At 59.5% G+C, this 115,343-nt stretch carries 91 protein-coding genes, 2 tRNA genes and 10 pseudogenes (2 of these 103 only partly in view); 40 read left to right on the top strand and 63 right to left on the bottom strand.

What is annotated here, in order from left to right:
• Positions 1-1,232, bottom strand: partial view of an aspartate aminotransferase family protein gene (locus JN403_RS00035; RefSeq protein ID WP_205484740.1) — the 5' portion only. Its footprint begins 115 nt before the window's first position; 1,232 of the gene's 1,347 nt are visible here — the first part of the coding sequence; its start codon is at positions 1,230-1,232; the stop codon falls past the left edge of the window.
• Between the two features lie 142 nt (positions 1,233-1,374).
• Between JN403_RS00035 and JN403_RS00040 the strand changes: the two genes are divergently transcribed.
• The 6 genes from JN403_RS00040 (at position 1,375) to JN403_RS00065 (ending at position 8,045) form a co-directional block, all read left to right on the top strand.
• Positions 1,375-2,295, top strand: coding sequence for a LysR family transcriptional regulator (locus JN403_RS00040; RefSeq protein WP_172610730.1), 921 nt, complete (start codon positions 1,375-1,377; stop codon positions 2,293-2,295).
• Positions 2,296-2,469: 174 nt separating this feature from the next.
• The gene (locus JN403_RS00045) at positions 2,470-3,864 is read left to right on the top strand and encodes a nucleobase:cation symporter-2 family protein (RefSeq protein ID WP_205484741.1); all 1,395 of its coding nucleotides are present in this window, start codon (positions 2,470-2,472) and stop codon (positions 3,862-3,864) included.
• A gap of 84 nt (positions 3,865-3,948) precedes the next feature.
• On the top strand, positions 3,949-4,608 hold the full coding sequence (locus JN403_RS00050) for a TetR/AcrR family transcriptional regulator (RefSeq protein ID WP_205484742.1): 660 nt from the start codon (positions 3,949-3,951) through the stop codon (positions 4,606-4,608).
• Positions 4,609-4,641: 33 nt separating this feature from the next.
• Entirely contained in the window at positions 4,642-5,229 is a 588-nt protein-coding gene (locus tag JN403_RS00055; RefSeq protein WP_205484743.1) for a YigZ family protein, read from the top strand.
• Positions 5,230-5,832: 603 nt separating this feature from the next.
• Complete coding sequence (locus tag JN403_RS00060; RefSeq protein ID WP_205484744.1) at positions 5,833-6,519, top strand: SDR family oxidoreductase; 687 nt, start codon at positions 5,833-5,835, stop codon at positions 6,517-6,519.
• Positions 6,520-6,689: 170 nt separating this feature from the next.
• Positions 6,690-8,045: an 8-oxoguanine deaminase gene (locus tag JN403_RS00065; protein ID WP_205484745.1), complete on the top strand. Its 1,356-nt coding sequence runs from the start codon at positions 6,690-6,692 to the stop codon at positions 8,043-8,045.
• Positions 8,046-8,118: 73 nt separating this feature from the next.
• On the opposite strand, the gene JN403_RS00070 is transcribed toward JN403_RS00065, so the two are convergent.
• Positions 8,119-9,210: a calcium:proton antiporter gene (locus JN403_RS00070; protein WP_122536699.1), complete on the bottom strand. Its 1,092-nt coding sequence runs from the start codon at positions 9,208-9,210 to the stop codon at positions 8,119-8,121.
• Between the two features lie 328 nt (positions 9,211-9,538).
• On the opposite strand from JN403_RS00070, the gene JN403_RS00075 reads away from it, so the two are divergent.
• Positions 9,539-10,492, top strand: a complete 954-nt coding sequence (locus JN403_RS00075) for an adenosine deaminase (protein ID WP_122536698.1) — start codon at positions 9,539-9,541, stop codon at positions 10,490-10,492.
• A gap of 55 nt (positions 10,493-10,547) precedes the next feature.
• On the opposite strand, the gene JN403_RS00080 is transcribed toward JN403_RS00075, so the two are convergent.
• A complete protein-coding gene (locus JN403_RS00080) occupies positions 10,548-11,240 on the bottom strand; it encodes a winged helix-turn-helix domain-containing protein (protein ID WP_122536697.1) in 693 nt (230 codons plus the stop codon).
• 706 nt (positions 11,241-11,946) lie between these two features.
• Positions 11,947-13,155, bottom strand: a complete 1,209-nt coding sequence (locus JN403_RS00085) for a multidrug effflux MFS transporter (protein WP_205484746.1) — start codon at positions 13,153-13,155, stop codon at positions 11,947-11,949.
• A 225-nt stretch (positions 13,156-13,380) separates the two neighbouring features.
• On the opposite strand from JN403_RS00085, the gene JN403_RS00090 reads away from it, so the two are divergent.
• Together JN403_RS00090 and JN403_RS00095 are read left to right on the top strand one after the other, a co-directional pair.
• Entirely contained in the window at positions 13,381-13,740 is a 360-nt protein-coding gene (locus JN403_RS00090; RefSeq protein ID WP_122536695.1) for a hypothetical protein, read from the top strand.
• Between the two features lie 85 nt (positions 13,741-13,825).
• Positions 13,826-14,320 (top strand): GreA/GreB family elongation factor, encoded by a 495-nt coding sequence (locus tag JN403_RS00095; protein WP_205484747.1) that lies wholly within the window; start codon positions 13,826-13,828, stop codon positions 14,318-14,320.
• Positions 14,321-14,394: 74 nt separating this feature from the next.
• Here the strand turns inward: JN403_RS00095 and ettA are convergent, their stop codons facing one another.
• A complete protein-coding gene (ettA, locus tag JN403_RS00100) occupies positions 14,395-16,059 on the bottom strand; it encodes an energy-dependent translational throttle protein EttA (RefSeq protein WP_065987538.1) in 1,665 nt (554 codons plus the stop codon).
• A gap of 498 nt (positions 16,060-16,557) precedes the next feature.
• Here ettA and JN403_RS00105 point away from each other — a divergent pair, with 498 nt between their 5' ends.
• Together JN403_RS00105 and glyA are read left to right on the top strand one after the other, a co-directional pair.
• Positions 16,558-20,295 (top strand): bifunctional diguanylate cyclase/phosphodiesterase, encoded by a 3,738-nt coding sequence (locus tag JN403_RS00105; protein WP_240356766.1) that lies wholly within the window; start codon positions 16,558-16,560, stop codon positions 20,293-20,295.
• Positions 20,296-20,505: 210 nt separating this feature from the next.
• Positions 20,506-21,759 carry a serine hydroxymethyltransferase gene (gene glyA / locus JN403_RS00110; RefSeq protein ID WP_133776882.1) on the top strand — a complete coding sequence of 418 codons (1,254 nt, stop codon included), beginning with the start codon at positions 20,506-20,508 and terminating at the stop codon, positions 21,757-21,759.
• A 192-nt stretch (positions 21,760-21,951) separates the two neighbouring features.
• Here glyA and yjiA read toward each other — a convergent pair whose 3' ends face one another.
• From yjiA to JN403_RS00125, 3 genes are all read right to left on the bottom strand, one after another.
• Positions 21,952-22,920 (bottom strand): GTPase, encoded by a 969-nt coding sequence (gene yjiA / locus JN403_RS00115; RefSeq protein WP_205484749.1) that lies wholly within the window; start codon positions 22,918-22,920, stop codon positions 21,952-21,954.
• A 132-nt stretch (positions 22,921-23,052) separates the two neighbouring features.
• A complete protein-coding gene (locus tag JN403_RS00120; RefSeq protein WP_065987541.1) occupies positions 23,053-23,250 on the bottom strand; it encodes a YbdD/YjiX family protein in 198 nt (65 codons plus the stop codon).
• 26 nt (positions 23,251-23,276) lie between these two features.
• Positions 23,277-25,346: a carbon starvation CstA family protein gene (locus JN403_RS00125; protein WP_205484750.1), complete on the bottom strand. Its 2,070-nt coding sequence runs from the start codon at positions 25,344-25,346 to the stop codon at positions 23,277-23,279.
• A gap of 153 nt (positions 25,347-25,499) precedes the next feature.
• On the opposite strand from JN403_RS00125, the gene JN403_RS00130 reads away from it, so the two are divergent.
• Positions 25,500-25,868, top strand: coding sequence for a PilZ domain-containing protein (locus JN403_RS00130; protein WP_122536689.1), 369 nt, complete (start codon positions 25,500-25,502; stop codon positions 25,866-25,868).
• A 40-nt stretch (positions 25,869-25,908) separates the two neighbouring features.
• Here the strand turns inward: JN403_RS00130 and JN403_RS00135 are convergent, their stop codons facing one another.
• From JN403_RS00135 to radA, 3 genes are all read right to left on the bottom strand, one after another.
• On the bottom strand, positions 25,909-26,490 hold the full coding sequence (locus JN403_RS00135; protein ID WP_122536688.1) for a hypothetical protein: 582 nt from the start codon (positions 26,488-26,490) through the stop codon (positions 25,909-25,911).
• A gap of 16 nt (positions 26,491-26,506) precedes the next feature.
• Positions 26,507-27,115: a hypothetical protein gene (locus JN403_RS00140; protein WP_122536687.1), complete on the bottom strand. Its 609-nt coding sequence runs from the start codon at positions 27,113-27,115 to the stop codon at positions 26,507-26,509.
• A 207-nt stretch (positions 27,116-27,322) separates the two neighbouring features.
• Positions 27,323-28,693 carry a DNA repair protein RadA gene (gene radA, locus JN403_RS00145; RefSeq protein WP_205484751.1) on the bottom strand — a complete coding sequence of 457 codons (1,371 nt, stop codon included), beginning with the start codon at positions 28,691-28,693 and terminating at the stop codon, positions 27,323-27,325.
• Positions 28,694-28,892: 199 nt separating this feature from the next.
• Here radA and mscL point away from each other — a divergent pair, with 199 nt between their 5' ends.
• Entirely contained in the window at positions 28,893-29,342 is a 450-nt protein-coding gene (gene mscL / locus JN403_RS00150) for a large-conductance mechanosensitive channel protein MscL (RefSeq protein WP_205484752.1), read from the top strand.
• A 141-nt stretch (positions 29,343-29,483) separates the two neighbouring features.
• Here the strand turns inward: mscL and JN403_RS00155 are convergent, their stop codons facing one another.
• Complete coding sequence (locus JN403_RS00155; RefSeq protein WP_122536684.1) at positions 29,484-30,260, bottom strand: ferredoxin--NADP reductase; 777 nt, start codon at positions 30,258-30,260, stop codon at positions 29,484-29,486.
• Between the two features lie 319 nt (positions 30,261-30,579).
• On the opposite strand from JN403_RS00155, the gene JN403_RS00160 reads away from it, so the two are divergent.
• Entirely contained in the window at positions 30,580-30,828 is a 249-nt protein-coding gene (locus JN403_RS00160) for a helix-turn-helix transcriptional regulator (protein ID WP_205484753.1), read from the top strand.
• Between the two features lie 146 nt (positions 30,829-30,974).
• Positions 30,975-32,099 (top strand): class I SAM-dependent methyltransferase, encoded by a 1,125-nt coding sequence (locus tag JN403_RS00165; RefSeq protein WP_205484754.1) that lies wholly within the window; start codon positions 30,975-30,977, stop codon positions 32,097-32,099.
• Positions 32,100-32,179: 80 nt separating this feature from the next.
• On the opposite strand, the gene JN403_RS00170 is transcribed toward JN403_RS00165, so the two are convergent.
• The 8 genes and pseudogenes from JN403_RS00170 to JN403_RS00205 form a co-directional block, all read right to left on the bottom strand.
• Positions 32,180-32,380: a DUF2474 domain-containing protein gene (locus JN403_RS00170; protein ID WP_122536681.1), complete on the bottom strand. Its 201-nt coding sequence runs from the start codon at positions 32,378-32,380 to the stop codon at positions 32,180-32,182.
• Positions 32,381-32,437: 57 nt separating this feature from the next.
• Positions 32,438-33,445 (bottom strand): cytochrome d ubiquinol oxidase subunit II, encoded by a 1,008-nt coding sequence (gene cydB / locus JN403_RS00175; RefSeq protein WP_122536680.1) that lies wholly within the window; start codon positions 33,443-33,445, stop codon positions 32,438-32,440.
• A 3-nt stretch (positions 33,446-33,448) separates the two neighbouring features.
• Positions 33,449-34,888 carry a cytochrome ubiquinol oxidase subunit I gene (locus JN403_RS00180; protein WP_122536679.1) on the bottom strand — a complete coding sequence of 480 codons (1,440 nt, stop codon included), beginning with the start codon at positions 34,886-34,888 and terminating at the stop codon, positions 33,449-33,451.
• 337 nt (positions 34,889-35,225) lie between these two features.
• Positions 35,226-36,161, bottom strand: coding sequence for an alpha/beta hydrolase (locus JN403_RS00185; RefSeq protein WP_205484755.1), 936 nt, complete (start codon positions 36,159-36,161; stop codon positions 35,226-35,228).
• 39 nt (positions 36,162-36,200) lie between these two features.
• Positions 36,201-37,142, bottom strand: coding sequence for a choline ABC transporter substrate-binding protein (choX, locus tag JN403_RS00190; protein WP_205484756.1), 942 nt, complete (start codon positions 37,140-37,142; stop codon positions 36,201-36,203).
• 305 nt (positions 37,143-37,447) lie between these two features.
• On the bottom strand, positions 37,448-39,664 hold the full coding sequence (locus tag JN403_RS00195) for a xanthine dehydrogenase family protein molybdopterin-binding subunit (RefSeq protein WP_205484757.1): 2,217 nt from the start codon (positions 39,662-39,664) through the stop codon (positions 37,448-37,450).
• Positions 39,664-40,650: a xanthine dehydrogenase family protein subunit M gene (locus tag JN403_RS00200; protein WP_205484758.1), complete on the bottom strand. Its 987-nt coding sequence runs from the start codon at positions 40,648-40,650 to the stop codon at positions 39,664-39,666. The genes JN403_RS00195 and JN403_RS00200 overlap by 1 nt, the downstream gene beginning before the upstream one ends.
• Positions 40,647-41,170, bottom strand: a pseudogene (locus JN403_RS00205) ((2Fe-2S)-binding protein). Before JN403_RS00205 ends, JN403_RS00200 begins: the two are co-directional and overlap by 4 nt.
• Before the next feature lie 307 nt (positions 41,171-41,477).
• Here JN403_RS00205 and JN403_RS00210 point away from each other — a divergent pair.
• The 5 genes and pseudogenes from JN403_RS00210 to JN403_RS00230 all read left to right on the top strand — a co-directional run bounded on the left by JN403_RS00210 (position 41,478) and on the right by JN403_RS00230 (position 47,467).
• Positions 41,478-42,770, top strand: coding sequence for an NCS2 family permease (locus tag JN403_RS00210; RefSeq protein ID WP_122536673.1), 1,293 nt, complete (start codon positions 41,478-41,480; stop codon positions 42,768-42,770).
• Positions 42,767-43,852, top strand: a complete 1,086-nt coding sequence (trmA, locus tag JN403_RS00215; protein WP_205484759.1) for a tRNA (uridine(54)-C5)-methyltransferase TrmA — start codon at positions 42,767-42,769, stop codon at positions 43,850-43,852. Before JN403_RS00210 ends, trmA begins: the two co-directional genes overlap by 4 nt.
• A 216-nt stretch (positions 43,853-44,068) precedes the next feature.
• A pseudogene (locus JN403_RS00220) lies at positions 44,069-45,360 on the top strand (MFS transporter).
• 219 nt (positions 45,361-45,579) lie between these two features.
• A complete protein-coding gene (locus tag JN403_RS00225) occupies positions 45,580-46,473 on the top strand; it encodes a neutral zinc metallopeptidase (protein ID WP_205484760.1) in 894 nt (297 codons plus the stop codon).
• A 4-nt stretch (positions 46,474-46,477) separates the two neighbouring features.
• On the top strand, positions 46,478-47,467 hold the full coding sequence (locus JN403_RS00230; protein WP_172610701.1) for an alpha/beta hydrolase: 990 nt from the start codon (positions 46,478-46,480) through the stop codon (positions 47,465-47,467).
• 119 nt (positions 47,468-47,586) lie between these two features.
• On the opposite strand, the gene JN403_RS00235 is transcribed toward JN403_RS00230, so the two are convergent.
• The 3 genes from JN403_RS00235 to JN403_RS00245 all read right to left on the bottom strand — a co-directional run bounded on the left by JN403_RS00235 (position 47,587) and on the right by JN403_RS00245 (position 49,744).
• Positions 47,587-48,186 (bottom strand): HAD family hydrolase, encoded by a 600-nt coding sequence (locus JN403_RS00235; RefSeq protein ID WP_205484761.1) that lies wholly within the window; start codon positions 48,184-48,186, stop codon positions 47,587-47,589.
• The gene (gene tesB / locus JN403_RS00240) at positions 48,183-49,052 is read right to left on the bottom strand and encodes an acyl-CoA thioesterase II (RefSeq protein WP_205484762.1); all 870 of its coding nucleotides are present in this window, start codon (positions 49,050-49,052) and stop codon (positions 48,183-48,185) included. The genes JN403_RS00235 and tesB overlap by 4 nt, the downstream gene beginning before the upstream one ends.
• 128 nt (positions 49,053-49,180) lie before the next feature.
• Positions 49,181-49,744 carry a GNAT family N-acetyltransferase gene (locus JN403_RS00245; RefSeq protein ID WP_205484763.1) on the bottom strand — a complete coding sequence of 188 codons (564 nt, stop codon included), beginning with the start codon at positions 49,742-49,744 and terminating at the stop codon, positions 49,181-49,183.
• 128 nt (positions 49,745-49,872) lie between these two features.
• On the opposite strand from JN403_RS00245, the gene JN403_RS00250 reads away from it, so the two are divergent.
• Together JN403_RS00250 and JN403_RS00255 are read left to right on the top strand one after the other, a co-directional pair.
• The gene (locus JN403_RS00250; RefSeq protein WP_205484764.1) at positions 49,873-50,790 is read left to right on the top strand and encodes a histone deacetylase; all 918 of its coding nucleotides are present in this window, start codon (positions 49,873-49,875) and stop codon (positions 50,788-50,790) included.
• A 225-nt stretch (positions 50,791-51,015) separates the two neighbouring features.
• A pseudogene (locus JN403_RS00255) lies at positions 51,016-52,253 on the top strand (TIGR03862 family flavoprotein).
• 23 nt (positions 52,254-52,276) lie between these two features.
• On the opposite strand, the gene JN403_RS00260 reads toward JN403_RS00255, so the two are convergent.
• Positions 52,277-53,125, bottom strand: coding sequence for an acyltransferase family protein (locus JN403_RS00260; protein ID WP_205484765.1), 849 nt, complete (start codon positions 53,123-53,125; stop codon positions 52,277-52,279).
• Positions 53,126-53,130: 5 nt separating this feature from the next.
• Positions 53,131-53,457, bottom strand: coding sequence for a hypothetical protein (locus JN403_RS00265; protein WP_205484766.1), 327 nt, complete (start codon positions 53,455-53,457; stop codon positions 53,131-53,133).
• A 399-nt stretch (positions 53,458-53,856) separates the two neighbouring features.
• Between JN403_RS00265 and JN403_RS00270 the strand changes: the two genes are divergently transcribed.
• The 3 genes from JN403_RS00270 to JN403_RS00280 all read left to right on the top strand — a co-directional run bounded on the left by JN403_RS00270 (position 53,857) and on the right by JN403_RS00280 (position 57,406).
• Positions 53,857-54,282 (top strand): hypothetical protein, encoded by a 426-nt coding sequence (locus JN403_RS00270; RefSeq protein WP_205484767.1) that lies wholly within the window; start codon positions 53,857-53,859, stop codon positions 54,280-54,282.
• A 236-nt stretch (positions 54,283-54,518) separates the two neighbouring features.
• Positions 54,519-56,441: a methyl-accepting chemotaxis protein gene (locus JN403_RS00275; RefSeq protein WP_205484768.1), complete on the top strand. Its 1,923-nt coding sequence runs from the start codon at positions 54,519-54,521 to the stop codon at positions 56,439-56,441.
• Positions 56,442-56,614: 173 nt separating this feature from the next.
• On the top strand, positions 56,615-57,406 hold the full coding sequence (locus JN403_RS00280; protein ID WP_205484769.1) for a substrate-binding domain-containing protein: 792 nt from the start codon (positions 56,615-56,617) through the stop codon (positions 57,404-57,406).
• Between the two features lie 293 nt (positions 57,407-57,699).
• On the opposite strand, the gene JN403_RS00285 is transcribed toward JN403_RS00280, so the two are convergent.
• The gene (locus JN403_RS00285; protein ID WP_205484770.1) at positions 57,700-58,167 is read right to left on the bottom strand and encodes a metallophosphoesterase family protein; all 468 of its coding nucleotides are present in this window, start codon (positions 58,165-58,167) and stop codon (positions 57,700-57,702) included.
• Between the two features lie 3 nt (positions 58,168-58,170).
• Positions 58,171-59,376, bottom strand: coding sequence for an MFS transporter (locus JN403_RS00290; protein ID WP_205484771.1), 1,206 nt, complete (start codon positions 59,374-59,376; stop codon positions 58,171-58,173).
• 393 nt (positions 59,377-59,769) lie between these two features.
• Between JN403_RS00290 and JN403_RS00295 the strand changes: the two genes are divergently transcribed.
• Positions 59,770-60,453: a hypothetical protein gene (locus tag JN403_RS00295; RefSeq protein ID WP_205484772.1), complete on the top strand. Its 684-nt coding sequence runs from the start codon at positions 59,770-59,772 to the stop codon at positions 60,451-60,453.
• 189 nt (positions 60,454-60,642) lie between these two features.
• A complete protein-coding gene (locus tag JN403_RS00300; RefSeq protein WP_205484773.1) occupies positions 60,643-61,659 on the top strand; it encodes a LacI family DNA-binding transcriptional regulator in 1,017 nt (338 codons plus the stop codon).
• 265 nt (positions 61,660-61,924) lie between these two features.
• Here the strand turns inward: JN403_RS00300 and JN403_RS00305 are convergent, their stop codons facing one another.
• From JN403_RS00305 to JN403_RS00330, 6 genes and pseudogenes are all read right to left on the bottom strand, one after another.
• Complete coding sequence (locus tag JN403_RS00305) at positions 61,925-62,662, bottom strand: SDR family oxidoreductase (RefSeq protein WP_205484774.1); 738 nt, start codon at positions 62,660-62,662, stop codon at positions 61,925-61,927.
• Between the two features lie 2 nt (positions 62,663-62,664).
• A pseudogene (locus tag JN403_RS00310) lies at positions 62,665-64,196 on the bottom strand (FGGY-family carbohydrate kinase).
• A gap of 150 nt (positions 64,197-64,346) precedes the next feature.
• Positions 64,347-65,434: pseudogene (locus JN403_RS00315) on the bottom strand (alcohol dehydrogenase catalytic domain-containing protein).
• 170 nt (positions 65,435-65,604) lie between these two features.
• The gene (locus JN403_RS00320) at positions 65,605-66,564 is read right to left on the bottom strand and encodes a ribose ABC transporter permease (protein ID WP_205487193.1); all 960 of its coding nucleotides are present in this window, start codon (positions 66,562-66,564) and stop codon (positions 65,605-65,607) included.
• A gap of 4 nt (positions 66,565-66,568) precedes the next feature.
• A complete protein-coding gene (locus JN403_RS00325) occupies positions 66,569-68,080 on the bottom strand; it encodes a sugar ABC transporter ATP-binding protein (protein ID WP_205484775.1) in 1,512 nt (503 codons plus the stop codon).
• Positions 68,081-68,177: 97 nt separating this feature from the next.
• On the bottom strand, positions 68,178-69,125 hold the full coding sequence (locus JN403_RS00330; protein WP_205484776.1) for a substrate-binding domain-containing protein: 948 nt from the start codon (positions 69,123-69,125) through the stop codon (positions 68,178-68,180).
• Positions 69,126-69,632: 507 nt separating this feature from the next.
• On the opposite strand from JN403_RS00330, the gene JN403_RS00335 reads away from it, so the two are divergent.
• From JN403_RS00335 to JN403_RS00365, 7 genes are all read left to right on the top strand, one after another.
• Positions 69,633-70,889, top strand: a complete 1,257-nt coding sequence (locus tag JN403_RS00335; protein WP_205484777.1) for an OprD family porin — start codon at positions 69,633-69,635, stop codon at positions 70,887-70,889.
• Between the two features lie 365 nt (positions 70,890-71,254).
• Entirely contained in the window at positions 71,255-72,079 is an 825-nt protein-coding gene (locus JN403_RS00340) for an NAD(P)-dependent oxidoreductase (protein ID WP_205484778.1), read from the top strand.
• Between the two features lie 66 nt (positions 72,080-72,145).
• Positions 72,146-73,033, top strand: coding sequence for an SMP-30/gluconolactonase/LRE family protein (locus JN403_RS00345; RefSeq protein ID WP_205484779.1), 888 nt, complete (start codon positions 72,146-72,148; stop codon positions 73,031-73,033).
• 84 nt (positions 73,034-73,117) lie between these two features.
• Positions 73,118-74,101: a TRAP transporter substrate-binding protein gene (locus tag JN403_RS00350; protein ID WP_122535435.1), complete on the top strand. Its 984-nt coding sequence runs from the start codon at positions 73,118-73,120 to the stop codon at positions 74,099-74,101.
• Positions 74,102-74,164: 63 nt separating this feature from the next.
• Positions 74,165-74,692 carry a TRAP transporter small permease gene (locus JN403_RS00355; RefSeq protein WP_122535434.1) on the top strand — a complete coding sequence of 176 codons (528 nt, stop codon included), beginning with the start codon at positions 74,165-74,167 and terminating at the stop codon, positions 74,690-74,692.
• Positions 74,692-75,972, top strand: coding sequence for a TRAP transporter large permease (locus JN403_RS00360; RefSeq protein ID WP_074888520.1), 1,281 nt, complete (start codon positions 74,692-74,694; stop codon positions 75,970-75,972). The genes JN403_RS00355 and JN403_RS00360 overlap by 1 nt, the downstream gene beginning before the upstream one ends.
• Before the next feature lie 359 nt (positions 75,973-76,331).
• Positions 76,332-77,093: a hypothetical protein gene (locus JN403_RS00365; protein WP_205484780.1), complete on the top strand. Its 762-nt coding sequence runs from the start codon at positions 76,332-76,334 to the stop codon at positions 77,091-77,093.
• A 58-nt stretch (positions 77,094-77,151) separates the two neighbouring features.
• On the opposite strand, the gene JN403_RS00370 is transcribed toward JN403_RS00365, so the two are convergent.
• The 18 genes and pseudogenes from JN403_RS00370 to rlmE form a co-directional block, all read right to left on the bottom strand.
• Positions 77,152-78,111: a GGDEF domain-containing protein gene (locus JN403_RS00370; RefSeq protein ID WP_205484781.1), complete on the bottom strand. Its 960-nt coding sequence runs from the start codon at positions 78,109-78,111 to the stop codon at positions 77,152-77,154.
• 3 nt (positions 78,112-78,114) lie between these two features.
• A complete protein-coding gene (locus JN403_RS00375; RefSeq protein ID WP_122535430.1) occupies positions 78,115-79,116 on the bottom strand; it encodes a response regulator in 1,002 nt (333 codons plus the stop codon).
• A gap of 444 nt (positions 79,117-79,560) precedes the next feature.
• On the bottom strand, positions 79,561-79,911 hold the full coding sequence (locus JN403_RS00380; RefSeq protein ID WP_122535429.1) for a BON domain-containing protein: 351 nt from the start codon (positions 79,909-79,911) through the stop codon (positions 79,561-79,563).
• Between the two features lie 292 nt (positions 79,912-80,203).
• A pseudogene (gene pnp, locus JN403_RS00385) lies at positions 80,204-82,307 on the bottom strand (polyribonucleotide nucleotidyltransferase).
• Between the two features lie 172 nt (positions 82,308-82,479).
• Positions 82,480-82,749 (bottom strand): 30S ribosomal protein S15, encoded by a 270-nt coding sequence (gene rpsO, locus JN403_RS00390; RefSeq protein WP_037015114.1) that lies wholly within the window; start codon positions 82,747-82,749, stop codon positions 82,480-82,482.
• Between the two features lie 151 nt (positions 82,750-82,900).
• Positions 82,901-83,818, bottom strand: coding sequence for a tRNA pseudouridine(55) synthase TruB (truB, locus tag JN403_RS00395; RefSeq protein WP_205484782.1), 918 nt, complete (start codon positions 83,816-83,818; stop codon positions 82,901-82,903).
• A 3-nt stretch (positions 83,819-83,821) separates the two neighbouring features.
• On the bottom strand, positions 83,822-84,223 hold the full coding sequence (gene rbfA / locus JN403_RS00400) for a 30S ribosome-binding factor RbfA (protein ID WP_122535428.1): 402 nt from the start codon (positions 84,221-84,223) through the stop codon (positions 83,822-83,824).
• Between the two features lie 161 nt (positions 84,224-84,384).
• Positions 84,385-86,912, bottom strand: a pseudogene (gene infB / locus JN403_RS00405) (translation initiation factor IF-2).
• A 27-nt stretch (positions 86,913-86,939) separates the two neighbouring features.
• Entirely contained in the window at positions 86,940-88,421 is a 1,482-nt protein-coding gene (nusA, locus tag JN403_RS00410) for a transcription termination factor NusA (RefSeq protein ID WP_065987602.1), read from the bottom strand.
• Positions 88,422-88,480: 59 nt separating this feature from the next.
• Positions 88,481-88,939: a ribosome maturation factor RimP gene (gene rimP / locus JN403_RS00415; RefSeq protein WP_163022007.1), complete on the bottom strand. Its 459-nt coding sequence runs from the start codon at positions 88,937-88,939 to the stop codon at positions 88,481-88,483.
• 127 nt (positions 88,940-89,066) lie between these two features.
• A tRNA-Met gene (locus JN403_RS00420) sits at positions 89,067-89,143 on the bottom strand.
• Positions 89,144-89,240: 97 nt separating this feature from the next.
• Positions 89,241-89,326: transfer RNA gene (locus JN403_RS00425), tRNA-Leu, on the bottom strand.
• Between the two features lie 44 nt (positions 89,327-89,370).
• Positions 89,371-89,754 carry a preprotein translocase subunit SecG gene (gene secG / locus JN403_RS00430; protein WP_122535425.1) on the bottom strand — a complete coding sequence of 128 codons (384 nt, stop codon included), beginning with the start codon at positions 89,752-89,754 and terminating at the stop codon, positions 89,371-89,373.
• Positions 89,755-89,758: 4 nt separating this feature from the next.
• A complete protein-coding gene (gene tpiA / locus JN403_RS00435; RefSeq protein WP_205484783.1) occupies positions 89,759-90,514 on the bottom strand; it encodes a triose-phosphate isomerase in 756 nt (251 codons plus the stop codon).
• A gap of 66 nt (positions 90,515-90,580) precedes the next feature.
• Positions 90,581-91,924 carry a phosphoglucosamine mutase gene (gene glmM / locus JN403_RS00440; RefSeq protein ID WP_205487194.1) on the bottom strand — a complete coding sequence of 448 codons (1,344 nt, stop codon included), beginning with the start codon at positions 91,922-91,924 and terminating at the stop codon, positions 90,581-90,583.
• Positions 91,925-91,940: 16 nt separating this feature from the next.
• Positions 91,941-92,792, bottom strand: a complete 852-nt coding sequence (folP, locus tag JN403_RS00445; protein ID WP_205484784.1) for a dihydropteroate synthase — start codon at positions 92,790-92,792, stop codon at positions 91,941-91,943.
• A gap of 8 nt (positions 92,793-92,800) precedes the next feature.
• Positions 92,801-94,711: an ATP-dependent zinc metalloprotease FtsH gene (gene ftsH, locus JN403_RS00450; RefSeq protein ID WP_122535421.1), complete on the bottom strand. Its 1,911-nt coding sequence runs from the start codon at positions 94,709-94,711 to the stop codon at positions 92,801-92,803.
• 189 nt (positions 94,712-94,900) lie between these two features.
• Positions 94,901-95,550 (bottom strand): annotated as a pseudogene (gene rlmE / locus JN403_RS00455) (23S rRNA (uridine(2552)-2'-O)-methyltransferase RlmE).
• A 107-nt stretch (positions 95,551-95,657) separates the two neighbouring features.
• On the opposite strand from rlmE, the gene JN403_RS00460 reads away from it, so the two are divergent.
• Positions 95,658-95,966 carry a YhbY family RNA-binding protein gene (locus tag JN403_RS00460; RefSeq protein ID WP_205484785.1) on the top strand — a complete coding sequence of 103 codons (309 nt, stop codon included), beginning with the start codon at positions 95,658-95,660 and terminating at the stop codon, positions 95,964-95,966.
• Between the two features lie 180 nt (positions 95,967-96,146).
• On the opposite strand, the gene greA is transcribed toward JN403_RS00460, so the two are convergent.
• From greA to grpE, 7 genes and pseudogenes are all read right to left on the bottom strand, one after another.
• Positions 96,147-96,623, bottom strand: a complete 477-nt coding sequence (gene greA / locus JN403_RS00465; RefSeq protein WP_122535420.1) for a transcription elongation factor GreA — start codon at positions 96,621-96,623, stop codon at positions 96,147-96,149.
• Positions 96,620-99,840 (bottom strand): annotated as a pseudogene (gene carB / locus JN403_RS00470) (carbamoyl-phosphate synthase large subunit). The gene greA and the pseudogene carB overlap by 4 nt, the downstream one beginning before the upstream one ends.
• Positions 99,841-99,962: 122 nt before the next feature.
• Positions 99,963-101,099 (bottom strand): glutamine-hydrolyzing carbamoyl-phosphate synthase small subunit, encoded by a 1,137-nt coding sequence (gene carA / locus JN403_RS00475; protein ID WP_122535418.1) that lies wholly within the window; start codon positions 101,097-101,099, stop codon positions 99,963-99,965.
• Between the two features lie 299 nt (positions 101,100-101,398).
• Positions 101,399-102,205, bottom strand: coding sequence for a 4-hydroxy-tetrahydrodipicolinate reductase (gene dapB / locus JN403_RS00480; protein WP_205484786.1), 807 nt, complete (start codon positions 102,203-102,205; stop codon positions 101,399-101,401).
• 10 nt (positions 102,206-102,215) lie between these two features.
• Positions 102,216-103,344, bottom strand: a pseudogene (gene dnaJ / locus JN403_RS00485) (molecular chaperone DnaJ).
• Positions 103,345-103,665: 321 nt separating this feature from the next.
• Positions 103,666-105,627, bottom strand: coding sequence for a molecular chaperone DnaK (gene dnaK / locus JN403_RS00490; protein ID WP_205484787.1), 1,962 nt, complete (start codon positions 105,625-105,627; stop codon positions 103,666-103,668).
• A gap of 59 nt (positions 105,628-105,686) precedes the next feature.
• Positions 105,687-106,253: a nucleotide exchange factor GrpE gene (gene grpE / locus JN403_RS00495; protein ID WP_205484788.1), complete on the bottom strand. Its 567-nt coding sequence runs from the start codon at positions 106,251-106,253 to the stop codon at positions 105,687-105,689.
• Between the two features lie 277 nt (positions 106,254-106,530).
• Between grpE and recN the strand changes: the two genes are divergently transcribed.
• Complete coding sequence (gene recN, locus JN403_RS00500; RefSeq protein ID WP_122622784.1) at positions 106,531-108,204, top strand: DNA repair protein RecN; 1,674 nt, start codon at positions 106,531-106,533, stop codon at positions 108,202-108,204.
• A 108-nt stretch (positions 108,205-108,312) separates the two neighbouring features.
• On the opposite strand, the gene fur is transcribed toward recN, so the two are convergent.
• The gene (gene fur, locus JN403_RS00505) at positions 108,313-108,720 is read right to left on the bottom strand and encodes a ferric iron uptake transcriptional regulator (RefSeq protein WP_065987616.1); all 408 of its coding nucleotides are present in this window, start codon (positions 108,718-108,720) and stop codon (positions 108,313-108,315) included.
• 98 nt (positions 108,721-108,818) lie between these two features.
• Here fur and JN403_RS00510 point away from each other — a divergent pair, with 98 nt between their 5' ends.
• Positions 108,819-109,343, top strand: a complete 525-nt coding sequence (locus tag JN403_RS00510) for an outer membrane protein assembly factor BamE (protein WP_122535412.1) — start codon at positions 108,819-108,821, stop codon at positions 109,341-109,343.
• 87 nt (positions 109,344-109,430) lie between these two features.
• On the opposite strand, the gene JN403_RS00515 is transcribed toward JN403_RS00510, so the two are convergent.
• From JN403_RS00515 to JN403_RS00525, 3 genes are read right to left on the bottom strand one after another with little or no spacing between them, the layout of a single operon-like run.
• The gene (locus tag JN403_RS00515) at positions 109,431-109,751 is read right to left on the bottom strand and encodes an RnfH family protein (protein WP_205484789.1); all 321 of its coding nucleotides are present in this window, start codon (positions 109,749-109,751) and stop codon (positions 109,431-109,433) included.
• Positions 109,744-110,178, bottom strand: a complete 435-nt coding sequence (locus tag JN403_RS00520) for a type II toxin-antitoxin system RatA family toxin (protein ID WP_065987619.1) — start codon at positions 110,176-110,178, stop codon at positions 109,744-109,746. Before JN403_RS00520 ends, JN403_RS00515 begins: the two co-directional genes overlap by 8 nt.
• Before the next feature lie 7 nt (positions 110,179-110,185).
• On the bottom strand, positions 110,186-111,589 hold the full coding sequence (locus tag JN403_RS00525) for a sodium-dependent transporter (RefSeq protein WP_205484790.1): 1,404 nt from the start codon (positions 111,587-111,589) through the stop codon (positions 110,186-110,188).
• A gap of 127 nt (positions 111,590-111,716) precedes the next feature.
• Between JN403_RS00525 and smpB the strand changes: the two genes are divergently transcribed.
• Positions 111,717-112,199 (top strand): SsrA-binding protein SmpB, encoded by a 483-nt coding sequence (gene smpB, locus JN403_RS00530; protein ID WP_065987620.1) that lies wholly within the window; start codon positions 111,717-111,719, stop codon positions 112,197-112,199.
• A gap of 81 nt (positions 112,200-112,280) precedes the next feature.
• Here smpB and JN403_RS00535 read toward each other — a convergent pair whose 3' ends face one another.
• Positions 112,281-113,048 carry a GntR family transcriptional regulator gene (locus tag JN403_RS00535; protein ID WP_122535409.1) on the bottom strand — a complete coding sequence of 256 codons (768 nt, stop codon included), beginning with the start codon at positions 113,046-113,048 and terminating at the stop codon, positions 112,281-112,283.
• A gap of 414 nt (positions 113,049-113,462) precedes the next feature.
• Between JN403_RS00535 and JN403_RS00540 the strand changes: the two genes are divergently transcribed.
• Both JN403_RS00540 and lldD read left to right on the top strand, forming a co-directional pair.
• Positions 113,463-115,169, top strand: coding sequence for a lactate permease LctP family transporter (locus JN403_RS00540; protein ID WP_205484791.1), 1,707 nt, complete (start codon positions 113,463-113,465; stop codon positions 115,167-115,169).
• A 65-nt stretch (positions 115,170-115,234) separates the two neighbouring features.
• On the top strand, positions 115,235-115,343 hold the beginning of the coding sequence (lldD, locus tag JN403_RS00545) for an FMN-dependent L-lactate dehydrogenase LldD (protein WP_205484792.1). Its footprint extends 1,037 nt past the window's final position; 109 of the gene's 1,146 nt are visible here — the first part of the coding sequence; the start codon lies at positions 115,235-115,237; the stop codon falls past the right edge of the window.

Raw genomic sequence — 115,343 nt, forward strand, 5'->3', positions numbered from 1 at the left:
AAACCGGCCTTCCACAGCTTCATGGCCGTCTCAAACGGGCGCACGATCGCATCACCGTCGCGCGGTGCAATCTGAATGGCGCCGGCGAGACCGTAATTGCGAATATCGACAACATTCTTGCTGCCCTTCAACGCATGCAAATAGCCTTCGAAATGCGGCGCAGTTTCAGCGACCTGCTGCACCAGGTTCTCGCGCTGAATGATTTCCAGCGCGGCGAGGCCGGCGGCGCAGGCGACCGGATGGGCTGAATAGGTGTAGCCATGGGGAAACTCCACGGCGTACTCGGGCGTCGGCTGATTCATGAACGTCTGATAGATCTCGGTGCTGGCAATGACAGCCCCCATCGGGATCGCACCGTTGGTGATCTGCTTGGCAATGCACATCAGGTCGGGCGTCACGCCGAAACTGTCGGCGCCGAACATCGAACCGGTACGCCCGAATCCCGTGATCACTTCATCGAAAATCAGCAGAATGTTGTGCTGATCACAGATTTCACGCAGCCGCTTGAGATACCCCTGCGGCGGAACGATCACCCCTGCAGAGCCTGCCATGGGCTCAACGATCACCGCTGCAATGTTCGAAGCGTCGTGCAGTTCGATCAGCTTGAGCATCTCATCGGCCAGCGCAATGCCGCCCTGCTCCGGCATGCCCCGTGAATAGGCGTTGCTGGCAAGCAGCGTATGAGGCAGATGATCGACGTCCATCAATTGCCCGAACATCTTGCGGTTGCCGTTGACGCCACCCAGGCTGGTGCCCGCGATATTCACGCCGTGATAGCCACGGGCGCGGCCGATCATCTTGGTTTTGGTCGCCTGGCCTTTCAAACGCCAGTAAGCCCGCACCATCTTGACCGCAGTATCAGCGCACTCCGATCCAGAGTCGGTATAGAAGACGTGATTCAGCTTGCCGGGTGTCAGATCGGTGATCTTTTCAGCCAGCTGGAACGACAGCGGGTGTCCGAACTGGAATCCTGGCGAGTAGTCCAGCGTGCCCAACTGGCGGGAAACCGCCTCCTGAATCTCCTTGCGCGTATGCCCTGCCCCACACGTCCACAGCCCCGACAGACCGTCATAAATTTTGCGCCCTTTGTCATCCGTGAGATAGCTGCCTTCGGCGGCGACGATCAGCCGTGGATCGCGGTGAAAGTTTCGGTTCGCCGTGTAAGGCATCCAGTGGGCATCAAGTTTGAGCTGGCTCGCCAGAGACATGTCGGACGATTCGGGCATATTCATTGGAATTAACCTCACTGGTCGTGGGGGCCTGACTTCGCTATTGAAGTGCGGGCGGGTGCGGGCCGGTTGCAGCTAAAGTGCCACGGGCATAAAGTCTGGAAAATGCTGCTTTTACGATCTTCAGTTGACCGGCTACTAAACTATGAGCACCCGCCGTAATGATCCGCTGGCACAAGTCAGCGACTTTGATATCCGTCTGTTGCGCATTTTTCGTAGCGTGGTCGAGTCCGGTGGATTTTCGGCAGCGGAAAGCGCGCTGGGTATTGGTCGCTCTGCCATCAGTCAGCAAATGAGTGATCTCGAGCAGCGCCTGGGACTGCGTCTTTGCCAACGGGGCCGTGCGGGGTTTTCCCTGACGGAGGAAGGCCGCGAGGTCTATCAGTCATCGCTGCAGTTATTGAGCGCCCTCGAAAGTTTTCGTACGGAGGTGAATGGTCTTCACCGACACCTGCGCGGCGAGCTGAACATCGGGCTGACGGACAATCTGGTCACACTCCCCCACATGCGCATCACCCACGCGCTTTCCCAACTGAAAGAACGTGGCCCGGACGTGCACATCAATATCCGCATGATCGCGCCCAATGAAGTCGAGCAGGGTGTGCTCGACGGCAGTTTGCACGTTGGCGTCGTACCCCAGGCCAGCGCCCTGTCGGGACTGGAATATCAGCCGCTGTATAGCGAACGTTCGCTGCTGTATTGCGCCGTCGGTCATCCGCTGTTTTACGTGGATGATGCGCAGCTTGATGACGATCGACTGTCCGCGCAGGAGACCATAGCGCCGACGTTTCGCCTGCCGAGTGAGATCCAGGCCCATTATCAGGCGCTGAAATGCACCGCGAGCGCATCGGACCGGGAAGGCATGGCGTTTCTGATTCTGACCGGGCGTTACATCGGCTATCTGCCCGATCATTACGCCAGCCTTTGGGTGCAGCAGGGTCGACTGCGTGCGCTGAAGCCCAAGTCGCGGTTCTATGATGTGAGCCTGGTGACCGTCACGCGCAAAGGCCGCCGCCCCCATTTGGTGCTGGAAAGTTTTCTGGAGAGCCTGGCCGCCACAAGATGAAGCCGACACTACTCAGTCAGCTTCCCAATGACGCGCAGTCAAACGGCCGAGATATCCGACCAGCCCCTTGATAGTCGGGCATGTACAGCGAATCGGTAAGCACGTAACTGATCAGTTGGACAGGTTTTTGCAGTAAGGCTGAATGTCGAAGTCCACACAGAATCGAGAGCCAGCATGCAGCCTGAAGCGCCAGACAATAACGACCTCATTTACGGCCTCAATGACCGGCCGGGCATCGGGCCGGCAACCTTGGCTGCTGTCCAGCATGTGCTTGCTGCATTCGTGGGCATCATTACGCCGCCGCTGATTATCGGATCGGCGCTCGGGCTTGGCGCATACATGCCTTATCTGATCAGCATGGCGTTGATGGTGTCGGGTGTGGGCACGTTCATTCAAGCGCGCCGCCCGTTCGGCATCGGCGCCGGCATGATTTGCCTGCAAGGCACCAGTTTCGCGTTTCTCGGCGCGGTGCTGTCGGCAGGCTTCATGGTCAAGCAGCGCGGAGGCAGCCCGGAAGACATCATGGCCATGGTGTTCGGAGTATGTTTCTTCGGCGCCATCGTGCAGATTGTGCTCAGCCGTTTCATCGGACAGCTGCGTCGAGTGATCACGCCACTGGTAACCGGCATCGTCATCACGCTAATCGGCGTCAGCTTGATCAAGGTCGGCGTGACTGATCTGGGAGGCGGCTTCAATGCGCCGGACTTCGGCGAGCCGGTCAATCTGGCCCTTGGCGTTTTCGTGCTGGCAGTGATCGTCGTGCTCAACCGCTCAAGCGCGCCCTGGTTGAGGCTGTCGGCCATTATTATCGGGCTCGCGATTGGCAGCCTTGCAGCCTGGTTCAGCGGCAAGCTCGTGCCTCACTCAATCGCCGATGTTGCGCTGGTCAGCATTCCCGTGCCCTTTCGGTTCGGATTCAGCTTCGACTGGGCAGCATTCTTACCGGTGGCGCTGATTTACCTGATCAGCAGCATTGAAACCGTTGGCGACCTTACCGCTAATTGCATGCTCTCCCGCGAGCCCATCAAGGGCCCAGGCTACATTGCCCGGCTGAAGGGCGGCGTATTGGGCGACGGCGTCAGCTGCATGATCGCGGCGACATTCAGTGCCTTCCCGAATACGACCTTCGCCCAGAACAACGGCGTGATTCAGCTCACCGGTGTGGCCTGTCGGTATGTGGGTCTGTACATCGGAGCAATCCTGTTTCTCCTCGGACTTTTCCCGGTGATCGGTGCGATGCTTCAGCAGATTCCTAAGCCGGTGCTTGGCGGCGCGACATTGGTGATGTTCGGCAGCGTTGCAGCGGCAGGCGTGCGGATCCTCGCGCAAGCGCCGCTGGATCGCCGCAGCATGTTGATCATCGCCACCTCGTTTGGAGTAGGACTGGGCATCGCGGCGCAACCGACGCTGCTGCATCATCTGCCGCAATGGGTGCAAAGCCTGTTCGACTCGGCGATCACCAGCGGCGGGCTCACGGCCATCGTGATGAGCCTGATGCTTCCGGAAGCCAAAGAAACAAATGAAACGGGTGAAGCCAAAAAACACACAACGGAATCCTTTGAGCACTGATTTACGAGGGCAACGCTTGTCGGATCCTCGCGGGTGCGCTATCTGTTCACCGCGTCGCACCCAATGATCCGTCTGGAACCGCACATGACCCTCGAAGTCCCCGCTCACAGCCCCAGCGCCACCAAACCGGCCAGCCGTATTCGTCAGAAAAACGAAGAAGCGATCTTGAAGGCGGCCGAAGACGAGTTCGCTCGCCATGGCTTCAAAGGCACCAGCATGAACACGATCGCGCAAAATGCCGGGCTGCCTAAAGCCAACTTGCACTATTACTTCACCAACAAGCTGGGTCTGTACATCGCGGTGCTGAGCAACATTATCGAGTTGTGGGACAGCACGTTTAACAACCTGAGCGCAGAGGACGACCCGGCACAGGCGCTGACGCACTACATCCGCGCGAAGATGGAATTCTCGCGGCGCCAGCCACAAGCCTCGCGCATCTTTGCCATGGAGATCATCAGTGGCGGCGAATGCCTGAACCAGTATTTCAGTCAGGACTATCGCGAATGGTTTCAGGGGCGTGCCGCGGTCTTCCGGGCCTGGATCGATGCAGGAAAGATGGACCCGGTCGATCCGGTGCATCTGATCTTTCTGCTGTGGGGCAGCACTCAGCATTACGCTGACTTCGCCACGCAAATCTGCCAGGTGACCGGCCGTTCGCGGCTGACCAAGCAAGACATGGAAGTCGCCGGGGATAACCTGGTCCGGATCATTCTCAAAGGGTGCGGACTCACCCCCACGTTATAACTCCCTGAACGCCAAACGCAGTCTGGAACTTCAATGCCTTCTACGCTCACCGGCCCCTGCGAGTTTCGAGAAGAGATTCGCAAGAGCCGCTTTATAACTCTCGCAGCGCCCATCGACACGCCTGCCGATGCTCAAGCGTTTATCGAGCAACACAGTGATCTCGACGCCACGCACAATTGCTGGGCCTGGAAGCTGGGCGCGCAGTACCGCAGCAACGACGACGGCGAACCAGGCGGCACCGCCGGACGACCGATACTCGCGGCCATTGATGCGCAGGATTTTGATCGGGTCGTCGTGCTCGTCATTCGCTGGTATGGCGGGATTCAACTGGGCACCGGCGGGCTGGCGAGGGCCTATGGCGGAGGCGCCAACAAATGCCTGCAGCAGGCCGATCGAGTGCCGCTGATCAATCGCGTGTCGCTGCAATTCGACTGCAGCTTCAGCGAGCTGGTGCTGATAAAGCTGCGAGTGGCCGAGCTAAACGGTCTTGTGGAGGAAGAGCGCTTCAACGCCAACGGTGTCACGCTCTCGATTGCCCTGGCTCCCGAGCCGATTGAAACCCTTCAGCGCCAGCTGTCCGACATCAGCCGCGGACGAATCGTGTTGCAGCCGCCGCAGTAATCAACCCAAGGACAGATCGACGCCTTCCCCGCTAAAGCCGGTCCTGCGAGCGAACGCGACGGCTGTAACCGGCTATGGCGTTTGCCCACATCTACTGTGCATCCGCCTGTGGACAAGCTGAGCATACCCCGCCGCAGGCCTTGATCCATATGGCTTTGCGGAGGTTGATCACTTTTCATCCAAAAGCGTGCGTTGTGAATAAAAGGAGCGGGAAAACAGGACGTTAGCGCCCTTTATGCCGATGCGGCGCTCGTTTCAGGCGCGTTATACCCCCAATCCGCAACTACCCACATTACCTGTGGAGCAATCTGTGGATAACCCGTGCAAGCCTCCGCAGAGTGCCTTGTACGACACGCGTTGGGCATAGCTGGATGTTTTTTATACAGACACACCATCAGGCGGTGGTCGATCGTCCGCCATCCTGATCGCCTGACATTCGTATCGGAAACGTTCACTCACATATGTCGTAAGCCTCTGTCATCCTCTGCCGCTAACTTATACGCCTCGCGGCAACTCAGCACCTCAAGAAACCAAATTCTCACCGCGTCGCGATGTCCATCGTTTGAGTGAAATTTTTCGTTTGTCTGTACAGGAGTCATTCCAATGTCCACCCCTAAAACAGCTCTGATCATCGGAGCGTCACGCGGCCTTGGCCTCGGATTGGTGAAACGTCTGACGGAACTGGGCTGGGAAGTCACCGCCACCGTCCGCGACGCTCAGAAGGCCGACGAGCTGAAAGCACTGCAGAATGTGCAGTTACAGACACTGGACATCGACGAGCCGTCTTCTCTCGAAGTGCTGACTCATAACCTTAAAGGCCAGACGTATGACCTGCTGTTCGTCAACGCCGGCGTGATGGGCCCGATGCATCCCAACCCGACCGACGCGACGTCCGGCGAACTGGGTCAGCTATTTCTCACCAACGCCGTCGCGCCCATCCGCCTGGCCAAACGCTTCGTCGACCAGATCCGTCCCGGGACCGGTGTGATTGCGTTCATGAGCTCGGTGCTCGGCAGCGTCACCATGCCGGACGCCCCAGAAATGGCATTGTACAAAGCCAGCAAAGCCGCGCTGAACTCAATGACCAACACCTTCGTGACGCAATTGGGTGAGAACAAACCCACCGTGCTCTCGATGCACCCGGGTTGGGTCCGTACGGCGATGGGCGGTGAAGGCGCCGATATCGACGTCGAAACCAGCGTACGCGGGATTGTCGAGCAGCTTGAGCGCTTTGCGGGCAAAGGCGGTCATCACTTCGTGAACTACAAGGGTGAGACGATTCCCTGGTGATCGAAATGCACGTCGCGGCAGCCTGAGCCGTCGCGACTTGCCGACGCCCGCCACAACCCTCTAGAATCCGCCCTCGCCTCGCAGCGCGTTCGTTGCTGCGGCGACCCTGGATCAGCAGACAGGGCAACACTGAGCTGGCGATCTGAACCCACTTTCAGAGGAGCCGGCCAATGCCCGCGATCCGTACCTGGTTGAAAAATCCCCTTGCCGTTTTCACGGCCAATGATCTCGATGCTCGCGGCGGCCTGGTGGTCGAAGGCGGGGTTATCGTTGAGATGCTCCCGCCAGGCCAACTGCCCGCACAACCTTGCGAACACGTGTTCGATGCACGCGAGCATGTCTTGCTGCCCGGCCTGATCAACACGCACCACCACTTTTATCAAACCCTCACCCGCGCCTGGAGCCCGGTGGTCAATCAGCCGCTATTCCCCTGGCTGAAAACTCTGTATCCCGTGTGGGCGCGGCTGACACCGGAGAAACTTGCACTGGCCAGCAAGGTCGCCCTGACCGAATTGCTGCTGTCAGGCTGCACCACCGCCGCCGACCATCATTATCTGTTCCCGCAAGGTCTGGAAGACGCCATTGATGTTCAGGTGAACAGCGTCCGCGAACTGGGTATGCGCGCGATGCTGACGCGGGGTTCGATGACCCTGGGCGAGGCAGACGGGGGCCTGCCACCCCAGCAAACCGTCCAGCAGGGCCAGGTAATTCTCGACGACAGCGTGCGCTTGATCGAGACCTACCACGAGCGGGGTGACGGCGCGCAGATCCAGATTGCGCTGGCGCCGTGCTCGCCGTTTTCGGTGACGACCGAGATCATGGCGGAAAGCGCAGCCCTCGCCGAAAAACACGATGTGCGCCTGCACACGCATCTGGCCGAAACCCTGGACGAAGAGGACTTCTGCTTGCAGCGCTTCGGCCTGCGCACGGTGGATTATCTGGACAGCGTCGGCTGGCTCGGCCCTCGCACCTGGCTGGCCCACGGCATTCATTTCAACAGCGAAGAGATCACTCGCCTCGGCCAGGCCGGCACCGGGGTCTGTCATTGCCCGAGTTCGAACATGCGCCTTGCGTCAGGCATCTGCCCCACGCTGGAGCTGCTTGCCGCAGGCGCCCCGATCGGTCTGGGCGTTGACGGTTCTGCGTCAAATGACGCCTCGAACATGATGCTTGAAGCCAAGCAGGCGCTTTACCTGCAGCGCTTGCGTTACGGGGCGGAAAACATCACGCCCGAGTTGGCATTGGGCTGGGCGACCAAGGGCTCAGCGCAATTGCTGGGCCGACGTGACATCGGCGAGTTGGCGGTGGGGAAACAGGCTGATCTGGCCTTGTTCAAGCTGGACGAGTTGCGCTTCTCCGGCAGCCACGATCCGATTTCGGCGCTGCTGCTGTGCGGCGCTGATCGCGCGGACCGGGTGATGATCGGCGGCACATGGCGGGTGATTGAAGGTCAGGTCGAAGGGCTCGATCTGAAGGGATTAATTGCAGACCATCGCCAGGCAGCGGCGGCATTAATCAGGGGCTGACACGCGGTTTGGCTGGCGCCGCGGGGGAGTGAAACGGCTGACTCCCCCACTGCTGGTTCAGGCGAAAGCCAAGTTATAGCCCCATCAGCGACAGCATGATGAACGTGGCAAACAGCACAAAATGCGTCATGCCTTCGATGGCGTTGGTTTCGCCGTCGTTGAGGTTGATGGCGCAGACCAGCAAGGTGACGAAGATCATGACAGTCTGCACCGGCGTCATCGCCATCTGGAAGGCCTGGCCGCTGTAAAGCGCCATACCTTCCATGACCGGCACGGTCAGAATCACCGTCGACAGCGAAGCACCGAGGGCGATATTGACCACCGACTGCATGCGGTTGGCCAGCGCGGCTCGCAATGCGGTCAGGATCTCCGGCGCTGCCGAAATGGCGGCCACCAGGATCGCCGTCATCACGGGAGGCGCCCCGCTACCTTCCAAACCCAGATCCACGGTTTTCGACATAACCTCGGCCAACGCGCCGATCACCACTACGCCGAAAACCAGCGTGGCGATCGAGCGCGTCAGGTTGACTGGCTCGTGTGCTTCTTCGGCCTCACCCTTGCGGCGCTTCTTGTCCGGGTAGCTGTAGCTGAAGAAGTAGCTGTGTGGTCCGACCTGCATACGCAGGAACAGCGCATACAGCAGGATCATCGCGCCAATGGTGAAGGCCGAATACAGTTTCCATTTCCCTTCGGGAATGAATTCGGGCACCACCATCGACACCGCCATGGCAGTCAAAATCATCACGCTATAAGACCGCGCGGAGTCATCGTTGTAGGACTGCTCACCGTGCTTGAGCCCGCCCATCAACGCGGCAAGACCCAGGATCCCGTTGATGTCGAGCATCACGGCCGAGTAGATGGTGTCGCGCACCAGCGTTGGTGAAGGCTCGTTGCTCATCATGATCGCCAGAATCACGACCTCAACCAGCACCGCCGACAAGGTGAGGATCATGGTGCCGTACGGATCGCCGACCTTTTCCGCCAACAGCTCGGCGTGGTGAGCCACCCGCAACGACGCGCAGATGATGAACCCCACCAGGGCAATGCCCGCGATCAGCGCGACGGTATGACCGTGGCTGAGCAATTGGTGTTCGTAGAAGTAGGCGAAAAAGGTCGCAATGACCGCCAGTAGAAGAAACTTTTCCTGCTTGAGAATCGTGCCCATCGCTGCCTTTTAGCCCTTTGCGACCCTGGCCGCACATCCATGAAGTGAAGTTTACTGAAGCGCTTGAGAGTGTTGATGTAAACAAAGGTTTCAAGACAGCCTAGCAGCGGGTCGCGACAGATCGTCGCGCCGCCGCATCAAATTACCATTCATCCTGACGCTGGTCCGGACATCCTGACGCCGGGAACGCCTACAACTGCGGGCCCGGATCGCCGATACCCGTGGCGATGAGAGCCACGCAGCGTGTGAACCGTCCGGTCAGGTTTTATTCGGCCCGCGCGCCTGACTCTGTAGAATGCCCGCCATTGCACCTTACGAGACAAAGCCCATGTACGACTGGTTGAACGCCCTGCCCAAGGCAGAACTGCACCTGCATCTGGAGGGCTCACTTGAGCCGGAACTCTTGTTCGCTCTGGCTGAGCGCAACAAGATCGCCCTGCCCTGGGCGGATGTCGAAACCCTGCGCAAGGCCTACGCATTCAATAATCTTCAGGAGTTTCTCGACCTGTATTACCGCGGCGCCGACGTGCTGCGAACCGAGCAGGATTTTTACGACCTGACCTGGGCATACTTGGAGCGCTGCAAAGCGCAGAACGTTATTCACACCGAACCGTTCTTCGATCCTCAGACCCACACCGACCGCGGCATTCCCTTTGAAGTCGTGCTTAACGGCATAGCCGGCGCCTTGAAAGACGGCAAGGAAAAACTCGGGATCGGCAGCGGCCTGATCCTGAGCTTCCTGCGCCACTTGAGTGAGGACGAAGCGCAGAAGACCCTCGACATGGCGCTGCCCTATCGCGACACCTTCGTGGCCGTCGGCCTGGACAGCTCGGAAATGGGCCACCCACCCAGCAAGTTCAAGCGCGTCTTTGATCGGGCTCGCGGTGAAGGCTTCCTGACCGTTGCCCACGCAGGTGAAGAAGGTCCGCCGGAGTACATCTGGGAGGCACTGGATTTGTTGAAAATCCAGCGTATCGATCACGGCGTGCGCGCCATCGAGGACGAGCGCCTGATGCAGCGCATCATCGATGAGCAGATCCCGCTGACGGTCTGCCCGCTGTCCAACACCAAGCTTTGCGTTTTCGACCACATGGGTCAGCACAACATTCTCGATATGCTCGAGCGCGGCGTAAAAGTGACCGTCAACTCCGATGACCCTGCGTACTTCGGTGGCTATGTGACCGAGAACTTCCACGCGCTGCACACCCACTTGGGCATGACCCAGGATCAGGCCAGTCGCCTCGCGCAAAACAGCCTCGACGCCCGTCTGATCAAGCCCTGATCAGCAGCAGCGTGTGGACGTTCTGCTCCACACGCCGCGCGTCCATTTCGCGCCGTCACGCCGCCGAGGCGATCTTGCTGATTTCCCGCTGGCCGTTGGATGAGACCTGCAACGTGCAGGCCTCTTCCGTCGTGCGCAGCCAACCCAACTGCATGAACAGTTGCAAAAGCCCCGCCCCTAAGGCGCCCCCCAGATGGGGTCGGCGTTCATGGCGATCAACGCAGGCGCACACAGCTTCGCGTCGTCTGTGGGCCAGCGCGGGAATAAAAATGCCACGTTCGGCAAAGCGGGAGATGCCGACACTGGTGACTTCAAGCCGGTGTTCGGACTGTTCAATCCACCCTGCCCCCAACATCCGCAAATACAGCTCAGCGCCCATCTCGCCACCCAGATGATCCGCACACACACTGGCTCTGCATAACGGCAGGGGCGGCAATGGCTGCGCCATGCTGCGACTGATCAGTTCCGCGCTGACCATGGATGCACTGACCAACGCCTGGACGGCGGTCCGGACCTCCGGCGCAGCGAGCCTGAAGTAGCGCTTGCGGGCGCGGACTTCGTGGCGCAGCAACCCGCCTGCGGCGAGACGCGCCAGATGCGCACCGGCGGAAGAAGTGGAGAGACCTACCAGCAAAGCCACTTCATCAGCAGCCCGGGATGTTCCGTCCATCAACGCCCACACGATCGCGCTGCGTTTGGGGTCGGCGAGCAACGCAGCGATCTGGCTGATGCAAGGTACATATTCCATGTCTTCACTCCCTGTTGAACATTGTCTAAGCGGACCGGTGCCGGTGCGCAGATCAAGGCATGCCTTTGCGTGGAATCACGGGCGTAATCCGGTAAAGCGCAAGGCCGTTGCTGCGGTCAGCATCATCGTTGTTTAAGCCGAACACAGACTTTGATTTAAATCACATCACGCGAACTCTGACCCTGGAACTTGCACGCCATACAGATAATTGCGCCTGAGCCATACAGTTAGAAAAGAGAATTAAATCGGATCCATGACGGCGCTTAGTATAAGACCTGGATTCGGTCGGTGGATCAACTTGTCCATCGACTTACCCTTTGTTTGTGGGCCGTATTGGCAAATGTTCAGCACAATCGGTATGCCCATACATGGCGTGATTGCGACCGGATAGCTCGAACCCCTTTAATCACGGGGGCTTGCGCGGAGGATGGCGGCTCGTGGGTCTGAGGTCGAGGCGATTGCCTACATCGAAAACGCAGAAAACCTTCAAGAAAATAATCTGTGCCAAAGGCGTATCAAGAGTGAACTTGTCGCGATCAAGCACGGCAGTCAGGATCGGCCCCTTTTAGTTCTGTAAGAAGTTTCCAATTAAGAAGTAGTAAAAAGCCGTATATAAACCGCTCATTTTCGACAGACTAAACATGCTTAGACAGGTGCACGTTAAACATAAGAAAAATCGGCAACGCCTGCGCGTTGCCGACGTCGATCAGATACGCACATCCGCGTGGGGCGTCAGCGCATCTCGTTTCAGTTGCGCGCGGCGAGTGATCACCGCCAGGGTCACGGCCAGCACGCCGCACAGCGTAATGACGGTCGCCATCGGCACCGCCGTTCCGTCATGCAGCACGCCGACCAATGCCGCCGCACCCGCTGCGACACTGAACTGCAGGCACCCCAACAACGCCGACGCGCTGCCTGCACGTTTACCCTGCCCGCCCATCGCGCACGCGGAAGCGTTGGGGATGATGCAGCCCAGGCTGGCGATATAGATAAACAGCGGAATCAGCAGCGGCCACAGCTTTTCGGTGTGCAGGGATGCGATGGTCAGCAGCACGACGGCAGCAGCGAGATAGATCCAGACAGTCCGCGACAGCAACCACGCCGGCCCATAGCGGCCAACAAGGCGGGCGTTCACCTGGGCGATGAGGATAAAGCCGGCGGCGTTGATGCCGAACAGCCATCCGTAGTGTTCCGCCGGGACGCCGTAGAGCTTGATGAAAACGAAAGGTGAACCCGCGATGTAGGAGAACATCCCGGCCATGGCGATCCCGCCGGTGAGCGCATGGCCCAGGAAGATCCGGTCGCCCAGCAGATTCCAGTACGACCCGAGCGCGCCCGAGAGCGGCAGTCGCGGGTGGCCGGCCGGCATGCTTTCTGGCAAGCCCCTGAAAACTGCCACTGCGGTGAGTGCGCTGAACACCGTCAACGACAGGAAGATGGCCTGCCAACCCACAACGTTGACCAACAGCCCGCCTAGCATCGGGGCCAGGATCGGCGCCAGGCCCATGACCAGCATCAACTGCGAGAACACTTTGGCCGAGTCAACCGGCGAGCACTTGTCGCTGACGATCGCCCGTGACAGCACCATGCCGGCACATCCGCCCAACGCTTGTACAAAGCGGGCCGCAATCAGCCATTCAAGCGAAGGCGCCAGGGCGCACGCCAGCGATGCAAGGGTGAACAAGCCGACGCCAAATAACAGCGGGATCCGGCGACCGAAGCGATCGGCGATCGGGCCGTAGGCGAGCTGGCCGATGCTCAGGCCGAGGAAATAAGAGGCCAGGGTCAGCTGAACGTGTTTCTCGTCGGTGCCGAACGCCAAAGCGATGGCCGGGAAACCTGGCAGGTAAAAGTCGATGGCCAACGGGCCAAAGGCGCTGAGTGCGCCGAGGATCAGAATCGTTCTGAGGTTCATCAATCTTCCTAAACAGTTTTGCGCAGCGCGACAGTTTAACAACCTTGGATCTACGCGGCCCGGTCACGGAAAAATTACCAAAAGTTTTTTCAAGACGTCGTTGAGCAAAAAAAGGTGGAACTTATTACGCACGACCGAGCATCGGTTAATGGATTTCCTACAACGTTTTTACCAATAACTCACAGAAGCGCTTCTAAGCTTTTCTCAAGCAGTGAGGAAATCAAAATGAATGCGCGATGGGCTGTACTGTGGTGCGTTGTCGTTGTCGCCGGATGTCAGTCTACCCACGACCAGTTACTGGCCGAAGGTTACCCACCGGCATTCGCTGATGGTTTTCAGGATGGCTGCGGGAGCGGGCGGCAATCCATTGATGTCATCAAAGGTCAATTCAAAAAGGACGTGCCACGCTATTTGCGTGACACGCTGTATGCGCAAGGTTGGTCGGACGGGTTTCGCCAGTGCCAGGCGCAACTGGCCAACAGCAATGTTCAGGATCAAGGCCGGGACAGTATCTGGAATGACCGCGACCGCGACTGGGACCGCCAGAGAACCCAGGACGCCGCTAAAGCCTACCGATCTCATTAAACGCCGGTCGCGGCTGCATAACGGGTGAAACTATCGGGGACCGCACATGGCCCAATGTGACTAAGCCATGAACAGGAGCCCCGCCATGAGTCGCGCCTTCGTCAACGAAGACAACGCCGCCGCGCAAATCGACCCGCCGGTTGAACGGCAGATCAGCGTCCAGACCAACTACGTCACCCGGCGCGGCCTTGATCAATTGCACGATCAGGTCGAGCAGCTGCAAGCGCAGTACAGCGAACAGAACGCCCAAGGCGATGAAGGCGACAAACAGCGCATGGCCGAAATCGAACGGGACCTGCGTTACTTCAACCAGCGCCTGCAAAGCGCACAAGTGGTCAGCAGCACGTCGGATGACAAGGTTCAGATCGGCAGTTGGGTGACCTTTGCCGACGAGGAAAACGTTGAACAGCGCATGCAACTGGTCGGCGAGGATCAGGCCGATGCAGGCAGTCAGTTGATCAACTGGGCGTCACCGCTGGGCAAGGCACTACTGGGCGCCAAAGTTGGGGATGAAGTCACTTGGCAGCGGCCGGTGGGCGATGCCGTGATCGAGGTGGTGCGTATTGAAGCCGGCGACTGAGGTCGTCGACCAACAATCGACCAGACACAAAAAACGGAGCCCAACGGCTCCGTTTTTTCGTAACGCCAACCGTATCAGGCGAGCTTCTTGTGACGCACGCGGTGCGGCTGAGCGGCGGCATCGCCAAGGCGTTTCTTGCGATCGGCCTCGTACTCGGTGTAGTTGCCTTCGAAGAACACCGCTTGCGAATCGTCTTCGTACGCGAGGATGTGAGTGGCAACGCGGTCAAGGAACCACCGATCGTGAGAGATCACAATGGCAGCGCCAGGGAAGTCCAGCAGGGCTTCTTCAAGGGAACGCAGGGTTTCAACGTCGAGGTCGTTTGACGGTTCGTCGAGCAGCAGGACGTTGCCACCCTCCTTCAACGTCAGCGCGAGGTGCAGACGACCGCGCTCACCGCCAGACAGGTCCTTCACGAACTTCTGCTGATCGCCGCCCTTGAAGTTGAAACGGCCGACATAGGTGCGCGACGGGATTTCGTAGTTGCCGATCTTGATTTGATCGGAGCCGTCGGAAATCTGTGCGAACACGGTTTTGCTGCCATCCAGGTCGTCGCGGCTCTGATCGACACACGCCAGCTGCACGGTTTCGCCGACTTCAATGGAGCCGGAGTCCGGTTGCTCCTTGCCCATCAGCATGCGGAACAGCGTCGATTTACCGGCACCGTTACCGCCGATCACGCCAACGATGGCGCCTTTAGGCATGGAGAACGACAGGTTGTCGATCAGCACGCGATCGCCGTAGCCCTTGGTGACGTTCTTGAATTCGATGACCTTGTCGCCCAGACGCGGACCGGCCGGGATGTAGATCTCGTTGGTCTCGCTGCGCTTCTGGAATTCCTGGGACTGAAGCTCTTCGAAGCGTTGCAGACGGGCCTTGGATTTCGACTGGCGCGCCTTGGCACCTTTACGGACCCACTCGAGCTCTTCTTTCATGGCCTTTTCATGGGCCGACTGCTGCTTGGACTCGGCCGCCAGACGATCAGACTTGGCTTCAAGCCAGCCGGAATAGTTCCCTTCGTACGGAATGCCCGCGCCGCGGTCGAGTTCCAGAATCCAGCCAGCGACGTTGTCGAGGAAGTACCGGTCGTGGGTGATCGCAACCACGGTGCCCGGGAAATCGTGCAGGAAATGCTCGAGCCAGGCGACGGAATCGGCATCCAGGTGGTTGGTCGGTTCGTCGAGCAGCAGCATGTCAGGGGCGGACAGCAGCAGACGGCACAGGGCCACGCGACGTTTCTCACCACCGGACAGGTGTTCAACCTTGGCGTCCCAGGCCGGCAGGCGCAGCGCATCGGCGGCCACTTCGAGCTGGCGCTCCAGGTTGTGGCCATCGCTGGCTTGCAGGATCGACTCGAGCTTGGCCTGTTCGGCCGCCAGCTTGTCGAAATCGGCGTCCGGCTCCGCGTAAGCGGCATAGACTTCGTCCAGACGTGCTTGAGCGTCCTTGATCACGCTGACAGCTTCTTCGACCACTTCACGTACGGTCTTGGTCGGGTCGAGCTGCGGCTCTTGCGGCAGGTAGCCGATATTCAGCTCGGGCATCGGGCGCGCTTCACCGTCAAATTCGGTGTCGACACCGGCCATGATTTTCAGCAGCGTGGATTTACCCGAGCCGTTGAGGCCGAGGACGCCGATCTTGGCGCCGGGGAAAAACGAGAGGGAGATGTTTTTCAGGATTTCCCGCTTCGGCGGAACAACTTTGCTCAGCCGATGCATGGTAAAGACGTATTGAGCCATGGAATGAAAACCTGGAATGGGACTGTGAATTAAGGCGCGAGCTTAGTGCTGCGTCGCAAAAAATGCGTTTATCTTCGCGCCGCAACTTGCCTTAGCGCGATTCCGGGCCTTGAATTGATCAAAGCCGAACCCGCGCGGCAGGGACAAACTTCCGAGGACCGGTATTAAAGCTGGAGCAACGCTTGCATGCCCTTTGAGGCTGCAAGCGAGTCGTGCAGAAACCGGGCGCGTCGCGTGTGGCGCAAAGCTACCCGAATGCACGCAACAGGGCAAACCGCCCGGCCCATTAACGCTGGCACTTAGCCACAGCTCGGTGGCATGCTACCCGCCTTTTGCGCACCGGGCTTATAGTGCGTATCGCACATGCTGATTCAGTCCAGTAGTCAGGATCACAGTTTGCTCAAACCGACCCCCATCTCACCCCTGCGCCCATCCGATAGCGCAACGGCCGTGCCTTTAAGGGGCGTGCTCAGGGGTGCGCTCGCGGTCCTGGTTCTGATGATGTTGATGCTGTTGTTATGGCAGATGATCGAGCAGTTCCAGCAGTCTCAGGAACGCCAGCACAAGCGCAGCATCGACTACAGCGTGCAGCTCGCCGATCGGCTGAGCCTGAACATGGCGCTGGACGCTCAGGTGGCGCTGAATGTGCTTGACGAAACCCAGGACAATTCGCAACCCGTTGACGATCCAGAGGCCGTGCTGGCGAACCTTGGTCAATCGATGCCGGCGGTTAAAAGTCTGGTCTGGCTCGACATTGACGGTAATGTCATTGCCGACAGCGCGGGTGACACCCGTGATGTCGGCTTTCTGACCCAGATGCATTCGGTCATCCAGGGCCATCCGTACTTCTACGCCAGCGACCCAGGCGCCTCCACGTTTTATCTGTTCATCCGTCAGCCGGGCACCGGCAATGAACGCTACTGGGGGCTGCGGCTCAAGCCCGACATCCTGAAGTCCCTGACCCGCCAGAGCGATCTGGATTACCAGCCCGTCTGGCTGCTGGAAGATATCAGCAGTCAACGCCCCCTCTACAAAAACCTGCCAGGCGCCGGCCAGTCAGCTGACAACGAGTTGCAGACCGTCCATCTGCAACCACTGCCCCACAGCGACTGGCAAGTGCGTGGACTGTTCGATCCGCAGAAAGCCCGGCAGGCGCAGCTCTTGCCGCTCATCGGTGAATGCCTGCTCGCCCTGCTCTGTTCCTTTATTCCGTTGTTCGCGCTGCGCAGCCTGCGCCGCCGCCAACTGCAGCTGCATCAAAGCCGTCGCCGCTATAAAGACATTTTTGAAGGCTCCGGGGTCGCGCTCTGCGTACTGGACCTCTCCGGCCTGCCGGCTTACCTCAAGCAGTTGCAAGTGAACTGCGGCGAGGAACTGAGCGCACGCCTGAGCAGCCAGCCCGAGCTGATCAACGGCCTGCTTCAGCAATTGCGCATCACTGAGGTCAATCAGGTCGCCGCTCAACTGTTGCGCGCCGATTCGGCACAACATGTCTGGCAACAGTTGATCGAAGGCTGCCCTCGCGCCGGAAACGGTATCGGCCTGCAGATACTCCAGGCCGTCCTCGAGGGTCACCGCCAGCTGGAACTCGAAATTCTGATCCCCGACGCGCAAAGCGGTGACCAACACCTGTGGTTGGTCATGCGCCTGCCTGAGCAACCTGAAGATTTCAACGCCGTCATTCTCAGCATCAGCGATTTCACCAACCGCAAACAGGCCGAGCTGTCGCTGCAGGAGCGGGAACAGTTCTGGTCGGATGTCGTGCGTACCGTGCCGGACTATCTCTGCGTTCTGGATGCGGCCACGCGGCGGATCATTTACAGCAACCATAATCTGGGCCTGGCCCTTGGCTATGAGTCGGCCGAGCTGGACGAGATGGGCGAGCATTTCTGGGAAACGCTGCTGCATCCGGACGATATCGGTGCTTATGAGCAGTTGCGCCTTGCACGCACCGAGCACGGCCGCAGCGACCTGATCCAGTGCCAGTTGCGTTTCCGCGCGCGACAGGGCAACTGGCGTCGCTTCGATATCTGCGAACAGGCACTTGCGGCGGACGCTGACGGGCAGATCCGGCGCATCGTGGGCGTCGCCAAGGACATCACCGACCAAGTGGAAGCCAGCCAGTCCCTGCGCGAAAGCGAGCAGCGGTACCGGATGCTGGCGGAAAGCATCAGCGACGTGATTTTCTCCACCGATCGCCAGTTGCACGCCAACTACTTCAGCCCCTCGGTCAATACCGTGCTGGGTTATAGCGCCGAGTGGATTCTGCAGAACGGCTGGAGGGCGATCATCGCCAATCCTCAGCAGCTCAGCGGCTTTTATGCGCTGCTGCAGCGCATCAGTAAAGCGTCGAACAAGCCCGAGGCGCTGGCGGACCTGCGCCAGGAAATCACCACCCAGTTATTCCTGTTCGATTGCTTGCGCGCCGATGGTCGCAAGATTCCCGTGGAGCTTCGTGTGGTGCTGGTGTGGGATGACTCCGGAACGTTTGAAGGCGTTCTCGGCGTTGGACGCGATGTCAGTCAGCAGCGGCGCGCCGAGAAAGACCTGCGCATGGCGGCCACGGTCTTTGAACACTCGACCTCGGCCATTCTGATCACCGACCCTGCGGGCTACATCGTGCAGGCCAACGACGCCTTCACCCGGGTGAGTGGCTACGCCGTGTCCCAGGTGCTGGATCAGCTGCCGATGATGCTGACCGTCGAGAATCAGCAGGCAGCGCACCTGGGGTACATCCTCAAGCAGTTGAGCCAGCGCGGCAGTTGGGAGGGTGAGTTGTGGCTCAAGCGCCGCGACGGCGAGCACTACCCGGCTTGGGTCGGGATTACCGCGGTGCTCGATGATGAGGGCGACCTGGCCAGCTATGTCTGCTTTTTCAGCGACATCAGCGAGCGCAAGGCCAGCGAGCAGCGCATTCATCGGCTGGCCTATTACGACGCACTGACCCATCTTCCCAACCGCACGCTGTTTCAGGATCGGCTGCACAGCGCGTTGCAACATGCCGAGCGTCAACACACCTGGGTGGTGTTGATGTTCCTCGACCTGGATCGCTTCAAGCCGATCAACGATTCACTGGGCCATGCCGCTGGCGACCGCATGCTGAAGGAAATGGCTTTGCGCCTGCTTGCATGCGTTGACGAAGACGACACCGTTGCGCGCATGGGCGGCGACGAGTTCACGCTGCTGCTGCAACCCCGCCCCACCCAGCAGGCGGCCCTGAATCGGGCAATTCATGTGGCCGAGCAGATTCTCGCCAGCCTGGTGAAACCCTTCGTGCTGGAAGGCCGCGAGTTTTTCGTCACAGCCAGTATCGGTATCGCGCTCAGCCCTCAGGACGGGAGCGAACTGAGCCAGTTGATGAAGAACGCCGACACGGCGATGTACCACGCCAAGGAACGCGGCAAGAACAACTTCCAGTTTTACCAGGCCGACATGAATGCCAGCGCCCTTGAGCGTCTTGAGCTGGAAAGCGACCTGCGCCATGCCCTGGAGCAGGGCGAATTCGCGCTGTATTACCAGCCGCAGTTCAGTGGCGACGGCAAGCGCCTGACCGGCGCCGAGGCCTTGCTGCGTTGGCGTCACCCACGTCGTGGCCTGGTGCCGCCCGTGGACTTCATCCCGGTGCTGGAAGAACTCGGGCTGGTGGTCGAAGTCGGCGAATGGGTGCTCAAGGAGGCCTGCCGCCAGTTGCGCGCGTGGCATCTGGCGCGGGTTCGCGTGCCGAAGGTGTCGGTGAACATTTCCGCACGGCAGTTCTCGGACGGTCAGCTGGGCACGCGCATCGCCGGTATTCTGCAGGAAATCGGCCTGCCGCCCGCCTGCCTCGAACTTGAACTGACTGAAAGCATCCTGATGCGCGAGGTGAGCGAAGCCATGCAGATCCTGGCCGGACTCAAGCGGCTGGGCCTGAGCATCGCGGTCGATGACTTCGGCACCGGCTACTCGTCGCTGAACTACCTGAAGCAGTTCCCCATCGACGTACTGAAGATCGACCGCACCTTCGTCGATGGCCTGCCGTCCGGCGAACAGGACGCGCAGATCGCCCGGGCAATCATCGCCATGGCCCACAGCCTTAATCTGTCGGTGATCGCCGAGGGCGTGGAAACCCACGAGCAGTTGGAGTTCCTGCGCGAACATGGCTGCGACGAAGTTCAGGGTTACCTGTTCGGCCGCCCCATGCCGGCGGCGCGGTTCGAGGCCCAGTTCAGCAACGATGCGCTGTTTATGCTGGACTAGCAGCGGCAAGCGGCAAGCGGCAAGCGGCGAGCTACAAGCAGAAGCCGCGCCGCATTCAGCTTAAGGCTTGAAGCTTGAGGCTTGAGGCTTGCAGCCAGGCTTTAGCCTTGCATCGCGCTCATCACGCACATGACCCGCTTTCATATGCCAGATAAAACCCGATGGGTTAGAATGCCCCCCTTTTCTACTGCCCGATCCCCGAGGACCGCCATGTTCAGCCGCAATTTGACCATCGCCAAGTACGACGCCGACCTGTACGCCGCCATGGAACAGGAAGCCAAGCGTCAGGAAGATCACATCGAGCTGATCGCCTCGGAGAACTACACCAGCCCGGCGGTCATGGAAGCCCAGGGCTCGGTCCTCACCAACAAATACGCCGAAGGCTACCCAGGCAAGCGTTACTACGGTGGCTGCGAATACGTCGACATCGTTGAGCAACTGGCCATCGACCGCGCCAAGCAACTGTTCGGCGCCGATTACGCCAACGTCCAGCCACACGCAGGCTCCCAGGCCAACAGCGCGGTGTACCTGGCGCTGCTCAATGCAGGCGACACCATCCTGGGCATGAGCCTGGCTCACGGCGGCCACTTGACCCACGGTGCCAGCGTTTCTTCCTCGGGCAAGCTGTACAACGCCGTTCAGTACGGCATCGACGGCAACGGCCTGATCGATTACGACGAAGTCGAGCGACTGGCCGTCGAACACAAGCCGAAGATGATCGTCGCCGGTTTCTCCGCCTACTCGCAGATCCTCGACTTCCCGCGCTTCCGCGCCATCGCTGACAAGGTTGGCGCCTACCTGTTCGTCGACATGGCTCACGTAGCCGGTCTGGTCGCTGCAGGCGTTTACCCGAACCCGGTTCCCTTCGCTGACGTCGTCACCACCACTACTCACAAAACCCTGCGCGGCCCGCGCGGTGGCTTGATCCTGGCCCGCGCCAACGCCGAGATCGAGAAGAAGCTGAACTCCGCTGTTTTCCCGGGTGGCCAGGGCGGCCCTCTGGAGCACGTCATCGCGGCCAAAGCGATCTGCTTCAAGGAAGCACTGCAGCCTGAGTTCAAGACTTATCAGGAACAAGTGGTGAAAAATGCCAAGGCCATGGCCGGCGTCTTCATCGAGCGCGGGTTCGACGTGGTATCCGGCGGTACTGAAAACCACCTGTTCCTGCTGTCGCTGATCAAGCAGGACATCTCTGGTAAAGACGCCGACGCCGCACTGGGCAAAGCCTTCATCACCGTGAACAAGAACTCGGTACCCAACGATCCGCGCTCCCCGTTCGTCACCTCCGGTCTGCGCTTCGGCACCCCGGCCGTGACCACTCGCGGCTTCAAGGAAGCAGAGTGCAAGGAACTGGCCGGCTGGATCTGCGACATCCTGGCAGACCTGAACAACGAAGCGGTGATCAACGCCGTACGTGAGAAGGTCCAGGCCATCTGCGCCAAGTTGCCGGTTTACGGCGCTTGATCTGACGCAGTAGCAGTTGCATAAAAAAGCCCGGCTCTTGAGCCGGGCTTTTTTGTAGCTGACGAGTGAAGATCAAACCTGTGGGAGCGAGCTTGCTCGCGAAGGCGTCGGTTCAGTCCCATCGAATTCGTCTGACCTGGCACTTTCGCGAGCAAGCTCGCGCCCACAGGGGATTGTGTACATCCGAAAATGTCAGTCCGCCACCTTCGAAAACCCCGATCGGATCTTCTCCTCCGGCAGCTCATCAGCAATAAACACGATCACGCTCTCGCGTTTCTCGCCTTCTGCCCACTCCACATCGAAATCAAATCCGTAGAGCTTCAGTACCCCCTGAAACACCAGCTTGCGATCCTCGCCGGCGATGTTCAGCACGCCTTTGTAGCGCAGCAGTTGTTTGCCGTGCTCTTCCAGCAGGTCGTTCATGAAGGTGCTGAGCTTGTCGATGTCCAGCGGCTGATCACTGCGCAGGACGAGGCTGCTGATCCGGTCTATGGAGCGGCCTGTCGGGGCTGCCGGGCGCAGTGTCATGCCGCCGATGTCAGCGTTCAAGTTGAAGCCGCGCACATCCAGCAGCTCGGCCAGATCGATCTTGCCGTGCTCGACCACCCGGATCGGCGCGCGACGGTTGATGCGGGTCAAGCGCTCGCTTAATGCATTGAAGGTTGCTTCATCCACCAGATCGGTCTTGCTGACCAGCAGACGATCCGCGAAGCCGATCTGCGCCTGGGCGATGGTCTGCTCCAGGTGCGTGTCGGCATGGGCGGCGTCGACCAACGTAATGATGCCGTCGAGGATGTAGCGCTCGCGCAGCTCCTCGTCGATGAAGAAGGTCTGCGCAACCGGTGCGGGGTCTGCCAGGCCGGTGCATTCGATGACCAGCCGATCAAACGCGATCTCGCCACTGTCGAGGCGCTCCAGCAGCAGATACAGCGCTTTGGTCAGGTCGGTGTGAATGGTGCAGCAGACGCAGCCGTTGGACAGCGTCATCACCTGCACCGGCTCGTCGCCCAGCAATTGAGTGTCAACGCCGGCGTCGCTGAATTCGTTCTCGATCACGGCGATCTTCAGGCCGTGCTCTTCCTTGAGCAAGTGGCGCAGCAAGGTGGTTTTGCCGGCGCCGAGAAAACCGCTGAGGATGCTGACGGGGATAGGTGTGAACAAAAAAAGACCTCGATTCGCTGATAAAAAAACAGGAGTGAGGTTGCGGGCAATTCGAAATGTCAGTCAGTACAGCGGCGACTGAATTAACGCATCGCGAGCAAGCTCACTCCTGCATGACCAAGGGTCACTTCATTAGCAACACTTGGGCCCGCCCTTCCCGCCGTAACGGGCGTCCTGGCGCTCCCGGAAGAACGCTTCGTAGGACATCACCGGCTTGTCCGGGTGGGTCTTCTGCATATGCTCAACGTAATTGTCGTAATCCGGCATGCCCACCATAAGGCGGGCGGCCTGACCGAGATACTTACCCAGGCGACTCAGATCGTTGAACATAAACAGTTCCTCGCGTTACAGCGCACTCAGTGGGATTCCGGAAAGGCCTGGAACGGCGATTCCTTGTCGGTACGCTCTTTCTTGACCCACGCCGCACGACCCACCTTCAGCGCATAGAAGAGAATGCTCAGGACCACGAACAGGAACAGCGTGGTCAGGGTGGCGTTGGTGTAGGCGTTGAAGATCACGTGCTGCATCTGGTCCATGGTCTTGGCCGGCGCCAGCACCTGACCGGCATCCGCCGCGGCGCTGTATTTCTTCGCCAGGGCCAGGAAGCCCACCGCAGGGCTCGGGTCGAACAACTTGATGAAGCCTGCGGTCACGGTGCAGATCAGCAGCCATGAAGCCGGCAGGATGGTGACCCAGACGTACTGCTGACGCTTCATTTTGATCAGCACGACCGTCGCCAGCATCAGCGCGATACCCGCGAGCATCTGGTTGGAGATACCGAACAGTGGCCACAACGTGTTGATCCCGCCCAGCGGATCGATCACGCCCTGATACAGCAGATACCCCCACAGCGCGACGCAACCACCGGTACCGATGGCGTTGGCGGTCCAGGACTCGGTGCGTTTCAGCGCAGGCACGAAACTGCCCAGCAGGTCCTGCAGCATGAAGCGGCCGGCACGGGTACCGGCATCGACTGCCGTCAGGATGAACAGCGCTTCGAACAGAATCGCGAAGTGGTACCAGAACGCCATGGTGTTCTGACCCGGGAACGCCTGGTGCAGTATTTGCGCAATACCCACGGCCAGGGTCGGCGCGCCGCCGGCACGGGCCAGCACGGTGTTTTCGCCGATGTCTTTCGCCACAGCGGTCAGTTGATCCGGCGTAATGAGGAAGCCCCAGCTGCTGACCATCTGCGCGACCGAGTTGACGTCAGAGCCGACGATCGCCGCAGGGCTGTTCATCGCGAAGTACACGCCTGGCTCGATGACCGAAGCCGCGACCATGGCCATGATCGCGACGAACGACTCCATCAGCATGCCGCCGTAACCGATGTAACGGGCGTTGACTTCGTTATCCAGCAGCTTCGGCGTGGTGCCCGAGGAAATCAGCGCGTGGAAACCGGAGACGGCGCCACAGGCAATGGTGATGAACAGGAACGGGAACAGGGTGCCTTTCCAGACCGGACCGGTGCCGTCGGTGAACTGTGTCAGCGCAGGCATTTTCAGCTCAGGCGCAAGAATCAGGATGCCGATCGCCAGCGCGATGATGGTGCCGATTTTCAGGAACGTGGACAGGTAGTCGCGAGGCGCCAGTACCAGCCAGACCGGCAGCATGGCCGCGACAAACCCGTAACCGACCAGCATCCAGGTGATCTGCACGCCGGTGAACGTGAACATCGGCGCCCACTCAGGACTCGCTGCGACCAGACCGCCGACCCAGATCGACAGCAGCAACAGCACGACGCCCACCACCGAAATCTCACCGATACGGCCCGGGCGGATGAAGCGCATGTAGATGCCCATGAACATCGCGATCGGAATCGTCGCCATGACCGTGAACATGCCCCATGGGCTCTCGGCCAGTGCCTTGACCACAATCAACGCCAGCACCGCAAGGATGATGATCATGATCAGGAAACAGCCGAACAACGCGATGGTGCCGGGAATGCGGCCCATTTCTTCGCGGACCATGTCGCCCAGTGAGCGACCGTTACGGCGCGTGGAAAGGAACAGGATCATGAAGTCCTGCACCGCACCCGCCAGCACGACACCGGCAATCAGCCACAGCGTACCGGGCAGGTAGCCCATTTGCGCGGCGAGCACCGGACCGACCAGCGGACCTGCGCCGGCGATGGCAGCGAAGTGGTGACCGAAGAGAATGTGTTTATTGGTGGGAACGTAGTCGAGCCCGTCGTTCTTGAGCACCGCTGGGGTTGCACGGGTCGGGTCGAGTTGCATGACCTTGGTTGCGATGAACAGGCTGTAGTAGCGATAAGCGACCAGATAAATGGCCACTGCGGCCACCACAATCCAGAGTGCGTTGATCGCCTCCCCGCGACGCAATGCAACCACTCCCAGAGCCCAGGCCCCAAGGATCGCAACAATCAGCCAGGGCACGTGGCGCAGCAGACCATTATTGTTTTTCATTTTTTTTGTTTCCAACTGAGTGGACTTATTGTTGTTCAGCAAGCGGAGTTTAGCGTCGCCCGAGCGAAAGGCTACCCCCACGATGGTCTAGCGCGATATTTGTCCTATAGTCAACGAAGTGGGCGCTTCAGGCGCTGAAGGAGTAGTTGCGTAATGACCAATAACCACACAGAACGTCGTCGCTTCAAACGCGTTGCATTCGACGCGAAAACAAAACTCCACCAGGCCGGGAAAACTTGGGCGGTTCAGTTGATCGACCTGTCGCTCAAGGGGCTGTTGATCGAGAAGCCCTCGCCCTGGGAAGGCGATCCCGACGAGCGGTTCATGGTCGACATCGAGTTGCAGGACGGTATTGATGTCGTGATGGAAGTGCAGCTCACCCACGATGACCACAATCACCTGGGGTTTGTCTGCAAGCACATTGAGCTCGATTCAGTGACGCACCTGCGTCGACTGATCGAGCTCAATATTGCCGATCACGATGAACTGGAGCGCGAACTGGGCGCGCTGATGGGGGACTGATTCTGAGAGAGGCGCCTGGCGGGTGCCGGCACCTGATGGGTTAAATCAGCTTTTGCCTGACGGCTTCCTCAAGCGTGCTCTGCGTCAGGTGCTGAATGATGCCCTCGGCCGACTGGTTGAACGGCAGCGCGAACACCAGCAGCAGTTGCATCCAGGTCGTCACGGTTTCGCTTTTCTCGATCCGCCCCAATACTTTCCCATCGCGGTCTTTGTAGACCGTTTCCAGCACCAGCCGATTGTGGGCAACGGTCGGGATCACCAATAACGTGATGCCGGAAAGAATGGCACTGCCCGTGTTGCCGGTTTCTTCATTGCGTAAGCTGGCATACACGTAAACGTCGGACTCTACCTTGTCAGTCGTGACACGCTGAAAACGCCCCGACTGGTTGAAGTTGTCGATTAACACCTTCTCCCAGGCACTGACATTGGTGCCGCCGGCTCTCTGCTCGCCGTTAAATGTGTGGAGCGCCGTAAAGCGCACATACGCCGTAGGCTTGGTCGATTTTTGCTGGCTTGCCAGCGGCCAGTTTTCCACGGCCGGCAAATCATGTTGCGAGTAGGACACGCAGCCGCCCAGCGATACGCCGAGTATCAACACCAGCGCTTTAATCATGGATTTCATGGTGTTCTGATTCCTTTCAACGGGCATTCAATTGTGTGACTGCGGCATCGGTCAGCTTGGCGATCAGGTCACGGAGCTGTCGACTGCCCAGGCCGGGCGCGGCGTAGTCGGCGTCATACAGGCCTACATTGTGGGGCTCGTCGACTTTCTCCATGGATTTGGCCAGCGTCTTGCCAGTGCGGTCTTCAATGGTCAGCTCACCTGCAAGATCGTAGGTGTCGACGTAGATCGGCCCGTTGACCCAGATGTAGATCGTCAGGGTCAGCAATGCACCGGGGAAGTACGCAGGGTGAGTCGAGCGCTTGCCGTGCAGCGAGGTCAGGTTGAATTTCAACATCACGTCCTGATCGCCCAGCCTGGCAGGGAATACCGAGACATCTTTGAAGTAGCCGGCACTTTCGATGTAGTGGTTGATTTGCGCCGTCAATTGCCGGCTGACGTTCTTGCGCAGTTCATCGTTGATCTTCGGCACCGATACGACGACGTCCGCCATCTGCGCAACCCGCGGACTGGTGACCACTGCTGCCCTGTCCGGCTCGCCGATCGGGCCGTAGGTATTGAAAGAAAAACAACCGGTCAGCGACAACAACGCGCCAAGCAAAAGCACATGTGCAATCCGTTTCAAACCAACATCCTTAATTTCGGGCGAACGGCCGCACTCCGGTCCAGGTGAACCGCAGCAGGATCATTCGAATTTTCAGGGAAACGTCGCCGCAGCCGCACATCAAGGGTGAGCAAGCGGAAACGAGGCGGCGATACTAATGCGCCATCATTATGACGTCAATTTCCGTTTCCGATATTTTAAGGGCCGGCGCTCTAGCGCCGGCTCTTCTTACTCCTCGAATAACGCATCCAGAGCTTGATCCAGGCGAGTCACGCCAATCACTGTCAGGCCCGGCGGGGACTCTTTCGGGGCGTTGCCCTTGGGCACGATGGCGCGTTTGAAGCCGTGCTTGGCCGCTTCCTTGAGTCGCTCCTGACCGCTGGGGACGGGGCGCACCTCGCCGGACAAGCCCACCTCGCCAAACACCAGCAAGTCTCCCGGCAGCGCGCGGTTACGCAGGCTGGACATGACCGCGGCCATCAAGGCCAGGTCGGACGCGGTTTCCAGCACTTTCACCCCGCCCACGACGTTGAGAAACACATCCTGGTCATGGGTAGGGATACCGCCGTGGCGGTGCAGTACCGCGAGCAACATGGCCAGCCGGTTTTGATCCAGACCTAACGTCACGCGTCGCGGATTGGAGAGGTGGCTGTCATCGACCAGCGCCTGCACTTCGACCAGCATCGGTCGGGTGCCTTCCCACGTGGCCATGACCACACTGCCCGCGACCTCTTCCTGCGCGCGTGTGAGAAAGATCGCCGAGGGATTCGAGACTTCTTTCAGGCCTTTGTCGGTCATGCCGAACACGCCCAGTTCGTTAACGGCACCAAAACGGTTTTTGACCGCACGCAGCAGGCGCAGGCGGCCATCGGATTCGCCTTCGAAATACAACACGGTGTCGACCATGTGCTCCAGCACGCGAGGCCCGGCCAGCGCGCCTTCTTTGGTGACGTGGCCGACGAGAAAGATCGCGGTGCCGCTCTGCTTGGCGTAGCGCACCAGCAACGCCGCGCTCTCGCGAACCTGGGATACACCGCCAGGTGCTGACTGCAGCTGTTCGGTGAAGATGGTCTGGATCGAATCGATCACCATGACTTTAGGCTGCTCGATGCGCGCCGTGGCGATGATGGTTTCGATGCAGGTCTCGGTCATGACCCGCAGTTTTTCCTGGGGCAGGCCAAGCCGACGGGCACGCATCGCCACCTGCTGCTGCGACTCTTCGCCGGTGACATACAGCGCCGGCATGCGCTCGGCGATGGCGCAGAGGGTCTGCAACAGAATGGTCGATTTGCCGATGCCGGGGTCGCCGCCGATCAACACCACCGAGCCATCCACCAGGCCGCCGCCGAGAACCCGGTCCAGCTCAGTGGAGTTGGTGGAAAAGCGCGGGATTTCTTCGACACTGACTTCGGCCAGGGTTTTGATCTGGGCCTGTTGGCCGGTCCAGCCGGAACGACCGCTGGGCGCCGCTGCCGTGCTGTTGTCGATCACGGTTTCAACGAGGGTATTCCACGCGCCGCATTCGCTGCACTGGCCGGCCCACTTGGGAAACGTCGAACCGCACTCGGTGCAGCCGTACATGCGTTTGGCCTTGGCCATGACACCCCCGATGTAAAAAGGGGGCAATCATACCCGATGCATCAAACCGTCGGGCGCAGCGCTACCAGCCACCCATGTTTTTGGAGGATTGAATAAAACTTACAAGGACGTACCCGGTCGATTGCATGGATTAAGCGAGATGCAGCTAGCTGACTTACACTGCATTGACCACTCTCATCTGTAACAAAGGAATACACCCATGAGCGTACTAAGCGAGTTCAAAGCCTTTGCCGTAAAAGGAAACGTCGTCGACATGGCCGTCGGTATCATCATCGGCGCGGCATTCGGCAAGATCGTTTCGTCGTTCGTCGGCGATGTAATCATGCCGCCCCTCGGGTTGCTGATCGGCGGCGTGGACTTCAGTGATCTGGCCATCATGCTGCGGCCTGCCGAAGGGACTGCACCTGCGGTGGTGCTTGCCTACGGGAAATTCATCCAGACCGTGATTGACTTCATCATCGTCGCGTTCGCCATCTTCATGGGCGTCAAGGCGATCAACCGCCTGAAGCGCGAAGAGGCCAAGGCGCCGACGCTGCCGCCAACGCCATCGAAGGAAGAAGTGCTGCTGGGCGAAATCCGCGACCTGCTGAAAGAGCAAAACAACAAGCCGGCTGCGCCACTGCAAGTGACGCCAGATCGGTTCGTCTAACAGCTAGCACAGTTCATATGGGAGTGAGCTTGCTCACGAAGGGGCCGGGGCATTCAGCCACTTTCTCTAGTGAATGAAAGTAAGCCTTCGCGAGCAAGCTCGCTCCCACAAAGGTTTTTCAGCAGCTACCGCAGCGTACACCTACCAATAATTCTCCACCGCGATCTGTCCCGGCTTGCGCGTCAACGCCAGGCGCATGTCGCGGGTTTTCAGCACGGCACGCGTGTCCTCGATCATCTGCGGGTTGCCGCAAATCATCACCCGTGAATGTTCAGGCGTCAGCTCGACGCCGGCCGCTTTCTCCAATTCACCGTTCTCGATCAGCGTGGTAATGCGCCCGTTAAGCGCACCCGGATGCGGCTCCCGCGTGACGGTGGCGATGAACGTGAACTTGTGCGCGTACTCGGCCAGATACTCGCGCCGGGTCAGCTCGGCGATCAGCTGCTGATAGGCCAGTTCCCGGGACTCGCGGACGCTGTACACCAGAATGATGCGCTCGAATTTCTCCCAGACCTCGAAGTCCTGCAGGATCGACAGGAACGGCGCCACGCCGGTGCCTGTGGACAACATCCAGAGGTCGCGACCGTCAGTGAAGCGATCGAGGGTCAAGTAACCCACCGCCTGTTTTTCCACCATCAGCGTGTCGCCCTGACGAAGCCGGCTCAACTCGCTGGTGAATTCGCCATTGGGCACGACGATGGAGAAGAACTCGAGAAACTCATCGAAGGGCGAGGACACCACTGAATAGGCCCGCCACACCGTCGTTCCGTCAGGCTTGGTCACGCCCAGTCGTGCGAACTGTCCTGCCGTAAAGCGGAAGCCGGGGTCGCGGGTTGTGCGAAAGGTAAAGAGACTGGGAGTCAGCGGCGTAACGTCCAGCAGCGTTTGCCGGGTGAATTTTTCTGCACTGGCAGTCATGGGGCGCTCCTGGCTCCTGTCTCACAAAAAGGGTCATCAGTGTCCCGCAAACACGCTGCGATAAACACCGCCGGTTTGTAGTGACATCTACAGCGGTCTCGCCGATTTTTAGAGTATTTGGCTATCAGCGTTATCGCAAAGCGGTCCGAAGCAGGACGCCAGCGGATCTTAAGCTGCTGATTTCGCTGAGCTTTACAGAGCTACCCGCCCAGTGACTTCGGTGTCACTGCGGCGCGACCGTGAGGCTTGCCGCGTTCAGGGCGGCGATTATTTCCTAGACTTCGATCAGGACGATCAACACCGAGCATGGAGGCACACGATGGATATTCGGAAGCTGGGCGAAAACTGCGACGCCTGCGGGGAGAGTCTGGGCTACAAAGGCCTGACGATCCGAGAGGTGGAGGTGTTGAGGTGGTGCGCCACTGGCAAGACGGCTGCAGAGGTCGCGCTGATCCTTGATGTGACAGCGCGCACCGTTAATTTCCACATTGGCAAAGCCATTCATAAAATCGGCGCTTGCAACAAGATGTCGGCCGTGGTCCAGGCGACGAAAGACGGGGTGATCTAGGCACGGGCAAAGCAAGGGTGAAAAGCCCGGTGCGTACGGGCAAAAACACGTAAAATCGCCGGCTTCGCGAACCTGGACACGCCGGCGCACGTGTAATTTCCGCCGACATGCCGGTAGCGCCATTTACGACTGGAACCGCTCCGCCCATGCCCCTGCTTACCACCCCGTTTGCCCAGCTCGACCTGATCCGCCAACCGGAGCAGCCGGATGAGCCCTTGCAGGCCTTCGATGCTGCCGACGAGTACCTGCTCAATCACGTTGCTGAGCAGGGGGTGACGCTGCAAACACGGGTGCTGGTGCTCAACGACAGTTTCGGCGCGCTCGCCGCCAGCCTCGCCCCCCATGCCACGGTGGTCAGCAGCACGGATTCGTTTCTCGGTGCTCAAGCACTGGGAAAAAACCTGGTGCGCAACGGCCTGACCTATGATGCCGTCCCGGTGATCCCCGCCAGTGAGCCACTGACCGGCCCCTTCGACTGGGTGCTGATTCGCGTCCCGAAAACCCTCGCCTTGCTGGAAGAACAGCTGATTCGTTTACAGGCCCAACTGGCCCCGAACGCCAAAGTCGTCGCTGCCGGCATGATCAAACACCTGCCCCGCTCGGCAGGCGAGCTGATGGAGGAGTACATCGGCCCCGTGCAGGCATCGCTTGCCGTAAAGAAGGCCCGACTGCTGTTGTGCACCCCTGAAGCCAAAACCGTTCAACCCTCGCCCTACCCCACTCGTTACACGCTGGACGAGCCGAAGATCGAGTTGATCAACCACGCCAACGTGTTTTGCCGCGACGGTCTGGACATCGGCACGCGGGCCTTCCTGCCGTACTTGCCCAAGGGTCTGGGCTCGGCACGGGTCGCCGATCTGGGGTGCGGCAATGGCGTGCTCGCCATCGCCAGCGCGATGAACAACCCCGACGCGCACTACACGCTGGTGGACGAGTCGTTCATGGCGGTGCAATCGGCTCAGGAAAACTGGAGACTGGCCCTCGGCGAGCGGCCGGCGGTGATTCACGCAGGTGACGGGCTGGCGGCGCAGGAGCCTGACTCGCTGGACGTGGTTCTGTGCAATCCGCCGTTTCACCAGCAGCAAGTGGTCGGCGATTTCCTCGCCTGGCGAATGTTCCAGCAGGCGCGCTCGGCGCTGGTCACCGGCGGCGCGCTGTACATCGTGGGCAACCGTCATCTGGGCTACCACAGCAAATTGGCGCGTTTGTTCAGGGGCGTGGAACAAGTGGCAGCGACGCCGAAGTTCGTGATTCTCAAGGCGCGTAAATAGCTCGCTGGGCTCGTCGTGTAGCCTCCACAGGTGAAGCAAAAAAACCCGCCGAAGCGGGTTTTTTATTGAGCGAGCATCACTCAGTGCGACTTCATGCCTGCCGCTGTCATAAACATGCGCAGCAGCATGGCGACCACGAACAGCGCCAGCACGCTACCAGTCCAGATGACCACCAGCCAGCCGATGCGCTGCCACAGTGGCTTGCCCTGCGCTGGATCAACCTCACGCCTGTGCTCATCCTGGTTCCGGGCGTCGTGCTGAACAGATTCTTTAACCGACATCGCTAAACCCTCCTCTCCCGCAGTCAGGCCCCGGCGATACACCGGGGCCGCGACCTGCTAGTGATAGCCGTGTTCGTGGGTGACTTTGCCGCGGAATACGTAGTAGCTCCAGAACGTGTAACCCAGGATCAGCGGAATGATGAACAGCGTACCGACCAGCATGAACCCCTGACTCTGTGGCGGCGACGCGGCGGCCCAGATCGACACGGTCGGCGGGATGATATTCGGCCACAGGCTGATGCCCAGCCCGCTGTAGCCGAGGAAGATCAGCACCAGCGTCAACAGGAACGGTGCGTAGTTGGCATTGCGCGCCACTGCTTTGAACAGGCCATACATCGTCAGCATGACCAGCGCCGGCACTGGCATGAACCAGAGCAGGTTGGGCAGGCTGAACCAGCGATCGGCGATGGCCTGATGGGCCAGCGGTGTCCACAGACTGACGATCGCCATGACCACCAATGTGGCGAGGGCCAAGGGTCGTGCCAGATCATGCATGGCTTTCTGCAGCGGCCCTTCGGTCTTCATGATCAGCCAGGTGCAGCCGAGCAAGGCATAGGCCACGATCAGCGCCAGACCGCAGAAGACCGAGAACGGCGTCAGCCAGTCCAGTCCACCGCCGGCATAGGCACGGTCGACCACGGGAATGCCGTCGATGTACGCGCCCAGTGCCACGCCCTGGAAGAACGTCGCCACCAGCGAACCACCGATGAATGCCTTGTCCCACAGGTGCCGCTTGACGTCGGTGGCCTTGAAGCGGAATTCGAACGCCACACCGCGGAAGATCAGCCCGAACAGCATGAAAATCAGCGGCAGGTACAGCGCTTCAAGCACAACCGAGTAGGCCAGCGGGAAGGCGCCGAACAAGCCGGCCCCGCCCAGCACCAGCCAGGTCTCGTTGCCGTCCCAGACCGGCGCGACGGTGTTCATCATCACGTCGCGGTCGGTCTTGTCCTTCATGAACGGGAACAGTATCCCGATGCCCAGATCGAAGCCGTCCATGATGACGTACATCATGACGCCGAAGATGATGATCACGGCCCAGATCAGTGGAAGATCGATACCCATGGCTCAGTTCCCCTCAGTCAGGCTGTCTTTGCGGTGGTCCGTGCTGCTTTCATCAGCAGCAGAGAGAGGACGCGCCGGGGTGCGTTTCTGCCCTGGTCCGCCGTAGGTCGCGTTATCACCTTCGTGGGTTTTAGGCCCTTTGCGTACCAGACGCATCATGTAGCCAAAGCCGGTACCGAACAGCAGGAAATACACCACGACGAACAACACCAGGGTAATGCTCAGCTGTTCAACGCTGTGGCGGGACGCCGCATTCGCGGTGCGCATCAAGCCATAGACCACCCACGGCTGACGTCCGATTTCAGTGGTAAACCAGCCCGCGAGCATCGCAATCAGACCCGCCGGCCCCATGCACATGACCAGACGCAGGAACCAGCGATTGGTGTACAGCCCGCCGCGCCAGCGCAGCCAGGCGCTCCACAGACCCACCGCGATCATCAGCATGCCCAGGGCTACCATCACGCGGAATGACCAGAACACGATGAGTGAATTCGGACGGTCTTCCGGTGGAAAGGATTTGAGGGCCGGGATCTGCTTGTCCAGGCTGTGGGTCAGGATCAGGCTGCCCAGATACGGAATCTCGACCGCGTACTTGGTGCGCTCTTCTTTCATGTCCGGGATGCCGAACAGGATCAGCGGGGTCGGCTCGTCGCCCACGTTTTCCCAGTGACCTTCGATGGCTGCGATCTTGGCCGGCTGGTGCTCGAGGGTGTTCAAGCCGTGGGCATCGCCCACCATCGCCTGAATCGGCGCAACGATCAGCGCCATCCACATGGCCATGGACAGCATTCTGCGGATCGCCGGGTTATCGCGACCACGCAACAGGTGCCAGGCCGCCGAGGCGCCGACGAAGAAAGCCGTAGCCACAAAGGCGGCGATAGCCATGTGCGTCAGACGGTACGGGAACGACGGGTTGAAGATCACCGCGAACCAGTCCACCGGAATCACCCGGCCATCAACGATCTCGAAGCCCTGTGGCGTTTGCATCCAGCTGTTGGAAGCCAGAATCCAGAAGGTCGAAATCAAAGTGCCTACGGCCACCATCGACGTGGCGAAGAAGTGCAGGCCGCGGCCGACACGGTTCCAGCCGAACAGCATGACGCCGAGGAAGCCCGCTTCAAGGAAGAACGCCGTCAGGACCTCATAGGTCAGCAAGGGCCCGGTTACCGCGCCGGCGAAGTCGGAAAAGCGGCTCCAGTTAGTGCCGAACTCGTACGCCATGACCAGACCCGAAACCACACCCATGCCGAAGTTGACGGCAAAGATCTTCGACCAGAAGTGATAAAGGTCGCGGTAAGTGTTGTCGTGGGTTTTCAGCCACAAGCCTTCGAGCACCGCAAGGAAGCTCGCCAGACCAATGGTGATGGCAGGGAAAAGAATGTGAAATGAAACGGTGAACGCAAACTGGATTCGGGCGAGATCGAGCGCCTCTAAGCCGAACATAGGTCTTCCTCTATCAGGTGGAACTGGCTTCAGACTCGGGGCCTGCAGCGACTGCCCCCACGGTGTATTGAGTACGAGGTATGGCGTTTGTTCTCTTTGATTCGTGCTCAGGTCGGCGACCGGGGGATGCGTCAGGGGGCCAGTTCGATCAATACAGGCCAGAGCATTGATCCAGGTCAGCTGACGTGGAAAGAGTAGTCCCATTTCGGCACTTGCTCTGCGTGGTCTTTTGTCGCGTGGCGAGTTGACTCACCTTTCAAGGCGGTGCAGTGGGCGGGAAGCAGAACAGAGTGCGCGGAGTTGCAGCACGGCACTTACCACGCTGGCATACACCGACCTACAAAGGATCGCGAATAAAGCCCAACAGCGCAGAGACCAGTCGCTGATAAAGCGCATCCACTTCCGGTACCTGGCCTTTAGCCCTGAGACTGCCGTGAAGCAGCCCGAGGCCGGGGTCGAACTCAGTGCGCACGCCCGCTTCACGCAGCGCGCGCTCGTAGCAGACGCCGTCATCGCGTAACGGGTCGAACTGCGCGACGGCGATGAACGCAGGCGCCAGATTGTGAAACTCCCCGGCGTTGAGTGGCCGGGCATACGCCGACTGTTCGTCCGCCATCATGTACAGCTGCCGGTAATACCCGAGCTCATCGGCAGAAAGAAGCGGTGCGTCGGCACATTCACGCCGGGAAGGCAGATCACTGGCGCCGCCCAGTTCCGGGTAAATCAGCGCCTGTCCGACCGGCTGACGCTCACCGGCATCGCGCAGCGCCAGACACACGGCCGCAGCAAGATTGCCACCGGCGCTGTCCCCGGCAATGGCGATGCGGTGCGGGTCGATGTCCAGCCGTTGCGCCTGGATCTGCAGAGCGTGCCAGACCGCCAGACAATCGCCGAAGCCGGCGGGAAAGGGGTGTTCGGGCGCCAGCCGGTAATTCACGGCGACGACCACGGCATTGAGGTCGGCCGCCAATGCTGCGGTCAGGAAGTCATGGGAATCGAGATCGCCAACGACCCAGCCGCCGCCGTGGATGTACATGACACACGGCGCCGGATGTTCGAGGGACAGCCGCTGAGGCCGGTAACTGCGCACCGCCACGCCGCCGAGGGCGAAATCCCGTACATCAAGGTGCGCAGGACGGGTGGGCGTGAACGCTTCACTCATCCGAGAATACGCGTGACGCTGCTCGTCGATGTCCTCGGAGGCGCTGCTGAAACTCAGCGTTTTGGTCACGAACGCCAACATCTCGGGGGACAGCGGGTAAGACGTAGGCATTGGCTACTCCAGCCCGAGCCCTTGGCCAGGCCCGCTTGCTTATTTGTTCACCGCCACTTGCACGGCAGTCGCTGCATCTTTGCCATCGAAGGTTGTCACGCCATCCAGCCAGCGCTTCATGTCTTCAGGATGATCCTTGAGCCACTGGCGAGCAACGTCGTTCGGCACCTTGCGGTCCATGATCGGCACCATCATCTGGCTTTCCTGAGCGGCGGTGAACTTCAGGTTGCTCATCAGTTTGCTGACGTTCGGGCATCGAGATGCGTAATCCGGGGCTGTCACCACGGAAACGGTCGCCGCGCCTTCACTCGGGCCGAACACGTCTTCACTGCCGGTCAGGTAGGCGATCTTCATGTTGATGTTCATCGGGTGCGGGGTCCAGCCGACGAATACCACCCATTCATTACGCTTGATCGCACGCTGCACCGCTGCGAGCATGCCCGCCTCGCCGGACTCGACCAGCTGGAAACCGCCGAGCCCGAACTGGTTTTTCTCGATCATGCCCTTGATGTTGGCGTTGGCACCGGTGCCAGGCTCGATGCCGTAAATCTTGCCACCGAGTTTGCCCTTGAATTTGGCAATATCGCCGAAGGTTTTCAGCCCGCCCGACGCCACATAATCCGGCACCGCGAGCGTCGCCTGGGCGTCACTCATGCTGGGCACGTCGAGCACCTTGACCTGGTTGGCTGCCACAAAGGGCGCGATGTTCTTGTCCATGGCCGGTTTCCAGTAACCCATAAACACGTCGAGCCGATCGTCACGCAGGCCGCCAAAAATGATTTGCTGGGCGGCGCTGGTCTGTTTGACCTCGTATCCCATGTTCTGCAACAGCACTTCGGCGACCGCGCTGGTGGCAACGACGTCAGTCCAGTTGACCACGCCCATGCGCACGTTCTGGCACTTGGCAGGTTCCGCAGCCAGCAGGACGCCGCTGCTCAGCATCAACGCAGCGCAACTGATATGACGAATAAATGAGTTCATGGATGCTCCTCGGGTCAGCGCGTTATTTTATTCAGCTCTTTTCGGCAGTTTTTCAAGGCTTGAAGACCCACGGCAATTCGGTGGCTGCCGCGTTGATGCAAAGTACGCAGCAGGCCTGAGCATCAAGCGCACCAGCGCGACCTGTGCTTGCACTGGGGCGACATTGAATGAGGAAGGGTTCAGCAGATGATCGTTCCCACGCTCCGCGTGGTAATGCAGTTCATGACGCTCTGCGTCATTAGGTACACGCAGCGTCCGGGAGGCGTTCCCACGCAGGACGTGGGAACGATCGGGTACGGCGCGGGTTAAAGCACCTTATCCAGCGTAATCGGGAATTCCCGAACGCGCTTGCCCGTGGCGTGGTAGATGGCATTGGCGATGGCAGAGGCCACGCCGACGATGCCGATCTCGCCCACACCCTTGGAACCCAGGTCGTTGACGATGCTGTCGTTCTCTTCCACGAACAGCACGTCGATCTCGCCGATATCGGCGTTCACCGGGATGTGGTACTCCGCCAGGCTGTGGTTCATGAAGCGCCCGAGGGTGTGGTCCGTCTGGCTCTCTTCCTGCAACGCCTGACCAATCCCCCAGACCACGCCGCCGAGAATCTGGCTGCGCGCCGTTTTCGGATTGACCACACGGCCCGCCGCAACGGCGTCCACCACCCGATTCACACGAATAGTGCCCAGGTCTTCGTCCACCAGCACTTCGACGAATACCGCCGAGTGGGTCGCCGTCGAATAACCTTCGCGCTTGTCGTCAGGTTTGGCGTCGATCTGCACCTCCAGCGTGTCGTGGGACGATTCGCGGACGATGTCGGCGTACGCAAAACGCTGATCATCGATGAGCAGATAACCGTCGCCATAACCAACATCGGCCATGTCCACCACCGCGTATTGCGGATGCGCCATGCGCACGGCGTCGAGCAACTTGGCGCGCAATGCGCGGCAGGCCTGCTGCACTGCGGTGCCCACGGACGACACGGTGAACGAGCCGCCCTGCAACGGCGACGTCGGCAGCGACGAATCACCCAGCACGAACATGACGTCTTCCGGATTTACGCCAGCGGCCTCGGCGGCGATCTGGGTCATGACCGTATAAGTACCGGTGCCGATGTCAGTGGTGGCGCTGCTGACAGTGATCTTGCCGCTGCTGTCGATACTGGCTTTGGCGCTGGCCGGCATTTGCATGGCTTCCCACACACCGCCGGCCATGCCCCAGCCCACCAGTTGCCGGCCCTGGCGCATGCTGCGTGGTTCAGGATTGCGCTTGCTCCAGCCGAAGCGCTCGGCGCCTTGCTCATAACAGGCCAGCAGTTCTTTGCTGGAGTACGGCTTGCCTTCGTTACCGTTGCTGTCGGCGAAGTTGACGATCCGCAGCTGCACGGGATCGACGCCGGCGGCAATTGCCAGCTCGTCCATCGCACATTCCAGCGCGACCATGCCGGAGGCGGCGCCCGGAGCACGCATGTCCAGCGGTGTGTACACGTCCAGCGGCGCCAGCTTGTAGCTCAACTGCACGTTGTCGCATTGATAGAGCATGCCGCTCCATTCAACGACGTGCTCGGCAAAGTCTTCGAAACGCGAGGTCTGGCCGATGGCGTCGTGGGCAATCGCCGTCAGCTTGCCGTCTTTGGAAGCACCCAGGCGCATGTGCTGCAGCGTCTGTGGACGGTAGCCGAAGGTGAACATCTGCTGGCGGGTCAGCGTCAGTCGCACCGAACGCTGGAGTTTCAGCGATGCCATGACGGCAAGAGGCAGCTGATATTGCGGGCGCAGGCCGGAGCCGAACGCGCCACCGACAAAGGCGGCGAGGACGCGGATCTTCTCTTTATCCAAGCCAAACACGCTGTGCAGATAATCCTGGCAGTTCTGCGTGCCCTGGGTTTTATCGTGGATCTCCAGGCTGCCGTCGGCCTTGTAAAACACCGTGGAGGCGTGCGGCTCCATCGGGTTGTGGTGCTCGTTGGGGGTGCTGTAGTGAGTGTCGACAGTGACCGCTGACTGGGCGAAGGCGCCCGGGAAATCCCCGCGCGGCTTTGGTGTTTCCGCTGGCGCAGTGTGGGCGTCGCTCTGGCCGACGCTGAGGTCGGTCTGGTGCGACTCGGTTTCATACTCGATACGCACCAGGGAGCCGGCGTGCCGCGCCAGTTCAAGGGTGTCAGCCACCACCAATGCCAGCGGCTGACCGCTGTAGAGCACGCGGTCGTTGTAGAACGGGCGGAACGGCGAGCCTTCAGCAGAATCCGCGTCCTGATAATCCTCGTCATAACTGGCGATATGCGGACGGTTGGTGTGGTCGATGACCGCCACCACGCCGGGCACCGCCAGCGCCTGTGAGGTATCGATGCGCACGACGCGGCCTGAGGCGATGCTGCTGGAAACCACGCTGGCGTGCAGCAGGCCTGCCTCTGGGTACTCGCCAGCGTAGCGGGCCTGGCCGGTAACTTTCAGGCGTCCATCGACGCGATCCATCGGTTGGCCCAGCGCGGAGCTTCCCGGGATTGGTGTGTTCGCGTTCATTAAACAGTTCCTCCCAAGGTGGCATCGCTCAAGGCGCGAACGATCGCGCGGCGGGCCAGCTTGATCTTGAAAGCGTTGTGCGCCAGCGGCTGAGCATCGCGCAGCATCGCGTCGGCTGCGGCAACAAAGTTTTCCCGCGAGACCGGCAGACCCTTGAGCGACTGCTCCACCGCCGTGTCACGCCAAGGCTTGTGGGCAACACCACCCAGGGCGATGCGCACATCACGAATGACGTCTCCATCGAGCTCGACGGCAGCGGCTACCGAGATCAGGGCAAAGGCGTAAGACGCTCGGTCACGGATTTTCAGGTAGTGGCTGTGCTGCTGGAAACGTGGCGCAGGCAGTTCGACGGCGGTGATCAGCTCATCGTCGGCGAGCTGGTTGTCGCGCTGCGGGGCATCGCCGGGCAGTCGGTGGAAATCAGCAAACTCGATGACCCGGGCACCGGCACGCCCCTGAACATGGACGCGAGCTTCCAGCGCAGCCAGCGCGACACACATGTCCGACGGGTGCGTCGCGACACAGGCATCGCTGGCACCGAGAATCGCATGGATGCGGTTCAGGCCCTCTTTCGCCGGGCAGCCGGTGCCTGGCTCGCGCTTGTTGCACGGCACGGTAGAGTCGTAGAAGTAGTAGCAGCGGGTGCGCTGCAACAGGTTGCCTCCGGTGCTCGCCATGTTGCGCAACTGCGGCGATGCGCCCTCCAGAATGGCTTGGGACAACAATGGGTAGTCACGTTCGATCAACGGGTGCCACGCCAGATCAGCGTTGCTCACCAACGCGCCAATCATCACGCCACCGCTGTCAGTGCCGCGGACGTCCTTGAGCGGCAGCCCGGTGATGTCGATCAGGTGCTCGGGGCGGGCGATGTTTTCTTTCATCAAATCCAGCAGGTTCGTACCGCCAGCAATGAAACGGCTGGCAGGCCCTGCGAGATTTACCGCCTGAGCGATGTCCGATGGCTTGCTATAGCTGAAGGGATTCATTGGCCGCGCCCTCCCTGATCCGGTGCAGCATTCATCGATGGCAAGACTTCCACCACCGCCGCGCGGATATTGCTGTAGGCGCCGCAACGGCAGAGGTTACCGCTCATCAGCTCTTTCACTTCGTCATCGGTGCTGGCGCGGCCTTCGTTGGCCAGGCCCACCGCCGAGCAGATCTGCCCCGGCGTGCAGTAGCCGCACTGAAACGCATCATGCCTGATGAACGCTTGCTGCATCGGGTGAAGCGTGTCGCCATTGGCGAGCCCTTCGATCGTGGTCAGCTCGGCGCCGTCACACATGATCGCCAGGGTCAGGCACGCATTGATGCGTTTGCCGTCGCGCAGCACGGTGCATGCACCGCATTGGCCGTGGTCGCAGCCTTTTTGGTGCCGACCAGATCCAACTGCTCGCGCAGCAGATCCAGCAGGGTGGTCCAGGGCTGTACGTCCACTTGTCGGGTCTGGCCATTCAACGTCAGAGCGATGGAATGCCCTGCGAACGCCTGTTCATTGGTTGCACTCATGGGAAGCCTCACGGTAGGTACTCGATCAGCGCAGTGATCTGCGTCTTAAGGGGTACGACTTGTGCGGTTTCGGAAACGTTCAGGCTTTGTGACGGGCGTTTTGCCGCAGTTGGCGCGCCCGCATGGGGCAAGCCGATCCAGACATTTGCAATCCGACGACAAGCGCCAGGCCCCATCGCCCGGAGCTGCTGGTATGATGCGCGGCTTTTTGCAACTGGCAGAATTTGTGCAAGCCGTTTCGGTGAGCTGTGCTTTGCTGTTTCAGTCGACTACATAAATGACGCGGAGCGTCACCGGGGAGCCTTAAATGCTGGAGCGGTTGTTTCAACTCAGGGCACATAACACCAATGTGCGCACCGAAATTCTGGCCGGGGTCACGACCTTTCTGGCCATGGCCTACATTCTGTTCGTGAACCCGAGCATCCTTGGCGAGACCGGCATGGACAAGGGCGCGATCTTCGTCGCCACCTGCCTGGCTGCGGCCATTGGTTCGACCGTGATGGGCCTGATCGCCAACTACCCGATCGCCCTCGCGCCGGGCATGGGCCTGAACGCTTTCTTCACCTACACCGTCGTCCTGCACATGGGCCACACCTGGCAAGTGGCGCTGGGCGCGGTGTTCATTTCGGCGGTGATGTTTTTCCTGCTATCGATCTTCCGCATCCGCGAGTGGATCATCAACAGCATCCCGCTGCCGTTGCGCTCGGCCATCGCTGCCGGTATCGGCCTGTTCCTGGCGCTGATTGCGCTGCACAACGCTGAAATCGTGGTGACCAACCCGGCCACTATGGTCGGCCTGGGCGATCTGGCCAAACCGGCACCGATCCTCGCCGCCCTGGGCTTCGCGCTGATCGTGGCGCTCGAAGCGCTGAAAGTGCGCGGCGCCGTGCTGATCGGCATTCTGGCCGTCACCATCGTCTCTATTGTCATGGGCTTCTCGCCGTTTGGCGGCGTGGTGTCGATGCCGCCTTCGCTGGCGCCGACCTTCCTGCAGCTGGACATTCCCGGCGCACTGAACATCGGTCTGGTCAGCGTGATTTTCTCTTTCCTGTTTGTTGATCTGTTCGACAACTCCGGCACCCTGATCGGCGTCGCCAAGCGTGCGGGCCTGATGGGCAAGGACGGCCACATGCCGAAGATGGGCCGTGCGCTGATCGCCGACAGCACCGCTGCAATGGCCGGCTCTCTGCTGGGCACCTCGACCACCACCAGTTACATCGAATCGGCTGCGGGCGTGAGTGCTGGTGGCCGAACCGGTCTGACGGCCATTGTGGTTGCCGTGCTGTTTCTTTTGGCGCTGTTTTTCGCACCGCTGGCCGGCAGCGTTCCGGCATTCGCCACCGCCCCTGCCCTGCTGTTCGTGGCCGTGCTGATGACCTCGGGCCTTGCCGAAATCAACTGGGATGACATCACTGAAGCGGCGCCGGTCGTCATTACCGCGCTGGCGATGCCATTCACCTATTCGATCGCCAACGGCATCGCCTTTGGCTTCATTTCCTGGACCGTGATCAAGCTGTTGTCGGGCCGGGGCCGCGAGCTGAATTCGGCGCTGGTAGTGCTGTCGATTCTGTTCGTGATCAAGCTGGGCTTTTATCCATGAGTTCTACGTTCGACCCTGCAAACTACAGCGTTCAGCTCGATGAAAAGGCCGCGCGCCTGCGCGAGTTGCTGGCGCCTTTCGAGGCGCCCGAGCCTCAGGTCTTCGACTCGCCGCGTGAGCATTACCGCCTGCGCGCCGAGTTTCGCCTGTGGCGCGACGACGGCAAGCGTCACTACGCCATGTTCGCGCCGGGCGACAAGCACACGCCGATCCTGATCAACGACTTCCCCATCGCCAGCCAGCAGATCAACGCGCTGATGCCAGTGCTGCGGGATCGTTGGGAAGCGAGCAAGACGCTCAATCACAAACTGTTCCAGGTGGATTTTCTGACCACGCTGGCCGGTGACGGCATGATCACCCTGTGCTATCACCGCCCGCTGGACGACGCCTGGCAAGTCGAGGCCGAGCAATTGGCCGCCGACCTGAATGTCAGCGTGATTGGTCGTTCGAAGGGGCAGCGTCTGGTGATCGGTCGCGATTATGTGACCGAGCAGTTGGACGTCGCTGGCCGGACCTTCAGCTATCGTCAGCCGGAGGGCGCGTTCACCCAGCCCAACGGCACGGTGAACCAGAAAATGCTGAGCTGGGCGTATGACGCGCTGGGCGACCGCGACGATGATTTGCTGGAGCTGTATTGCGGCAACGGCAACTTCACGCTGCCGTTGGCGACCCGCGTGCGCAAGGTGCTGGCGACCGAGATCAGCAAGACGTCGGTCAACGCGGCGCTGAGTAACCTGGCGGACAACGCTGTGGATAACGTGTCGCTTGTGCGCCTGTCCGCTGAAGAGCTGACTGAAGCCCTGAATGAGGTGCGCCCGTTCCGGCGTCTGGCCGGTGTCGACCTGAAGAGCTACGACTTCGGCAGCGTGTTCGTCGACCCACCCCGCGCCGGCATGGACCCCGACACCTGCGAGCTGACGCGGCGTTTCGAACGCATTCTGTACATTTCGTGCAACCCGGAGACCCTGGCCGCGAACATCGCACAGCTGCACGATACCCACCGGGTCGAGCGGTGCGCGCTGTTTGATCAGTTTCCGTACACCCATCACATGGAGTCGGGGGTTTTGCTGGTTCGTCGGTGACGGCGCGGCATCGGCCATTCCCGGCTGAAGCCGGTCCTACTATCATCACTAGGACCGGCTTCAGCCGGGAACAGGCCCTCAGACGTTTCAACTGATCTCCATGCGCACGCAGCATATCCGGCGCCATCCATCATTAAATTCCTGACAGCTAGCGGCGAACGGCGCCAGACCGGTGTATAACTCTCGGCCGTCTTTCGCTTCGATGGATGCCTTGCCTTGAGTCCCGAATCGCCCGCCCCGTCCTCTGAATCCTCCGCTAAAAGCGCCCTGCGACTACCCGGCTTTTTTGCCTTCCTGACCGCGCGCCTCGCTGCCGTCTTTGCCATGCAGATTCAGGCAGTGGTTGTCGCCTGGCAGGTCTACGACATGACCCGCAGCCCGATCTCCCTGGCCTATGTGGGTCTGGCGCAGTTCATTCCCATGTTGCTGCTGTTGATGCCGGCCGGCGACCTGATCGACCGCTACGATCGCAAGATGATCCTGACCATCAGTTGGTCGGTGCAAGCGGTGTGCAGCCTGATGCTGATGCTGTTTTCGGTGACACACCATCAGGATACACGGCTGATTTACGCCACCCTCGCCCTGTTCGGCTGCGCCCGCGCCTTTACCGGGCCTGCGTTGCAGAGCCTCCTGCCACAAGTCGTCCCGCGTGAAAAACTCGCGTCGGCCATTGCGACGAACAGCATGATCATGCGCATCGCTACCATCGCCGGGCCTCTGGTCGGCGGCGGTTTATACGCGGCGGGCGGCGGCGGATTGACCTACTCGGTGTGCATGGCCAGTTTCATCGCCGGTGTGCTGTTGTTGATCCGAGTGCCGGTGCTCTACGCCGGCAAAAACAAATCCTCGAGTCCACGGCCTGGAAGCGCTTTACCGCAGGCATCGCCTTCATCCGCTCGCGGCCGATCATCCTCGGCACCATTTCCCTCGACCTGTTCGCCGTGCTGCTCGGCGGCGTGGTGGCGCTGTTACCGATTTATGCCCATGAAGTGCTGCATCTGGGGCCGCAAGGCCTGGGTGCGCTGCGCAGTGCGATGAGCCTGGGCGAGGTCAGCACCGGGCTGTACCTGAGCTTCCGCCCTTTTGATCGACATGTCGGCCTGGTCATGTTCATCGCCGTCGCGGTGTTCGGAGTCGCCAATCTGGTGTTCGCGCTGTCGACGCTGTTCTGGCTGTCGCTGCTGGCCTTGATGATTGCCGGTGCGGCGGACATGGTCAGCGTCTACATCCGCTCCACACTGGTGCAGTTTTCGACGCCGGACGACATGCGCGGGCGGGTCAACGCGGTGAATATGCTGTTCATCGGCTCGTCCAACGAACTGGGCGAATTCCGCGCCGGCAGCAGCGCAGCGCTCTGGGGTGCCGTGCCCGCCGCAATCATCGGTGGCCTGTGCACACTGGGTGTTGTGGGCGCCTGGATGGTGGGCTTCAAGGCCCTGCGCCAGGTGAACCACTTCGCCGACGCTTCGCCGGTCGAAATGACGGAAAAGCAGACTGCCCGGGTTTGAACCAGCCGCTGAATCTCAGGGGCGAGCTCCAATTCGCTCGTCCCCTTCGCAGATTCGTCACCCTTACAAAAACAATAGACGGTGGCTAGACGTCTAAACTCAGGTTCCCGGTATCTCATCGCCTGAACCATTCCCCCTCCTCTCCTCTCTTAGTCCAGCAGACCAGACGTCGTACGCCCGCCGTCTACACTTCCCACATGACCAAAAGAGGATTCCCCCATGCTATGGAAAAAAGGACGTCGCAGTGACAACGTCGTGGACGCACGCGGCGATACCGGGGGTGGCGGTGGCGGCGGGATGCGCATTGGCGGCAAGGGGCTGGGGCTTGGCGGGATCGTGATCATCGTCGCGATCGGTCTGCTGACCGGGCAGGACCCGATGCGGATTCTGGGTGAGATCACCGGCCAGATGGGTTCGGAGCAGACCGCAGCGGTCAATCCGCAAACGCGCCAGGCGCCACCGGCCAATGACGAGCAGGCCGATTTCGTCCGCGCCGTCTTGGGCGACACCGAGGACACGTGGCAGCAGGTGTTCCAGCAAATGGGGAATCAGTACAAGGCGCCGACGCTGATTCTGTTCAGCGGACGGGTGCAGTCGGCCTGCGGCTCGGCGTCTTCAGCGAGCGGCCCGTTCTACTGCCCGGCTGACCAGCGCGTGTACCTGGACATGGAGTTTTTCCGTGAAATGAGCCAGCGCTTCAAAGCGGCAGGCGATTTCGCTCAGGCGTACGTGATTGCTCACGAAGTCGGCCATCATGTGCAGACCTTGCTGGGGGTTTCGGCTAAAGTTGACGCCGCCCGCCAACGTGGCATGAAAATGGAAGGCGACAACGGCTTGCTGGTGCGTCAGGAGCTGCAAGCTGACTGCTTCGCAGGTGTTTGGGCCAACAACGCACAAAAGCGTTTGAACTGGCTGGAGCCGGGTGATATTGAAGAGGCGCTGAACGCCGCCAACGCCATTGGCGACGACCGCTTGCAGCAACAGGGTCAGGGCCGGGTGGTGCCAGACTCGTTTACCCACGGCACCTCCGCCCAGCGGGTCCGTTGGTTCAAGACAGGTTTTGCCCAGGGACAAATCAACCAATGCGACACGTTCGCCGCCAAGAGCCTCTGATCACATGATGAAACCGCTTTCGATCCTGTTGTTGGGCACCCTGATGAGCCTCAATGCTCATGCAGCGGATCAAGCGGTCAAGTCCATCAGCCCCGACCGGCTGCAGATCAACGGGACGACCCAGGCCACCCTCGGTCTGAGTCAGAATTGGGTACATCCCAGTCCGCAGGTCCAGCGGGTGGTCATTGTGTTTCACGGCCGGCTGCGCAACGCGCAAACCTACCTGCGCAGTGTCGAGCGCGCCGCCAACCAGTCACGGCAGCGCGCGAAAACCCTGCTGATCGCCCCTCAGTTTCTTGACGAAAAAGACATCGCAGCACACCGTCTGCCCGATTCCGTGCTGCGCTGGCACGCCAATGACTGGATGGCGGGCGAGAAGTCACTGGGGGCCAAGCCGGTCAGCTCGTTCGTGGTGATCGATCACATCCTCAAGCGTCTGAGCGACAGCAAGCTGTTCCCCAACCTGAAGGAGATCGTCATCGCCGGCCATTCCGGCGGTGCTCAGGTGGTGCAGCGTTACGCGATGATTGGTGGCAAGGAAGATGCGTTGCTGAAGAAGGAAGGCATCAAGCTGCGTTATGTGATCGCTAACCCGTCCTCCTACGCCTATTTCGACGCGACTCGGCCTGTGGCGGTTGATGCGGCGAGCTGCCCTACCTTCGACACCTGGAAGTACGGGCTGAACAAGCTGCCTGCCTATGCCGGCAAGGAAACACCGGCCGAGCTTGAGGCCGCGTACGTGAAGCGGGACATTACGTATCTGTTGGGCGAACTGGACACCGATCCTGAGCACCCGGCTCTGGACAAGGATTGCGGTGCCGAAGCGCAGGGCCCGCAGCGCCTGGCCCGGGGTCACAACTATTTCGATTACCTGACCAAGCGTCATCCGGAAGGTTTGAATCAGCGGTTGGTGGAAGTGAAAAACGTCGGCCACAACGGCGACGCGATCTTCACCTCGCCTGAAGGGCAGACTGCGTTGTTCAAGGCGAATTGATATCAGTGCGTTTAGTAGGACCGACTTTAGCCGGGAAGAGGCCGGCGTGCACAACGCGAGCTTTGCGGTGTAAAGCCGGCGCCTTCCCGGCTGAAGCCGGTCCTACCGGAAGGGTGGAATCAGCTCTTCGCGCCAATCATCTTCTTTAACGCCACGCAGTCGGTTGCATGCCAGTCAGTCAGTTCCGGCCAAGGGTTTTCCGGGAGATTGACCAGCACCGTCCGGGCGCCGGCCGCTCGACCGCAGGCCAGGTCGAACTGATAGTCACCCACCATCACCATGTCCGAAGGGTGCACGTCCCACGCCTGGGCGAGCTTGAGCAGGCCACCCGGATCGGGTTTTGGCGCAGCTTCGTCACGACCGAGCACATCGTCTACCGCAAAGCAGTCAGCGATGCCGATGGCCTTCAGCGTCACGTGGGCAAGCTCGCGGGCGTTACGGGTCAGAATGCCGAGACGATAACCCCGCCCTGCCAACTCCCTCACCAACTCGACAGCACCCGTTGCAGGCTTGGATTCGATCGCCAACGCGCGCTCGTGCTCCAGCAGCCAGGCATATTTGGCCGCCGCAACATCCGCCGGCAAGGCCGCGAGATGCCCGAGGATGTCATCCTCCTGAGGGATATCCAGCGCGCGCTTGATCGCTGGGAAATCATGGGCGGCCACGGTCAGCGTGCCATCCATATCGAATACCCAGTGGCGTACTTGATTGAGGCTCATGACCAATCCTTACGATGGCGAATCAAACCTTCCTGACTGACCGACGCCACAAGCCTGCCCTCGCGGTTGAACACGCTGCCTCGGGAGAACCCGCGCGAATTACCGGCCCATGGACTGTCCATGGCGTAAAGCAGCCAGTCATCAGCGCGCAGTTCACCGTGGAACCACAGCGAATGGTCAAGGCTGGCGATCTGCATGTCTTTTTGCCAAACCGTCTTGCCATGGGGCAGCAGCGAGGTGGTCAACAGATTGAAGTCCGAGGCGTAGGCGAGCATGTAGCGGTGCAGTGCGGGGATGTCGGGCAGCGTGCCGTCGGCGCGAAACCAGATGTATTTAACCGGGTCGGCAGGCTTGGGGTTATAGGGGTCGGACTCGGTCACCGGCCTGAACTCGATCGGCTTGGGGCACAGCAGTTTGTCCTTCATGTGCTCCGGAATCAGCTGCTCGCGCTGGCGCATCAGTTCAAGCTCGGACGGCAGGTTTTCCGGGCCGACCACGTGCGGCATTTGGGTCTGATGTTCGAAGCCCTCTTCGTCGTACTGAAACGAGGCGCTGCAGGTGAAAATCGGATGACCTTTCTGGATCGCCGTCACGCGGCGCGTGCTGAAACTGCCGCCGTCACGGACCCGGTCGACCTGATACACCACGGGCAGGTGGGCGTCGCCGGGGCGCAAAAAATAACCATGGAGCGAATGCACATGGCGAGCGTCTTCGACCGTTTTGCTCGCCGCCGACAGCGACTGACCCAGCACCTGACCGCCAAACAGCTGGCGAAAACCAAGGTCCTGGCTGCGTCCGCGGAAGAGGTTTTCTTCGATGGGCTCCAGGCTCAACAGCGACACCAGATCATCCAGCACGTGGCTCATTCGGGGTTCCTTACACGGTCGTCTCGCCGACCGTTATTACATCAATCAGGCCATGGGCGCCGAAGGTCGGCGCGGATGGAAGTGGGACGGAATGATACAGAGGTTTGTAGCCCGATTCCCGCAGCGAATCACAGCGTCGCCAGCCAGCCCGCCCTGTTGATTCGATACAACACGTGGGGCCTGAGCGGATGGCCGTTGGGTAATTTCGGATGGTCGAAGTTATCAGCCGGATCGTTGCGCATGCCGATGGCTTGCATGACCTTCTGCGATGGCAGATTGTCGACCGCCGCGAACGCCACGATTTCATCCAGATCCAGGTGCTCGAAACCGCAGCCGAGGACGGTCCAGGCAGCTTCGCTGGCATAACCCAAGCCCCAATGCTCGCGGGCCAGGCGCCAGCCGATCTCCACCGCAGGCGTAAATCCTGCCTCGAAGCCCACCACGGCCAGGCCGGTGAAGCCGATGAATTCACCGGTATCCTTACGCTCAAGCGCCCAGAACCCAAAGCCATACTCGGCAAAATGCCCACGCACTCGGCCGATCAGTTTGGCACTTTCCAAGCGGCTCAAGGGCTGCGGAAAGTAGCGCATTACGTGTGGATCGGCGCACATCTGCGCGAAGGCTGGCAAATCATCATCTCGCCATTGACGCATCAACAAGCGTGCGCTGTTGAGCTCAAGAATCGGCTCCATCGATCGTCTCCCTTGTGCCTGGCCTTTCACATTGCCCGCCGACTGGCGATCTCTCCGCCCAGGCAAATCGCTGTGCGGTGATCGTCAGAACTGGCAAGATTCCCCTTCGAACCAGACGCGTGCCCACCATGCCCCTGCCCCTCATTTATCACGAAGACTACAGCCCGGACTTTCCGCCCGACCATCGTTTCCCGATGGACAAGTTCCGGCTTCTGCGCGACCACCTTATCGACACCGGCCTGACCACAGATGCTCAATTGTTTCGCCCGCAGGTCTGCCCAACGGACATCCTGGCGCTGGCCCATGACCCCGGTTACATCAGCCGCTATATAGAGGGCGCCCTGTCGCGGGAAGATCAACGTCGCCTTGGCCTGCCCTGGACCGAAGATCTGGCCCGACGTACGGTACGCGCCGTTGGTGGCTCTTTGCTGACAGCGGAACTCGCGCTGCAACACGGACTGGCCTGTCACCTCGCCGGCGGCACCCACCATGCCCACTTCGATTATCCGGCCGGGTTTTGCATCTTCAACGACCTGGCGATCATCAGTCAGTACCTGCTGCAAAGCGGACGCGTCGACCGGGTGCTGATTTTCGATTGCGACGTGCATCAGGGCGACGGCACCGCACGGATCCTCGAACACACCGATGACGCGATCACGGTCTCGCTGCACTGCGAAAAGAACTTCCCGGCGCGCAAGGCCCAAAGTGACTGGGACATACCGCTGCCGATGGGCATGGGCGATGACGATTATCTGAAGGTGGTCGACGACACGCTCAATTACCTGCTGCCGCTGTACCAGCCCGATCTGGTGCTGTACGACGCCGGCGTGGATGTGCACAAGGACGACGCGTTGGGGTATTTGCAGCTGACCGATGCAGGGGTTGCCCGCCGTGACGAAGCGGTGATGCGCCACTGTCTGGGCCGGGACATCCCGGTGATGGGGGTGATTGGCGGTGGCTACAGCAAGGACCGGGAAGCGCTCGCCCGGCGGCACGGGATTCTGCACCACAGCGCCCAGCGGGTATGGGTGGAGCGCGGACTTTGAATGATCGCTGAAACGCATTCACTAGCCTGATCGCTCCCCAGACTTACTCACATCCTCTGTGGAACTGCCTGTGGATAACCTGAGTGCAAGGCTACATTCCCCCTACAACGCTGGGTCCGGCGCGCACTGTACGTTTTTTGATCGATAAGTTTTCCACAGGCTGGTCGCGTTTCACGAAGCTCGCGTAGAATGCGCGCCCCCTACCCAACCGGTGTCCGCTTAGCCATGACGTCATCCGCCGCCTCAAGCACCCAGACAGTCGCCATCATCGGCGGCGGCCCTGCCGGCCTGATGGCCGCCGAAGTGCTGAGTCAGGCGGGCTTCAAGGTGGACCTCTACGACGCCATGCCTTCGGTCGGGCGAAAGTTTTTGCTGGCCGGCGTGGGCGGCATGAACATCACCCACTCCGAACCGTCACCTGCGTTCGTTGCCCGCTACGCCGAACGCGCCCCGGTGATCGCGCCCTTGCTGCGCAGCTTCGGTGCGCAGGACCTGTGCGAGTGGATTCACGGCCTGGGCATCCAGACCTTCGTCGGCAGTTCGGGCCGCGTGTTTCCCACTGACATGAAAGCCGCGCCGCTGCTGCGCGCCTGGCTCAAGCGGCTGCGCGAGTCCGGCGTCGTTATCCACACCCGTCATCGGTGGCTGGGGTGGAATGCCGACAACACGTTGCGAATCGCCGGTTCCGAAGGTGAAGTCGCCCTGAACCCTGCCGCCACGCTGCTGGCGTTGGGCGGAGCAAGCTGGTCGCGGCTGGGCTCGGACGGTGCGTGGGTACCGCTGCTTGAGCAACGTGGGATCAACGTTGCGCCGCTGCAAGCCGCCAATTGCGGGTTCGAGGTCTCGGCCTGGAGCGAACTGCTGCGCAGCAATTCGCCGGCGCGCCGTTGAAGAACATCGCGATGGGTCTGCAGGGGCAATCCCTGCGGCTAGGGGAATGCGTGGTCACGCAGGGCGGTGTCGAGGGCAGCCTCGTTTACGCTTTGTCCGCGCAGATCCGTGAGGCGATCAATCAGTCGGGTTCGGCCACGGTCGAGATTGATCTGCTGCCCGGCAAAACCAGCGCCGAAGTACAAAAGGCCCTGAGGAAACCCCGCGGTTCACGCTCGATGTCCAAGCATCTGCACAGCCAGTTGGGCCTCGACGGGGTGAAAGCGGCACTGTTACGTGAGCTTACCCCGGCTGCGACATTCGCTGATCCGCCCCTGCTCGCGCTTGCAATCAAGGCCTTGCCGCTGACGCTGATCAAGCCGCGCCCGCTGGATGAGGCCATCAGCACGGCAGGCGGAGTGACGTTCGAAGCACTGAACGAGCACCTGATGATCCCGTCGCTGCCCGGCGTATTCTGCGCCGGCGAGATGCTCGACTGGGAAGCGCCCACCGGCGGGTATTTGCTGACCGCCTGCTTTGCCAGCGGCCGCGCGGCAGGGCTGGGAATGGTGGACTGGTTGCGCCGCAAGTAAGGCTCAGCGCAACCAAAGGGGACTCACGCCGCGCGATCAACCTGCGGCTTCAGGCCACTGCCGATACCCTGCTTGACCGGCGCCTTGCCGTTCAATGCTCCGGTAACCCACTTGCCCAACTCGACGCCCTTCAGCTCGATGTACTTATGAGCCAGGGCAGCCAGGCCAATCGCCACGAGCGTCACTGCGACCACCAGCGCGTTGTTGCCCAGCTCCGACCCGGTGTCCATGAAACGCTGGCCGTTGATCATCGGCGACAGATCGCGGCCGGTGAGCTTCTGCGCCACGATGAACACCGTCGACAGGCAAAACAGCAGCCCGGCATGGGTCATGTAGATGGAGTACGACAATTTGCCCAGCAGCCTGAACACGGCGGTTTTCAGGAAAGTCGATACCAGCCCGGCCTCGAACGCGAACACCAGCACCAGTACGCAGAACGTCAGACTGGCGATAGGCGAGCGATCGCTGAAGTCGTTCATCACCATCCAGTACGTGGCGTAGGTCAGCGCCACTTCGAACACCGTCATCAACCAGCGCACCGGCACGAATCTGTCGCGAACCAGCAGGTAAGCCAGGTACGTGATGTTGCCAGCAAAGAAGCAGGACAGCCCCAGCATCGCGCGCCAGACCAGCGGTTCGTTCTCGGTGAAGATCATCGTGAACGCGACGACGGCCACGCAGGCAAACATCAGAAAGCGGTTTCTCAACGAAAGCAGGCACAGGGCGCCGAACAGCATGTAGATGTAGAACTCGATGCTGATGCTCCAGGACGGGTAGTTAAACGACATGGTTTCGGTGAGCGTGGTCCAGGCTTGCACCAGCAGCAGGTTGGGCAGGATCTCTGAAGGGTCGAACAGCCCTGTGAACGGCACGTTGTTCAGGGAGAAGCCCTTTTGTAGGCGGCCCAGCGCACCAGTTCAAAGAGGATGAACACCAGCAGCATCACGACGTGTAGCGGGTAAAGACGAAACACGCGGGAGACGATAAAGCGCTTGAAGCCGAATCCCGCCTTCATGCCATAAGAGTGGGCGAGGACAAAACCGCTGAGCACGAAGAAGAAGTTGAGCAGGATCTCCGCTCTGCGAAAAAAGGCAGCTCGATGAACGCGCCCACGACATGCAGGTGATAGAACACCACCAGCAGCGCAAACACGCCTCTGAAGCTGTCTAGCGTGGTGAATCGCTGAACTGATCCCATGGCCCAACGTCCCGTCCTGATTGAGAAAACGCCCTCGGCGGCAGCGAAGTCTCGCGGCCTTTACACGGTAGGGGGTGGGCCGAGTTATCGACAGTTGAAATATTTCATGTCCGATACAAACGACGGCGCAAAGTTTGACGCCAGCGTTTGGCGTAGGTGACCCATGAGTCACGCTGAGAATGAGAGGTCGCTGCATGAGCGACGCACGTCAATGTTTTGTTGCCAGCTTTGCCAGCGGGCTGAGTGGGAGTCAACAGCCCTGGCAGCGGGGTGAGCCACCCGCGGGTCAACTATCAACGCCGACGATGTTCGCTACCACTCGTATTGAGTTCTGATTAATTTTGCGGCGAGTAACATCAGCTCCATACCGAGTTACCCACTCATCAAACGTACTGGAGCAACCCTCATGAAAACCAACACACTGATCCTTGGCCTGGCCTTCTCTGTACTGGCAACCAGCGCTTTCGCCCTGCCCGCTGCTGACTCAAGCCCAATTGCAAACGCGCCGATGGTGGCTGAAAACGGTGCTTCCCACACCAACGTCAATCGCGTTGCTGCTGATGGTGCTGATCGCGTCGGTGCAAACCGTGTTGCTGCCGACGGTGCTGATCGCGTCGGTGCAAACCGTGTTGCTGCTGACGGTGCTGATCGCGTTGGTGCAAATCGCGTTGCTGCCGACGGAGCTGATCGCGTCGGTGCAAACCGTGTTGCTGCTGATGGTGCTGATCGCGTCGGTGCTAACCGTGTTGCTGAAAACGGTTCGTCGCACACCCGACTGGGTCGTATTGCCGCTGACGGTGCAGACCACGTAGGTGCCAGCCGCCTGAGCTGATCGACACCCCGCTCCTTCCCCAGCCCGGCCATTGCCGGGCTTGATTGTTTCTGGGCCACGCGTTTTTTCTACTACCTGTACCTCTCCTCTCACACGACTGTCGGACAATTCTGATATCGGTTTCAGATTCTCCCCAGCCTGCCGATGCATTCGTACACATGAATGTTGTGCTGGTTTCCATAACAAAAACCCTCCAGCTGACGATTTCAAATATTTACGGATTCTGGAGAAATGGAATGAACAGCTGGTTTGCGAACATCAGCGTCAACATGAAGCTGGCCCTCGGTTTCGGCGTCGTGCTTGTACTGACCGCCCTGCTGGCACTGGTGGGCTGGAATAGCCTCGGCAACATGACCTACCGCAGCGACCGCGTTGCCGACATCACAACACTCAGCCAGAAGCTGACCGACCTGCGGATTACGCGGCTGCAGTACATGCTCAGCAATGGCGACGAAGCCGCAGCGCAGACCGTGCAGACTGCGCTCGAAGGCTTCAAGGCGCAGCAGCAATATCTGCAGAAAACATTCAGCAATCCACTGAACGTCGCGCCCATCAAGGCGTTGGGCGAGCAGATCGCCGCTTATGAGACCTCATTGAGCAAGATGCGCAACGCTTATCAGGCGAGCGCCAAGGTCCGCGCCGACATGGGCGTTGACGCCATGAAGGCGGCCGACCTGATCGCCGCGATCAACGACGATGTAATGAAACTCGACCCGACGGACGAACGCCGTTTCGAGCAGTACCAGGCCGTCATCAAAGCCCGCGAAGACGTGATGCTGGTGCGCTATGAAGTGCGCGGCTACACCGCCAGTGTCTCGGCCAAAACCGAAGACGCGGCCATGCGCCAACTGACCAGCGCCATTGACGGCCTCGCTCCGCTCAACGCCATGTTTGGCGGCACTCAGGGCGAACGCCTGAAGCAGCTGGAAGCGGCTCTGAACGGCTATCGCCAATCGGTGCAAGGATTCAAGGTCGCCACGGACACGATCAACACGACGCGCGCCGAGATGACCGAGGAAGGAAGCGCCATTGTCAAATTGGCCCAGCAGCTGAATGACTTGCAGATCACCCTGGGGCAGGCCGACAGCCAGCAAGCCCGTACGCTGCAGTTGGCCGGCACGCTGCTTGCGCTGATTCTCGGTACGCTGGCGGCGATCATCATCACCCGTCAGATCACCCGTCCGCTTCAGCAGACCCTGGCCGTCGTCGATCGCATTGCCTCCGGTGATTTGTCCCACGACATGGTCGTGACTCGCAAAGATGAACTGGGTGTCTTGCAAATGGGTATCCAGCGCATGGGCGCCACGCTGCGCGAACTGATCGGCGGCATCCGTGACAGCGTCACGCAGATCGCCAGTGCCGCTGAAGAACTGTCGGCCGTGACCGAACAGACCAGCGCCGGGGTCAACAGCCAGAAAGTGGAGACCGACCAGGTCGCCACCGCGATGCACGAAATGTCAGCCACCGTTCACGAGGTGGCGCGCAACGCCGAGCAGGCCTCGGTCGCCGCCTCTGCCGCTGACAAGCAGGCACGGGAAGGCGACAAAGTGGTGGGCGAAGCGATCACACAGATCGAGAAGCTGGCCAGCGAAGTGGTTCGTTCCACTGACGCGATGTCCGTGCTGGAACAGGAAAGCGACAAGATCGGCAAGGTCATGGACGTGATCAAGGCCGTCGCCGAGCAGACCAACCTGTTGGCACTCAACGCGGCCATCGAGGCCGCCCGTGCCGGTGAAGCCGGTCGCGGTTTTGCCGTGGTCGCCGATGAAGTGCGTGGCCTGGCGCAACGCACTCAGCAATCGACCGAGGAGATCGAAGGACTGGTCGCCGCGCTGCAGAACGGCACACGCCAGGTTTCGGAGATCATGCTCAGCAGCCGCAACCTGACGGACAGCTCCGTTGCCCTGACCCGCAAAGCCGGTACTTCGCTGGAAAGCATTACCCAGACAGTGTCGAACATTCAGGCCATGAACCAGCAGATCGCCGCTGCCGCGGAGCAGCAGAGCTCGGTGGCCGAAGAGATCAGCCGCAGCATCGTGAACGTGCGCGACGTGTCTGAACAGACGGCCGCCGCCAGCGAAGAAACCGCCGCGTCCAGCGTCGAACTCGCACGGCTGGGCAATCAGCTGCAAATGCTGGTCAGTCACTTCAAGGTGTAAACCCGCTTTATCTGCGTCGGGCGAAAAGCCGCTCGGCGCAGGCGGTGCATGGGTTTGAAGACGAAAAGCGCAAGCGCATCGGCAAGAAAGGGATTTACTGATCCCACAATTGCCACATACTGCCCGCGCTGTTTTATTTCGTCATATTCATCTCCAACGCCGGGTTTATCTCCATGAAAAGAATGTTGCCTTACCTCCTCAGTGCCGCCCTCTCCCTCGTTCCAGTCGCTTTTTCCCACGCCGCCACGGCACCTGCCCCCGTTCAACTGATCGTCCTGAGTTCCGGTGGGATCATGGGTGCGTTCAAGGCTGTTACCCCCGATTACGAACAGCGCGCCGGCGTAAAGCTGCAAGGCGAGGTAGCCCCATCGATGGGCGCGACGCCCCAGGCGATTCCCAACCGACTGGCCCGCCACGAGCCGGCCGACGTGGTGCTGATGGTGGGTGCAGCGCTGGACAAGTTGATCAAGGACGGCAAGGTCGATCCGAAAACCCGCGTCGATCTGGGCAAATCCTACATCGCCATGGCCGTGCGCCATGGCGCGCCGCACCCTGACATCAGCACCATGGAAGCCTTCAAGCAGACCCTGCTGGACGCCAAAAGCATCGCCTATTCGGACAGCGCCAGCGGCGTATACCTGTCTCGCGTGCTGTTTAGCCAGATGCACATCGCCGACCGGATTCAGAGCAAAAGCCGCATGATCCCCGCCCAGCCCGTCGGAGAAGTCGTCGCAGGCGGAGACGCCGAGATCGGCTTTCAGCAGTTGAGCGAGCTAAAGCCAGTAGAAGGCATCGACATCATCGGCCTGATCCCCGACCAGGCACAGCAGATGACGCTTTACTCGGCGGGCGTCGTAACCCAGAGCAAACACCCTGAACAGGCCAAACAGTTTCTGGAGTTTCTGAGTTCAACCGCAGCTGCCCCGGCGATCAAAGCCAGCGGTCTGGACCCGATCGCGAAGTAACGAGGATGCCGCAGATCCTTCAGTTGGCGGATGACCTGTGGGAGCGAGCTTGCTCGCGAAGAGGCCCGTACATCCGCTAAATAACTTGGCGATTGGAAGAACGTCTTCGTGAGCAAGCTCACTCCCACATGGGCCGTGTTTGCTGCATACCTATCAGCTGCCAGACTATTTGTGGGAGCGAGCTTGCTCGCGAAGAGGCCCGTACATCCGCTAGAGCGTCGGCGGTTGAAGGATCGTCCTCGTGAGCAAGCTCAATCCCACACTGGACTGCATCGCAAGCACAGTAGATGGGGCTATTTAGGTACCAACTCAATTAACTCACCGCGCACTTCATCACCCTCGATGTGCAGCATGCCCACCGTGATCGGCAATTTGAACCGTCGCGGTCCGGCGCTGCCCGGGTTAATGAACAGCACGCCATCCCGCGTCTGCTGCACAGGCCGATGGGAGTGCCCGGTGACCACTACTCGCACCCCGTCCGGTAAAGGGGCCGGCACATCGGCCAGTATGTGCGTGGTGTAAATCGCGACATCACCGATACGCAAAACCGCTTCATGGGGTACGTCGCAAGCCCAGGCATCATCGGTATCGTTATTGCCACGCACTACCGTTAGTGGCGCGATGGTTTTCAGTGCGTCGAGGATTTCCGGCTTGCCGATGTCGCCGCCGTGGATCAGGTAATCGCAGCCCTGCAACGCTTCAAGTGCCTGAGGACGCAGCAGGCCGTGGGTATCCGAGATCAAGCCGACTTTTACGCTCATTCTTCAGCTCCCCGGCGCCGACAGGGCGGCCTGCTTCGATTGCACGCGTTTCATGCTGATCATCGCCAGCAACGCGACGACGGCCACCAGCGAGGCGAAGAACTCGCCCACATGCTCCAGGCCAAACACCCGCACGCTGAAACCAACCGCCACCACCGGCACCGAGATCGACACGTAAAGCACCACGAAGAAGGCAGACGTGACCGCTGCCTTCTGATCAGCCGGGCTGCTGGCGGTGACCGCGCCCATGCCGGCGCGCAGGATCATGCCTTGGCCGATGCCTGCCACCAGCCCCGCGGCGATCAACAGCCCCAACTGCGACGTAGCAATGCTCAGCCCCAGACAGATCATCCCGACAATCAGCCCGACGCAGCCGAGGGTCATGTGCCGGTCCTTCGGCAGCACCTGCAGCAACGCCTGGCCGATGATCGACGCAACGAAAAATAACCCGATCACGGCCCCGATCAACAACCCGCCTTGCTCGTGCATGATGTGGATCATCACCGACGGGACCATGCTGGTGAACAGTCCCGCCACGCTGAAACCCGCCAGCCCGGCGATTGACGCGGAGATAAACACGCTGCGCACGGACGCCGGAACCGATGGTTTCTGAATACCCAGTTTCAGCGTGTGCGGGCGCTGCACGGTCTCCCGAATCAGGGCAATACCGACAGTCGCCAGCACCAGCATTACCAGGTGCACGTAGAACACCAGATGCAGCGCATCCGGCAGAAACTGCGAGGTAAAGCCGGCCAGCAGAGGCCCGATGCCGAGGCCGAACATATTCGCGGCCGTGGCCACCAGCGTGGCATTTTTCCAAGTCTTGGGGGCCAGTTCGATGACAGCAACCGTTGCCGTGCCGGTCATGATGCCCGCGCTGAAACCAGAGAAAAGCCGTCCGATCAGCAGGCCGCCAATCGAATCGCTAAACAGAAAGATAACCGCGCTAATCGCCCCCATTGCCAGCCCTGCCAGCAACAGCGGCTTGCGCCCCAGTTGATCGGACCAACTCCCGACCGCCAGCAACGCTGCGATCACGCCCGCTGCATAGATTGAGAAAATAATGGTCAGCCAGCTTGCGTCGAAGCCGAGGCGTTGTTGATAGAGGGCATACAGCGGCGTAGGCAGCGTGGTGCCGACCATGGCGATGAGCAACGCGCAGGCGGCGAAGATGAAGTCGCGCGATGAAGTTGAAGCAGGCAGGGACATGAGCGCTCCGGGCACTGTACGAACAAGACACGCAGTGTCGCTGATACCGATCAGGCAAGGTAGACCTGCGAGCGCCGTCGGAGGCTTGTGCTCAGGCAGTTTGACGAATGCGTGAACATATTCATCATCATGTTAAACACTTTGACTTTACGCGCCTCTCGCCTCTTCGACCTGATAAGCCCCCAACAAAGCCATACTGTGGCGGTGATCAAGGCCAATACGACAGATTTAAAAAACTGCAACACCCGATACAACAAAAGACTTTTACTGAAGGGAAGAATAATTAAAAGCGTGCACTAATCCGCTGTTTGGCTAACCCGGGAAAGTTCTTTAGAGTCGCGCCCTTAATACCGGCTCAACAGTGAAAAACGTGTGAATAACGATCTACAACTTGTGAAATCAGCACTGGCGCGATTTGGCGTCATGCTGGCGCTTACGCTCTTCAGTATCGGCATGGTGTTCATCGACATCTTCGTCGCCAAGACCGACATCCTCGAAACCTCGTTCACCGAGGTCAGCCAGGAAGTCATGCTGGCAATCATCGCCGGTCTGTTCTGGCTTTCGGCGCGGCAGCCGGGGCAACGTGGCGTCGGCATCCTGATTGGCGGCTTTTTCGCCTGCATGCTGATCCGTGAGCTGGACGGGCTGTTCGACCCGATCAGTCACAGTTTCTGGCTGTGGCCTGCGCTGCTCACCGCTGGCACCTGCGTCTATAAGGCCTTGGGTTACAAGAACGCGTGGCGCGACGTGGTCTCGGGGCTCGCCCGTTTTTCCCTGCGTCCGGCGTTCGGTTTCATCATGGCCGGTTTGTTGGTGCTGATCTTCTCGCGACTCTTCGGCATGGGTTCGCTGTGGCATGGCATCCTTCAGGGCGGCTACGCGCGGCTGGCGAAAACCACCGTTGAAGAAGGCGTCGAACTGCTGGCCTACAGCATCTGCCTGGGCGGCGCGCTGGACTACTTTCTGGAGCTGCGCCGGGATCTCTCGCGCTTTGACGAACTCACCGAATTGCAGATTTCCATGCCCGTCAAAGCCGGACGTCGCGCTGTTGCCGAGGCAATGGAAACCAGCGTCTGACGCTGGCGGCCGGGTATCGACCGAGCGTCATCAGACACTCAACCAGCCCCCGAAAATAAAGGCGTCGGTTTACATGCCCGCGCCGACACGGGCATCCCTTTCGCGCCCTCCATCGTGCTAGCCTTGGCACTCTTTGGAGGGATGCGACTGCCCCGCAGGTTGTCCCGGATTTCAGGCAGCCAATCGCCCATGAGCAAGAAAACCCCCGTCACCATTTCTGACATCGCCCGTCGTGTGAACATGACCCCTGTCACCGTTTCCCGGGCGCTGAACAAACCCGATCTGGTCAAGCCCGCCACGCTGGCGCGCATCCTGGAAGTGGCGCACGAACTCGATTACGTTCCCAATGCGTTTGCCCGCAGCCTCAAGCGCAGCGAGAGCATGATCATCGGTGTTATTACCGCGTCGGTGGACAACCCCTTCTACAGCGAGATGATCAAGGCGATCTCCCGCGAGGCGAAAACCCGCGGTTACACCATCATGCTGGTGGACACCGACGGCTCCGAAGAACTCGAAGCCAAGGCGGTGGATACGCTGCTCAGTTACCGCGTGGCTGGCATCGTGCTGTCGCCGGTGTCGGACGAGCCGGCGTACCAGCCGGTCTATCTCAGCCGCCTCAGTAACGGCGACATTCCCGTGGTGCAACTGGACCGCGCATTGCCTGCCAGCCCGTTCAGTCATGTGGTGCTCGACAACTATCACAGCGGCCTGAAGGGCGCGCGTTACCTGCTGGCGCAGAGCCCGGCCATGGGACGCATGCTGGTGCTGACCGGCCCCGCCCATTCGCGGATTTCCGAGGAACGTCTGAAGGGCGTTAAGGCCGCGATTGCCGAGAGCGGCAAGCCGGTACAGCTGGATGTGTTTGCCGGGGACTACACCCTGGAACCGTCGCACCAAAGTACGCTGGATTACCTGCGCAATCAGCCGCTGCCGGACGCGATTTTCGGCTTCAACCAGCTCATCACGCTGGGCGCCATGAAAGCCCTGCGCGACCGAGATATTGCCCACCACAGCGTGGCCATCTGCGGCATCGACCGGTTACCGTTCGCCGACATCTTCGGCATCCCCATCGCCTGCATCGCCCACGACGCCTCGCTGGCCGGAAGCAGCGCGATAAAACTGCTGCTGGAGCGGATCGAGGATCGGCATCTGCCGAAAGCGCAGGTGGTGATTGTCGGAGAGCTGGAGAATGGCGTTGGCGGGTGATATTTCATCCGCAACCCTCGCTGTAGAACCTACGAGCTCTCAGGGCAGATGCAGATCTTGTGGGAGTGAGCTTGCTCACGAAGGCGGCAGTACACTCGCTAAATCCCCTTCGCCTGGAATGACGCCTTCGCGAGCAAGCTCGCTCCCACAGGAAGTGTGGCTGATCCGCAATACTGTCGGCGCCTGGGCTGGCCTCTTCCCGGCTAAAGCCGGTCCCACTAAAAGCAGCGCGTGCATTCTGTGGGACCGGCTTCAGCCGAGCGTCCTAGCGGCTCGTGTAACCCCCATCAATCGGCAGCGACACGCCACTGATCATCGACGCCGCGCTGCTCAGCAGGAACAGGATCGGCGCTGCGACTTCTGCGGTTTCGGCGAAGCGGCCGAGGGGGATCGCCGCCAGCGCGGGGTCGCGTTTGCTCGGCTCGCTCCAGGCCATCTGCGCCATGGGCGTCAGCGTTACGGTGGGATTGACGCTGTTGACGCGAATCCCGTAACGGCCCCATTCGCCACACTGCACACGGGTCATGGCATCCATCGCCCCCTTTGATGCGCAATAGCTCAAGTGGTCGTCCAGTGCCACCAACGAGGCCTGGCTCGACACATTGACGATGCTCCCCACCACGCCTTCGCCGATCATCTTCTTCGCCACCGCCCCCGCGATCATCGCCGCCGCCCGCACGTTGACCGCCATGACCTGATCGAACGCCGCAGCGCTCACCTCCGTCGCGGACTCCAGTATGGAAATCCCTGCGCAGTTGACCAGGCCATGCATCGTCGGCAAGTCCGCCAACAGTGCGGCCAATGACGGCTGATCGGCCACGTCCACACGCAAGACCTGACAGCCCTGCCCCGCCAGTTTCTCCAGAGCCGATGCGTCGCGACCCAGGGCATAGACCTCGGCGCCACTGTTCAGCAGTTGCTGCGCGACTTCCCAGCCGATGCCGCTGCTAGCGCCAGTGACCAGAATGCGCTGGCCGCTGAAATCAAATTGAGCCGTGTTCACAGTCACGCTCCCTGCAAACGATGCATGATCGGTTTCAGCGCCGGGTACAGCGCCACGTAATCGGCGAACAGTCGCGAATACAACTCGACGTTCTCCGCTTGAGGCTCGGCCCGGCGCTCCAGTTGGACCCAGCCTTTGTGCACCTGCGCTTCATCCACCAGCCCGACCGCGTGGGCCGCCAGCAACGCTGCACCGAGCGCCGCCTCGACCTCCTGAACGATGGTGTAAACCGGGAAGTGGGTGACGTCGGCGATGATTTGCATCCACAGGTCCGAGTGGCTGGCACCGCCGACCACGATCAGCCGAGGGTCCAGGGATTGCGCGCCTTTGGTGCCCGCTTCGATGTTGTGGCGAAGCGCAAAAGAGACGCCTTCGAGCACCGCGCGGTAAAGGTGAATCCGGCTGTGATAGAGGCTCAGGCCGACAAAACTGCCGCTGGCTTTGGCGTCCCACACCGGGCTGCGCTCGCCCATCAGGTACGGCTGGAACAGCACGCCGTCGCTGCCTGCCGGGATCTCCATCGCCGCGCGTTCGAGAATGACGTGACTGTCTTCGCCGGTCTCGCGCCCCTGCTGCTCTTCGGCCTGACAGAACTGCTCGCGAAACCAGCTGACCGAGGCGCCGGCGGTGATCGCGCCGCCGAAGATGTAGAGGTCTTTGGCGCCGTTGAAGACGTGGGGAAACTGACCAGACCGTGCCGGGCATCGACCTGCTGATTGAGATAGCCCCAGCACATGCTGGTGCCGATCATTGCCACATGGTTGCCGGCCTGAGTAACGCCCGCGGCGAAGGTCGCCATGGCGGCATCGACACCGCCGCCGAGCAGCGGGATGCCAGGGGTAAGCCCAAGCCGATCAGCCCATTCGGGCAACAAGCCGCCGACCACATCACCGGAATGAACCAGCCGCTCGGGCATCATCGACATCGGGATGCCCAGCGCACCGAGCATTTCTGCCGACCAGCCCCGCGTCTGGACGTCATAGACCCCGCCGATGTTGCCGGCAGAGCTGTGATCCACCGCGACCTCGCCGGTCAGGCAGTAATTAATGTAGCTGTTAGGCGGCAGCAGATAGCGCGTGTCAGCCCAGACCTGCGGCTGTTTGTCCTTGAGCCAGAGCATTTTGGTGAAGCCGTAATAACTGTCTACCGAGTTGCCGGTGATCGTGTAAAGCCGCTCCAGATCCACGTGCTGATTGACCCACTCCACCTGTGCTTCGGCGCGGCGGTCCATCCAGATCAGGCACGGATACAAGGGTTTGATCTGCGCATCAACCGCAATGCCGGAGCCGCCATACAGGCTGCTGACACACAGGGCTTTGACGCTGTCCCTGGGCAAGGCGCTCTTGCGCATGCACGCAGCAACGCAGATTTCCACGGCGTCGAGCCAGACCTGCGGCCATTGTTCGGCCCAGCGCGGTTTGGGGGTGTCGACCTTATAACTGTGGCTGTGCTGCGCGATGATCCGGCCTTGGCCATCGACCAGCAATGCCTTGGTGCTTTGGGTGCCAATGTCGACACCGATGACGTAATCCATCCGGGTGCGCTCTTGTTGTTATGGGGTTGCTTGAGGTGTGCCACCGTCCCTTGCAGGAGCCATCGGAGGTCACGACGGTCGCGAAAGCGTTGTGTCAGGTAAACCGCATCGCGACTGTCGTAAACGCCGATGGCTCCTAAAGAGACAGTGTTATCCGTTAACCGGTTTGAGCAGCACCTTGATCGACTTGGTCGAGTCCGCCAGGGCGAACGCTTCGGCGTAGTCGTCCAGACTGAAGTCGTGGGTGACGATGCCTTCCGACGTCACCAGCCCGCGCTCAAACAGGTCGATGGCGATCGGGTAGCAATACGGGCCCAAGTGAGCGCCGCGTACGTCGAGTTCCTTGCGGTCGCCGATGATCGACCAGTCAGCGCTGGTCTCGGCGCCGAACACACTGAACTCAACAAACCGGCCCAGCTTGCGGATCAGATCAAGACCTTGAGTGACACCGATCGGCACGCCCGTGGTCTCGATATAAACGTCGCAACCATAGCCGTCAGTGAGGCCGTTGATGATCTCTTTGGCGTTGTCGCGGCTCGGGTTGATCACCACGTCAGCGCCGAATTTTTCGCCAGCTCCAGACGCTCGTCGACCATGTCGATGACCACCAGCTTCTTCGGCGTTTTCAACGCAGCAACTTGCACCATGCAAAGGCCCAGCGTGCCGGCACCGGCGATCACCAGCACGTCGTCGAGCTGAACATCACCGCGGTTGACAGTGTGGATCGAACAGGCCATTGGCTCGATCAACGCCGAATCTTCCAGCGACACCGACTCGGGGATGTGATGCACGATGGCGGTTTTCGGGATGCGCATGTACTGCGCCATGCCGCCCTCGGCGACGTCCTTCTGGAAGCCGAAAATGTTGTGCACCTCGCACATCCAGTACTTGCCGGATTTGCAGAACTTGCACTTCTCGCAAGGGACGATTTGCTCGGCGATAACCTTGTCACCCACCTTCACGCCGAAGTGCTCTTCAGCGCCCTCGCCCACCGAATCGACGTAGCCAAAGAACTCGTGGCCCGGCACCACGGGCGCCTTGACCCACGGGCTCTCGCCGCCCCAGAACATCGCTGCGCCCGAGTGGCATTTGCAGTCACTGGCGCAGATCCCGCAGGCACCGATGCGGATCACCAGTTCATTGGCACGGGCGACGGGCTTGCTGATCTGCTCCAGACGGTAGTCTTTCGGCGCATGGCAGACGACGGCCTGCATGGTGTTTGTTGTGTTTTGTTCCATGTCGGGTTACCTGTTTTGATGTTTGGATGACGGCTGAGATAGCCGATATCGTTTCAAATTCATCAGTGACTGGACCGGCCCTACCGCGAGCAAGCTCACTCCTACAATGACCGCGTCGCCCTGTAGGAGTGAGCTTGCTCGCGATGAGGCCAAATCAGTCACCATCAAAATTATTTATGCCGCTGCCGACTGATGAAAATCGCCAGCAAAATGATTCCGCCCTTGATCACGCTTTGCACATAGGGCGAGACGCCCAGCATGTTCAAGCCGTTGTTCAGCACGCCCAGGAGCATCGCGCCCACCAGCGTGCCGATGATTACGCCGCGACCGCCGGCGATCGACGCGCCGCCCAGTACCACGGCTGCGATGGCATCCAGCTCGAAACCGACGCCGGCATTCGGTTGCCCGCTCATCAGCCGCGACGACAACACCAGCCCGGCAATCGCCGCCGTCAGCCCGCTGATCGAGTAGACCAGCAGCTTGAACCGCGAGGCGCGCACGCCGGACAGACGCACGGCTTCTTCGTTGCCACCGATGGCGTAAACGTAGCGGCCCACCCGTGTGTGCTGCAGCAGCACCCAGGCGAAAAAGTACGTCGCCAGCATGATCAGAATCGGCACCTGAATGCCGAACAGCGTGCCGCGCCCGAACCAGGCGAACCAGTCCGGCATCCCCGCAATCGGGTAGCCATCGGTGTACATCAGGCCTAGCCCGCGGGCGATGCCCATGGTCGCCAGCGTGACGATGATCGGCGGCATTTTCAGGTACGCGACGAAGATGCCGTTGCCCACTCCGAAGCCCACGCCCATCAGCAAACCGATGAGGATCGCGATCGGCGCCGGGACGCCTGCGACCATCAACCCGGTGGTCAGCGTGCCGGACAAGGCCATCACCGGACCCACTGACAAATCTATGCCGCCGGTGAGAATCACGCAGGTCATGCCGACCGCGATGATGGCGTTGATAGACACTTGGCGGGCGATGTTTTCCAGATTCGCGCCGGTGAGAAACTTGTCGCTGGCGAAGATCATGAAGACCGTCACCACCACCAGGCCAACGAACGGGTAGAAGGCTGGCGAGCGAATCAATCGAGCGAAGTTGAGCTTCATCCGGTTGGGCCGCGCGGTCATGGGTTTAATGGAGGTGTTCACTGTTCAGGCTCCCGGTGGCGTGGCGCATCACTTCCTGCGGATTGATGGCCGAAGCCTCCAGCACGTTGACGATAGCGCCCTTGTTGAAAACGGCCACGCGGTCGCACATGCCGATGATTTCCGGCAGTTCCGAGGAGATCATGATGATCGCGAAGCCTTGTTCGGTGAGTGTGCGCATCAGGGTGTAAATCTCCGCTTTCGCGCCGACGTCGATCCCTCGGGTCGGCTCGTCGAAGATCAGGATGTCGCAGTGGTGATTGATCCAGCGCGCGATCACCACCTTCTGTTGATTGCCGCCACTGAGATTGATGACCCGGCTTTCACAGCTCGGCGCCTTGATCGACAGCTGCTTCATCAGCTCGGCGGTGGTGGTGTCTTCCTTGTGCCGATCAAGCAGGTGCGCCGCGCCTTCGTACTTGCCCAGATTGTTCAGGGAGATGTTCTCGCGAATGGTGAAATCCACGATCAGCCCTTCGCTCTTGCGGCTCTCCGGCAACAGGCCGATGCCACTGGCCAGCGCTTGCGCCGGGTCATTGAGGTGCGCCGGCTGACCGCGCAACAGCACGTCCTTGCTGACCACCGGCAACGCGCCGATCACGCCCAGCGCCAGTTCCGTGCGCCCGGACCCCACCAGCCCGGCGAAGCCGAGAATCTCGCCCTTGTGCAGATTGAAGCTGTTGTGCGGGCCATTACGGGTCAGCTGAATGTCACGCACTTGCAGCACCACTTCGCCCTGGGCGCGAGACTGCTTGGGCGGAAAGTTCGCTTCCAGACGCCGCCCCACCATCATCTCCACCAGCGTGTCGATGTCACTGTTGGCGACAGTCAGTGCGCCGACATTGGCGCCATCACGCAGCACGCTGATGCGGTCGCAGACCTGAAAGATTTCCTCCAGGTGGTGGGAGATGAAGATCACCGCCACGCCCTGGCTTTTCAGCTCGCGCATGATGTCGAACAGCAGCTCGGCCTCGGACGGGGTCAGGGTGGCGGTGGGTTCGTCGAGAATCAGCAAACGCGCTTCAAGGGCCAACGCCTTGGCGATCTCGACAAACTGCTGCTCGGCCACGCTCAAGTGCTGCACCGAGCAATCCAGATTAATCTTCACGCCGAGGCGATCGAACAGCGCGATGGCTTTCTCGCGCATCTCGCCTTTGCGCAGCAAGCCGAAGCCGTTGACGATCTCGTGACCGAGGAAAATATTCTCCACGGCATTGAGGTAGGGGATCAGGCTGAATTCCTGAAAGACAATACCGATGCCGGCGGCAATGGCTTCGTTGTAGGTCGCGAAATGCTGTTCCGCGCCATCAATGAGAATGCTGCCTTTGTCCTGATGCTCGACGCCCGCGAGGATCTTCATCAGGGTCGATTTGCCCGCACCGTTTTCACCGAGCAGCGCGTGAATTTCGCCGCGCTCGACCTGCAGGTTGATCGACTTGAGCGCCTGCACGCCGGGGTAGCTTTTACAGATGTTTTCCAATTGCAGAAGGCAGCTCATGGGCACCTCGTCGCAGCAGAACATCGCTGCGCAACTCACATCAATCCGTGGCGCCCGCCTGGGCCGAAAAATTCTCAGGCGAGCAGCGCCACGCCCGTTACCAGCTGAAGGTTTTCGCCTTTGCCTGATCCACCAGCAGGATGTCGACCGGAATGGTCGCCGGGACTTGCGAGCCCCACTTCTTGGCGAGCGCCAGCCCCAGCGCCAGACGCACCTGGTCGCGAGGGTATTGAGCAGAAGTGGCGATGAACTTGCTGTTGGGCTTCTGGATTTCCTTGATGGCTTCGGGCGCGCCGTCGACGCTGGTCAGCTTGACGTCCATGCCGCTGGACTCGATGGCCGCCAGCGCGCCGAGGGAACCGTTGTCGTTGACGCTGAACAAGCCTTTGAGATTGGGCTGCGCCTGCAGCATGTTTTCAGTCACGGTCAGCGCTTGATCACGCTCCTGCTTGCCGTTCTGAATGCTGACAATCTTGATGTCCTTGTACTTGCCCAAGGCTTCCTTACAGCCGCGTACGCGCTCGAGGATCGGCACCACCGCGATGCCGTCGAGAATTCCGACGTCACCCTTCTCGCCAATGTGCTTGGCCAGGTAATCGCAGGCCTGCACGCCGGCGTCGAAGTTCTTCGAGCCGACGAAGGAGTCCAGCGGGCCATTGGCCTGAGCGTCCACCGCGACGACCACCACGCCTTTGTCATGGGCCTGCTTGACCGCAGACTGAACGCCGACCGAATCGGTCGGGTTGATGATCAGGATATCGATGCCTTTCTGCAGCATGTCTTCAATGTCGCTGATCTGCTTGGAAACATCATGACGCGCGTCAGTGACTAGCAGCGTGGCACCGATGCTGGCAGTGGCGTCCTGAAGGGCGTCCTTCATGGTCACGAAATAGGGGTTGTTGATCTCTTGAAACGAGGCGCCGATTTTCAGCGGGCCGGTCTTGGTGGCGTCGGCGGCTTGAACGTTGATGGCGCTGCCGCAGGCGACAGCCACGGCGAGGGAACAGAGAGCGGCGGAAAAGCCCTTCTTGAGGCGAGTTGTCATAGCGAAAAATCCCGTTGTTTTTATTGTTAAAGCGGAAATGTCATCGTTAACATTTTTGAAATTAGCAGAGAAACAGGGGGTTCGCAATATCCGCCCGTAACCGTTGGTAAGCCCGGGAGGACGACCGCTGGCGAGTTTCCCGAGCTGGCGCGTTGACAGAGTAGATATCTCTGCCGATACTCCAAATCGCGTTGTACGACAACGCATAACCGATAACAAAAATAAAAAGGAATGCTTCCATGACGATGACAGTCAATCGGCGCCTGCTGCCCCAAGTAATCCTCTTCACCTCCTCTCCTTCTGATTCCCCCACTTTGCCTGTGCCTGTACGTGCGTCTGTGTTCGCCCACATACCCGCGAGCGATTGATCGAACACGGCCGTTTCGATCAGGCAGTGAGCCTCATTCAAAACCGGTGACGTGAGCACCCCTGTCCACGCCTGCGGCGCCTCGGCGGCGACCTTCGGTGCGGGACCGTTTTGTCAGCAGAAAGGGAGAACAATAAGAAATGAAGATCCAGACCAACCGTTCGTGGCTGTTGCTTGGCGCTGGCAGCGTCGCGTTCAGCCTGCCGTTGATGGGCCTCGCGGAAGGCTTTATCGATGACACCAAGGCCACGCTCAACCTGCGCAATGCCTACTTCAACCGCAACTTCACCAACGCGGCGAACCCGCAGAACTACGCCGAAGAATGGACGCAAAACTTCATTCTCGATGTGAAATCGGGCTTTACCCCGGGCACGGTTGGCTTCGGCCTCGATGTGCTGGGCCTGTACTCGCAAAAACTCGACGGCGGCAAAGGCACCGGCGGTACTCAGCTGTTGCCTATCCATGATGACGGACGCCCCGCCGACAACTTTGGCCGCCTCGGTGTGGCAGCAAAGGCGCGGCTTTCCAATACGGAATTGAAGATTGGCGAATGGATGCCGGTGTTGCCGATCCTGCGTTCCGATGACGGCCGGTCGCTGCCGCAGACCTTTCGCGGCGGGCAGATCACCTCCAAGGAAATCGCCGGGCTCACACTGTACGGCGGCCAGTTCCGCGGTAACAGCCCACGCAACGACGCGAGCATGGAAGACATGTTCATGAACGGTAAATCCGCTGCGTTCAAGTCGGACCGCTTTAACTTCGGCGGCGGCGAATATACCTTCAACGAGAAGCGCACCCAGGTCGGGCTCTGGTACGCGCAGCTGGAAGACGTCTATCAGCAGGAGTTTCTGAACCTCATCCACAAGCAGCCGATCGGTGACTGGACCCTGGGCGCCAACCTGGGTTACTTCCTCGGCAAGGAGGACGGCAACAAGCTGGCCGGCGAGCTGGATAACAAGACCGCCTACGCGATGCTGTCCGCCAACTACAAAGGCAACACCGTCTACCTCGGCCTGCAGAAGGTCTATGGCGATGACCAGTGGATGCGCGTCAATGGCACCAGCGGCGGCACCTTGGCCAACGACAGTTACAACTCCAGCTACGACAATGCCAATGAGCGCTCCTGGCAACTGCGTCACGACCTGGACTTCGCGATATTCGGCATCCCCGGCCTGACGATGATGAACCGCTACATCAGCGGCGATAACGTGCACACCGGCACCGTGACTGACGGCAAGGAGTGGGGACGCGAGTCCGAGCTGGCCTATACGGTCCAGAGCGGCACGTTCAAGAGCCTCAACGTGCGGTGGCGCAACTCGTCGATGCGGCGTGATTACAGCACCAACGAGTTCGACGAAAACCGGGTCTTTGTGAGCTATCCGATCTCGCTGATGTAAGAGACTCAAACGTCCCCGCGTGCAGTCAGAGGGACTGGCTTTAATCGAGAAAACGTTGGGCGTTACACCGCAAACGTGATGCTGCTCGAACTGACCTCTTCCCGGCTGAAGCCGGTCCCACATCGGCATGCATTCCCCTGGTGGGACCGGGTTTAGCCGGGAAAGGGTCGGGCGTCACACTGCAATGTGAAAGCACGGCATTCTCTCGGCATCTGGGCAGTTCGGACGAACATTTCAGACAGGCGTCGGATGGCTTACACCTTCGTCGCGTTGACAAAATTTGCGGGCCCTGTTGATAATCCCGCAAGCGTCATACGACAACCGATGACACCATAAAAACAACATCAGAATCAGGGCTTCCCACGATGACTGAATTCAACGCCCAGGCCCCGCTCAACCGCATTTTGCTGACGGGCGCCGCTGGCGGCCTCGGTAAAGTCCTGCGCGAAAGCCTGCGTCCGTTTGCCAAGATCCTGCGTCTCTCCGATATCGCCGACATGGCACCGGCGGCCGGCCCGCGCGAAGAAATCCAGATCTGCGACCTGGCCGACAAAAACGCAGTCCACCAGTTGGTCGAAGGCGTGGACGCCATCGTCCACTTTGGCGGCGTCTCGGTAGAGCGCCCTTTCGAAGAAATCCTCGGTCCGAACATATGCGGAATCTTCCACATCTACGAAGCGGCGCGCCGGCATGGCGTGAAGCGGGTGATCTTCGCCAGCTCTAACCACGTCATCGGTTTCTACCGTCAGGATGAAGTCATCGACGCCAGCGCTATGCGTCGCCCGGACAGCTACTACGGTCTGTCGAAATCCTACGGCGAAGACATGGCCAGCTTCTACTTTGATCGCTACGGCATCGAGACCGTCAGCATCCGCATCGGCTCTTCATTCCCTGAAGCACAGAACCGCCGCATGCTCGCCAGTTGGCTGAGTTACGACGACCTGACCCAGCTGATCGAACGCGGACTGTTCACTCCGAACGTCGGCCACACCATCGTTTACGGCGCTTCGGACAACAGCACGGTCTGGTGGGACAACCGCCTGGCCAATCACTTGGGCTATCAGCCGAAAGACAGTTCCGAGCAGTTCCGCGCCAAAGTCGAGGCGCAGTCGATGCCGGCTTCCGACGACCCCGCCATGGTGTACCAGGGCGGTGCGTTCGTGGCGTCCGGGCCGTTTGGCGACGAGTAAGACTCAACGACGACCAGGCCGACTGTGAGGTCGGCCTCTTATAATAAAAATCACGGAATGATCGTCATGGACGCAGAGCTGATTCTCGATGCACGTAATGCGACCGGTGAATCGCCGGTCTGGAACGCCCAGGAACAGGCGCTCTACTGGGTCGACATTCCGGCCCGTCGCCTCCATCGCTGGAGCCCGCAAGACGGTCTCACCACGAGTTGGGAAACGCCGGAGATGCTCGCCTGCATCGCCCGCTATAGCGACGGCAGCTGGCTGGCCGGCATGGAGAGCGGCCTGTTCCGCCTTCATCCCCAGGACGATGGCACTGTCACCACGCAACTGCTCAGCAGCGTCGAGCACGCGATTGACAACATGCGCTTCAACGACGGTCGCTGCGACCGTCAGGGCCGTTTCTGGGCCGGCACCATGTTCATGGACATGGCGAAGGCACTGGCCGTGGGTTCGCTGTATCGCTACAGCGCCGGCCAGACCGAGCCGCTGACTGCCCAGCTTACCGACATGATCGTACCCAACGGCCTGGGCTTCAGCCCGGACGGCCGCGTCATGTACCTCTCCGATTCACACCCTTCCGTGCAGAAAATCTGGGCGTTTGATTACGACACCGACACCGGCACGCCGCACAACCGCCGCCTGTTCGTGGACATGAACCAATACGCCGGCCGCCCCGACGGCGCAGCGGTAGACGCCGATGGCTGCTACTGGATCTGCGGCAACGATGAAGGCGTGATCCATCGTTTTACGCCTGCGGGCAAGCTGGATCGCTCGCTGAGTGTGCCGGTGAAAAAGCCCGCCATGTGCGCCTTTGGCGGCTCGAATCTGGACACCCTGTACGTCACGTCCATCCGCCCCGGCGGCGACCTCAGCGACCAGCCCCTGGCCGGTGGCGTGTTCGCGCTAAACCCTGGCGTCAAGGGACTCAAAGAACCCCTGTTCAAGGGCTGAGCCTCAGGCCAGGTCCGTCGCTCCACCGCAGTAAAAGCCCCAACGTTCTATCTGAAAAAACAATAACAACACCGGAGAACATCCATGGACGTCAAACGCAAGTTGCTCCTCGCCGCACTCCCTCTCGCGCTGTGCCTCTCGAACACAGCGCTGGCGGACATCAAAATCAAATTCGCTGAAGTGCACCCCGCAGGTTATCCGCCCGTTGTCGCTGAACAGGACATGGGCAAAAAGCTGGTAGAGCAAAGCAAAGGCGAGATCAGCTTCAAGATGTTCGCCGGCGGTGTACTCGGCTCCGAGAAGGAAGTCGTGGAACAGGTCCAGGCCAATGCCGTCCAGATGACCCGCATCAGCCTCGGCATCGTCGGGCCGGTGGTACCGGACGTGAACGTATTTAACCTGCCGTTCGTGTTCCGCGATCACACCCACATGCGCCACGTGATTGATGGCCCGATCGGCCAGGAGATGCTCGACAAGATCACTAACTCCGAAGCCAAACTGGTCGCACTGGCCTGGATGGACGGCGGCACACGCAACCTCTACACCAAGAAACCGGTACGCACCCTCGCCGACCTCAAGGGCATGAAGATCCGCGTGCAAGGCAACCCGGTGTTCATCGACACCATCAACGCAATGGGCGGCAACGGCATTGCCATGGCCACAGGCGAGATTTTCAGCGCGCTGCAGACCGGCGTGATCGATGGCGCTGAAAACAACATGCCAACCCTGCTCGAACACAACCACTATCAGAACGCCAAGTTCTACACCCTCACCGAGCATCTGATCCTGCCGGAGCCGGTGGTGATGTCCAAAGCCGCCTGGGAAAAGCTGAACCCGGAGCAACAGGCGCTGGTGAAGAAGCTGGCGGTCGAAGCTCAGGCTGAAGAACGCGTGCTGTGGGACAAGAAGTCAGCCGAGAGCGAGGCCAAGCTGAAGGCGGCGGGCGTCGAGTTCATCACGCTGACGCCTGACCAGAAGAAGGCTTTCTATGACGCAACAGCCGAGGTGCGGGCCAAACATGGCGCGCCTTACGCTGACCTGATGAAGCGAATCGAAGCCGTTCAATAAGTCCTTCAGCCCGATAGCACTGCGGTGGCGGCCCCGGCCGTTCACCGTCGTTGTGGTGAGCCTATGAAAAACACGATTCTGCGCTTCAATGACGCACTGTATCGCCTCTGCATCGGGATCGCGGGCCTGTCGATGCTGACCATGGCGCTGATCATCCCGTGGGGCATCTTCGCCCGCTACGTCTTGGGCACCGGCTCCAGCTGGCCGGAACCCACCGCCATTCTGCTGATGGTGGTGTTCACCTTCTTCGGCGCCGCCGCAAGTTATCGGGCCGGTGCGCACATGGCGGTCAACATGGCCACCGACCGCCTGCCAGAAAACGCACGTAATGCTGCCGCAGTGCTGGTGCAGATTCTGATGGCGGTGGTCTGCGTGTTCATGGCGGTCAAGGGCATGAAGCTGTGCCTGAACACCTGGAACCAGTTTCTGGGAGAGATGCCTGCGCTGCGGGTTGGCATCTCCTATCTGCCGATTCCCATCGGCGGCGTACTGACGCTGATCTTCGTCCTGGAGAAGCTGTTTCTGGGTGACCAGCGTCACCGTCGGGTGGTGAGTTACGACGTGGTCGAATCCAGCGAAGAGGCAGCATGATGGACGCATTTATTCTGTTGGGCAGCTTCATCGCGCTGATCCTGGTCGGCATGCCGGTGGCGTTCGCCCTCGGCCTGTCTGCACTGATCGGCGCGTGGTGGATCGAGATCCCGTTCGACGCGCTGATGATTCAAGTCGCGGGTGGCGTGAACAAGTTCTCGTTGCTGGCGATCCCGTTCTTCGTACTGGCCGGCGCGATCATGGCCGAGGGCGGGATGTCCCGTCGGCTCGTGGCGTTCGCGGGTGTTCTGGTGGGCTTCGTGCGCGGCGGCCTGTCGCTGGTGAACATCGTTGCCTCGACGTTCTTCGGCGCCATCTCCGGCTCGTCGGTTGCCGACACGGCGTCCGTGGGTTCGGTGCTGATCCCGGAAATGGAGCGCAACGGCTATCCGCGGGACTTCTCTACGGCGGTGACGGTGAGTGGTTCGGTGCAAGCATTGCTGACACCGCCCAGCCATAACTCGGTGCTGTACTCGCTGGCCGCCGGTGGCACGGTGTCAATCGCGTCGCTGTTCATGGCCGGGATCATGCCGGGCCTGCTGCTCAGCGCTGTGTTGATGGTGCTGTGCATGATCTTCGCCCGTAAGCGCAACTACCCTAAGGGCGAAGTGATACCGCTGCGCAAGGCGCTAAAAATCGCCGGTGAAGCCCTGTGGGGCATGATGGCGATGGTGATCATCCTGGGCGGCATTTTGTCGGGCGTGTTCACGGCCACCGAGTCCGCAGCGATCGCAGTGCTGTGGGCGTTCTTCGTCACCATGTTCATCTACCGCGATTACAAATGGCGCGACTTGCCCAAGCTGATGCATCGGGCCGTGCGCACGGTTTCCATCGTGATGATCCTGATCGGTTTCGCCGCCAGCTTCGGTTACATCCTGACGCTGATGGAAATCCCGATGAAGATCACCACGGCGTTTCTGACGCTGTCGGACAACCGCTACGTGATCCTGATGTGCATCAACGTCATGTTGTTGCTGCTGGGCACGGTAATGGACATGGCGCCACTGATCCTCATCCTCACCCCGATCCTGCTGCCGGTAATCGTCGGCATCGGCGTCGATCCGGTGCACTTCGGGATGATCATGCTGGTCAACCTGGGCATCGGTTTGATCACGCCGCCTGTGGGGGCCGTGCTCTTCGTCGGCGCTGCGGTGGGCAAGGTCACAATTGAGGCCACAGTGAAAGCGCTGCTTCCCTTCTATGTCGCACTTTTCCTGGTACTGATGGCGGTGACGTACATTCCTGCGATCTCGCTGTGGCTGCCAAGCGTGGTGCTGTAAATCAGCTGAGCTAAAGCACTGAAAAAACGCCCTCACTCTGAGGGCGTTTTGTTTACTGTCCGCGTAGACACCCTCCCCTGTTTCACCGCCGAAACCGACTTAGACATATTCAGTGACACAAATACGTTACGCATCGCGACCTCTCTAACCGCAGCGTTCTGCGTCGATATGTTTCATAAACGGACAGAAACCAGCACTTTTTAGATGAAAATAAACATTTGGAAATATTATCTGCTTGCGCATGGATAAAGCTGTGCTAGCTGCTAGTCTCTGGCCTCGCCCGGCTGAAACGGTACATCTCAAGCAGTAGGTCCGATGGGCTTCTTAGTTCCTCTGTCTACGTCAGGAGGTTGCGCCAGATGCCTTACACGACTTTTTCGGAAGCTCAGGTGAAGAGCTTGATCAATGCCATCGAAAGCGACGGATACGCTGTCTTGCCGGACTGGGCCAGCCCGTCCCAACTCCAGTCGCTGCAAGCATTGGTCGCCCGAACCGTTGCCGAGTGCGGCAATGACTACGTGGCCCTCTCGGGCCGACAGCCCGTGCAAGGAACGCCGCTCCATGAATGGGGCACGTCGCGGGATTTCATTGATTTATGCCGGCGCATTGTGGCGGGCGTCACCGGCGATCGCTCCAGCGAAAACGGCATGACCCAGACGTTACGCTGCCTGACCGGCAGCGGCGGGCGTCGCGAATCGCTAATCTTCCACTACGACTCGTTTGTGCTGACCACCATCATGCCGGTCTGCATGCCCACCAGCGGAGAGCGCGGCGACCTGCTGATGCTGCCGAACCGGCGGCCGATCCGCCGCACCTATTTCGCCAACCTGCTCGACAAGGTCCGGGTAGACAACGGCTGGATGCAGCGCCGTCTCAGGAACAGAGTCGCGAGGGATGACAGCGCCTTTACCCGCATCGCCATGCAACCCGGCCACCTGTACCTGTTCTGGGGCTATCGCTCACTGCACACCAACATGCCCGTGGCCGAAGACGCCTTGCGCGCCACGGCGGTGTTTCACTACCAAAACGTACATGGCAGCAGCTCGCTGGCCAGCCGACTGCGTCGATCACTCGGCACCTGGAAGGATCATGGGCTGCAAGAGGAAGCGCCGCAGATGTGAGGGGGTCCAGTGGGGCAGACTGCTATGCAGACCTCATGATGCAGCCTTCATTGTGTTTTCAATCCGCGGCATCCACCGACACGCGATTGCGCCCGTTTTTCTTGGATTCGTACAGCGCCTGATCCGCCCGTTCGATCAGCATCTTGTAGTCGTCCATGGGCGAAGTCATGTCAGCGACACCCAGGCTGATCGTGCAATGAATGGCTTCGCCTTCCTGCATGACGTCCAGCGCCTCGACGGCGGCGCGCAGACGCTCGGCAAACATGGCGCCGCCCTGCTTGTCGGTGTCCGGCAGCAGCACTGCGAACTCTTCGCCACCGTAACGGCCGGCGATGTCAGCGTCACGGATGTGCTCACGCACCACGTCCGCCACCCGCTGGATGACCCGATCACCGCATTGATGGCCAAAGGTGTCATTCACGCGCTTGAAGTGGTCGATGTCGAACATCACCAAGGCTGCCGATGAGCCGTAACGCACGTGCCGCGCATGCTCCAGACGCAGCGCTTCTTCCCAGTGACCGCGGTTGTACAGACTGGTCAGGCGGTCAGTGCTCGACAGCTTCTGCAGCTCGCGGTTGGCCGCCTGCAATTGCAGACGGTTCGTCGCCACATCGGTGACGTCGTAGATCACCAGACACACATGGCTCACCACTCCGGTAGTCGACCGCAGCGGATACATCGTGGTGTTCTGATACATGAAGTCTTCTTGCCCGGTGATGGGCTGATAGCTCTTGAAATGAACCAGATAAGGGCGCTGCTCCCAGATCGTGAACGCTGGCGTGCCGAGGGTAATCACGCTGTCTATCTTGTTCTTCAGCCAGCGCTCGTTGATCTCCGGGAACAACGAAAAGAACGAACGGGTCGCCGCTTCATACGACAGTATTCCGGAACGGTTCTCCATGAAGGTGTTCCAGACCTGCACCCGGTACTCCTGATCCAGCACCACCACGCCGACGTCGATGTTCTGCGTCACGGTGAGCAGCCAGTGCAATTCTTTGAAATCGATACGATCGTTCATGAATCAGCTCATCAAATGGGCGAGTTTCCGCGACAGCAGCTCGACCGAGTCCTCGGTGAACAACATCAACAGATCGAAATGGATGTTATGGCCTTCCAGGCTGTAACTGATCTCCACAGCCAGCGTCTTCTTCCAGCGCCGCTCGTTGAGACGGATCAGCTCTTCAATGCCGCTGTGCAAGCCCAGCACTTGGGGGTGGCTTTGGGAAAAAGCGACGTCGAGCTGTTCGGCAATGCCGCTCAGACAGGCGCCGATCAGGATGGAAGACAAGTCCAGCAACATCTCCATGTCAGAGTAGTCGGCGTCGTCGACCTTCATCAGCTGCGCCATGTCGGCGATTTCCGAATCATGGAACAGCAACAGCGCTTCGCCGGCGATGCCGCCACCGATATAGCCCTGACACACCGCCGTGAGCCGGTCATTGGCTTGGGCATCGGACAACGCCATGTGCAACTCGCCCACTTCCAGCATATTGACGTTGGGCACCGGCAGTTGCACAAACACCCCCAACACCCTCGCCAGCAACGCGGCCGCGCGGCCCATCGCGACGTTCACGGTCTCGCGGAATGCATCATTGAAACTGATGGGGGTCTGGTCGACGCTCAATGCCGGGGCGACCCACTGATTGGCGCTCTCCCCCAGCAAGCCCAGCCGCTGAAGGGTCTGCTGCAACTGATCTGGATCGGCCGGTTTTTTCAGAAACGCGAGTGCGCCCAGTTCGAGGGTACGACGCACAGCCTCTTCCTGAACGTCGCCGGAGACAATAATGACGCTGGTTTGCAGGTTTTCCGCGCGAATGGCGGCCAACGTCTGATAGCCGTCCATGTCCGGCATTGTCAGATCCAGCAACACCACGCTGCCCAGGCCCTGACGAATCGCCTCGACCCCTTCACGGCCATTGGTCGCCGTGGTCACTGACACATCCCACTCAGGCGGCAGGGATTTCATCAGCTGCTTCCGCGCCATATTGGAGTCGTCGCAAATCAATAAGGGAATCGTGGGCATTTACTTCTCACAGCAAAAGAGTTTCAGGCCTGGGCCGATGCAAGGCATCACCATTGTGGTGAACAATGCTTCGCACGAGACTGTAGTTGATAACGGCTTATCAAGGTATTGAGCCTGTGGGTAGATTCTTCACCCAATCCACAACGGGCTGCGTGATATGCAAGTAATGTGCTCATCAACATTCGATCACCCCGAACAGATGGATTCCGCCGTCTCATTTGGATAGAAAGTCGCGCTGGAGCGTAACGCAGCGCGCGTGTGGAGCCTACGTCATATGCTTCCGAGCTAGCGGAGCAGGCGGAAATCAACGCACAAAAAAGCCCCGACGCGAGCGCCGGGGCTTTTGATGACCACATCACTGTGGCCTTCGGATGAACCGCGAATCAGGCAGCTGACGACTTTCCCACTGTCAGCCGATCATTCCGCAGGTTCTACCGAATGGAATTACTCAGCTTTCAGGCCATCAGCCGAGACAGCCTTGACACCTTTGATTTTCTTGGTGATTGCTACAGCAGTAGTTTTCTGTGCTTCAGTTACAGCAACAGTCGACGACAGGGAAACCACGCCTTTGTTGGTCTCAACCTTGATGTCGGAGCCTGGAATGCCTTTCTCGGTTACCAGGTCAGCTTTGACCTTGGTGGTGATCCAAGTGTCAGAGGTAGCCTCTTTGGTTTTGGCGACTTCGTTTGCAGCTACAGTCATTGGAGCTTGAGCAGAGGTCTGAGCCATGGCTACGTTAGCCATAGTCAGAGTCAGAGCAGTGGCGGTAGCAGCAGCAATAGCGAACTTCTTCATACGGGTAACTCCTGTTTTTCTCAGAATCTGCGCCAAACTGGTTGGCTGCAGGGTTACCTATATGTCGCAAGCGCTGTGCCAACCTTTGGCTTGATAAATATATGTTATAAATCAATAAGTTATATTTTCATGGATCCGCAGCTGTCGTGCAGATTGCCCGCTTTAAGAAAGTTCCACTTGCAAGATGCATGTTCTGACGAGCCGCCGCGGTCTTGTTTTCGCTTCTAAGCCATTAATTGCACTCAAAAAAAGAGCCCCGAAGGGCTCTTTTTATCAGCTAAGGAGAGAGGGTTTAAACTCCCGACGCCTTGGCAGCTGCGACGTCTTTGATCGACAGCTTGATGCGGCCGCGATTGTCCACGTCCAGCACCAGAACTTCGACTTCCTGACCTTCTTTCAAGATGTCGGTGACTTTCTCTACGCGAGCGTCGCTCAACATGGAGATGTGCACCAGACCGTCTTTGCCCGGCAGGATGTTGACGAACGCGCCGAAGTCGACAATGCGCTCGACCTTGCCGACGTAGATCTTGCCGATCTCGGCTTCAGCGGTAATACCCAGAACGCGCTGACGTGCAGCTTCAGCCGCTTCCTTGGTTTCGCCGAAGATCTTGATCGAACCGTCGTCTTCGATGTCGATCGACGCTTTGGTCTCTTCGCAGATGGCACGGATGGTCGCGCCGCCTTTGCCGATCACGTCACGGATCTTGTCGGTGTCGATCTTCATCGCGATCATGGTCGGCGCGTTTTCCGACAGCTCGGTGCGCGACTGACCGATGATGGTGTTCATCTGACCCAGGATGTTCAGACGCGCTTCCAGCGCCTGACCCAAAGCGATCTCCATGATCTCTTCGGTGATGCCCTTGATCTTGATGTCCATCTGCAGCGCGGTCACACCTTTGGCGGTACCGGCCACTTTGAAGTCCATGTCGCCCAAGTGGTCTTCGTCACCCAGGATGTCGGTCAGGATGGCGAACTTCTCGCCTTCTTTAACCAGACCCATGGCGATACCGGCAACCGGCGCCTTCATCGGAACACCAGCGTCCATCAGGGCCAGCGAAGCACCACAGACCGAAGCCATGGAGCTGGAACCGTTGGACTCGGTGATTTCCGATACGACACGGATGGTGTACGGGAACACGTCGGCAGCAGGCAGCATGGCCTGAACCGAACGGCGGGCCAGACGGCCGTGACCGATTTCACGACGACCTGCGCCACCCATGCGACCACACTCGCCCACCGAGAACGGAGGAAGTTGTAGTGCAGCATGAACGGGTCTTTTTCTCGCCTTCGAGGGTGTCGAGCAGCTGAGCGTCACGCGCGGTACCCAGGGTAGCCACGACCAGCGCCTGAGTCTCGCCACGGGTGAACAGTGCAGAACCGTGGGTCTTCGGCAGAACGCCGACTTCGATGTTCAGCGGACGCACAGTCTTGGTGTCGCGACCATCGATACGCGGCTTGCCGTTGACGATGTTTTCGCGAACGGTGCGGTATTCGATTTCGCCGAAGGCTGCTTTGACTTCGCTGGCGGACGGGCTGCCGTCTTCAACAGCCAGCTTGGCAACGATCTGATCCTTCAGCTCACCCAGGCGAGCATAACGATCGGCCTTGACGGTGATGGTGTAGGCCTCGGAGATTGCTGCGCCGAACTCGGAGCGGATAGCGCCCAGCAGTTCAGTGGCTTCGGCTTTCGGCGCCCAGTTCCAGGTTGGCTTGGCAGCTTCGGCGGCCAGCTCTTTGACGGCCTTGATGACCGACTGGAATTCGTCGTGGGCGAACAGCACAGCGCCCAGCATCTGGTCTTCGGTCAGTTCTTTGGCTTCCGATTCAACCATCAGTACCGCTTCTTCGGTACCGGCAACGACCATGTCCAGGCTCGATGCTTTCAGTTGCTCGTAAGTCGGGTTCAGCAGGTAGCCGGTGCTCTCGTGGAAAGCAACGCGCGCGGCACCGATCGGGCCGTCGAACGGAATGCCGGAGATTGCCAGGGCAGCCGACGTACCGATCATCGCAGCGACGTCCGGATCGGTTTTCTTGCTGGTGGAGACGACAGTGCAGACAACCTGCACTTCGTTCATGAAGCCTTCTGGAAACAGTGGGCGGATCGGACGGTCGATCAAACGCGAGGTCAGTGTTTCTTTTTCGGAAGGACGGCCTTCACGCTTGAAGAAACCACCAGGGATCTTGCCAGCGGCGTAGGTCTTTTCCTGGTAGTGAACGGAAAGAGGGAAAAAGCCTTTGCTTGCGTCTGCATGCTTGGCGCCGACCACAGTCACGAGAACGGTGACGTCGTCGTCAACGGTGACCAATACAGCACCAGAGGCTTGACGGGCAATGCGGCCAGTCTCGAGGGTTACGGTCGATTGACCGAATTGAAATTTCTTGATTACCGGGTTCACGGTTTCCTACCTTCTTTGTGGCTCTTGGGGAACTGGTTTCTTGCGAATTCTTGGGCAGCGAGGGGAATCGGACCCTTCGGCAGCCCAGATACAACTAGAGGCTGGGAGCCCGCCAGCCCACTGGTAAAACCAGCGGAGCATGACGAACAACCAACCTCTATCCGAGTCGTTATTAGCGACGCAGACCCAGACGACCGATCAGGGCGCTGTAACGGCTAACGTCCTTACCTTTCAGGTAATCCAGCAGCTTGCGACGCTGGTTTACCATACGGATCAGACCACGACGGGAGTGGTGATCCTTACCGTTGGCCTTGAAGTGGCCTTGCAGTTTGTTGATGTTGGCGGTCAGCAGTGCAACTTGCACTTCTGGCGAACCAGTATCACCAACAGCTTGCTGGTAGTCGGTTACGATCTGAGCTTTATCTTCAACGCTGAGTGCCATGTGGGCATTCCTTTTATCAAGAAACCGCTCCTGGGAGACGGCTTCAACAGGCCGAGAGCTGACTCTCGTATTTAAATGTGAGGAGTGACCATGCCTGTTAACAGCCACCCTCGTACCGCCGTGCCAGGAAACCCTGCCGCGACGGGTCCGGTCACTCTGACCGAATCAGTCGACGCGGCGCAATGCGCCCGTCTTCACTCACTTCACCGATCCCGATGAAGCGTCCTTCATGATCCTGCACCCGCACCATGCCAAACTTCGGCGCGTCGGGGGCTCTGACGGGTTGACCATGCAACCAGTAAAACGAACTGTGCTCCGAGAACTGCAACAACGGCCAATCCAGCAACCCGCTGTCCGATGGCATCAGGAAGCGATCAACCGCCTCATTACCACCTTCGGCATGCACCGCTTCCAGCTCTTCCAGCGTTACCGTCTGGGCCAGCGTGAAAGGGCCGGCCTGGGTGCGACGCAACTGAGCGACGTATGCACCGCAACCCAGCTTCTCACCGATATCTTCCACAAGGGTACGAATATAGGTGCCTTTGGTGCAGTCGACAGCCAAACGAGCGGTCTCACCTTCACACGTCAATAATTCCAGGCGCGCAATAGTAACAGAACGCGGTTCGCGCTCCACCACTTCCCCAGCTCGGGCCAGCTTGTATAACGGCTGACCGTCGCGCTTGAGGGCGGAGTACATGGGCGGTATCTGACTGATATTCCCGCGAAATGCCGGAAGCACCGCTTCGATATCCGAACGACCAACGGTCACAGGCCGCGTCTGCAGGACCTCACCCTCGGCATCGGCCGTGGTGGTGGTCTTGCCAAGCTGCATCAGGGTTTCATAACCCTTGTCGGAGTCGAGCAGGTACTGCGAAAACTTTGTCGCCTCACCGAAGCACAGCGGCAGAACGCCGGTCGCCAGCGGATCAAGACTGCCGGTGTGGCCGGCTTTTTCTGCGTTGAGCAACCAGCGCACTTTTTGTAGCGCGGCGTTGGAAGTGAAGCCCAGCGGCTTGTCGAGCAGGATGATCCCGCTGACGTTACGGCGAATACGCTTGACCTGAGCCACGCCTTATTCCTCCGGACCGTCTTGCTTGGGTGCGGCTTGGTGCTGACCATCTTCAGCCACGGCACGCTCGATCAAGGCCGACAAGTGCGCGCCACGGGCAACGCTTTCGTCGTAATGGAAATGTAGCTGCGGAACGCTGCGCAGCTTCATCTCACGGGCCAGCTGCATACGCAGGAATCCTGCAGCAGCATTGAGCACCTTGATGGACTGTGCGATTTCTTCGGCGCTGTCCTGACCCATCACGGTCATGAAGATTTTCGCGTGACCGACATCACGGCTGACGTCCACTGCGGTGATGGTGACCAGCCCCACGCGGGGGTCTTTGATTTCACGACGGATCAGCTGTGCCAGCTCACGCTGCATCTGATCGCCGATACGCTGGGTACGGCTGTATTCTTTTGCCATGTCTTGTTACCTGTCACTGCTGACCCATGGCAAAAGCCATGTGGTCTGAAAGCGGCAAACGCCCGGCCTGGCGAGAGCCGGACCGGGCGTTGCGTTTAGAGTCCATGACCGACGCCTGGCATTTTCATGCGGCGCAAGCCATGACTCCTGAAGCTCGCGATTTAGAGGCTGCGAGCCACTTGGACCTTCTCGAAGACTTCGATCTTGTCACCGACCTTGACGTCGTTGTAGCTCTTGACGCCGATACCGCATTCCATGCCGGCACGTACTTCGGAAGCGTCATCCTTGAAGCGGCGCAGGGATTCCAGCTCGCCTTCGAAGATAACGATGTCTTCACGCAGTACACGGATTGGACGGTTACGGAAGACAACGCCTTCAATGACCATGCAACCTGCGATCGCGCCGAATTTCGGCGAGCGGAACACGTCGCGGACTTCAGCGATACCCAGGATGTTCTCCCGAACGTCACTGCCAAGCATGCCGGTGAGGGCCTTCTTGACGTCTTCGATGATGTCGTAGATGACGTTGTAGTAACGCATATCCAGACCTTCCTGCTCGACGATCTTGCGCGCGCCAGCATCGGCACGCACGTTGAAGCCGAACAGTACAGCGTTGGAGGCCAGTGCCAGGTTGGCGTCGCTTTCGGTGATACCACCGACACCGCCGCCCACTACGCGCACTTGCACTTCGTCGTTACCCAGGCCATTCAATGCACCCTGCAACGCTTCCAGAGAACCACGGACATCGGATTTGAGGACGATGTTGAGCGTCTTCTTCTCTTCCTGACCCATGTTCTCGAAGATGTTTTCCAGCTTGCCGGCGTGAGCACGGGCCAGCTTGACTTCGCGGAACTTGCCTTGACGGAACAGAGCCACTTCACGGGCTTTCTTCTCGTCGGCAACAACGCTCATCTCGTCGCCAGCGTCCGGCGTACCATCCAGGCCGAGAATCTCGACAGGGATCGACGGACCGGCTTCCTTGATTGGCTTGCCGTTCTCGTCGAGCATTGCCCGAACGCGACCGTAGTTGGAGCCAACCAGAACCATGTCGCCCTGACGCAGCGTACCGTCCTGAACCAGAACAGTGGCAACCGGGCCACGGCCCTTGTCCAGACGCGATTCAACCACAACACCACGGCCCGGAGCCGACGGCGTTGCCATCAATTCCAGAACTTCGGCCTGCAGCAGAACGGCTTCAAGCAGCTCGTCCACGCCGGTACCCATCTTCGCGGAGACCGAGACGAAAGGTGTCTCGCCGCCCCACTCTTCGGACGTTACGCCATGAACGGACAGCTCACTGCGGATACGGTCCAGGTCGGCGCCCGGCTTGTCGATTTTGTTAACGGCAACGACCAGCGGAACACCGGCAGCCTTGGCGTGTTGCACGGCTTCGATGGTCTGCGGCATCACGCCGTCGTCTGCAGCGACAACCAGAATCACGATGTCGGTTGCCTTGGCACCACGAGCACGCATTGCGGTAAACGCAGCGTGACCCGGGGTATCGAGGAACGTCACCATGCCACGCTCGGTTTCTACGTGGTATGCACCGATGTGCTGGGTGATACCACCGGCTTCGCCAGCAGCCACCTTGGCGCGTCGGATGTAATCGAGCAGCGAAGTTTTACCGTGGTCAACGTGACCCATGACCGTTACAACCGGCGCACGGGAGAACGTCTCACCTTCAAACTTCAGGGACTCGGCCAGGGAATCTTCCAGCGCGGTGTCGCTGACCAGGGTCACTTTGTGGCCCAGTTCTTCAGCGACCAGCTGGGCAGTTTCCTGATCCAGAACCTGGTTAATGGTGGCCGGAGTACCCAGCTTGAACATGAACTTGATGATCTCGGCAGCTTTGACCGACATCTGCTGGGCGAGATCGCCCACGCTGATGGTTTCGCCGATCTTCACTTCACGAACGACAGGGCCGGTCGGGCTCTGGAAACCGTGCGCGTTGCGCTTCTTCAGCTTGGCCTTGCCACGACCGCCGCGACGGAAGCCATCGCTTTCTTCGTCGGTAGTACGAGGAGCAACGCGTGGCGTTGGCGCCTTTTCCTTAACCGATGCGCGATGCGGGGCGTTCTTGCGATCGCCATCACCACCGCCGCCGCTACGACGATTGTTATCGTCGTTGCGTGGCTTGTCAGGGCGACGCTGTTCGTCTTTCTTGCGATCGGCGACAGGTGCAGCAGGTGCCGCAGCCGGAGTCTCCCGGGCTGGCTCGGCAGCTTGCGGAGCCGGTGCCGGCGCTGCAACAGCCTCGGCAGCGGGGGCACCCGACGAAGGCTGACGGCGCGCTTCTTCTTCGGCACGCTGGCGGGATTCTTCTTCAGCCTTTTGACGAGCGGCGTTTTCTACCGCACGACGTTCGTCCAGCTCGCGCTTGCGTTCGGCTTCGATTTCTTCCGGGCTGCGCTGAACAAAGACTTTCTTTTACGTACTTCAACGCTGATGCTTTTGCTGCCAGCAACGCGAAGGGTACTGGTGGTCTTGCGCTGCAAAGTGATCTTGCGCGGCTCTTCCACCTTGGCCTTGTGACCGCTTTTCAGGTGCGTCAACAGGGCTTGCTTTTCGATATCGGTCACAACTTGTTCGGCGGCGTTGTGCGGCAAACCTGCCTCACGCATCTGCTGTAACAGGCGCTCTACCGGTGTGTCGACCGTCTTGGCCAGTTCTTTCACCGTGACTTGCGTCATGCACTTCTCTCCTCAGGCCGCATCTACTTACTCGAACCAATGGGCTCGGGCGGCCATGATCAACTTGCCGGCACGATCATCGTCAATGCCGTCGATGTCGAGCAGATCGTCAATAGACTGCTCGGCCAGGTCTTCGCGGGTAATTACGCCGCGCACCGCCAGTTCCATCGCCAAATCCTTGTCCATACCCTCAAGCGAGAGCAGGTCTTCGGCCGGATGGGCGTCTGCCAGCTTTTCCTCAGTAGCGATGGCTTTAGTCAACAAACGATCCTTGGCACGAGCGCGAAGCTCGTTGACGGTGTCTTCGTCAAAGCCGTCGATGTTGAGCATTTCTTCCAACGGTACGTAGGCAATCTCTTCCAGGCTGGTGAAGCCTTCGTCTACCAGAACCTGAGCGAGATCCTCATCGACTTCCAGCTCGTCGATAAAGTTGCGCAGGATGTCGCCGGTTTCCGCTTGCTGCTTGGCCTGGATGTCCGATTCGGTCATCACGTTAAGGGTCCAGCCAGTCAGCTGACTGGCCAGACGCACGTTCTGGCCACCACGGCCAATCGCCTGGGCGAGGTTGTCTGCGCCTACAGCGATGTCCATGGCGTGGGCATCTTCATCAACGATGATCGCTGCCACTTCGGCAGGCGACATGGCGTTGATGACGAACTGCGCCGGGTTATCGTCCCAAAGCACGATATCCACACGTTCGCCGCCCAACTCGCCGGAAACAGCCTGCACGCGAGAACCACGCATGCCGATGCACGCGCCTTGCGGGTCAATGCGTTTGTCCTTGGAGCGAACTGCGATCTTTGCACGCGAACCAGGATCACGGGAGGCAGCCATCACCTCAATGAGTCCTTCGGCGATTTCCGGAACTTCAATCCGGAACAGCTCGATCAGCATTTCCGGCGCGGTACGCGACAGGATCAGCTGAGGGCCGCGGTTTTCGGTGCGGATCTCTTTGAGCAATGCACGGACGCGGACACCCACGCGGAAAGTCTCCCGCGAAATGATGTCTTCACGCGCCAGCAGGGCTTCGGCATTGTTACCAAGGTCGACGATGACATTGTCACGTGTAACTTTTTTAACAGTGCCGGAAATGATTTCGCCCAGACGCTCACGGTAGGCGTCCACGACTTGAGCTCGCTCAGCTTCGCGAACTTTCTGCACAATGACTTGCTTGGCAGTTTGCGCAGCGATGCGGCCGAACTCGATGGAATCGATCTTTTCTTCTACTACGTCGCCAACGTTGGCGCCCGGGTGCGTCAGGGCAACTTTGCTCGGCCACGTTTCGATAGCCGGGTCGTCGAGGTCGTCTTCTTCGACGACGGTCCAGCGACGGAAAGTCTCATAGGCACCTGTTTGACGATTAATCTCGACACGCAGGTCTACTTCATCTTCAAAACGCTTCTTGGTGGCCGTGGCCAGAGCTATCTCAAGCGCTTCAAAAATCACATCGGCCGGTACGCCTTTTTCATTGGATACCGATTCAACAACCAGCAGTACTTCTTTGCTCATCGTACGCCTCGCCTTTCGCAAGCCATTGGATCCGCGGGATCCGCTGTATCTGGCACGTCTTAGTCAAACGTGGGAATAATGTTGGCTTTGTCGATCAGATCGATCGGCAACAGAAACTCGTGATCTTCAACCTGAACCACGACGTCCTGCTCCTCCACCCCGCGGAGAAGGCCTTGAAAGTTGCGTCGACCTTCAAACGGCGAACGCAGCTTTATCTTCACTTGTGCCCCGGCAAACTCGGCAAACTGCTCAATCGTGAACAGTGGGCGTTCCATGCCTGGAGAGGAAACTTCGAGCGTGTATTCGGAGCTGATCGGATCTTCCACATCCAGAATACCGCTGATCTGACGGCTGACGATCGCGCAATCGTCCACCAACACGCCGCCTTCTTTATCGATATAGACGCGCAACATCGAGTGACGCCCTTGAGACGAATACTCGATACCCCAGCATTCATAGCCTAGGGCCACGACCACCGGGGCCAACAAGGCCTGCAACTCTTCTAGCTTGCTCGACACCTGAACCCCCTCGTGCATGCTGCAAATAAAAAATGGGCAAAAGCCCAATCATGAAAACGCCGGCGAAAAGCGGCGTCATAAAGTGTCCAGCTAACAAAAAGCCCCTGAAAAGGGGCTCCGCTAAAACTGGTTGCGGGGGCTGGATTTGAACCAACGACCTTCGGGTTATGAGCCCGACGAGCTACCAGACTGCTCCACCCCGCGACAAAGCTGGGGCGGAAGTATACGACCGATCCAAATTTGGGTCAATCCGACACATCCACCTACAAGAAAGCCCGCTACTGCGGGCTTTCTTGTTAATTGGTACCGAGAAGGGGACTCGAACCCCTACACCCTATGGGCACAACCACCTCAAGGTTGCGTGTCTACCAATTCCACCACCTCGGCATTACAACTCTTTTGCAGCCCCAAAAACAGCTGCGAATCCGTTATTACTTTTGCTCTGGAGTGACAGGAACATCAGCAGGTACTGCAGCTGGTTTCTGTTGCCCTTCCAGAACCGGAACATCATCTGCTGCCGGCTTTTGCTTCACTTCCAGTACCGCTGGATTTGGCAAACCTACTTGAGTCAGCTGGTGAGCTTTCTCTTTAGCAAAGTAACCTAACCCTAAGCTAGTCATGAAGAAACAGGCGGCAAGTATAGCAGTAAGTTTACTGAGAAAGGTAGAGGAACCTTGCCCACCAAACACAGTATTTGATGCACCTGCCCCAAAAGATGCGCCAGCGTCAGCACCTTTGCCCTGCTGCAGCAAAACCAGAGCAACAACGCCCAGAGCACCCAGCAGATGAAGAACGACTACGACTGTTTCCAGCATTTTTTCAGTTTCCCGCGGCGCGAATGATCGCACCGAACTCATCTGCATTCAGGGAGGCACCACCAATGAGGCCTCCATCGATATCCGGCATGCCGAACAGTTCGGCCGCATTGGCCGCCTTCACGCTGCCGCCATATAGAAGACGCACACCTTGTGCGACTTCAGAATTCTCTTTCATCAACTGCGCACGAATCGCTGCGTGCACTTCCTGGGCCTGTTCCGGCGAAGCAGTCAATCCGGTACCGATGGCCCAGACTGGCTCATAAGCGACTACCGCATTAACGAAAGCACCGATGCCAAGCTCCTCGATGATGCTGTCCAGCTGCTGCCCGACAACTTCAAGCGTCTTGCCCGCCTTGCGCTCTTCGAGCGTCTCGCCGATGCACAGTATCGGAGTCAGACCCGCTGCCTGGGCAGCCTCAAACTTGCGATTGAGTACTTCATTGCTTTCGCCCATTACCTGGCGACGCTCTGAGTGCCCAACAAGCACAAACTTGCAGCCTGCATCCGCCAACTGAGTCGACGACACTTCTCCGGTCAACGCGCCTTGCCCGGCTTGATGGGCGCAATTCTGCGCACCAACAGAAACCGACTGCCCTTCCAGGCAATCAACCACAAGACTCACGTGCAGGCTCGGCGGGAAGACCGCCACATCTACGCCACCCGGAAGGGCGAGATTTGCAAGACCCTCGATCAGCTCAGCGACGCTGGCGCGGGTACCGTGCATCTTCCAGTTACCAGCTACCATAGGGCGACGCATGCTGTACCTCGTCGGTCAAAGTGGGCGCAGATGTTACCCAACAGTTTCAACACTGGCAAGCCGAAATCAGGAGCAAACTTCAGCAACCAGTTTTGCCAGTTCATCGGCATACCCACGGACCAGGATTTCGTCCTCGCCCTCGACCATTACCCGCACCAGCGGCTCGGTACCGGACTTGCGCAGAAGAACACGCCCACGCCCGCCCATGGCGGCGGTCACGCGGTCACACGCTTCAATGACAGCAGGGTGCTTGACCGGATCAACGCCTCCACCCTCAAAGCGCACGTTAATCAGTACCTGAGGGCATTTCTTCAAACCTGAACGCGACTGCGCCAGGCTCTGACCGGTACGCTTCATCGACAGCAGCACCTGAAGCGCGGCGATGATCGCATCCCCCGTCGTGGTATGCCGGAAGCACACGACATGACCCGAGTTCTCGCCGCCCACCTGCCAGTCACGCTCCAGCAGCTCGGCGATGACATAACGGTCGCCCACGTTGGCGCGCACGAACGGAATGTCCAGATCCGCGAGTGCCAGCTCCAGCCCGAGGTTGCTCATCAGGGTGCCGACGACACCTCCCTGCAACTGGCCTCGCTCCTGCAGGTCACGCGCGATGATGTAAAGCAGTTCATCGCCATCGACGATCGCGCCGGTGTGGTCGACCATCAGCACGCGGTCGCCATCACCGTCAAAACCGATGCCCAGGTCAGCGCCATGCTCCACAACGGCAGCCTGCAGCGCTTCCATGTGGGTGGAGCCGCAGTTGTCATTGATGTTGAGCCCGTTGGGGGCCGCCGACAGCACGGTCACCTCGGCGCCAAGCTCACGGAACACGTTTGGCGCCACTTTGTACGTTGCACCGTGGGCACAGTCGACAACGAGCTTCAGCCCCTCAAAATCAGTACTGGTCGGAACACTGCTCTTACAAAATTCGATATAACGGCCCGCAGCGTCGTTAATACGCGACACTTTGCCCAGCTTATCTGACTCCTCGACCGTCATAGGCGAGTCGAGGAGCTCTTCGATCATGAGTTCGATTTCATCAGGCAGCTTGGTGCCCTGCCCGGAGAAAAATTTGATGCCATTGTCGTAGTGCGGGTTGTGCGACGCACTGATCACGATGCCCGCTTCGGCATGAAACGTACGCGTCAGATAAGCAATTGCAGGCGTCGGCATCGGACCCAGCAGCATCACATCCGCTCCGGCTGCGGACAAACCTGCCTCAAGCGCCGACTCGAACATGTAGCCCGAAATACGTGTGTCCTTGCCGACCAGAATCCGGCATGCGCCCATTTTCCGGAAGGCCATCCCTGCTGCCCATCCCAATTTCAGCATGAAATCAGGGGTGATCGGGAATTGGCCTACACGTCCGCGGATACCGTCGGTACCGAAGTATTTTTTTGTGCTCATGGGTGCTCCAGATTTCTTATTTAGCTGATTCAACAGCAGCAATCATACGCACCACGTCTACCGTCTCCGGGACGTCATGCACACGCAGGATTTTTGCGCCTTTGACCATCGCCATGGCGGCCAGCGCCAGCGCACCATTTAGACGCTGATCAACAGGCTTGTCGAGAACCTTGCCGATCATGCTCTTGCGAGAGACGCCGACCAGCAGCGGACGGCCCAAGGCATGGAGCGCCTCCATATGCTTGAAGAGGCTCAGATTATGCTCGAGAGTTTTGGCAAACCCGAATCCCGGGTCGAGGATGATGTTCTCAACCGGAATGCCTGCCGCGACGCACTCCTCCATCCGCTCGCGCAGGAAGGAACTGACTTCGCCGACCAGATCAGTATAGTGAGGATCATTCTGCATGTCCGTCGGCTCGCCGCGCATGTGCATGAGGCAGACTGGCAGACCCGTCGCCACAGCGGCGTCCAGCGCCCCGTCTCGACGCAGCGAGCGAACATCGTTGATGAGACCTGCCCCCAGTCGCGCCGTCTCGCGAATGACAGCCGGCGTTGAGGTATCCACTGAGATAATGACATCCAGCTCGGCGCTGATCGCCTCGACGACAGGGGCCACACGCTCCAGCTCTTCAACAGGAGAAACAGATCGCGCACCAGGGCGAGTCGACTCTCCACCGACATCGATCAAGGTCGCGCCCGCCAGCATCATTGCTTCGGCATGACGCAACGCGAGGTCGCGCTGCGCAAAGCGCCCGCCGTCCGAGAACGAATCAGGAGTGATATTGAGGATTCCCATCACATGCGTGCGGGATAAATCAAGAACCCGGTTGCCGCAAGGCAACCGGGTCGGGTGAAGCGCAGAAGTCATGTCAGACCTTAGTGTTCAGCAGCAGGGCCGCCAATCGGCGATTCCGGACGCGGACCTACAGGCGCGATTGGAGTACCGGAATCTCCGGAGCCACCTTCCCAATCACGAGGCTCACGTGGTGTGCGGCCTGCCATGATGTCGTCGATTTGCTCGGCATCGATGGTTTCGTACTTCATCAGCGCGTCAGCCATCGCTTCCAGCTTGTCACGATTATCCGTGAGGATCTGTCTGGCCGTGCCATAGCACTGATCAATGATGCTGCGCACTTCAGAGTCGATAAGACGTGCCGTGTCACCGGAGAGGCTGGAATTCTGACCTCCGCCACCACGGCCGAGGTACCCGCCTTCGTCTTCGTCCGAATACATCAACGGACCCAGCTTCTCGGAAAGACCCCACTTGGTGACCATGTTCCGAGCGATCTGGCTGGCCCGCATGATGTCGTTGGAAGCACCAGTGGTCACCCCATCGAAGCCCAGTGTCATTTCTTCCGCAATACGCCCACCGTACAGCGAGCAGATCTGACTGATTAATGCACGCTTGGAAAGGCTGTAGCGATCCTCTTCGGGGAGGAACATCGTGACACCCAACGCACGACCGCGAGGGATGATCGACACTTTGTAAACCGGATCATGCTCTGGCACGACGCGACCAACGATTGCATGACCTGCCTCGTGGTACGCCGTGTTCCGCTTCTCTTTGTCGGACATGACCATCGATTTGCGCTCGGCGCCCATCATGATCTTGTCTTTCGCCAACTCGAACTCTTTCATCTCGACGATGCGCTTACCCGTACGAGCGGCGAATAGCGATGCCTCGTTGACCAAGTTTGCCAAATCGGCACCGGAGAACCCCGGAGTACCACGAGCAATCACGCCTGGCTGAACGTCGTCACCCATTGGCACTTTACGCATGTGTACTTTGAGAATCTGTTCACGACCGCGGATGTCGGGCAAGCCCACGACCACCTGACGGTCGAAACGGCCTGGACGCAGCAGTGCCGGGTCGAGGACGTCTGGACGGTTGGTGGCGGCAATCACAATGATGCCGTCATTCATTTCAAAGCCGTCCATCTCAACCAGCAATTGGTTGAGCGTCTGCTCACGCTCATCATGACCGCCGCCCATGCCGGCGCCACGGTGACGACCTACCGCATCGATTTCGTCGATGAAGATGATGCAAGGCGCATGCTTCTTGGCCTGCTCGAACATGTCACGGACCCGGCTTGCACCAACACCGACGAACATTTCTACGAAGTCAGAACCGGAAATCGTGAAGAACGGTACCTTGGCTTCACCCGCGATGGCTTTCGCCAGCAAGGTTTTACCAGTACCCGGAGGGCCCACCATCAAGACGCCACGAGGGATGCGACCGCCCAGGCGCTGGAACTTGCCCGGGTCGCGCAGAAACTCGACGAGCTCGCCGACTTCTTCTTTGGCCTCATCACAACCGGCAACGTCAGCCAGTGTCGTCTTCACCTGATCTTCGGACAGCAGACGCGCTTTGCTTTTGCCAAAGCTCATCGGGCCGCCCTTACCACCTGCACCACCTTGCATCTGGCGCATGAAGAACATGAAGACGGCAATAATCACGAGGATAGGGAAGCTGGCGACGAGAAGCTGAGTCCAGATGCTTTGCTGCTCTGGTTGCTTGCCTTCGATCACAACGTTGTTGTCGACCAGATCACCGATCAGACCGTTATCCTGGATAGCCGGTCGGATGGTCTTGAAGGAGTCGCCATCGCTGCGCTTGCCGGTGATGACGTAACCATCAACGGCAACTTTCTCCACCTTGCCGTCCTTCACCTGCTGGATGAATTCGGAATAGTTGAGGGTCTGCGGCTCGTTAGGACTGGAGAAGTTGTTCATCACGGTCACGAGAACCGCCGCGATGATCAACCACAGGATCAAATTCTTTGCCATATCGTTCAATTAGCTACCCTCTGAAGCAAGCTCCACGCTGGAGCGTGCCTCGCATGATATTTACCGGCCTAACGTACTACAGATCCTACAGGCGTGGCAGGCGGCGTCTGTAACCCTTTGTGAAACTTTGACTACGCGATGTTGGTTACGCTCCCTTGATTAAGCTATTTGAAAAAAGCTATCGCTTGATCAAAGGCGCTCATCGCTTGCCGATCCTTCTATGCCGCGAAACCCGCGACCCAACAAATATTGCTCCCTGGACCGGTCCCGCGACGACAAAGGCTTGCGCATCTGCACCTTGTCGAACAACTTGCGGATGTCCTTGTGGTACACGTCAAAGCCCTCACCCTGGAAGACCTTGATCAGGAAATCCCCACCAGGACGCAGTACACGGCCGGCCAGATCCAGCGCCAGTTCACAGAGGAACATCGCGCGCGGCATATCCACAGCGCTCAATCCACTCATATTGGGGGCCATGTCGGAAATCACAAGGTCTACCTGCGTATTACCCACAGCCTCGAGGATCTGGGCGAGCACTTCATCCTGGGTGAAATCCCCCTGGATGAAGGTCACGTCGGGGATGCTGTCCATTTCCAGAATGTCCGATGCAATCAAACGGCCCTGACCACCAATCAGACGACTGGTCACTTGGGACCAGCCCCCGGCGCTGCGCCCAGGTCGATGACCGTCATGCCGGGACGAATGATTTTGTCTTTCTCCTGGATCTCGAGAAGCTTGTAACTGGCACGGGAACGGTAGCCGTCCCGCTGCGCCATTTTGACGTACTTGTCGTCGAAGTGTTCTTTAAGCCAGTTATGGCTGGTTTTGGAACGTGCCACGGAGCACCTCAAAAAATTAGGACGAGTCGCGATTAACCGGGCGGTCCCGGACTCGCTCGGGTAAACTGGCCGCCGCTTTTTACAAGATCAGACGCAGAGGTCAGATTATGCCGCTCACTCAAGAGCAGAAGAAACAATACAAATCCATTGGTCACCATCTGAAACCGGTGTTGATGGTGGCGGACAATGGTCTGACTGAAGGTGTGTTGGCCGAACTGGAGCGCGCGCTGGGCGATCACGAGTTGATCAAGATCAAGCTCAACATCCTCGACCGCGAAAGTCGCCTGGCAGCCATCGCTGAATTGTGCAAAATCGGCAAGGCCGATCTGGTGCAGGTCATCGGCAAAATGGCGCTGATCTACCGCAAGAATCCGAAGGTCAACAAGCAGCTGTCCAACGTCCACCGCTTCAACTGATCTTGTCAGGTCAGCGAGCGATGAGCGCTGGCCTTCCGATTCGGTGCCCACCTGCAAAGATGAGCGCCAACCCGGCAGATCCCGGTCATACCAGAGCTGCGACTGCCGGCTCGAAAGATCAACCAATGACCTTCGAACCGGCTGCCTGAATCAACACCCGCGCAATGCGGGTGTCGATCATCAAACGTGACGCACTTCCACGATTTCGTACTCGATCACACCGCTCGGTGTTTTCACAGCGACGACATCGCCCTCTTCTTTGCCAATCAACGCGCGAGCAAGCGGCGAACCTACCGAAATCTTGCCCAGTTTGAAGTCAGCTTCGTCCTCGCCCACGATATGGTAGGTGACGCGCTCGTCCGTCTCTACGTTGGCAATTTCGACCGTCGTGCCGAAGATCACCTTGCCAGTGTGAGGGATGGTAGTGACGTCGATGATCACCTGATTCTGGATCCGGCCTTCGATGTCGCGGATGCGCGCTTCGACCATGCCCTGCTGTTCCCGAGCGGCGTGGTATTCGGCGTTTTCCTTGAGATCGCCCAGCTCACGCGCAGTCCCGATGTCCTGGCTGAGCTTGGGACGAACCACCTTGGTCAGGTGTGCGTGTTCTTCTTCCAGGGCGCGAGCGCCCTGAACGGTCATTGGGTACTTGATCATGCTTTGAGTCCTGCGTGTAGATCCTGCAAGCGGCGCACGGTTTTTTCAGGACCGAACTTCAGCGCTTCACAGATGGCCTCGCCCGCAGCAATGGTCGTAGTGCAGTAAATCTTGTGCTGCAGGGCATTGCGGCGAATGGAGTAGGAGTCGGCGATGGACTGACGACCTTCGGTGGTGTTGATGATCAGCGTGACTTCGTCATTCTTGATCATGTCGACCACGTGTGGACGGCCCTCGGTCACCTTGTTGACGCGGCGAACTTTCAGACCGGCCTCTTCGATCAGGCGCGCAGTGCCGGCGGTTGCAACGATGTCGAAGCCCAGCTCGATCAAGCTGCTTGCAACACCTGCCACCAAGGGCTTGTCGTCATCACGCACACTGATGAACGCCGTTCCGCCAGTCGGCAGCACTTCACTGGCGCCCATCTGGGCTTTGGCGAAGGCTTCGCCGAAGGTGTCACCGACGCCCATGACTTCACCGGTCGACTTCATCTCAGGGCCGAGGATCGGGTCAACGCCCGGGAACTTGGCGAACGGGAATACCGCCTCTTTCACGCTGTAGAAATTGGGAATGATTTCTTTGGTGAAGCCAAGTTCTTTCAGCGTTTTACCGGCCATGACGCGAGCTGCAATCATTGCCAGCGAAACACCAATGCACTTCGAAACGAACGGCACCGTACGCGAGGCGCGCGGGTTCACTTCAATGACGTAGATATCTTCGCCCTGCAATGCCAGTTGCACGTTCATCAGGCCGACAACGCCGAGCTCCAGGGCCATTTTCTTGACCTGCTCACGCATTTCGTCCTGGATATGCGCCGGCAGCGAATACGGTGGCAGCGAGCATGCCGAGTCACCGGAGTGAACACCGGCCTGTTCGATGTGCTGCATGATTGCGCCGATCACCACGTCGGTACCGTCGCAGACCGCATCAACGTCCATTTCGATCGCGCAGTTGAGGAAGTGGTCAAGCAGGACCGGGCTGTCGTTGGACACTTGAACCGCTTCACGCAGGTAGCGCTTGAGCTCGTCTTCTTCGTAGACGATTTCCATCGCACGGCCGCCCAGTACGTAGGACGGACGCACCACCAGCGGGTAGCCGATTTTCGCAGCGGCCCGAATCGCTTCGTCTTCGCTGCGCACCGTAGCGTTTGGCGGTTGACGCAGGTTCAGTCGCTCAACCATTTGCTGGAAGCGCTCGCGGTCTTCTGCACGGTCAATGGCGTCCGGGCTGGTGCCGATGATCGGCACGCCTGCGGCCTCCAGCGCGCGAGCCAGTTTCAACGGGGTCTGCCCGCCGTACTGAACGATCACGCCTTTCGGCTTCTCGACGCGGACGATTTCCAGCACGTCTTCCAGGGTCACTGGCTCGAAGTACAGCCGGTCGGAGGTGTCGTAGTCGGTCGATACGGTTTCCGGGTTGCAGTTGACCATGATGGTCTCGTACCCGTCCTCCCGCAGCGCCAGCGCAGCGTGCACGCAGCAGTAGTCGAACTCGATGCCCTGGCCAATGCGGTTCGGACCGCCCCCAGAATCATGATCTTGTCGCGATTCGTCGGGTTGGCTTCGCACTCTTCCTCGTACGTGGAGTACATGTACGCAGTGTCGGTGGCGAACTCGGCGGCGCAGGTGTCAACGCGCTTGTAGACCGGCAGCACGTCCAGCTTGTGACGGTGCGTGCGCAGGTTTTTCTCGGTCACACCCAGCAGCTTGGCCAGGCGTGCGTCCGAGAAGCCCTTGCGCTTGAGGCGATACATAATGTCGCGGTCAATCGCCGACAGACCGAGAGTCTTGACCTTCTCCTCGTCCTTGATCAGATCTTCGATCTGCACCAGGAACCAGGGGTCAATCATGTTCATGCCGAAAATCTGTTCAACCGTCATGCCGGCACGGAAAGCGTCGGCTACGTACCAGATGCGCTCGGCACCCGGAACCGTCAGTTCGCGCTTGAGAATGCTCATGCTTTCCGGATTGCTCAGGTCCAGCTTCGGATCGAGACCGCTGACGCCCACTTCAAGGCCGCGCAGGGCTTTCTGCAGGGATTCCTGGAACGTGCGGCCGATGGCCATGACTTCGCCGACCGATTTCATTTGAGTGGTCAGACGCGCGTCAGCTTTCGCGAACTTCTCGAACGCAAAGCGCGGCAGCTTGGTGACGACGTAGTCGATCGACGGCTCGAACGACGCCGGGGTCTTGCCGCCGGTGATTTCGTTCTGCAACTCGTCCAGCGTGTAGCCAACAGCCAGCTTGGCTGCCACTCGGGCGATCGGGAAGCCGGTAGCCTTGGACGCCAGTGCAGAAGAACGAGAAACCCGTGGGTTCATCTCGATCACAACCATGCGGCCGGTGTCAGGGCAGATACCAAACTGAACGTTGGAGCCGCCCGTTTCGACGCCGATCTCGCGCAGAACCGCCAGCGAGGCGTTACGCAGAATCTGGTATTCCTTGTCGGTGAGCGTCTGTGCTGGCGCAACGGTGATGGAGTCGCCAGTGTGGACGCCCATCGGATCGAAGTTTTCGATGGAGCAGACGATGATGCAGTTGTCCTTTTTGTCGCGGACAACTTCCATTTCGTATTCTTTCCAGCCGATCAGCGACTCGTCGATCAGCAGCTCTTTAGTCGGCGACAGATCGAGACCGCGGGCGCAGATTTCTTCGAACTCTTCACGGTTGTACGCGATGCCGCCACCGGTGCCGCCCATGGTGAAGGACGGACGAATGATGCACGGGAAACCCAGCTTTTCGAGGACTGCATTGGCCTCTTCCATGCTGTGAGCGATACCGGAACGCGGGCACGCCAGGCCGATGGATTTCATGGCTTTGTCGAAACGCGAGCGGTCTTCAGCCTTGTCGATGGTGTCGGCATTGGCGCCGATCATTTCAACGCCGAACTTCTCCAGAACGCCCTCGCGCTCCAGGTCCAGTGCGCAGTTCAGTGCGGTCTGGCCGCCCATGGTTGGCAGCAGCGCGTCAGGGCGTTCTTTTTCGATAATCTTGGCGACGGTCGCCCACTTGATCGGCTCGATGTAGGTCGCATCCGCCATGGCCGGGTCGGTCATGATGGTGGCCGGGTTCGAGTTGACCAGAATGACGCGGTAACCCTCTTCGCGCAGGGCCTTGCAGGCCTGGGCGCCGGAGTAGTCGAATTCGCAGGCCTGGCCGATCACGATCGGGCCAGCGCCAAGAATCAGGATGCTTTTAATGTCTGTACGTTTTGGCATGGGTTGTCACTCGAATCCTGTGTCAGTCGGCAAGCCGTCTTGAACATCTCAGGTGCCGGGCGGGCTGTCGGATCGGGTCCGGTCCGCCGCGGTCACCTGTTCGCTACAGTCGCAAGGCAGCCTCAGCGGCGTTTGTCCATGGCTGTGATGAAGCGATCGAACAGCGGCGCGACGTCAGTCGGGCCCGGGCTCGCTTCAGGGTGACCCTGGAAGCTGAACGCGTCCTTGTCGGTGCGCTCAATGCCCTGCAGGCTGCCATCAAACAGCGACTTGTGAATCGCGCGAACGTTGCTCGGCAAGGTCGCTTCGTCCACCGCAAAACCATGGTTCTGGCTGGTGATCATGACCACGCCTGTGTCGAGGTCCTGAACAGGGTGGTTGGCGCCGTGGTGGCCCAGGTCCATCTTGATGGTCCGAGCGCCGGAGGCGAGCGCCAGCAGTTGGTGACCCAGGCAGATACCGAACACCGGAATGTCGGTCTCCAGCACATCCTTGATCGCTTGAATGGCGTAGTCGCAAGGTTCCGGATCGCCAGGGCCGTTGGACAGGAAAATACCGTCCGGCTTGAGCGCAAGCACTTCGCTGGCCGGGGTTTGCGCCGGTACGACCGTTACACGGCAACCGCGCTCCACCAGCATGCGCAGGATGTTCAGCTTGACGCCGTAGTCCCAGGCGACCACGTGGTACTTCAAGTCGGCTGCGGCGACTTCGGGGCTGCTGTCGGACTGCAGGTTCCAGACCGTGGAGCGCCACTCGTAGGTGTCTTTGGTGCTGACTTCCTTGGCGAGGTCCATGCCCTTCAGACCTGGGAAACCTCTTGCTGCCGCGATGGCTGCCTCTTCGGAAATGTTGTCGCCAGCCATGATGCAGCCATTTTGAGCGCCCTTCTCACGAAGGATGCGCGTCAGACGGCGCGTGTCGATGCCCGCAATCGCAACGGTTTTATTGGCTTTCAGATACTCATCCAGGGGCATCTTGTTACGCCAGTTGCTCGCAACCAGTGGCAGGTCGCGAATCACCAGACCCGCCGCCCAGACGCGGTCGGACTCAGCATCTTCCGGTGTAGTGCCGGTGTTGCCGATGTGCGGGTAAGTCAGGGTGACGATTTGCTGGGCATAGGAAGGATCGGTAAGAATTTCCTGATAGCCGGTCATTGCGGTGTTGAACACCACTTCACCAACGGTTTGACCGTCGGCACCAATGGCTTCGCCGCGAAAAATGCTGCCATCAGCAAGGGCGAGTATGGCTGGCTTAGTCAAGAAGACCTCCCGTAATAAAGCCTGAAAGGGCGATCGCAGGTTGTAAAAAGCGGAATGACGTATAGACACGTCACCCCGCTTTTTTCATAGAATTATCTGCGCGCTTTTAGTGGACACACTAAAGCTGTAGCTTACAGAAAGAGGCCTTTTTAATCCACCGCTAAAATTGCCTTGAGGGCTGGGGAGTGCGACGGGACATCGCGTAGCGGGTGTGTGATGGCTTGAAACTGCGGGCAGGATACAGGGAAAGCCCCTCTCCTGCCCGCATTGTTACTGGTGATATTTAAGCGCCGGAAGACTCAGCGCAGGTCGAGTACGTCCTGCATGTCGTAAAGACCCGGCGCCTTGCCATCAAGCCACAGCGCGGCACGCACTGCGCCCTTGGCAAAGGTCATCCGACTGGAAGCCTTGTGCGTAATCTCCAGACGCTCACCCTCGGCGGCGAACAACACAGTGTGATCACCCACAACGTCACCGCCACGGACCGTGGCGAAGCCGATCGTCTCCCGCTCACGAACACCTGTGTAGCCCTCACGACCGTAAACGGCGACCTTGCTCAAATCACGTCCCAGGGCATTGGCAACAACCTCACCCATGCTGACCGCCGTACCCGACGGCGCGTCGACCTTGTTGCGGTGATGAGCCTCGATGATCTCGATGTCTGCATCTTCACCCATCACTCGCGCCGCCAGATCCAGCAGCTTGAACGACAGGTTCACTCCCACACTGAAATTGGATGCGAAGACGACTGGAATATCCCGGCTCGCCTCCACCAGCAGATGCTTTTGTTCGACGCTCAAGCCGGTGGTACCAATGACCATCGCCTTGCCCGCCTTACGGCAGAACGCCAGGTTTTTCAGCATGACGTCGGGCAATGTGAAGTCGATCAGGACGTCAAACTCGTCCATAACCTGCTCCAGATTACCGGTCAACTGGACACCGATACGCCCCAGCGATGCGAGTTCGCCGGCGTCAGCACCGATCATCGTGCTGCCGGGACGGACGATTGCCGCTGTCAGTCCGGTGAGCGGCGCACGATCCTGCACCGCCTCGATCAGGTTCTTGCCCATGCGCCCGGCGGCGCCCATCACAGCAATGCGTCGCATGCCCTGCCCCTTAGAGATCGCCGAAGAAACGCTTCACACCTTCAAACCAGCCACTGGCTTTAGGCGAGTGAGAGCTGTCACCTTCGAGGGATGCGCGGAACTCTTCGAGCAATTCGCGCTGACGACGGCCGAGATTGACCGGGGTCTCTACCGCCACACGGCACATCAAGTCGCCCGCGCCACCGCCACGCACAGGGGCAACGCCTTTCCCGCGCAGACGGAACTGCTTACCGGTTTGCGTACCTTCCGGGATCTTCAGCTTGACGCGACCGTCCAGCGTCGGCACTTCCAGCTCACCACCCAGCGCAGCGTCGGTGAAGCTGATCGGCACTTCGCAGTACAGGTGCTTGCCGTCGCGCTGGAAGATGGCATGTTCACGCACGTTGATCACAACGTACAGGTCGCCCGTAGGACCGCCCTGCGTGCCCGCTTCGCCCTCGCCCGACAGACGAATACGATCGCCGGTATCGACGCCTGGCGGCACCTTGACCGACAGCGTCTTCGACTCTTCGACACGGCCTTCGCCATGGCAGGAGTCGCAAGGGTCGGAAATGATCTTGCCGTTGCCGTGGCAACGCGGACAGGTCTGTTGAACAGAGAAAAAGCCCTGCTGCATACGCACCTGGCCGATGCCGCCGCATGTCGGGCAGGTCACCGGGGAGGAGCCCTTTTTGGCGCCGCTGCCGTCGCACGGCTTGCAGTTGACCAGTGTCGGGACACGGATGCTGACGGTGGTGCCGCGCACGGCTTCTTCAAGATTCAATTCGAGGGTGTAGCGAAGGTCGCTGCCACGCTGGGCACCGCCACGACCACCGCCGCCAGCACGGCCGCCACCGAAGAAGTCGCTGAAGACATCGCCGAAGATGTCGGAGAAGTTGGCGCCACCGCCGCCGAACCCCCACCCCCATGCCCTGATCCACACCGGCATGACCGTATTGGTCATAGGCCGCGCGCTTGCTGGCATCGGAAAGCACTTCGTACGCTTCGTTGGCTTCTTTGAAGGCGTCTTCCGAAGCCTTGTCACCCGGGTTGCGGTCAGGGTGAAATTTCATTGCGAGACGGCGATAAGCCTTCTTCAGGTCGGCTTCGCTGGAGCCACGCTCCACTCCCAATACTTCGTAATAATCACGCTTTGACATAAATTTTCCGCACTCTTGAGGACGTCCGGCATGACCCTCCTGAGTCTGCCGGACTCGTTGAGCCCTTTCAGGCCCGGACCCAACTCACGTCATTAAACGATCCTGGTCTTGGTTCAGCGGCCTTTGATCGACCGTGAAAAGCGGCAGAACAAGCCGGAGTGCAGGAGCATCCGGCTTTGCCACAAAGCCCGCGATACAGCTTCGCGTGCTTGAAAATTTTGGGTGTTCCAGACACGCCAACGCGGGAGCAAGCTCCCGCGCGGCGACATCCTACCAGCGACTATTAGAAGGCAGTCAACCGGCGATCAAGTGAGCCTGCGCTTACTTGTGGTCTTTTACTTCTTCAAACTCAGCGTCGACCACGTCGTCAGCCGGCTTGCTTTCTTCCTGAGCGGCCTGGGCACCGCCTTCAGGTTTTTCGGCTTGCTCGGCGTACATCTTCTGAGCGACCGGGGCGGAGACTTTCGACAGCTCTTCGATCCTGGCGTCGATGGCAGCCTTGTCGTCGCCTTTCACAGCGGCTTCAAGTGCAACCAGTGCGGCCTCGATAGCGGTCTTTTCTTCAGCGGTGACTTTGTCGCCAGCGTCGGAGATCATTTTACGAGTCGAGTGAACCAGCGCATCGCCCTGGTTGCGGGCAGAGGCCAGCTCTTCGAACTTGCGGTCTTCGTCCGAGTTCGCTTCAGCATCGCGAATCATCTGCTGGATTTCTTCATCCGACAGACCAGAGTTGGCCTTGATCACGATCGACTGAGTCTTGCCTGTCGCCTTGTCTTTCGCGCCGACGTGCAGAATGCCGTTGGCGTCGATGTCGAAGGTCACTTCGATCTGAGGCACGCCACGCGGTGCTGGTGGAATCTCGGCCAGATCGAACTTGCCCAGGGATTTGTTCTGAGTCGCCTGCTTACGCTCGCCCTGCAGCACGTGAATGGTCACTGCGCTCTGGTTGTCGTCGGCAGTCGAGAACACTTGCGATTTCTTGGTAGGAATCGTGGTGTTTTTCTCGATCAGCGCTGTCATCACGCCGCCCATGGTTTCGATACCCAGCGTCAGCGGGCTCACGTCCAGCAGCAAAACGTCTTTCACGTCGCCGGCCAGTACCGCACCCTGGATCGCTGCACCCATGGCAACGGCTTCGTCAGGGTTAACGTCTTTACGCGCTTCCTTACCGAAGAACTCGGTGACCTTCTGCTGAACCAGTGGCATGCGGGTCTGGCCGCCGACCAGGATCACGTCATTAATCGCGCTGATTTCGATACCCGAGTCTTTCAGCGCAATGCGGCAAGGCTCGATGGTACGTTGCACCAGATCTTCAACCAGCGATTCCAGCTTGGCGCGGGAGATCTTCACGTTCAAGTGCTTTGGACCGGTAGCGTCTGCAGTGATGTACGGCAGATTAACGTCGGTCGAATTGCTCGATGACAGCTCGATCTTGGCTTTCTCGGCAGCTTCTTTAAGACGCTGCATCGCCAGCGGATCACCCTTCAGGTTCATGCCGGATTCTTTCTTGAATTCGTCGACCAGGTAATCGATCAGGCGGTTGTCGAAGTCTTCACCACCCAGGAAGGTGTCGCCGTTGGTGGCCAACACTTCGAACTGGTGCTCGCCATCGACTTCAGCGATTTCAATAACGGAGACGTCGAACGTACCGCCACCCAGGTCATAAACGATGACGGTGTGGTCGCCCTTCGCTTTGTCCATACCGTATGCCAGTGCGGCTGCGGTTGGTTCGTTGATGATGCGCTTGACGTCCAGACCGGCAATACGACCGGCATCTTTGGTGGCCTGACGCTGGCTGTCGTTGAAGTAAGCCGGAACGGTGATGACCGCTTCCGTCACTGCCTCGCCGAGGTAGTCCTCAGCGGTCTTCTTCATTTTCTTCAGAATTTCAGCCGAAATCTGAGGAGCGGACATTTTCTTGCCGTTGACTTCTACCCACGCATCGCCGTTGTCAGCCTTGGCGATTTTGTACGGCACCATCTTGATGTCTTTCTGAACGACTTCTTCGTCGAACTTACGGCCGATCAGGCGCTTCACTGCGTACAGCGTGTTGTGCGGGTTGGTAACAGCCTGACGCTTGGCCGATTGACCAACAAGAATCTCGCCGTCATTGGCATACGCAATGATCGAAGGGGTGGTACGAGCGCCTTCAGCGTTCTCGATGACCTTGGCGACGCCGTTTTCCAGAACCGAGACGCAGGAGTTGGTGGTCCCCAGGTCGATACCGATAATCTTGCCCATGTTGAATCTCCCGAAACTTAAATTTGGTTGCCGCAACTGCATTTACAAATTGCGGTAATTCTTAAACGCTTGGCCTGTAAATGGGGGCCACTCAGCTAATTTCAAGCCTGCTCGTCAATAGACGGCGAAACAGGCGATGGCGCCTTGCTGACCACGACCATGGCCGGGCGAAGCAAACGGCCATTGAGCTGATAACCCTTCTGGAAAACCTTGAGCACGCTGTTCGGCTCCACTTCAGCGCTTTCCTGCATCGCCATTGCCTGATGGTGCTCGGCGTTGAATGGCTGGCCGTGTGGATCAATGGCTTCAAGGTGGTAGCGCTTGAGCGTGTCGTAGAACATCTTCAACGTCAGCTCGATGCCTTCACGCATGGGCCGGATGCTCTCGTCATCCGGGTTGGACAAATCCAGGCCACGCTCAAGGCTGTCAACGATCGGCAGCAGATCGCTGGCAAATTTTTCAAGCGCAAACTTATGCGCCTTCTCTACATCCTGCTCAGCACGGCGGCGGACGTTCTGCAGATCCGCAGCTACACGCAGAGACTGGTCCTGCGCCGCCTTCAGCTGTTCTTCAAGCACTTGCACGCGGGTTGCCAGATCATCTTGAGAAGTCGCCGTGTCAGCAGCCTGATCCTGGGCCTGCATGTCCGGGTTCTGTTCGTCAGCCATAAATTCTCTCCTTCTAATTACATCCGTGAGCTCAACTCACGCCTCTGCCCGGCTATATGGGGTCGTAATTTCCGTGTTCAAGGGGCCTGGGTGCAGGATCGGCTGAATAACCCTACAAATGTGCTGACATGAGATCGGCGGCTATGCGCGCTGGCGAAATTCAGGATTGATGCTAAAAAATTGCTATGACCTATCAAATCGAGCTAAGGCCGGGCATTGTCAGCCCAAAGCAAAACACTGTATAAATAACCAGACAAATTGTTTGGGAGCCGCTCTGATGCTGGTCCACCTGTCCATACATAATTACGCCATCGTTGAACATCTCGATCTCGAACTTGATCGCGGCATGAGTGTGATCACCGGGGAAACCGGGGCCGGCAAATCGATCATGCTCGACGCGCTCGGGCTGACGCTTGGCGATCGCGCCGACAGTGGTGTTGTAAGGCCAGGTGCCGACAAGGCAGACATACTGGCGACCTTCGACGTGTCGGATATCCCAGAAGCAAGCGCCTGGCTGAAGGAGCGGGACCTCGAAACCGACGGCCCCTGCATTCTGCGTCGCGTCATCACTGCCGAAGGCCGCTCACGCGCCTATATCAATGGGACACCCTGCCCCCAGGGCGACCTGAAAGCGCTTGGCGAGCTGGTCATCGACATTCACAGCCAGCACGAGCATCAATCGCTGCTAAAGACCGACACCCATCGGCGACTGCTGGACGAATATGCGGGCGCCACCGACCTCGCACGCCAGGTGCAACTGGCTTCCCAGCGGTGGCGGCAAACCCGTCAGGAGCTAGAGCGTCTTTCCAACTCTGGCGACGAGCAGCGTGCCAAGCATCAGTTGCTGAGCTACCAGCTTGAAGAGCTAGAGAGCCTGAGCCTCGGCGAAAATGAGCTCGAGCGGCTGGAGCAGGAACACACCACGCTGACCAATGCCGAGAGTCTGTTGGGCATCTGCCGGCAAGTGGTCGAACTGTGCAGTGAAAGCGATTCCGGCAATGCGCTGAACGCCCTAACCGCCAGCCTCAACCGACTCAGCAGCGTGAACAACACTCCCGACGCGCTGAATGAAGCAACCAATCTGCTCTCCAGTGCGCAGATCCAGGTTGAAGAAGCCGTCGGCGAGATCAATCGCTTCCTTGATCGCTTCGAAGCCGACCCTGCCCGCCTGCAGCAGATCGAAGAACGCCTCGACACTATTTACACGCTGGCACGCAAACACCGCGTGCAGCCAACCGAGGTTGCAGCGCTGCACCAGAAGTTGCTCGACGAGATCGAAACCCTCAACGCCAATGATGAAGCGATCGAGAGACTGGAACACGAGGTAGGTTCTTACGCGCGGCACTATCAAGAGAAGGCGCGCGAGCTGAGCGACCTGCGTCACCGCGCTGCGCCGGAACTGGCCCACAAGGTCGAGCACGAAATTCAGCGGCTCGGCATGCCGGGCGGCCGTTTCAATATCGAGCTGCGCGAGAACGTAGACAAAGAGCTGTCACCCAATGGGCTGGAGCAAGTTGAACTGCTGGTCAGCGCCAACCCGGGCCAGCCACTCAAAGCGCTGGCGAAGGTGGCGTCGGGCGGTGAGCTGTCGCGGATCAGTCTGGCGATTCAGGTGATCACCGCGCAGACATCCCGGGTTCCGACGCTGGTGTTTGACGAAGTGGATGTCGGTATCGGCGGCCCTACGGCTGAAATCGTAGGTCAGCTGCTGCGCCGCCTTGGCGAACGCGGCCAGGTCATGACCGTCACTCACTTGCCCCAAGTCGCAGCTCAAGGACATCAACACCTGTTTGTGCACAAGGTCCGGGACGCGGACGTCACGCGCACTGCGGTTTCCAAGCTCAGCAAGAATGAACGGGTGGAGGAGGTGGCACGAATGCTGGGAGGGATCGACCTGACCAAGGAGTCGCTCGCCCATGCCAAGAAGATGGTGGTCACCTCGAAGTCGTGATGACCGTAAGGGCCTAGGCCGGCCCATACCGATCCCCGCCGCCGATTGCGGAGCGCAGAAATGACAAAGGCGACCCGAAGGTCGCCTTTGTCGTACTTCACAAGAGGCTTACACCTTTTGCTTGCGTACGTAGAGCACCAGATTGTGATCCACCAGCTCGAAGCCGTGCTTGCTCACAATGGCTTTTTGCAGTTTTTCGATCTCTTCGTCGAAGAACTCGATGACCTCACCGGATTCCACGTTGACCATATGGTCGTGGTGGCCTCCGTCAGCCAGTTCAAATACCGCGTGGCCGCCATCGAAGTTGTGGCGAACCACCAATCCGGCTGCTTCGAACTGAGTCAGAACTCGGTAAACCGTTGCCAGACCGACGTCTTCGTTGGCCTCCATCAGCGCCTTGTAGACGTCCTCTGCGCTCATGTGGCGCTGCTGCGCAGAATCGAGCATTTGAAGGATCTTGACCCGTGGCAGGGTCACTTTTAGTCCGGCTTTGCGTAGTTCGCTATTTTCAACCATGGTCAGCTTTCTCGCAGACGCTGCTTCGCAGCTTCTCTTAATGCAGGTATGATCGGGGTTTACGTTGTCCCAGCCAAGATAGTGGAAGTCGCCCACCGATGCAAAACACCAAGCTCTTGCTAACCAGTTTCACCTTTGTGGGACTGCTCGCACTCGCCGGTTGTTCATTCCCCGGGGTTTATAAAATCGACATCCAACAGGGCAATGTCGTCACGCAGGACATGATAGACCAGTTACGCCCGGGAATGACCCGTCGGCAAGTAAGGTTTATCATGGGCAACCCCTTGTTGACCGACACTTTCCACCCTGAACGCTGGGACTATCTGTACAGCCTGCAGCCTGGTGGTGGCGAACGCCAGCAGGAGCGCGTGAGCCTTATCTTCAACGGCAACGACCAGTTGGCGAGTCTGTCAGGTGACTTCAAGCCGGGTGTCAGCCGCGACGAAGCCATTCTCGGCAAGGGCAGCGATACAACTGTCACCCCGGAAAACCAAGGGACAGAGCCGCCGAAGGAAGAGCCACCGAAGCCTGGCTCGTTGCTTGAGCAGATTCAAAACGACGTCGACAAAGTCGAAACCGTGCCCATTCCTTCCCAGGAACCATTGGATACGAATCCGCGTTGAGCCACCGTTTCCTTGTGGAATCAGCCGCATAAAAAAGCCCGGACATCCCGGGCTTTTTTACGTCTCTCAATCGAGCCGATGAGAAAATTAAATCGGTTTTTGCGCCCTTCTTGAAGCCGCAGCTTTTAAAGCACGCAGACGCCGTATCTCTTTCGGATCGGCCAGCAACGGGCGATAAATCTCAACCCTGTCACCGGCCTCCAATTCGTGCTGCTCCGGCCCATCGATAAGCTTGCCGAAAATGCCCAAGGGGCAGTGTGCAAGATCCAGCTCGGGAAAGCGCTCGGCCATGCCCGACGCGATGGCTGCGGCACGTACCGATGTTCCGAGGGGCACGTCCAGTGCTAGCAGTGCCTGACGGTCGACGGCGGCATAGACCACCTCGACCCGAATCATCGGCTCAGCCATGCAGCTCTTTGGCTCGCTGGCAGAACGCGTCAACCAACGTGTTGGCGGCCTGATTGAACAGCGGCCCCAAGGTCGCGCGTACGATGGAGCCGCTGTAGTCGAACGACAAGTCCAGGCTGATCTTGCAGGCCTTTTCATTCAGGGCCTTGAAAGTCCAGACACCGTGAAGCTGGCTGAAGGGCCCCTCCTCCAGATTCATCTCGATGGTTTGCCCGGGCGTCAGAGTATTACGCGTAACGAAGTGCTGGCTCAAACCGCCTTTGGCGATCTCGACACGCGCACGCATTGAGGTATCACTCTGCTCCAGCACACTGGCGCCGGAGCACCAGGGCAGGAACTCGGAGTAGCGACTCACGTCATTGACCAGGTCGTACAGCGCCTGGGCGGGATATGGCAAAAGGGCGGAACGTTGAATATGCGTAGTCATGTCAGCGTCATTTCCAAAGCTGAGCGGCAAAGACAATCACGATGCCGATCGGCGCCACATAGCGCATCAAAAAGAACGTTAAAGCGAACAGAACCGGGCTGCGTACCGACAATTCGTCACGCACCGCGCCGCGTCCCATCACCCAACCTGCGAATACCACAAAACACAAACCACCCAGCGGCAGCATGATCCGCGAGGTGAAGAAATCGATCACGCCGAAGAAATCCAGTCCCGACGACGCTCCCCACTGATAGAGATGGAAGCCGGCGCCTTCGTTCACGAAGAATTTGGCCTGCTTCCAGATGTTGAACGAGAACACCGTCCCCAACCCGACGAACCAGCAGATAAACGATAGCCAGAAAGTCACCCAGCCGCGGCGAACCTTTGTGCGCTCGACCAAGTACGCGACCATGGGTTCGAGCAAGGAAATGGCCGAGCTCCAGGCCGCGACGGCGACCAAGATAAAGAACACCACGCCCATGACGGTACCAAACGCGACGTTACCAAACGCGTAGGGCAGCGTAACGAACATCAGGCCCGGCCCTTCGCTTGGGTTGAGGCCGGCTGCGAACACAATCGGAAACAATGCAAGGCCCGCCAGCAGTGACACGAACGTGTCGAGCAATGCCACGCCCACGACGGTTGCGCTGATCGAGGCCTCTTTGGTCATGTAGGCGCCATAGATCATGATCGAACCGACGCCCACACTGAGTGAGAAGAACGCGTGGCCCATGGCCGGGAGCAGACCATCGAGCAGCTTTTCGGGCGTGAAGTCGAACATGAAATGCACGCCTTCCATGAAATGCCCGGTGGTCAGGCTGTAGCCCAGCAAAATCACGATGAGCACGAACAGCAAAGGCATCAGGATGCGCAAACTGCGCTCAAGCCCGGCGTTGACGCCCTTGGCGATGGTGATCGCGGACAGCAGCATGAACAGCGTGTGCCAGCCCACCAGACGCCATGGATCGGCGATCATCTCGCCGAAATAGGCACCGACACCGTCAGGCGTCACGCCCTTGAAATCGCCTTTGCCGACATCAATGATGTACTCGAGCGACCAGCCGCCGACGACGCTATAAAAAGAGAGGATCAACAACGCGGTGACCATGCCGGCAAACGCGCCCCAGGACCACTTCGACGAATACCCGGCGGCGAGTGCCAGCGAACGCAGCGCGTTGGCCGGGCTCTGCCGTGCGCGGCGACCGATGAGCGTCTCGGCAATCATCACCGGAATTCCGATCAGGGCGATGCACGCCAGAAACACCAGCACGAACGCACCACCGCCGTAGACGCCGACCATGTAAGGGAATTTCCAGATGCTTCCCAACCCCACGGCAGAGCCGGTGGCAGCCAGGATGAACACCCAGCGACTGGCCCAACTCCCGTGAACCGAAACCTTGTCCGTCGACATCGTTGACACGTCCAACACGCAAAAAAGATCGCGCATTGTCCGGGATTCACTCCACGTGCTCAAGCACGCAGCTTCAGCGCGCGAGCCCATAGCCGAGACGCCCGTTGATCCCTATAATGCGTCGCCTATGGCTAAGCTCAAGAAACATCCCACAGGGACCATCGCGCAAAATAAAAAGGCGCGTCACGATTACTTCATCGAACACAAGTTCGAGGCCGGTCTGGTCCTGGCTGGCTGGGAAGTAAAAAGCCTGCGTGCCAACAAGGTGCAGCTGGTTGACAGTTACGTGTTGCTCAAAGACGGTGAGGCCTGGCTGATGGGTAGCCATATCTCGCCACTGACGACAGCCAGTACCCACGTCATCGCTGACCCGACACGCACCCGTAAACTGTTGCTCAACAAGCGCGAGCTGGAAAAGCTGACGTCGTCTGTTCAGCAAAAAGGCTATGCCTGCGTGGCCCTTGCCCTTTACTGGAAGCAGCACTTGATCAAGTGCGAGATTGCTCTGGGCAAAGGCAAGAAGGAATACGACAAGCGCGACACCGAGCGCGAACGCGACTCCAATCGCGAGCTGCAACGCGCGGTGCGGAACAAGGGCAAGGAAGACTGATTCAGTCTTTCTTGTCGCTTCGAAAAGGAGCGCCTGTAGATGACGCACGGCCCGCAACCACTCCGGCGCCGTGCAACCTCTTCAAATCCGGTTCCGCCGTTCGGCCCGCGCAGTGCGCTGAACCTGCTGGCGCACTTCCTCCAGCACCTCCTGTACGTACAGCAAATGACGGCTCGACACCTCTCGGGCATCGTCCGCCCGCCCTTCGATAATCGCCATGTACAACTCACGATGCTGATCAATCAGCATGTCGCGGGTTTCTGCGCGCTGTTTGTACATGCCGCCGATGTTGGTGACCACGCTGCGCCGCAGCAGATCAAACAAGCCACGAATCGTGTGCAGCAACACAGCGTTATGGCTGGCTTCGGCGATGGCGAGGTGGAAGCTGGCATCTGCAGCGCCCTCCTCCGCACGGCTCACTTCTTCCGCACGGCTGTAGCAATCCTGCAGCGCATCAAACGCTTCACGCAGCCTTAGCCGGTCGACATCGGTTGCACGTATGGCCGCGTAATAAGCGCAGGAGGCTTCCAGGGTGTGGCGGAATTCGAGCAGGTCGCGCTGGGCTTCCGGGCTGCTCTCCAACAGATGAAGCAGCGGATCGCTGAATGTGGACCCGAGACTGTCAACGACGTAATTGCCGCCGCCCTGCCGACTGACCAGCAGCCCTTTGGCCGTAAGCTTTTGAATAGCCTCACGCAGCGAGGGACGTGACACCCCAAACTGCTCGGCAAGCGCTCGCTCAGCTGGCAGACGACCGCCGGAGCTCAACGTGCCCTCCAGAATCATCCTTTCCAGCTGCTCGACAATCTCGTCGGACAAGCGGCGCTGGCGCACCTGATCAAAGCCCATAACCCTTCACTCCACAACCCGGCAGCCCCGTCTGACGTGATGCGGGGCGCATATTCTCGCCGATCGCGATCAGACATTCACCCGTCAGGTGTAGGAGAAATCCCCTCTCAGTCGAAATGCGGGCGAGCTACTACGAAAGTTTACGCGTCATAAATTGACACACCGTCAGCAAGGCTTCTAACCTAGCTCCAAGACATTGTAAATTGGTATTACCAATTTACAATGCCGGCGCCGGACGGCTACCACCGTACTGCGCCGCAGGCACTTCCCGACGGCGGAACGCTTGAGCTGGTGAGCTGTGCGACTCGTTCGTCAGCGCCGACAGGAAGACAGAAAAGCAGTTGTCGCCTGCAGGAGCCGCGCACGTAAGACATGGACACCGGGCCTAACCAAAAACAATTAGGGGCCTCATACATGCAAACCTGGCAACAGCTCTACACACCTCTTGGCGGCCTGGGCCTTTCGGCGCTGGCAGCTGTCATTCCGATCGTCTTCTTCTTTCTGGCGCTGGCGATATTCCGGCTCAAGGGCCACATCGCAGGCGCGATCACGCTGCTGCTCGCCATTTTGATCGCGATCTTCGCGTTCCAGATGCCTGCCGACATGGCCGTCGCGTCCGCCGGTTATGGGTTCCTTTATGGCCTGTGGCCCATCGCGTGGATCATCATTGCGGCGGTGTTTCTCTACAAACTGACGGTCAAAAGCGGCCAGTTTGAAATCATCCGCAGCTCGGTCATGTCGATCACCGACGATCAACGCATTCAGGTCTTGCTGATCGGCTTCTGCTTCGGCGCATTTCTGGAAGGGGCGGCGGGCTTCGGTGCGCCGGTGGCGATCACCGCCGCATTGCTGGTCGGGCTGGGACTGAACCCGCTGTACGCCGCCGGCCTCTGCCTGATCGCCAACACCGCACCGGTGGCGTTTGGCGCACTGGGAATCCCGATCATCGTGGCAGGCCAGGTGTCCGGCCTCGACCCGTTCAAGATCGGCGCCATGGCCGGTCGTCAATTGCCGCTATTGTCGGTATTCGTGCCGTTCTGGCTGATGTTCATGATGGACGGCGTGAAAGGCGTCAAAGAGACCTGGCCCGCAGCGCTGGTCGCAGGCGGCAGCTTCGCCATCGTGCAGTTTCTGACCTCCAACTTCATTGGCCCGGAACTGCCTGACATTACCTCCGCACTGGTTAGCCTCGTATCCCTGACCTTCTTCCTGAAAGTCTGGCAGCCAGCACGCTCAGCCGATGCGAAAGTCGTCGGTGCGTCCGGCGGTGCTGCGGTCATGGCCGGAGGCCCAGGCAATCCAGGGGGCTTTGGTCAGCCGCGCACCACCAAGAAATCGCCGTACTCGGCAGGCACCATCATCAAAGCCTGGTCGCCCTTCCTGATTCTTACCGTTGTCGTGACGATCTGGACGCTGAAGCCGTTCAAGGCGCTGTTCGCTGCGGGCGGTCCGCTGCAGGCACTGACCATGAACTTCCCGGTGCCTCATCTGGATCAACTGGTCATGAAGATGGCGCCGATTGTCGCCAACCCGACGGCCATGCCGGCGGTGTACAAGTTCGACCTGCTCGCCGCCTCGGGCAGCGCGATTCTGATCTCGGCCATTCTGGCGATGATCGTGCTGCGCATTACCCCTAAAACAGGTGTGGTCACTTTCAAAGAAACGCTGATCGAACTGCGCTGGGCCATCGTGTCCATCGGCATGGTGCTGGCCTTCGCCTTCGTCATGAACTACTCCGGCATGTCCTCGACGCTGGCACTGGTCCTCGCGGGGACGGGCAGCGCGTTCCCGTTCTTCTCGCCGTTTCTCGGCTGGCTGGGCGTGTTCCTGACAGGCTCCGACACCTCGTCGAATGCGCTGTTCGGCTCTTTGCAAGCCACCACTGCGCATCAACTGGGCGTCAGTGACGTGCTGATGGTCGCGGCGAACTCCAGCGGCGGCGTGACCGGCAAGATGATTTCCCCGCAATCGATCGCGGTGGCCTGCGCGGCGACTGGCCTGGTGGGTAAAGAATCCGACCTGTTCCGCTTCACTCTCAAGCACAGCATTTTCTTTGCCACCATCGTTGGCTGCATCACCTACGCACAGGCGTACTGGTTCACCGGCATGCTGGTTCATTAATCAGACGAGCGCCGGGTGCTTTTCAGCGCCCGGCTGTGGCCCCGCTCACTCATCTGCGAGATCCCATGATCATTTCTGCCTCTACCGACTACCGCGCCGCCGCCCAGCGCAAGCTCCCGCCCTTTTTGTTTCACTACGCCGACGGCGGCGCCTACGCCGAGCACACCCTGCGCC

The sequence above is a fragment of the Pseudomonas sp. 15A4 genome, from assembly GCF_016925575.1.
Taxonomy (GTDB): domain Bacteria; phylum Pseudomonadota; class Gammaproteobacteria; order Pseudomonadales; family Pseudomonadaceae; genus Aquipseudomonas.

Excerpts from the sequence above, each read along its gene's own strand:
- JN403_RS00280 (WP_205484769.1), top strand. The coding sequence starts at position 56,615 with ATGAAAAGAATGTTGCCTTACCTCCTCAGTGCCGCCCTCTCCCTCGTT.
- JN403_RS00380 (WP_122535429.1), bottom strand. The coding sequence starts at position 79,911 with ATGAAGAAGTTCGCTATTGCTGCTGCTACCGCCACTGCTCTGACTCTG.
- JN403_RS00515 (WP_205484789.1), bottom strand. The coding sequence starts at position 109,751 with ATGGCTGAGCCGATGATTCGGGTCGAGGTGGTCTATGCCGCCGTCGAC.
- JN403_RS00160 (WP_205484753.1), top strand. The coding sequence starts at position 30,580 with ATGGATATTCGGAAGCTGGGCGAAAACTGCGACGCCTGCGGGGAGAGT.
- JN403_RS00080 (WP_122536697.1), bottom strand. The coding sequence starts at position 11,240 with ATGGAATATGTACCTTGCATCAGCCAGATCGCTGCGTTGCTCGCCGAC.
- JN403_RS00195 (WP_205484757.1), bottom strand. The coding sequence starts at position 39,664 with ATGAACGCGAACACACCAATCCCGGGAAGCTCCGCGCTGGGCCAACCG.
- JN403_RS00270 (WP_205484767.1), top strand. The coding sequence starts at position 53,857 with ATGAAAACCAACACACTGATCCTTGGCCTGGCCTTCTCTGTACTGGCA.
- mscL (WP_205484752.1), top strand. The coding sequence starts at position 28,893 with ATGAGCGTACTAAGCGAGTTCAAAGCCTTTGCCGTAAAAGGAAACGTC.
- JN403_RS00180 (WP_122536679.1), bottom strand. The coding sequence starts at position 34,888 with ATGTTCGGCTTAGAGGCGCTCGATCTCGCCCGAATCCAGTTTGCGTTC.
- JN403_RS00335 (WP_205484777.1), top strand. The coding sequence starts at position 69,633 with ATGAAGATCCAGACCAACCGTTCGTGGCTGTTGCTTGGCGCTGGCAGC.
- JN403_RS00135 (WP_122536688.1), bottom strand. The coding sequence starts at position 26,490 with ATGAAATCCATGATTAAAGCGCTGGTGTTGATACTCGGCGTATCGCTG.
- JN403_RS00460 (WP_205484785.1), top strand. The coding sequence starts at position 95,658 with ATGCCGCTCACTCAAGAGCAGAAGAAACAATACAAATCCATTGGTCAC.
- JN403_RS00365 (WP_205484780.1), top strand. The coding sequence starts at position 76,332 with ATGCCTTACACGACTTTTTCGGAAGCTCAGGTGAAGAGCTTGATCAAT.
- JN403_RS00230 (WP_172610701.1), top strand. The coding sequence starts at position 46,478 with ATGATGAAACCGCTTTCGATCCTGTTGTTGGGCACCCTGATGAGCCTC.
- JN403_RS00540 (WP_205484791.1), top strand. The coding sequence starts at position 113,463 with ATGCAAACCTGGCAACAGCTCTACACACCTCTTGGCGGCCTGGGCCTT.
- radA (WP_205484751.1), bottom strand. The coding sequence starts at position 28,693 with ATGGCCAAGGCCAAACGCATGTACGGCTGCACCGAGTGCGGTTCGACG.
- JN403_RS00165 (WP_205484754.1), top strand. The coding sequence starts at position 30,975 with ATGCCCCTGCTTACCACCCCGTTTGCCCAGCTCGACCTGATCCGCCAA.
- JN403_RS00170 (WP_122536681.1), bottom strand. The coding sequence starts at position 32,380 with ATGTCGGTTAAAGAATCTGTTCAGCACGACGCCCGGAACCAGGATGAG.
- JN403_RS00125 (WP_205484750.1), bottom strand. The coding sequence starts at position 25,346 with ATGAAAAACAATAATGGTCTGCTGCGCCACGTGCCCTGGCTGATTGTT.
- JN403_RS00320 (WP_205487193.1), bottom strand. The coding sequence starts at position 66,564 with ATGACCGCGCGGCCCAACCGGATGAAGCTCAACTTCGCTCGATTGATT.
- JN403_RS00535 (WP_122535409.1), bottom strand. The coding sequence starts at position 113,048 with ATGGGCTTTGATCAGGTGCGCCAGCGCCGCTTGTCCGACGAGATTGTC.
- tesB (WP_205484762.1), bottom strand. The coding sequence starts at position 49,052 with ATGAGCCACGTGCTGGATGATCTGGTGTCGCTGTTGAGCCTGGAGCCC.
- glyA (WP_133776882.1), top strand. The coding sequence starts at position 20,506 with ATGTTCAGCCGCAATTTGACCATCGCCAAGTACGACGCCGACCTGTAC.
- recN (WP_122622784.1), top strand. The coding sequence starts at position 106,531 with ATGCTGGTCCACCTGTCCATACATAATTACGCCATCGTTGAACATCTC.
- JN403_RS00525 (WP_205484790.1), bottom strand. The coding sequence starts at position 111,589 with ATGTCGACGGACAAGGTTTCGGTTCACGGGAGTTGGGCCAGTCGCTGG.
- JN403_RS00250 (WP_205484764.1), top strand. The coding sequence starts at position 49,873 with ATGCCCCTGCCCCTCATTTATCACGAAGACTACAGCCCGGACTTTCCG.
- JN403_RS00055 (WP_205484743.1), top strand. The coding sequence starts at position 4,642 with ATGCCTTCTACGCTCACCGGCCCCTGCGAGTTTCGAGAAGAGATTCGC.
- JN403_RS00245 (WP_205484763.1), bottom strand. The coding sequence starts at position 49,744 with ATGGAGCCGATTCTTGAGCTCAACAGCGCACGCTTGTTGATGCGTCAA.
- JN403_RS00350 (WP_122535435.1), top strand. The coding sequence starts at position 73,118 with ATGGACGTCAAACGCAAGTTGCTCCTCGCCGCACTCCCTCTCGCGCTG.
- JN403_RS00225 (WP_205484760.1), top strand. The coding sequence starts at position 45,580 with ATGCTATGGAAAAAAGGACGTCGCAGTGACAACGTCGTGGACGCACGC.
- JN403_RS00090 (WP_122536695.1), top strand. The coding sequence starts at position 13,381 with ATGAATGCGCGATGGGCTGTACTGTGGTGCGTTGTCGTTGTCGCCGGA.
- JN403_RS00070 (WP_122536699.1), bottom strand. The coding sequence starts at position 9,210 with ATGGGCACGATTCTCAAGCAGGAAAAGTTTCTTCTACTGGCGGTCATT.
- JN403_RS00520 (WP_065987619.1), bottom strand. The coding sequence starts at position 110,178 with ATGACTACGCATATTCAACGTTCCGCCCTTTTGCCATATCCCGCCCAG.
- ettA (WP_065987538.1), bottom strand. The coding sequence starts at position 16,059 with ATGGCTCAATACGTCTTTACCATGCATCGGCTGAGCAAAGTTGTTCCG.
- JN403_RS00290 (WP_205484771.1), bottom strand. The coding sequence starts at position 59,376 with ATGTCCCTGCCTGCTTCAACTTCATCGCGCGACTTCATCTTCGCCGCC.
- cydB (WP_122536680.1), bottom strand. The coding sequence starts at position 33,445 with ATGGGTATCGATCTTCCACTGATCTGGGCCGTGATCATCATCTTCGGC.
- JN403_RS00300 (WP_205484773.1), top strand. The coding sequence starts at position 60,643 with ATGAGCAAGAAAACCCCCGTCACCATTTCTGACATCGCCCGTCGTGTG.
- ftsH (WP_122535421.1), bottom strand. The coding sequence starts at position 94,711 with ATGGCAAAGAATTTGATCCTGTGGTTGATCATCGCGGCGGTTCTCGTG.
- tpiA (WP_205484783.1), bottom strand. The coding sequence starts at position 90,514 with ATGCGTCGCCCTATGGTAGCTGGTAACTGGAAGATGCACGGTACCCGC.
- JN403_RS00200 (WP_205484758.1), bottom strand. The coding sequence starts at position 40,650 with ATGAATCCCTTCAGCTATAGCAAGCCATCGGACATCGCTCAGGCGGTA.
- JN403_RS00375 (WP_122535430.1), bottom strand. The coding sequence starts at position 79,116 with ATGCCCACGATTCCCTTATTGATTTGCGACGACTCCAATATGGCGCGG.
- JN403_RS00235 (WP_205484761.1), bottom strand. The coding sequence starts at position 48,186 with ATGAGCCTCAATCAAGTACGCCACTGGGTATTCGATATGGATGGCACG.
- trmA (WP_205484759.1), top strand. The coding sequence starts at position 42,767 with ATGAGTTCTACGTTCGACCCTGCAAACTACAGCGTTCAGCTCGATGAA.
- fur (WP_065987616.1), bottom strand. The coding sequence starts at position 108,720 with ATGGTTGAAAATAGCGAACTACGCAAAGCCGGACTAAAAGTGACCCTG.
- JN403_RS00045 (WP_205484741.1), top strand. The coding sequence starts at position 2,470 with ATGCAGCCTGAAGCGCCAGACAATAACGACCTCATTTACGGCCTCAAT.
- JN403_RS00370 (WP_205484781.1), bottom strand. The coding sequence starts at position 78,111 with ATGAACGATCGTATCGATTTCAAAGAATTGCACTGGCTGCTCACCGTG.
- JN403_RS00120 (WP_065987541.1), bottom strand. The coding sequence starts at position 23,250 with ATGTTCAACGATCTGAGTCGCCTGGGTAAGTATCTCGGTCAGGCCGCC.
- JN403_RS00275 (WP_205484768.1), top strand. The coding sequence starts at position 54,519 with ATGAACAGCTGGTTTGCGAACATCAGCGTCAACATGAAGCTGGCCCTC.
- JN403_RS00095 (WP_205484747.1), top strand. The coding sequence starts at position 13,826 with ATGAGTCGCGCCTTCGTCAACGAAGACAACGCCGCCGCGCAAATCGAC.
- JN403_RS00185 (WP_205484755.1), bottom strand. The coding sequence starts at position 36,161 with ATGCCTACGTCTTACCCGCTGTCCCCCGAGATGTTGGCGTTCGTGACC.
- dnaK (WP_205484787.1), bottom strand. The coding sequence starts at position 105,627 with ATGCAGTTGCGGCAACCAAATTTAAGTTTCGGGAGATTCAACATGGGC.
- JN403_RS00325 (WP_205484775.1), bottom strand. The coding sequence starts at position 68,080 with ATGAGCTGCCTTCTGCAATTGGAAAACATCTGTAAAAGCTACCCCGGC.
- JN403_RS00210 (WP_122536673.1), top strand. The coding sequence starts at position 41,478 with ATGCTGGAGCGGTTGTTTCAACTCAGGGCACATAACACCAATGTGCGC.
- JN403_RS00345 (WP_205484779.1), top strand. The coding sequence starts at position 72,146 with ATGGACGCAGAGCTGATTCTCGATGCACGTAATGCGACCGGTGAATCG.
- rbfA (WP_122535428.1), bottom strand. The coding sequence starts at position 84,223 with ATGGCAAAAGAATACAGCCGTACCCAGCGTATCGGCGATCAGATGCAG.
- smpB (WP_065987620.1), top strand. The coding sequence starts at position 111,717 with ATGGCTAAGCTCAAGAAACATCCCACAGGGACCATCGCGCAAAATAAA.
- JN403_RS00130 (WP_122536689.1), top strand. The coding sequence starts at position 25,500 with ATGACCAATAACCACACAGAACGTCGTCGCTTCAAACGCGTTGCATTC.
- JN403_RS00065 (WP_205484745.1), top strand. The coding sequence starts at position 6,690 with ATGCCCGCGATCCGTACCTGGTTGAAAAATCCCCTTGCCGTTTTCACG.
- JN403_RS00075 (WP_122536698.1), top strand. The coding sequence starts at position 9,539 with ATGTACGACTGGTTGAACGCCCTGCCCAAGGCAGAACTGCACCTGCAT.
- nusA (WP_065987602.1), bottom strand. The coding sequence starts at position 88,421 with ATGAGCAAAGAAGTACTGCTGGTTGTTGAATCGGTATCCAATGAAAAA.
- JN403_RS00355 (WP_122535434.1), top strand. The coding sequence starts at position 74,165 with ATGAAAAACACGATTCTGCGCTTCAATGACGCACTGTATCGCCTCTGC.
- dapB (WP_205484786.1), bottom strand. The coding sequence starts at position 102,205 with ATGCGACGCATTGCTGTGATGGGCGCCGCCGGGCGCATGGGCAAGAAC.
- JN403_RS00360 (WP_074888520.1), top strand. The coding sequence starts at position 74,692 with ATGGACGCATTTATTCTGTTGGGCAGCTTCATCGCGCTGATCCTGGTC.
- folP (WP_205484784.1), bottom strand. The coding sequence starts at position 92,792 with ATGACTTCTGCGCTTCACCCGACCCGGTTGCCTTGCGGCAACCGGGTT.
- JN403_RS00285 (WP_205484770.1), bottom strand. The coding sequence starts at position 58,167 with ATGAGCGTAAAAGTCGGCTTGATCTCGGATACCCACGGCCTGCTGCGT.
- JN403_RS00050 (WP_205484742.1), top strand. The coding sequence starts at position 3,949 with ATGACCCTCGAAGTCCCCGCTCACAGCCCCAGCGCCACCAAACCGGCC.
- JN403_RS00040 (WP_172610730.1), top strand. The coding sequence starts at position 1,375 with ATGAGCACCCGCCGTAATGATCCGCTGGCACAAGTCAGCGACTTTGAT.
- JN403_RS00105 (WP_240356766.1), top strand. The coding sequence starts at position 16,558 with ATGATGTTGATGCTGTTGTTATGGCAGATGATCGAGCAGTTCCAGCAG.
- grpE (WP_205484788.1), bottom strand. The coding sequence starts at position 106,253 with ATGGCTGACGAACAGAACCCGGACATGCAGGCCCAGGATCAGGCTGCT.
- JN403_RS00330 (WP_205484776.1), bottom strand. The coding sequence starts at position 69,125 with ATGACAACTCGCCTCAAGAAGGGCTTTTCCGCCGCTCTCTGTTCCCTC.
- secG (WP_122535425.1), bottom strand. The coding sequence starts at position 89,754 with ATGCTGGAAACAGTCGTAGTCGTTCTTCATCTGCTGGGTGCTCTGGGC.
- glmM (WP_205487194.1), bottom strand. The coding sequence starts at position 91,924 with ATGAGCACAAAAAAATACTTCGGTACCGACGGTATCCGCGGACGTGTA.
- greA (WP_122535420.1), bottom strand. The coding sequence starts at position 96,623 with ATGATCAAGTACCCAATGACCGTTCAGGGCGCTCGCGCCCTGGAAGAA.
- JN403_RS00340 (WP_205484778.1), top strand. The coding sequence starts at position 71,255 with ATGACTGAATTCAACGCCCAGGCCCCGCTCAACCGCATTTTGCTGACG.
- rpsO (WP_037015114.1), bottom strand. The coding sequence starts at position 82,749 with ATGGCACTCAGCGTTGAAGATAAAGCTCAGATCGTAACCGACTACCAG.
- choX (WP_205484756.1), bottom strand. The coding sequence starts at position 37,142 with ATGAACTCATTTATTCGTCATATCAGTTGCGCTGCGTTGATGCTGAGC.
- JN403_RS00155 (WP_122536684.1), bottom strand. The coding sequence starts at position 30,260 with ATGACTGCCAGTGCAGAAAAATTCACCCGGCAAACGCTGCTGGACGTT.
- JN403_RS00510 (WP_122535412.1), top strand. The coding sequence starts at position 108,819 with ATGCAAAACACCAAGCTCTTGCTAACCAGTTTCACCTTTGTGGGACTG.
- JN403_RS00060 (WP_205484744.1), top strand. The coding sequence starts at position 5,833 with ATGTCCACCCCTAAAACAGCTCTGATCATCGGAGCGTCACGCGGCCTT.
- JN403_RS00085 (WP_205484746.1), bottom strand. The coding sequence starts at position 13,155 with ATGAACCTCAGAACGATTCTGATCCTCGGCGCACTCAGCGCCTTTGGC.